Below are 115,343 nucleotides of genomic sequence, written 5' to 3' on the forward strand. Positions count from 1 at the left end.
ATCACGGTGTCGTCCGAGACCTTGACGGTGGACGGCGGCAGTTCGCGTACGGTGATATCGCCACGCGGGATATGCACTTTGCCAGCGATGGCCAGCTTGTCGTTCTTCAGGCTGATTTTCAGCTCGGGCGCCACTTCCAGCACCGCGTAGGGCTCCACCGTGACCGGCAGTTGCGAGCCTTGCAGGCTGAGATCCACCGCCAGGGCCTGCCCCCAGTCGATCTGGCCCTTGAGGCTGCCCTGCCCGGACTTGCCACTGCGCCAGCCACCGTTGAGCTGCACGCTTTCACCGGCGATCAGCGCCTGCACATTCAAACCTTCCAGGCTGATGGGCAGTTCCGGACCGGAAATCTCGCCGCCCACCAGATTGACGTTGCCGTTGACCTGGGGTGCCAACAGACCACCGGAGATGCGCCCGCTGCCATTGAGCTTGCCGCTGAGGGTTTCCACCATCGGTACAAACGGCCGCGCCACCGCGAGATCCAGACCGACCAGGCTGAAGTTGCCGGTAATCGGCTTGTTCTTCGGCAGCGGGTTGATCTGCGCCTGCAACATCAATTCGCCAAGCTTACCGCCACGGAAATTCAGCTGGGTGTCGATACGCTTGGGGTTGAGAGTGGTTTCAAGCTTGAGCGTGTCGTAGGGGAAATCCAGCCACTGGTCCTTGTCCTTGACGCGCAAGGTGCCGCCGCTGGCGTCCACCGCAATCACGCCTTTGGGGCCGCTGTCGGGCAGGTCCAGTTGCAGGTCGGCATTGAGCTTGCCCAGCCAGGCAAAGTCCTTGGGCAGGAACGCCGCCAGACTGTCGATGGGGAATTGCTTGAGGTGATAACGCAGCTTCGGCTCAGGCATCAGCCGCTGGTCTTCACCGCATAAACTGGCAGGACCGGATACCCAGCAGTGCGCAGCAAATGTCAGCTTGCCATCGGCCATGCGTTCGATCTTCGCGGGGGCCTGCAGCTTCCAGTCCTGACCACCGGCTTGGACATCGCCGCTGGCCAGGCGCCCGCGCCAGTTGCCTTTGTCGAGGTTGCCATCCAACGCCAGGGCGAGCTTGACCAGCGGCCCGGCCAGGTCCAGTTGGACTTTCTGGTTCTTGATATCGCCCTGGGCGCTGGCGGTCAGGGTGCCGACCTGGGTGTCGCCGGATTGAATGCCGCCGCCTTTCAGGTCGATCTTGGCGCGCTGGGCACTGTCCAGGTTGGCGTCGAGGGTGAGGTTTTGCAGGCGGTTGTCGGCAAATGCCAGTTGCTGGCCCTTGAGAGCGAGCTTGCCCTGGGGGGCGTTGAGGCTGCCGGCCACGTCGAGTCGACCGTTGACCTGCCCACGCAGTTGCGGCCAGAGCTGGGCCAGACGCGCCAGCTTGATATCGATCTGCCCAGCCAACCGCTGTTGCAGGCTGCCGCTGCCGTTGATGCGGTTGTCACCCAGGCGGATATCCAGATTGGCCAAGGTCCACTGCTCGCCCGCGCCTTCGGCCTTGGCCGCCAATACGGCGGTTTGCCCACGCAGGCGGCCCTTGAGGTCGAGGTCGGCGTTCAGCTTGAGTTGCTCGTTCTTGAACTCACCCTTGCTGCGCAGTGGTCCGGCCAGGGTGCCCGGCAGTTCTGCGACCCAGTACGCCGGGTTCAACGCGGACAGGTCCAGCGCGGTATCCCAGGCAATGCCGTCGGCAAACTGAAGGTTCAGGTGGCCTTCGGCCTTGCCCTGGCCGGCGGTGAGCTTCAGCTCAGGCAGGAAGATCTGCTTGAGGTCGCCACTGAACGGCGTGACCACGTTGAACTTGCCCGCCGGGCCGTCGAGGTCGGCCTTGAGGTTACCCAGGTAGTTGCCGTCCTTGTAGGAAATCTCACCATTGAAGGTACGCAGCGCGACTTGCGGCTCGTCGATCACCGGATAGAGGCGATGCCAGGGGAAGTCCAGCCAGTCGATCTTGGCGTCGGCGCTGAAACCCTGCTGCCAATCCAGTTGGGCCGTCAGCTTGAGGCTTTGTTGGTCACCGGCATTCAGGTCCAGGCCTGCGACCTGCGCGCCCTTGGCGTCGACCCGGCCTTGCAGCAGCAAGTCAACCGGACCTTTCTCTGCTGGCAACACGGCCTTGCCCAGCAGTTGGTAGCCGTGGCTCAAGTCACCTTTGGCGGTGAGGTCCAGTTGATTGAGTTGCAGGGTATCTGGCAGATCGGCGCTGGGTTTGAAGCCGTCGGCGGTGATGTGCACCTGGGCCGGAAGGTTTTCCGCCAGGGGCTGCAGTTCTCCGGTCAGTTTTGCGGGCAGATAGCCGCTGCTGTCGGCGTCGAGCTTGAGGGTCTTGAGCAGGTCGCCGTCAACCTTGAGCGCCACCTTCCACGGTGCGCCGCCCGGTGCGTAGGGCAGGCTCAGGTTACCGGTGGCACTCAACGGCCAGTCGCCAGTCGGTTGCAGCAGGCCGGCGAGGTCCAGCACCAGGTCGTCCCGTTGCAGGTGCACCGAGTCGATCTGCATGCCGGCGGCCGTCCAGTGCGCCGCCAATTGCAGGCCCTTGAGTTCTTCACTGCCATTGAACAGCAGGCTACCAACGCGAACGTCGCCCAATTGGATGGCTAGCGGCAGCTTCAAGTCGGGCAGTTGAATTGGCCCGCTGCTTTCCTCGGCACTCGGCGGCAATTGCAGGCTGACCTGCTCCACGTCCAGTTGATTGATGCACAGGGTCATGCGCAACAGGCACGCTGGCGACCAATCAAACTGGGGCGCCTGGAGTTCGACGCGACTGTTGTCCTGCTGCCACAACACATGGTCGGCGCTCCACCGGCCGCCCAGATACCCCTGGAAATTTTCTACCGTCAAACCCGGAACACGGCCCAACGCCCAGCGGCTGCCCGCCTGGGTGCCAAGCACCGTCCACAGGGCCAGTACCAGCACGGCAAGGATGGCCACCACGGCCAGCCCCGCTATTTTTACACCACGCATCACAGCTCAGGCCCCATGGAAAAGTGCAATCGAATGCCGCCCGGATCTTCGAGGGCATGGGCCAGGTCGAGACGGATCGGACCGACCGGCGAAACCCAGCGGATACCGACGCCGACACCGGTTTTCAGGCTGGGCAGGTCCAGGTTGTTGAAGGAGTTGCCCTGGTCGATGAAGGTTGCAATCCGCCACTTCTCGGCAATGGAATATTGATACTCAGCGCTCAGGGCCACCATGTAGCGACCACCGATGCGATCGCCCCGGTCGTTCTCGGGTGATAACGTCTGGTACTCGTAACCGCGCACGCTTTGGTCACCACCGGCAAAGAAGCGCAGCGACGGCGGCACCGATTTGTAGCCGTTGGTGGCACTGCCGCCCACTTGGGCGCGGGCGAGGAAGCGGTGGTTGTCCCACAACGTGGTGAGGCCTTTGACCATGGCCGTGCCATAAAGCAGGTTGGTGTCGGAACCCAGCCCTTCTTTGGCGACCTTGGTGTCGAACTGCAGGCGGTAGCCATTGTGCGGGTCGATGCGGTTATCGCTGCGCAGGTAGGAATAGCTGACGCCCGGCATCACCAGGTTACTCAGGCCGGAGTCATTGCCCAGCCGATACTCCTCACGCTGGTATTTGAGCGAAATCACCCGGGTCCAGCCGCTGGGCAACTTGCTGTGCCATTCAGGGCCGAGGGTCAGCAATTTACTGACCGTATCAGTGTTGGCGATTTCTTCGTTCTGGTAGCCGCCCGCAAAACGCAGCTTGTCGGTCAGTGGCGGATCGAGCGGGATGTCATACCACAGGCCAACGTTTTGCCGGGGCGCCGACAGCTCGGCCTCCCAGCCATAACTGTGGCCCTGGGGGTTGACCCAGTGGCGGGTCCAGTTGGCTTTGCCGCGCGGGCCGACGTCGGTAGAAAAACCCAAGCCCAGCCCCATGGTGCGCGGCTTGCGGGTTTCCAGGCGCACGGCCACCGGGATGATGTCGTTGGTCGAAGCGGCGGGAGCAGCGTCCACGCGCACGCCTTCGAAAAAACCACTGCCTTGCAGGTTCTGGTTGAGCTCGGCGATCAGTTCGGAGTCGTAGGGCGTGCCGCTTTTGAACGGCACCATGCGTTGCAGCAATTCTTCGTCAAACGGCGTATCCCCAGCAAAGCTGACTTTGCCAAGGGTGTAACGCGGGCCGCTGTCGTAGATGAGTTCGATATCGGCGACCCCGGCCTGGGGGTCTACCGCAAGTTTCTGGCTTGTGAAGCGCCCGCTGAAAAAGCCGTAGCGCGAGGCCTGGTTCTGGATCAGACGCTTGGCGTCTTCGTAATGGCCGTGGTTGAGCACGGCGCCGGATTTGAGGTCGTCGCTGACGGGCACGCGAAACGTCTTGAGATCGGCGGCAGGTCCGTCGACCCGAATGGTCACGTTACGCAAATGCACCGGTTCGCCGGGGTCGATGGTGAGGATCAGGCGCGGGTTCTTGCCGCCCTTCACGTCACTCTCGATCTGTGGCTGATAGAAGCCCAGGGCCTGGGCAGCTTTGCGCGCCTGCTCCTCGGCGCCACGGCTGAACCGCAGCAAGGCTTCTTCATCACGATCGCCCACCCCGCCGATATAGCCTTCGATGTTGGCTTTCAACGCGTCGTTTGAGGGTTTGATCCGCACGTCCAATTCGCTTTGCGCCAAGGCGCCGCAGCTTGTGAACAGCAGAATCAAGCCGCTGGTAAATCTTCCTGGAAACTTCATAGGCGCGGATGCTACACGACCTGGGGAGCCTCTTTGAACTCGGAAATGTCTGAATAATTCTGTACTAAGCCGTTGCAACATGTAACGACTGAGGATTGGGGTGAAAAAACACGTGCTCCAGGACAGGTCCTACAGCGACTTCGCCGATTTCCTCATAACCCTGACGCTTATAGAACTCCAGATAGCGTGAGTTGCCCGTGTCCAGTACCACCCCGGACGAATGCGGGTCTTCGGCGCACCAGTTGTGCACGGCCTCCAGCAACTGCTCGCCGAAATGTTTGCCCTGGAATTGCGGATGAATGCCCAACAACGGCAGCACGTGCACCGACTCACTGGGCAGGCACGCCAGCACGGCGTGATGGTAGTCGAGGTAACGTCGCGTCCCGCGCACGCCCGTGCTGAGCCACATGCGCAACTGCCAGGCCCAGCTTTCGGTAATCCCCAGGCGCCGCTGCGGTGGCGCGATCAGGGCGATGCCGATCAACCGATCGTTGACGAACAGACCAATGGCCGGCAGTTTCTGAAAAAAGTGCTGCTTGACCAGCTCCCGCACGGTAGCGCGCACCCGCTGTTCATAACCCGGGCGCTCGGCTTCGAAAATGTAGGCGAACGTCGGCTCATGCCGATAAGCCTGGTACAGCAAGGAACGGGCTTCGCGGGAATAGCCGCTGTTGAGCAGGCGAATTTCAGCAGTTGCAGTTGAAGTGTCCGGCATACCATCAATCTCCCTGGGCGCGGCTCAAAAGGCAGCGTTCTTATGGGTACGAACCTACACAGCACGAGTCGTTCCCAGACATTAGCAGTGCAACTGCCCTGCCGCCACGCTGGCCCCCGTCCGACTTGTCCGCTAGCATCGCCCTTTTGCCAGGACTGGACTGCCGACCATGAAAATCGTCTCCTTCAATATCAACGGGCTGCGCGCCCGCCCTCATCAGCTGGCGGCGCTGATTGAAAAGCACCAGCCCGACGTGATCGGCCTGCAGGAAACCAAGGTCCACGATGACCAATTCCCACTGGCCGAAGTACAGGCCCTTGGCTATCACGTGTACTACCACGGCCAAAAAGGTCACTACGGTGTAGCCCTGCTCTCGCGCCAGCCGGCGTTGAGCCTGCACAAAGGGTTTGCCAGCGACGAAGAAGACGCCCAACGCCGGTTTATCTGGGGCACCTTTGCCGATGAGAACGGCCACCCGGTCACCATCATGAACGGCTACTTCCCCCAGGGCGAAAGCCGCGACCACCCCACCAAGTTCCCGGCCAAGCAGCGCTTCTATGAAGACTTGCAACAGTTGCTGGAGAGCCAGTTCAGCAATGACCAGGCGCTGGTGGTGATGGGCGACATCAACATTTCCCCGGAAGACATCGACATCGGCATTGGCGCCGACAACGCCAAGCGCTGGCTCAAGACTGGCAAGTGCAGCTTCCTGCCGGAAGAACGCGAGTGGATGGCCCGCCTGAAAAATTGGGGCCTGGTGGACAGCTTCCGTCACCTCAACCCAGAGGTTGCAGACCGCTTCAGCTGGTTCGACTACCGCAGCCGTGGGTTTGAGGACGAACCCAAGCGCGGCCTGCGCATCGACGTGATCCTCGCCTCCAATGGCCTGCTGCCGCGGGTCAAGGATGCCGGGGTGGACTACGAGCTGCGTGGATTGGAAAAGCCGTCGGACCATGCGCCGATCTGGCTTGAACTGAGCTGACTTCAAGCTGTACTCGGTCGAATGTGGGAGCGGGCTTGCTCGCGAAAGCGGAGTGTCAGCCAATTACTTTCTGACTGATTCACCGCATTCGCGAGCAAGCCCGCTCCCACATTTAGAGTTGCTGTGCACCCGTCATATTTATGCAACCTGCCTGACTTATTCTCGCGGCACTCCCTTTGGCTTGAGAAGGTGCCGGCATGAGGCTGCGCGTTCTGTTCCTGCTGGTGCTTTTCCCCCTCTTCGCTGTTTCCGCTCCCCTTCCCGTTCCTGATCAAGGCCCTGCTTTGCGTATCCAGGGTTCCAATACCATTGGCGCGGCACTGGGTCCTGCACTGGTCAAGGGCGTGATGGAACAGCAGGGCTTGCAGGCGGTGCACAGCGAACCGGCCGAAGGTGCCAATGAACAACGCGTGATCGGCAAGACACGCCAGGGCAAGACGGTGATCATCGAAGTCGCCGCTCACGGATCAAGTACCGGTTTCACGGCGCTAAAGAAAGCCACAGCCGACCTGGCAGCTTCATCGCGCCCGATAAAAGACAGCGAACTGGTAGACCTCGAACCCCTCGGCGACCTGAAAAGCCCCGAAGCCGAACAGGTGATCGCCATCGATGGCCTGGCCATCATCCTCCACCCGCAAAACCCGTTGAACACCCTGAATACCGAGCAACTGGCGCAGATTTTCAATGGCGAAGTCAGTACCTGGGAGGCGCTCGGTGGCGTCGGAGGGCCGATTCATCTGTACGCACGGGATGATCAATCCGGCACCTACGATACGTTCAAGGACCTGGTACTGCGTCTGCGTGGCAAACCGCTCGCGCCGGGCGCCAAGCGTTTCGAATCCAGCGAGCAATTGTCCGACGCGGTCAGCCAGGATCCCCAGGGCATCGGTTTTATCGGCCTGCCCTACGTCCGCCAGGCCAAAGCGGTGGCGATTGTGGATGGCGACTCGCAACCCATGTTGCCGCTGACCAGCCTGATTGCCACCGAAGATTATCCGCTGTCACGTCGGCTGTTCTTTTACTGGCCGCCATCGAGTCGCAATCCATGGGCCAAGGCGCTGGTGGACTTCAGCCAAAGCAGCAAGGGCCAGGCGATCGTGGCAGCCAATGGCTTTATCGCGCAGCAGGTACAGGCGATGGCCGTGGAGCCGCGCGCGTCGATGCCTGATGACTATCAAGCGATTGCACGGGATGCCCAGCGCCTGACGGTGAATTTTCGTTTCGAGGAAGGCAGCGCAAGCCTGGACAGCAAGGCCCGCCAGGATTTGCAGCGGGTGGTGGCGTACCTCAAAAGCCACAACAAGCTGGACAAGCAGGTGACGCTGGTGGGCTTTGGCGATGCCAAGAACGATCCGCAGCGGGCAGCGTTGCTGTCAAAGTTGCGGGCAATGGCGGTGCGCCGGGAATTGGTCAAGAACGGCGTGGTGCTGCGCGATATCCGCGGGTTTGGCGCGCAGATGCCGGTGGCGGCAAATACGGCAGATGAAGGGCGGATCAAAAATCGGCGGGTGGAGGTTTGGGTCCACTGAGGCATTCATGTTGTGCTGTTCGGACCGGCCTCTTCGCGAGCAAGCCCGTTCCCACTGATAGACCGCTTTCCAACATGAAATGCGGTCGAATGGGGGAGCGGCGGTTCGACGCTTCGACTTGCTCGCGAATACCGGCGACGCGGTCTTACTGCCCGCTACGCATCAATTCTTTAGGCACATACTTGCCAATCTCAAACTTGCCGATCGCCGCCCGGTGCACTTCATCCGGGCCATCGGCCAGGCGCAAGGTACGTTGCATGGCGTACATGTAGGCCAGCGGGAAGTCGTTGGAGACACCAGCGCCGCCATGGATCTGGATCGCACGGTCGATCACCTTCAAGGCCACATTCGGTGCAACCACCTTGATCTGGGCGATTTCGCTTTTCGCGACTTTGTTACCCACGGTGTCCATCATGTAGGCTGCTTTCAAGGTCAGCAGGCGCGCCATGTCGATTTCCATGCGCGAGTCGGCGATCTTGTCGATATTGCCGCCCAGGCGCGCCAATGGCTTACCGAATGCAGTCCGGCTGACGGAACGCTTGCACATCAATTCCAGCGCGCGCTCGGCCATGCCGATGGAACGCATGCAGTGGTGGATACGGCCTGGGCCAAGGCGGCCCTGGGCGATTTCAAAGCCACGGCCCTCACCCAGCAACACGTTTTCGTAGGGTACGCGCACATTGTCGAACAGCACTTCGGCATGGCCGTGGGGTGCATCGTCGTAGCCGAACACCGGCAGCGGGCGCACGATCTTCACGCCGGGGGTGTCCACCGGCACCAGGATCATCGAGTGTTGCTGGTGACGCGGCGCGTCCGGGTTGCTCAGGCCCATGAAGATCAGGATCTTGCAGCGCGGGTCGCAGGCGCCGGAGGTCCACCATTTCTTGCCGTTGATCACCCACTCATCGCCCTGGCGCTCGGCGCGGGCAGCCATGTTGGTGGCGTCGGATGAGGCGACGTCGGGTTCGGTCATGGCGAATGCAGAACGGATCTCGCCGCGCAGCAGTGGCTCCAGCCAGCGTTGTTTCTGCTCTTCGTTGGCATAGCGCACCAACACTTCCATATTGCCGGTGTCAGGCGCCGAGCAGTTGAACGGCTCCGGGCCCAACAGCGAACGGCCCATGATTTCGGCCAACGGTGCGTATTCAAGGTTGGTGAGGCCGGCGCCCAACTCGGATTCCGGCAGGAACAGGTTCCACAAACCTTCGGCTTTAGCCTTCGCCTTCAGCTCTTCCATGATTGCGGTGGGCTGCCAGCGGTCGCCTTCGCTGACCTGGCGTTCGAACACCGGCTCGGCCGGGTAAACGTAAGCGTCCATGAACGCAGTGACGCGTTCACGCAGTTCCTGAACCTTGGGCGAATAGGCGAAATCCATGAGCAGCTCCCTTCTCTGAGAGGTTGTTTAGGTCATGAAGTCGATGCTAGATGAGCTACGAAAATTTACCTAACCTATTCTCGGCGTGTATTAACATTCATCACCGATATATGATCGACGTATGGCCACCTAACAATAAGAGCGCAACGAAATGAATCTGAGCAAGGTCGACCTCAACCTCTTCATCGTCTTTGACGCTATCTACACCGAAGCTAACCTGACCCGCGCCGGACAGATTGTCGGCATCACCCAACCGGCGGTGTCCAACGCTCTGGCACGTCTTCGGGAAACCTTCAACGACCCATTGTTCGTGCGCACCGCCCAGGGCATGGTGCCCACGCCGATGGCGCAGAACATCATCGGGCCGGTGCGCAATGCGCTGTCATTGCTGCGGGTGTCGGTGCAAGAGAGCCGCATCTTCAACCCGCAACAGGCGGCCAAGACTTATCGCATCAGCATGACCGACCTCACCGAGGCGGTGATCCTGCCACTGTTGTTCCAGCGCCTGCGCCGCCTGGCGCCCACGGTGGTCATCGAGAGTTTCCTGTCCAAGCGCCGCGAAACCACCAAGGAACTGGCTGCTGGGCGCCTGGACTTTGCCGTGGACGCGCCGCTCAACACCGACCCGCAGGTACGCCACGTCAAGCTGATGGAAGACCGCTACGTGTGCGCCATGCGCAAGGGCCATCCGCTGGCGGGCAAGGACAAGCTGAGCCTGGATGATTACCTGGGGCTGACCCACATCCATATCTCCAGCCGACGCAACGGCCTGGGCCATGTGGACCTGGCGCTGGGCAAGATGGGCCTGCAACGCAAGATCGCCCTGCGCTCCCAGCACTACCTGATGGCCTCGCAGGTGTTGCAGCAGACCGACATGGTCATGACCGTGCCCGAGCGCTTCGCGCGCCGCCATGAATTGCATTGGTTCAACCTGCCGGTCAACGACGTGCCGCCGGTGGAAACCCACCTGTACTGGCACGAAAGCACCGACCAAGACCCGGCGAACCGCTGGATGCGCGAGCAAATGATCGAGTTGTGCCAGCAGGTGACGGCGCACGAGAAGAAGCTCGACAAACAACAATCGTGAGATTGTCACACCCCTGTAGGAGCCGGCTTGCCGGCGAAAAACGTACAGTCACCGCACTTGTCCGGGCTTGCTGCGTCATCGCTGACGACCATCGCCGGCAAGCCGGCTCCTACAGTGATTCGCTTGACGTTAACGTCAACCAGCCATTAGCTTAGCGCCCAAGACATTTTCTCGGGCATCGCCATGAGCACCACCTACAGCATCTCCGACCTCGCCCGCGAGCTCGACATCACCACCCGCGCCATTCGCTTCTACGAAGAACAAGGCTTGCTGGCCCCGGAACGTCGGGGTCAGGAGCGCATCTACTCGGCCCGGGACAAGGTCAGCCTCAAGCTGATCCTGCGGGGCAAGCGCATCGGTTTTTCCCTGGCCGAGTGCCGCGAACTCATCGAGCTCTACGACCCCACCAGCGGTAACCACGTGCAACTCAACAGCATGCTGGCGAAAATCGCCGAGCGCCGTGAGCAGCTTGAGCAGCAGTTGCTGGATATCGAACAAATGAAGCTGGAACTGGACACCGCCGAAGAGCGCTGCACCCAGGCCCTGGCCCACACCCTGCGCCAGGCCGGCCATTGATCATGAGGTAATTACCATGTCCCTCCCTTCACACGTCCGCCTGGTGGAAGTCGGCCCGCGCGACGGCCTGCAGAATGAAGCCCAGCCCATCAGCGTGGCGGACAAGGTCCGGTTGGTGGACGCCCTCAGCGCTGCTGGCTTGAGCTACATCGAAGTCGGCAGTTTTGTATCGCCCAAGTGGGTGCCACAGATGGCCGGTTCCGCCGAGGTGTTCGCGCAGATCCAGCGCAAACCCGGCGTGACCTATGGCGCGCTGACGCCGAACCTGCGCGGTTTCGAGGATGCGCTGGCCGCCGGCGTGAAGGAAGTGGCGGTGTTTGCGGCCGCATCCGAGGCGTTTTCCCAGCGCAATATCAACTGCTCCATCAGCGAAAGCCTGCAGCGCTTTGCGCCGATCATGGCGTCGGCCAAGCAGCACGGCATCAGCGTGAGGGGTTATGTGTCGTGTGTGCTGGGTTGCCCGTATGAGGGTGAGATCGCGCCGGAGCAAGTGGCGGCGGTCGCGCGGGAGTTGTATGCCATGGGCTGCTATGAGGTGTCCCTCGGCGACACCATCGGCACCGGCACGGCGGGCGCGACGCGGCGGTTGTTCGAGGTGGTCGCCGCGCAGGTGCCACGGGACAAGCTGGCCGGGCATTTCCACGACACCTATGGCCAGGCCATCGCGAATATCTACGCCAGTTTGCTGGAAGGGATCACGGTGTTCGATAGCTCTATCGCGGGCCTCGGCGGCTGCCCATACGCCAAGGGCGCCAGCGGTAACGTCGCTACCGAAGATGTGCTGTACCTGCTCGACGGCCTGGGCATCGAGACGGGTGTTGATCTGGAGGCATTGATTGGCGCGGGCCAGCAAATCAGCAACGTGCTGGGCCGGCCAACAGGGTCACGCGTGGCCAAGGCGCGTAACGCCGGTTGAGTAGCTTAGCCGTGACAATGTGTTACCGCACGCCTACACATCGAGTAACACGGGAACATTTTTTGTCGTATTTTCTGCAAGCGAAATCCTATAAAAAAATCAAACCATTGATTTTAAAGGTTTTTTAAAAGCTGGCACGGCTTCTGCTATCTCTATGTCATAACAAGAATAAAAAGCGCCAAACCTAATAAAAATAAGACGAAACGACTCTGACATAACAAAAACAACACGGCAGAGACGCAGCTAACAGATTTTTTTGGAGAAGATGTGCTTCGCAGGGTACGGCGTGCCGAAACCCGCAACCGGTTAGAGAAAAATAAAACTACCTCAGGTAGCTACCCACTGGTTGGATCGTTAACGAAGAAGCAGATCAGCGCTCAAAAAAATACGTTTGCTCTTGACCCCGGATGGGGGTCGCCAAAAACAGCGGTAAAGGGTAACGGTTGCCAAAAACAACAATAGACCGCCCCTCAATAATAAAAAAGAGCACGCAACGACAAATTAAAGGGGACCCTCGGGTCCCCTTTGTGCTGTCTGTAGGAATGCTTATCAGGCGATGCGTTCAAGCTTGTTGACCCGCCCCTGGTGGGCGCATCAAATTCAGACCTGAGCGCCGTGCGTCGCGTCGACTTTTCCAAGCACGCTTCGTGTCAAGGTTTGTAGATTAAGTCTTTCCTCTCGCGCTCGATCGGCACCGAGCAGCTTCATTTCGTCATTGTAAAAAACACTTTGCATCGAGCCATCCACCAGTATCTCATCCTTGGTCTTGCCCAACAGGCTCGCCAGTCGGTCGACCACTTCATCATGCTTTGCCTGCCAGGCATCTTTTGTCGCTTGATCTGCAGCGTTATCCTGAGCGTCTTGTAATGCTGAAAGTTCATCCAACGCCGCGCTTTTCTCGTCTATTTCCTCAATAACCGGCTCCATCAACGACGCGAATTCTCGTGAGTAGTGGCTGCGAAGATGTTTCTCCCAAAACGCCCTCTCCAAAAAAAAATCAACCTTGTTGTTGATAACACGCTCATCCACGATCACTTGTGCATAGGCATCATCGATAGCCGCCTGGCTCACATTAGCTTGCTGAGGAAACAGCATGCCGCGGGACTTGACCGGTAATCCAAGCCTGTCCGCCAGCCTGGTTCGATAGGCAAGAATGACTTCGACCTGCTCAGTAAAACCACGCCCTCGCGCTTCGACATCCCGCTGAGCGATGACGTCTACCAGCTTCAGGCGAAATAGCTGTTCGCCAGTGGCAATAAGCTTGCCTTCCGCATCTCCCTCTCCTGCCATCTCAAGCGCCTTGGCCGCCAACAGCTCACTTTCCAGGTTCATGAACTCAACCGAACTGCCGTCACCACAAGTGATTCGATCATCAGCGGCCTTGAATAACGACTCACGAATGGCCTGGCTTTCCTTCGCGGCTTCAAGCATCTCCCAGACCCGCTCCGCCATTGCAGGACGGGTCACGCCAGAGGCGTATTCGGCGCAACGGGTGGTGTCTGCCAGCACGGTGAAAAACGCATCCGACTGAGGGTTGAGCTTGACCTCATCCCAAGTCATGCCCCGGCGGGCCCGCTCAGTTACTGGAGAGTCGTGCAGCCAAAGCTCTCGCGCTTCGTCGTGCGTAACGTGATCGCCCCATTGCGCCTGGTCCAACGGTTCAAGTCGAAAACGTGCACGGGTCGCTACCGAAAACGGATTGTCATGCAAGTTGATTCGATCCAGATGCTGGTAAGCGTACTCAGGCAAAGTGGTGATTCGATTTGAATGCAGGTCGATCATGGCCAGGTTGGTCAACTGCTCAGCGCCAGCGGGAAACGTTGTGGTTCCAGTGTTCGCCAGGTAAATCTGGTTAAGATTGCGCAGCCCGTGCAGATTGGCCACCCACCCCAATTGGCGGTTACCGGAGAGCCTGAGAATCTTCAAACTCTGCATGCGTTCCAGGCGCATACGGCTCTGTTCGGTCAGTCGGATAGCGTTATTACTCAAGTCGAGCTTGGTCACCGCGCCGTCAGCAAACTCCGGCAACCGGGTGAGGTGGTTATCGCTCATATTCAGCCAGCGCAAGCGCCTGAATGAACTCAGAAAGGGCAAGGAAGCGTCTGTCAGCGCCATTCGAGGTAAAACCAAACTGCCCACATGGTCCATATTGGCGGTGATCGGGGGTAACTCTCCGACAACCTCGTCGGACAAATCGAGAATGTGACCGATGGGCGTTTGATCTGAGGCGAACGCTTGCGGGGAGGTCCGCCGCCAGACTCCTTTCAGGGTATTGGCGACTCTGCGCCGGTCCCTGGCAGAACCAACCGCGCCCGTCTCCTGCTCCCAGTCCTTCAAATCGGCATTAAGTTGATTGAACTCCTGCTCAAGCTGCTCCAGTCTTGCCAACATCCCGGCATCGTCAAGCTCCCTGAGGCCCAGCATCTCTTCTACCGCTTCGATGGACTTTGACGGATAGAGCTTTGCCGCTTTCATTTCACACACAAAAGGCCGGCGGCCAGCGCCTCTCAACGGGCTTAGAGGATAACCAAAACGTCCATCAGCGAGGCGCATTGGCGGTTTGTACCCTGGTTTCACAGGCTGCATTTTCAGTAACTTGCGCAATTGATCACGTGGCATCAGCGGCTTCTGCTGCAGCGCTTGTTTCAGGCTCGCGCCACGGTCACCGGCCGTCAACTTCATCACCGTCAAATCCTCTGGCGAAACCGCCGCCTGCATAGCTCCATAGATATCGGCCTGCTGGTTCAATACTCCGAACTTGTCATCCCGTACTTCATAAAGATTTTGTGGGCCAAACTTGATCAAAAGTCGCTTCGCCGCCACACCCTCCGGCCCTATGGAGTCGACAACGCGCTCACCTCCTTCGCTGGTCTTTTCCAGCACCTCGATGCGCAGGTCAGATGGCCAGCCAGGCAGCGTCTTCACGCTATGCAGAACCATACGTTGGGTATCGTCATTGCCCAGGGTCTTGCGATAGAGCCCTTCGTAAGCCCGCGCCAAGCGTACTTCTTGTTGATAGCAGCGGGCCTCCTCTGCCAAACGCAACGGTACGCGTTGGTGCTGCTCGATCATCTGCACTTCAGCCTTGCTGGCGTGGCTCAACAGCTCTTGCGCCACACTATCGGGCAGCGATCCGAACGACCGTTTGAGCAATCCGACCGCTGCACCGCTTTCGCTCTCGGTTGCCGCATAACGTTGGGCGAAAAGATCGGCCTGGTCTTTCGCCAATAATGACGCGCTCACACCCGGTTTTTTTTCACTCGCGATTGTCTCGTCGATGTCAAAACGCTTGAGAATGTCTGCCAATAGACCCGGGACGCGCCCCTGGTCTACATGCATCTTGCGCAACATGCTGCTATCCACCGCAGCCATTTGGCAGATGCGCTCAAGCTTTAAGGGTTGCTGTCCAAGTCTCTGCGCCACTGGCCCCAGCCGCTGCATCAATTGCGGCGTGGTCCATGTCAGCGGATTTTCATGTTCATGTATCCAAGCCCCAGCCTCCGTAAGGCGAACCTGCGGCGAGTAGGCTGAAGGGTTTTGCGGATGCACAATCCGGTAGGTGTTACCGGTGCCAGACGGCTCCACCAGGTAATGCCCGTCGTTTTCCGCCAGGTATAAATTATCGTCGTGTTCAAACAACCCGTTTGCATTGGCCTTCAAGGATTCGGGCAGTGCTACCTGTCGCAGGTAAGGTTTCAGCCCAGGCGCATACAAACGCACATTGGCGTCAGGACAACGGACGTGTGCCAGTGCCTGGACAAACGGGGTCTTGATCATCGGCAACAGCTTGGCGCCTACAACTGCCGTCGTCACATTAAAGGCTACGGCCGAAACGTGCGCCCACGCCTCTTTCATGTCGCCCTCTTCCCAAGCCTCTGCGCCCGTAGCAATCTCATAGAGCATTTGCACCGCGCCAATCAGCAGCATCAACGGCGCCAGTTGCGGGACGACAAATGAGGCAACATTCACCACGGTCAACGCAACACTGGCCAACGACATCAACCATGCGTTACGGGCGTTGTCATCGGCACGGGCGGTGGATACCACCATCGCCCGTGCATTGCTCAATATTAAATCGACTTTTTGCAGAGAATGATCACCCCACGTCCTAGGCATGCTGATGCCATAACCTGTTGACCAAGTACCGGTGCTTGTTTTTGCAGGATCGAAATCTTCGTCTTCGGCATACATATTGAGTTGATCAAGGTGAAGTTTCACGGTACTAAAAAAATTCGTTTGTTGCTCGTAGGGCACACACTGGCTGAAAAACCGTCGATACTCGCCCGAGCACAATCTTTCGACGAGATCAGTCTGAAGACCGCCAAGATCGGCGTACTCTTTCAACTCGCAAATAGGATCCCCAGGAATAAAGACAATACAAGGTTCCCTGTGAAACACTTTGACGCCCCGCACATACCCGAATCTCAGGGGCCCGATAACAATGATCTGCTTTAGCTCAACATGCAGCATTTTCAAGTTTGAGAAATGTACACTCTTGCCTCTCCACGTCACATCAGCCTTCCAAAAAGCCAGCTCTTTTAATAGCGTGTAGGCGTCTTGCTTTATAGTGCCGAGCTCCAGCGCTACTTCAGCGGCGAATAATAACTGTTGCCTCGTTGAAGCCGTGATTCGACTACGCACCCTTGCGGCATCGTTGTCTGAAACTCCCTCAGGCTTGTCCGGCGGTTTGACAATTGACGTTACATGCGCCAGATACAGCTTGCCCAAATCCAGGTCTCGACATAAGCCGGCAAACACATGAGGCTTGAGAGGGTCATTACGCTTTAGCACTGCCCCTGCGTTGAACGTCGTTGGCGCGGGCCGCCGATGAAAGTCGTAATGCGTGATAAGACTGGAATCGTCGTCATTTGATTCAACGGCCTCATTCGCGGAAAAGTTCTGCAGGGCCGCCTCTATCAAGCTGAGACCTGTGTAGTAGCAATATCCTGTTGCTTCAACGCCGAAGACCTTTGACCGATCAGCTGCCATGAATTCCTTACGCGCAAAAAAAACACGCTTTACATCAATGAATCGCCCGGTTTTCTGTTGTATCGCTGCCTGCAGCAAGGGTTCGGCGAATTCGATAGCACCTTTCAAATCCTTTAAAAGCCCATCCAGCATATTAAGCGCACCCATACTTCTCTGATGAGCCGCTTCCAAGACTTTCCGTCTGTCCGGGGTCAGCGTTTTATACCAGTGCGGAATATTCAACTCCCACTCATGTAACGCTTGTTTTCGCTTGACTGCTGCAGCGCTGTACCAAGATGACAGGCGCGCCTGCACAACGACGCCATGAACACTGCGCGTATCGTTTACCGGATTTTTTCCACTTTGTTCAAGGTCTGCCATGTGGCGAACTCTAATTGGCCGAATGAACGGTCAATATGTGATATTCGAGTGCCAACAGAGAGGTATATAAGCACCTTCAGTCCTGCCCCTTAATAAGCTGGCAGGACTGGCGGTCCATCAGAAACGATGAAGCCCATAATCGCCAATACTGATCTCGCGCATGCGGAATTTCTGGACCTTGCCCGTCACCGTCATCGGAAACTCATCCACGAACTTGAAGTACTTGGGCGTCTTGAAGTGCGCGATACGTCCCTTGCACCACGTCTGGAGTTCCAGCTCACTGGCCACATGGCCCGGATGGAACTTGATCCACGCAACGATCGCTTCACCGTAGCGCTCATCCGGAATGCCGATGACCTGCACATCCGCTACCGCCGGATGGGTGAAGAAAAATTCTTCCAGCTCACGCGGGTACACGTTCTCGCCGCCACGAATGATCATGTCCTTGTTGCGCCCGGCGATGCACACGTAGCCATGGGCGTCCATGCTCGCCAGGTCGCCGGTGTGCATCCAGCCGGCGGCGTCGATGGCCTCGCGGGTGGCGTCGGGGTTGTTCCAGTAGCCGAGCATCACACTGTAGCCACGGGTACAAAGTTCGCCGATCTCGCCGCGCACAACGGTGTTGCCGTCGGCGTCGATGATCTTGTTTTCAAGTTGCGGCTGAGTGCGGCCAACCGTGGTCACGCGGCGCTCCAGATCGTCATCCGCGCCGGTCTGCAAGGACACCGGGCTGGTTTCCGTCATGCCATAGGCAATTTGCACTTCACTCATGTGCATCTCGCTGATCACGCGGCGCATGACTTCGATAGGGCATGTGGCGCCGGCCATGATGCCGGTGCGCAAGGTGGACAGGTCGAACTCACCTAGGCGCGGGTGATCGAGCATGGCGATGAACATGGTGGGCACGCCGTACAGACCGGTGGCGCGTTCTTCGGCGACGGTAGTGAGTGTCAGCAGTGGGTCGAAACCATCATTGGGATAAATCATGGTGGTGCCGTGGGTGATGCAACCCAGGTTGCCCATGACCATGCCAAAGCAGTGGTACAGCGGCACCGGGATCACCAGTCGGTCCTGCGCGGTCAGGCCCAGGCTTTCGCCGACCATGTAGCCGTTATTGAGGATGTTGTGGTGGCTGAGGGTGGCGCCCTTGGGGAAGCCGGTGGTGCCGGAGGTGTACTGGATATTCACGGGTTGGTCGAAATGCAGGCTGGCCTGGCGGCTGTGCAACTGTTCGGGAGGGACGCCTGCACCGAGGGCCGATAGCTGCGACCAAGGCATGAATCCTGGGGGAGGACTGGGGTCGAGGCTGATCATGCCGCGCAGGTCGGGTTTCAATTCCTGCAACATCGCATGGTAATCGGACGTCTTGAACGACCCGGCGCACACCAGCCACTGACAGCCGGATTGCTTGAGCACGTAGTCCAATTCACTGCTGCGGTAGGCCGGGTTGATATTCACCAGGATCACGCCGAGCTTGGCACTGGCAATCTGGCTGATGCACCACTCGGCGCAATTGGGTGCCCAGATGCCCAGACGATCGCCGGTCTGCATGCCCAGAGCGAGAAACGCACGGGCGTGCACATCGACCGCTTCGGCCAATTGCCGCCAGGTGTAGCGGCGCTGCTGATGACGCACCACCAAGGCCTCACCCTCGGGGAATTGCGCGACGGTTCGGTCAAAGGCTTGGCCAATAGTCATGGCCAGCAAGGTCTTGTCCTGGGAGCCACGGCTGTAGCTCTGGTTTGGTTGATCCATAACGACCCCTGTTGTCTTTTTTGTAGGTTGACGTAAACGTAAACTACGATTGACAGCGCCGCAACGCAAGCTTACGTTAACGTAAAGGTGAGCGCCCTCGCCTGGCGCACCCTCCACACAAAAACAACGCTCACATTAAGGTGCCTGTCCATGAGTTACCCGTCCCTGAACTTCGCCCTCGGTGAAACCATCGACATGCTGCGCGACCAGGTGCAGTCCTTCGTGAGCAAGGAAATCGCGCCGCGCGCGGCACAGATCGACAGTGACAACCTGTTCCCCGCCGACCTGTGGCAGAAATTCGGCGACATGGGCCTGTTGGGCATCACCGTCCCGGAAGAATACGGCGGCGCCGGCCTGGGTTACCTGGCCCACGTGGTGGCGATGGAAGAGATCAGCCGTGGCTCGGCCTCGGTGGCGTTGTCCTACGGCGCACACTCGAACCTGTGTGTGAACCAGATCAATCGCAACGGTAACCACGCACAGAAACTCAAGTACCTTCCCAAACTCATCAGCGGCGAACACGTCGGCGCCCTGGCCATGAGCGAGCCGAATGCCGGTTCCGATGTGGTCTCGATGAAACTGCGCGCCGACAAACGCGGCGATCATTATGTGCTCAACGGCAGCAAGACCTGGATCACCAATGGCCCCGACGCCAGCACCTACGTGATCTACGCCAAGACCGACCTGGAGAAAGGCCCTCACGGCATCACCGCCTTCATCGTCGAGCGTGACTGGAAAGGCTTCAGCCGCAGCAACAAGTTCGACAAGCTGGGCATGCGCGGCTCGAACACCTGCGAGCTGTTTTTCGATGACGTTGAAGTACCCGAAGAAAACATCCTCGGCGTGCTCAACGGCGGCGTGAAAGTGCTGATGAGCGGCCTGGACTACGAACGCGTGGTGCTGTCCGGCGGCCCCACCGGGATCATGCAAGCCTGCATGGACCTGATCGTGCCCTATATCCACGACCGCAAGCAGTTCGGCCAGAGCATTGGCGAATTCCAGCTGATCCAGGGCAAGGTGGCCGACATGTACACCCAGCTCAACGCCAGTCGCGCCTATCTGTACGCGGTGGCCCAGGCTTGCGAGCGTGGCGAAACCACGCGCAAGGATGCGGCCGGGGTGATCCTTTACAGCGCCGAACGCGCCACGCAGATGGCACTCGACGCGATCCAGATCCTGGGCGGTAACGGCTATATCAATGAATTCCCTGCCGGTCGGCTGCTGCGGGACGCCAAGCTGTATGAAATCGGCGCCGGCACCAGTGAGATCCGCCGGATGCTGATCGGTCGCGAACTCTTCAACGAAACCCGCTGAAGGAGCGCACCATGGCTACCTTGCATACCCAACTCAACCCACGTTCGGCGGAGTTCGCCGCCAACAGCGCGGCGATGCGCCAACAGGTCGACGCGCTGCACAGCCTGCTCGCTCACGTGCAGCAAGGCGGCGGCGCCAAGGCCCAGGAGCGGCACACCTCACGCGGCAAACTGTTGCCCCGCGAGCGCATCAACCGTTTGCTCGACCCCGGCTCGCCGTTCCTTGAACTCAGCCAACTGGCCGCCCATCAGGTGTATGGCGAAGACGTGCCTGCCGCCGGGGTGATTGCCGGGATCGGCCGGGTGGAAGGCGTCGAATGCATGATCGTCGCCAACGACGCGACGGTGAAAGGCGGCTCCTACTACCCGCTCACCGTGAAAAAACACCTGCGCGCCCAGACGATCGCCGAGCAGAACCGCCTGCCGTGCATCTACCTGGTGGACTCCGGCGGCGCCAACTTGCCGCGTCAGGATGAAGTGTTCCCCGACCGCGAACACTTCGGGCGGATCTTCTTCAACCAGGCCAACATGAGCGCCCGAGGTATCCCGCAGATCGCAGTGGTAATGGGCTCGTGTACCGCCGGTGGCGCCTATGTGCCGGCCATGGCCGACGAAGCGATCATGGTGCGCAACCAGGCCACCATCTTCCTTGCCGGCCCGCCGCTGGTGAAAGCCGCGACGGGTGAAGTGGTCAGCGCCGAAGACCTCGGCGGTGCCGATGTGCACTGCAAGATCTCTGGCGTGGCCGACCACTATGCCGACAGCGACGAACACGCGCTGGCACTGGCCCGGCGCAGCGTGGCCAACCTCAATTGGCGCAAACAGGGCAAGTTGCTGCAACGCCCGCCCGTGGCGCCGTTGTACAGCAGTGAGGAGCTGTATGGCGTGATCCCGGCCGATGCCAAGCAGCCCTTTGATGTGCGTGAAGTGATCGCACGGCTGGTGGACGGTTCAGTGTTCGATGAGTTCAAGACGTTGTTCGGGACCACGCTGGTGTGCGGCTTTGCACACCTGCATGGCTACCCGATTGCGGTCCTGGCCAACAACGGGATTCTGTTTGCCGAGGCCGCGCAAAAAGGCGCGCACTTTATCGAACTGGCCTGCCAGCGTGGCATTCCGCTGCTGTTCCTGCAGAACATCACCGGGTTCATGGTCGGCCAGAAATACGAAGCCGGTGGCATCGCCAAGCACGGTGCCAAGCTGGTCACCGCAGTGGCCTGCGCCAAGGTACCGAAGTTCACGGTGATCATCGGCGGCAGCTTTGGCGCCGGTAACTATGGCATGTGCGGCCGCGCCTATGACCCGCGCTTCCTGTGGATGTGGCCGAATGCACGCATCGGCGTGATGGGCGCCGAACAGGCGGCCGGCGTGCTGGTGCAGGTCAAGCGCGAGCAGGCTGAACGCGCCGGCGTGGGGTTCAGCGTCGAAGAAGAGTCCGCCATCAAGCAGCCGATCCTCGACCAGTACGAAACCCAGGGCCACCCCTACTACTCCAGCGCGCGCCTGTGGGACGACGGTGTGATTGACCCGTTGCAGACCCGTGACGTGCTGGCCCTGGCCTTGTCCGCTTCGCTGAATGCCCCCATCGAGCCGAGCCGCTTCGGCGTGTTCCGCATGTAAATGGAGCTGTATCCCATGAGCGACTTCAACACCCTCGAACTGATCACCGACCGCCGTGGCTTTGCCACGCTGTGGCTCAGTCGTGAAGCCAAGAACAACGCGTTCAACGCAGAGATGATCCGCGAACTGATCATCGCCCTCGACCACGTACAGGGTGATCCATCCCTGCGCTTTCTGGTGCTGCGCGGGCGCGGCAAGCATTTCAGCGCCGGGGCCGACCTGGCCTGGATGCAGCAATCGGCCGAGCTGGATTACCACACCAATCTGGACGATGCCCGTGAGTTGGCCGAGTTGATGTACAACCTGGCCAAGTTGAAAATCCCGACCCTGGCGGTGGTGCAAGGCGCGGCCTACGGCGGTGCGCTGGGGCTGATCAGTTGCTGTGACATGGCGATTGGTGCGGACGATGCGCAGTTCTGCCTGTCGGAAGTGCGCATTGGCCTGGCGCCGGCGGTGATCAGTCCGTTCGTGGTGCAAGCCATCGGCGAGCGTGCAGCACGGCGCTATGCGTTGACCGCTGAGCGCTTTGGTGGCCAACGGGCACGGGAGATCGGTTTGTTGGCGGAAAGCTATCCGATCAGCGAGTTGGATCAACAGGTCGAACAGTGGATTGCCAACCTCCTGCAAAACAGCCCGGCGGCCATGCGCGCCAGCAAGGACTTGCTGCGCGAAGTGGGCCACGGTGCCCTCACCCCGGCCCTGCGCCGCTATTGCGAAAACGCCATTGCGCGCATCCGTGTCAGCGCCGAAGGCCAGGAAGGCCTGCGCGCCTTCCTGCAAAAACGTCCACCCAGCTGGCAATCGCAGGAGCCGCGTTCATGAGCATGTTGACGACCCTACTGGTGGCCAACCGTGGCGAGATTGCTTGCCGAGTGATGCGCACCGCCAAGGCCATGGGCCTGACCACCGTGGCGGTGCACAGCGCCACTGACCGCGATGCGCGCCACAGCCGTGAGGCGGATATCCGCGTCGACCTGGGCGGCAGCAAGGCCACTGACAGCTACCTGCAAATCGACAAACTGATCGCTGCAGCCCAGGCCAGCGGTGCCCAGGCGATCCATCCGGGTTACGGTTTTTTGTCGGAGAACGCAGGTTTTGCCCGCGCGATTGAAGCGGCCGGATTGATCTTTCTCGGCCCGCCCGCCTCGGCCATCGATGCCATGGGCAGCAAGTCGGCCGCCAAGGCCTTGATGGAAACCGCCGGGGTCCCCTTGGTACCGGGTTACCACGGCGAAGCCCAGGACCTGGAGACCTTCCGCGCAGCCTGCGAGCGCATCGGCTATCCCGTGCTGCTCAAGGCTACGGCGGGTGGAGGCGGCAAGGGCATGAAGGTGGTCGAGGATGTCAGCCAGTTGGCCGAAGCCCTGGCCTCGGCACAGCGCGAGGCACTGTCGTCCTTCGGCAATGGGCAGATGTTGGTGGAAAAGTACCTGCTCAAGCCACGCCATGTGGAGATCCAGGTGTTTGCCGATCAGCATGGACATTGCCTGTACCTCAATGAACGTGACTGCTCGATCCAGCGTCGTCACCAGAAGGTCGTCGAAGAGGCGCCAGCACCGGGACTGAGTGTTGAACAGCGCAAGGCCATGGGCGAAGCCGCCGTGCGCGCCGCCCAGGCCATCGGCTATGTCGGCGCAGGCACCGTGGAGTTCTTGCTGGACGCACGCGGTGAGTTCTTCTTCATGGAGATGAACACTCGGCTGCAAGTGGAGCACCCGGTGACCGAGGCGATCACCGGCCTGGACTTGGTGGCCTGGCAAATCCGTGTCGCCCAGGGCGAGGCGTTGCCGATCACCCAGGAGCAGGTGCCGCTGGTCGGCCATGCGATCGAAGTGCGGCTGTATGCCGAAGACCCGGCCAATGACTTCCTGCCTGCCACCGGTCACCTGGCGCTGTACCGCGAATCCGCACCGGGCCCTGGGCGCCGCGTGGACAGCGGTGTGGAGCAAGGCGACAGCGTGTCGCCGTTCTACGATCCCATGCTCGGCAAGCTGATTGCCTGGGGTGAAGACCGTGAACAGGCGCGATTGCGATTGTTGGCCATGCTGGAGGAGTTTGCCATCGGCGGGCTCAAGACCAACCTGGGCTTCTTACGGCGGATTATCGGACACTCGGCATTTGCGGCAGCCGAGTTGGATACCGGGTTCATTCCGCGCTATCAGGAACAGTTGCTGCCGGCGCCTGGGGAATTGAGTGATGAATTCTGGCAAGCGGCGGGCGCGGCCTTCATTCAGAGCTTGCCGAAGGGTGATGGACCTTGGGGGGAGACGCGAGGGTTTCGTGCCGGGTTGCCTGCCGAAGTTTCGCTGCATCTGAGCTGCAATGGCCAGGATCGGTTAGTCACGCTGGCCGCGGATGCGCCGAACTTGCAAGGCGAACAGTTGCTGATCGAGCAACAAAGCGTGCGTCGCAGCCATCTGGCAGTTCGCAGCGGCATCTGCGTGTTTTTGCGCTGGGACGGCGAGATGCAGGGCGTGACAGTGTTCGACCCGATTGCGGCGGTTGAGGCCAACCAGTCCCATCAAGGCGGCCTGACGGCGCCGATGAACGGCAGTATCGTGCGGGTGCTGGTGGAGGTCGGCCAAAACGTTGAGGCCGGCACGCAACTGGTGGTGCTGGAGGCCATGAAGATGGAACACAGCATCCGCGCGCCTCAAGCCGGGGTGATCAAGGCGCTGTTCTGCCAGGAAGGTGAAATGGTCGCAGAAGGTTGCGCGTTGGTGGAACTCGAACCGGCCGGCTAGAACTTTGCCGTGGCTTGCACAACGACGCCCAGGATGTGGCAGTCATCAGTGAATAGCTGCTTTGGGTAGGTGGGATTGAGCGGCACCAGGTAGAGCTGGCCGCTTTCTTCCAGCAATTGGCGGAAGGTCGCCTGGGGGCTCGCGGCCCATTGGGCGACCACCAGCTTGCCAGGCTCGGCCTGAATGGCCGGGTCGACCAGGATCAGCATGCCCGCGCTGATGCTCAGTCCGCTGGGCGCGGTCATAGCGTCGCCGCTGACCGGCAGCCAGAACGCTTCGCCCTGGGCATGGTAATCGGTAAGTTCAAAGCGGGCAGCGCCATAGGCCGCACGCTCTTCACGGACCTCGCACAGCCCGCTCCAATCGCTGACCGGGTAGCGGAAATACGGGGTGTAGTGCTTCTGCACAGGGACTTCCTCGGCCCGCTCGCGAATGTCCAGCGCGACTTCCAGATACCCCAACCCCAACGCCGCCAACACCCGGTTCATATCCACGACGCTAGGCGCACGGCGTTTATTGAGCCAATGCCCCACGCCGCCTTGAGACATGCCCAGGCGCTCAGCCAATTCACCCTGCGTGACCTTGCGGTCTTCCATGTTGGCCTTGACCAACGCTATCCAGTTATCCATGGGCGCTGACAATACGTCACGCAGTTTTCAGGGCAATAAACAGTTTGTAGTAATCCATAAAACGACATGAATACGATACGTACTATCATCGGACATAAGGTTTTTGACACCCACGACAGAGTACCGCCCCTTATGACGACCAGCCCGTATCCCCTACCCGAAACCCCTGAAGACCACGACCTGCGTAGCAGCGGTGCCGTCCGGCGCGCATTGGACTTTTACTTGAAAGAAGATATGTCGACGACAGCCCCTGACGACGCCCTGTTCGCCATCAAACCAGGCATCAGCCAGGAGGAAGCCCTGGTGCACGCCTCGGACCTGTTGCGCAGTGCCGCAGCCACGGCCTATGAATCTGCGAGCAGCCACCAGGGCAACCATCGCGACCTGGCGTTTTCGGTGGTGTACTTGATTGATATGGCGAAGGCGATGGTGGAGCGGTCGTTGCAGGCGCCAGCGGCTCGAGCGAACGGATAACAGGCGCAGAAGAAAAATATTTCTATCTCACGGATAAAAACATTTGACTTGCAAATGATAATGATTATTATTGGACCTAGCTGATCGCGAGATCAGTCGATAGACCAAGGGACCTTAGGTCGGACTCTTGGAATATCTCCTCATCAGGCTAATCACGGTTTTTGACCCGGCTCTTTGGCCGGGTCTTTTTTTTGCCAGTTTCCCTGGCATGGCTTCAGGCTAATGAAGACTGTGTGTTGCTCGATGGCGCGCATGGTAGCAAAAGACCATCGTCAAAAGAAAGCCAGTCGAACGCTCTAGTCCAAACCTTTGCGAAATAGCGCTTGAGAATCAATCTCATAGATTCTAAGCTGCTGCGGCGTCAAGGATGACGCCCCCTCCCCCGTGCAATAATTTTGCGTCCAGTCTTTACCAGACTCCTGTGTAATATAGCCGCCACAACACTCATATTCAGGCAACCAGACTATGACCGTGGCCTTGACCTCCATTAAGATCAGCACCGACTTCGACAGTGGCAATATCCAGGTACTGGATGCCCACGATTCCCACCAGTTGTTGCTGGCGATCAAACCCGACACCCGTAGCCAGCATTTCCAATGGTTCCACTTCAAGGCCGAAGGCATGCACGTGGGCCACACCCACACTTTTCGCCTGAGTAACGCGGGTAAGTCTTCCTACCCACACGCGTGGAGCGGCTACAACGCCGTGGCGTCATACGACCATATCAACTGGTTTCGGGTGCCCTCGCGCTTTGATGGGGAAATCCTGCATATCAGCCTTGAGACCCGTGAGAGGCACGCCTGGATCGCCTATTTCGAACCCTACAGCCGTGAGCGTCACGACTGGCTGATCGAGCAAGCCTTGAACCGCGCCGGTACCCAACTGCTGGCCACCGGTAAAAGTGTCGAAGGCCGTGATATCCAACTGCTGCGTCGCGGCAAAGGCGGCGCCGGTCGACGCAAGGTCTGGATCATCGCCCAACAGCATCCTGGCGAACACATGGCCGAATGGTTTATGGAAGGCATCATCGAACGCCTGCAACAGGACGGTGATGACGAGTTGAAAAACCTGCTGAAAGTCGCCGACCTGTACCTGGTGCCCAACATGAACCCGGACGGCGCGTTCCACGGCCATCTGCGCACCAACGCCATGGGCCAGGACCTCAACCGCGCATGGCAGAGCGCCAGCCAAGCGATCAGCCCAGAAGTGTTGTTCGTGCAACAACAGATGGAAAAATACGGCGTCGACCTGTTCCTCGATATCCATGGCGACGAAGAAATCCCCTACGTCTTTACCGCCGGCTGCGAAGGCAATCCCGGCTACACCCCACGCATCGAGAGGCTGGAAAAACACTTCCGCAGCCACTTGAGCGGCCTGACCCGCGACTTCCAGACCACCTACGGCTACACCCGCGACCTGCCCGGCGAGGCCAATATGACCCTGGCGTGCAACGCGGTAGGCCAGCAATACGACTGCCTGTCACTGACCCTGGAGATGCCCTTCAAGGACAACGACGACGCCCCCAACGTTACAACCGGCTGGTCCGGTGAACGCTCCAAGCAACTGGGCAAGGACGTATTGAGCACGGTCGCCGATATCGTGACGGCCCTACGCTAACCCCAAGGAGCCGGCATGCCGGCTCCTACACACTCAGCGTTTACTGCCAGTCATGCTTTGCAACACACCATCGCGGCGGATGAACCCATGGAACAGCGCCGCCGCCAAGTGCAACAGCACCGTCAGGAACAGCAGGTACGCCAGAAATCCATGGGCCCTGCGCAGCACCGCGAACAACGGCGCATTCGCCCCCACCAGCGCCGGCAACTGCACCGAACTGCTGAGCATCACCGGGTCGCCCGCCGCCGAAATCATCGCCCAGCCCAGCAGCGGCAACACCAGCATCAGCGCATACAACACCAGATGGGACGCCTTGGCCGCCAGTACTTGCCACAGCGGCAAGTCGGCAGGCAACGGCGGTTGGCGCGTGGCGAAGCGCACGACCAAGCGCACGATCACCAAGGCCAGGATCGCGATCCCCAACGGCTTGTGCAGGTGGATCAACCACTCATGGCGCTCCGAAACAGAAGCCGCCAGGCCCGCGCCGATAAACAGCATGGCGATGACCATCAGCGCCATCAGCCAGTGCAGCAGGCGCGCCAGGGGTGCGAAAAACCGCGGTTGGGCATTCATGGTTTCGACTCCTGAGGGGCGTTGTGCAACGGACTGACTTCACCGGCACGACGCAGGTACGAACTGGCGTACGCCGCCGACCGAGCTGCCAGCAACGGGTCATTGGAGGCTTCGATGCCGCTGGGCAGAATCAGTGGATCAAAATTGATATCGCGGCAATCGCCATCAGCCTGCGGCTGGCTGCTTTGCAGCACCAAGGTGCCGGCGTTGATGACTTTATGCTCGCCAGTCCAGGCCTTGCTTGCATCGTCCACCGGGTCGCCGGGGTTGGCCAGGGTCATGTTCAATTGCCAGCGCAACGGCCCGATCGCCAGGCGCTGGACCAGGTCCTTCTCCAGGAAATCACTGCCGGCGGCGGCGAGATCGCCCGCCGCATCCTGACGCTGCGGCACCACGCCCCAACGCACGGCCTGGCGCTTGCCATCGGCCCCTACCAGGAAGAACGCGTTGATACCGTTGTAGGTTTCGGTGGCATAACTGGCCGAAGGCTTGGCGGTCTTGACCCACGCCAGGAACGGCGCAGTCTCGGGATGGGCGGCAAAAAATGCCGGCATGCTCGCCGGGTCCGGCTTGCCGGTGGCAGGCTGCGGTGCACCGGCCTTGAGCATTTGGTAGAACGCCTCGGGCGTGCCCACCGGAAACACTGGCATGCTGTTCATGCCGGTGCGCCACTGCTGGCCGTTGGCCTGGCTGAATTGCACGGCAAAACTGCGGATCGGCACACTGCTGTCCGGCGCGTAGGGGTTACCGCTCGGCAAGGCGAACCGACCGATCAACGGCGTCCTGGGCTCGCTGAATACCTGGGCGCTGGAATAGGCACGAACTTGGGCACTGCTCTCGAAATACCCGGCCACGCACACACCCTTGGCGTGGTTACGCCGGAAGCCAGGGTGCACGCCGTTGTTGGTTTCCAGGGCATTGACCAGGGTTTTAGGACGCAGGCGCTGTGGGTCGAGGGTGCCATTGACGTAGGCGAAAGCCCCCGCCACAACCGCAACCACGGCACCGATACCTGCCAGGCGCGCGATCAGGCTCGCAGTGCTCAGCGGAGGACGGGGCGGTGATGAGTGATCTACCATGAAGGAACTCCAGGGCCGAAGGCCTTAGGGGTGAACATAATGAGAGGTGAACATAAGGTCGGAGCATTAAGACGAACGTCGATCGGCTCTATTCCCTGGCCTTTGATTTATTTCCAAGGATCGGGAATAACCGTACACGCCGCACGTCTCTCTAGTCCCAGCGTAGTGACCAGCCAGATTCCCATGCATGAACTCGACGAACAGTTACGTGAACTCATCCCCAGGCTGCGGCGTTTTGCCGTGTCCCTGACCCGTAACGCCAGCAGCGCCGACGACCTGGTGCAGTCGACCCTGGAGCGGGCGATCATCAGCTGGGCCGACAAACGCGTTGAAGGCGACTTGCGCGCCTGGCTGTTTTCGATCCTCTACCGGCAGTTCCTCGATGCCCACCGTCGCACCCGGCGCTATGCGCGCATGCTGGAATTCTTCACCGGACGCGACGATGCGCAGCCGTCGGTGGAACGTACGGTGATCGCCCAAGCGACCCTGCAAGCCTTCGACCAACTCAACACCGAGCAGCGCGCGCTGCTGTTGTGGGTTTCGGTCGAAGGCCTGAGCTACAAGGAAATCGCCGAGATTCTTGAGGTGCCCATCGGCACCGTGATGTCGCGCCTGTCACGGGCGCGCCAAGCCTTGCGTCAACTCAGTGATGGCGAAATTGCCAGCCCTTCCCTGCGGATACTCAAATGATCAGCCTGCCCCCCAGCGAACGCGATTTGCATGCCTACGTCGATCACCAACTGCTGGAGAGTGATCGCCGCATGCTTGAAACCTACTTGGCCGCCCACCCGGATGTCGCCGCCCAGGTCCACGCCTGGCAACACGACGCGCAGTTGCTGCGTGCCGCGCTGGGCGGTGCCCTGCAACAGCCGGCCAACCCGGACCTGGACCCGGCGCTGATCCGTCAGCGCATCAAGCGTCAATCACGGCGCCATTTTGCTACGGCCGCCGTGCTGCTGATCGCTATCAGCCTCGGCGGTATCGGTGGCTGGCACGCCCGTGAAGCCACCCAGCCCGCCCAACTGCCCATGGCCGATGCGATGCAGGCGTTCCGCTTATTCGCCCAGGACAGCATCATGCCCGCCGACTACAAAGTGCAAGGCAGTGGCACGATGCAGGCCTGGCTCGACCGCTACTTCAACCAGGCACACCGCCTGCCGGACCTGAGTGCTTCCGGGTTCACACCGGTCAGCGGGCGCCTGCTCACCACCGAGCAAGGCGCCGCGGCCATGGTGCTATATGAGGACCCGCAAGGCCGGCGCATCAGTTTCTATATCCGCCCACCGGGACCGGAGAACGGTTTCCTGCCCCGTGGCAGCCGCAGTGCCGATGGTTTGCAGGCCCAATATTGGTCCGGTGCCGGCTACAACTATGCGGTGGTCAGCCCGGCAGACCAGCCCACTCCGGCGATGCTGAAGTTCTAGAAGCCCACGTCGAGTACCACGTTGTCGAGGTAGGTGCCGGCCGGCGGAGTGGTTTGATCGCTATAGATCCTGGCGTTGTAGTTGAACACCTGGCTGCCGGTGCCCAGGCCATTGCCGGGGTTGACCTCGGCGGTGGAGCTGTCGCGACGCGCCGCGCCCACACTGCCCCAACGGGTGGTGCCGGCGCTTTTGAAGATGTCGTAGGCCAGGTAGTTGCTGCCTGAGATCATCCGCCGCCGCCCGCCCGCGCTGACGGAATTCTGGCCGTCGCTCAACCCTACGCTGTACGCACTGCCCTTGGTGCAGGAAATGCTCGCCTGCCCGGTCACCGTGGTGAAACCACTGATCACCGGGGCGCTGCCGAAACTGATATTGGGCGCGGTGATCTGGCAGTCATTGGTGACGGTCATGCTCACCGTCAAAGCGGCGGTACCACTGCCGATGTCACGGCCCAGGCAGACACCGCCAATGCCAATCCCCGAGCAGTAGTTCCAGTTCCAGGCAATGTTCAAGGTCTCGGTGTACAAGCCAGCGGCGACGTTGCTGCCGGTGATGCTGCTCACGTACAGCGGCACGGTTTTCGAGCCAGGCCCCGCGATCAACCCGATGCTCTGGGCAATGCCCCCCGCCCCGCCAAAATCGAATTGCGCCCCACGGGTTATCGGAAAGCTGGTGCTGTTGTTGGCGTAGATCGTATAGCCGATGACGTCACCGGTAGGCCCGACCATGCCGGTCTTGGAGGAGGTGATCGTCGCGTAGAAATGGTCGGAGGACACCAGCAGCGAGATCAATGCCGAGGTGCAGCTCAACCCTGAGTTGGCTGTCGACGTGGCCTGCGCCGCCGTGCGTACCGTCATCGAGCTGATCGACCCGAAGCTCGCCGGCAGCGTGGTCACCACCGAACACGCTGCCATGGCCTGGCCCGAGAACACTACGCCTACGACAGACAGCCACCCCAGCCCCCTCATTGGCACACCAACGGCCCGATCAGCGGCACGCCTTGTTGCTGCTCGTCCATCTCGAACCGCGCCTGGCACGTACGCCCTTCACCCAACGTGACCTGCAAGGTGTTATGCGCCGAGAGGTTTTCCAGGTACACCAGGCCATCCCAGCCGACCACCGCCTGCTGGTTGCTCTGCTCGTGCAGCACCAGGCTGCCCAGGGGCAGTTCCTGATGCTCGGTGTCCACCAGGGTGACGCTGGCCGCGAGCACCCGGCGCAGCGGGAACTCCAGCAGGTAGCCACTGCCACGGCGCACCGACACACGCTGCTCCACATTCGGGCTCTGCACGTTGAGCGGCAGGTTCAGCGGATCGATTTCGTACTTGCCGCGGTAGTACGCACTGCTCCATGGCACCAGCAAGTGGCCATTACGGTCGGTTTCACCCACCAGTTGGTTTTCATAGCGCACCGGAATCCCGGCGAAGCCCTGAGTACTCACCACCACAAACGCATCATTGATACGGTTGGCGGCAAACATATCGCCGCCCATCCACACCAGCGAGCCACTGGCATCCGCCCAACGCGTCTCGGCGTCACTGCTGCCGTACACGCCGGCCTGCAACTGCACCGACTGCAAGCGCCAGGTCAGGTCAGCCTGCCGGTACGCCGCGCCATCGCCCTGAGCATAACCGAGGTTGTAGCCCACCCCGCCCTCGCTCGGCACCGCGCTGCTGTAATTGAGGCGCTGGCGACTGGCGCCATCCTTGCTGCGCTCGGTGCTCACGGCCAGGCTGCCGTTGAGGTCGAACGGGATAACCAACTGCGCCTGCATCGCCCAGTTACTGTCGCCGATCTCACGGTTGGCCGACAGGTAGAAACTGGTGTTGTGCCACAGGGGTTTGCTCCAGCTCAGGTTGAGCAAGCGCGTGCGCGAATCGTCCGCTGCCTGCACGTCGAAGTAACCTACGCCCAGGCTGCCGAAGCGCTCAAGGTTGAGGCTCAAGGTCACTTGCTCGCTGCGTTTGCTGAGGCTGGCATAGGGGGTGTCGACCAGAGTCAGGTCGGCGTACTCGTCGCGCCGTTCGACCCGCTGGTACGACAGGCTGTAGCGCGTGCTGTTGTATGAATACCCCAGGCTCAGTTGCTGGCCGCTGCGCCCTTCGAACTGGCTTTGGCTGACGGCAGTGTTGAGCACGCCGAAGTTGCCCAGCCGCAGGTTGCCACCCAGGCCGCCGAGGGTCAGGTCACTGGAGGCTTCGGCGTGGCTTTCCAGAGTCAGGTTGTCGGAATAACCATAACGAAAGGTGCCGCTGGCAACGCCAGGCCCGTAGGCGAAATCCTTCAAGGTGTATTCCCGGCGCAAGGAACCGGCGGCCACCGAGAAATCCGTCAGGCCTTTTTGCAGCAGCGAACTCGTCACATAAAACGGCACCGTGGTCGACACCTGGCGACCCAGCGCGTCGGTGGTCACCACCACCGCCTCACCGGCACCATTGATAAATGGCACGTTGGTCAGGGTGTAAGGCCCTGGTTGCAGCAACGCGCTGTCGGATTTGTAGCCGTTGATAAACAGGTCCACCGACGACGGCACCGCGGCCTCACCGGCAAATTGCGGCAAGGGGTAGGTCACCAGGTCCGGGCGCACGGCGAAGTCCCGTGAAAACTGCACCCCACCCAGACGCACCGAGCTGCTCCAGGGCAAGGCGCCGCTGATCACGTCACCGGCCTCGTATGTCAGCAGTCGTTCGTCATCGGAGAAACGCCAGGTAGTGTCATAGCGCCGGTAGCCGTTGTTGAAGGTACTGCTGCTGACGCCATCGGCCAGGGTCTGGCGGTATTGCCCGGTATTGGACAAGGTGCCCCAGGTATCGAACAGCCGCACTTCGTTCCAGGCGGCGAGGTAGCTGCCGCCTTCGTCGGTATCGTTGAAGTACAGGTCATAGTTGAGCAAGGCGCCGAAACTGCTCATCGCCTGGGTGCGCGGGTAGGTGTTGCGGTTGCCGATGAACTGTTCCTTCAGCCAGGCAGGCGGCACATCCAGCAGCAGGCGTTGACCATTGCTGTCGTAGTCACTGTGCAGGCCTGGGATGGTGTCCAACGCCACGCTGCCACTCAGGTCACCGGGTAGTTTCATGCCCACATCCTGCAACGCGCTGGCGGGGACAAAGAGCTGCCCGGCACGTTGATCGACCGCGATGACGCGACCGGTGTCCATCTGGTTGACCACCAGCTCCAGAAACAACTGTGCATCGGCGACAGCCTCCATACTGCTCGGCGGCGGTGGCAGGTCGCCAGCCACGCCCTGGGGCGCAACCATGGCGGCCCATAGCCCGCTTACCACTGCCACCGACGGCCATAGACGACGAGCCCGACCACGACTCACACATGGCGTTGTGTCCTTCAATGGACATCTCCATCCGTTTAAATCCCGGAGCGTCCCGCCCCGCTACACTCGGTTACCGCTTCGGCGCCAGGTTCTCCAACTGTTGCGCACCGTTGACCCTGACTTGCAGGGGCTGATCAGCCGACAGCGTATCCGGCACTGGCCAACGCATGGTCGCGCCCGGTAGCACGTAGCCCAACAGGCCATCCACCAGGGGTTTGGTCTGGCCGCCCTGTTTGAATGAGGCATCGGTGAGGCGCGCATGCACGGCGCCCTGGTTACGCACCTCGATGTAGTTGCGCCCCGCCACCGTAACCTTGTGCCAGCTCAAGTCTGGCTTGCCTGCTCCCTTGGGGTCGCGCTGGCGTGTGCTGTCTTCCTTGCTCCACAGGCCGGCGCCATAGGCAAACAGCGGCACCGAGTAACGCATCTGGAAGCGAATCGCCGCCGCAGTGTTCTTGCCCTCCGGCGGTGTCGGCACCTGCAAGGGCGAAGGGATTTCATCGATGATGATGCGGTAGGCCAACTCTTGTCCCGGCGGGACTTCGCGGGTGCGGGTCAGGCGTACCAGTTGTTTCTGCCCAGGCTCGATTCGCGCAACCGGCGGGCTGCCGATCACATCGCGCTGGTTCTGGTATTGCTCGTCAAAGCCGCTCTGGCTCCAGGCAAATACACGAATCTGCAGGCTCGCGGTTTCGCTTCCACGGTTTTCCAACCACAACGCACTGGCCTGTTGATCGGCCTCCAGCACCGGGTCGATGGGCCAGATCAGCACCGAACTGGCTGCCTGTACGAACCCCGCCGTGCACACCGCACTCAAGGCAATACCCGCGGCCCACAGCCGCCGGGAAGGTGAACGCATAACCCCACTCCTTATACCGATTGCCTTACCACGTCAGCTGCACCTGCAGCGTGTCGCTGTATGTCCCCCCAGGCTGATTGCCCGGCAATTGCACCCGCCCGTAGATCGGCAGGCTGATGTTGTTCGCATCGCTGTACGCCACATTGACGCTCTGGCCGATCCCCAGGCTCTGGCTGAACGCCGCATCCCGAAACAACTGGTAAGCCACCCGCGCGCTGCCGCTGTTGAGCTGCAGATTGCGCCCGGTGCTGCTGTGCAGGCCGCCGTCGACGCTCATGCTCAATGTCACCCCCGGCGTGCATTGCAAGGTGACACCCCCGGTCAACGCCGCCGTGACCGTACTGGTGGCCAGGGCCGAGTAACTGCCGTAGGTCAACGCGCCGTAATTGGAGCCCCCGCCCACAATCAGACAACCCGGCGTGATAGTCGCGCTCACCTGGAAGCTCTGGCTGGTCACCGCCGGCAACGGCAGCGGCACCGCCAGCCCACAGGCCAGCAACACTCTGAGCCACATCGTTAGAACGTCAGTTCCACGGCCACGGTGTCGGTGTAAGTGCCGGCTGGCAGACCCGCCTTGCCCACCGCCCGACCGTAGAGATTGACGGTTTGCGCCACGCCGGTACTGGTGGCGAGCGTGATCACGCCGTCAATCGCCAACAGCGCGGAGTGGCCGCTGTCAGTGTAGAAGTCGTAGGGCACGAAGTTGCCTGCACCGTCGGCCAACGCACGACTGCCACCCGGGGACGCACCGTCATGGGCACCGGCACGCACCTTGACCGCTGGCGTGGTGCCGCTGGAACACAGGATCGACAGCGCCCCGCCGGTGCCGGTGCCGCCAAGCAACTGGGCATCGGCGTTGGTGAACAGGCTGTTGGTGGTGCCGAAGTTCAAGCTACCGAAGTTCAGCCCGGTCGCCGCACCGGAACCGTTGACCTGGCAACTGGCGATCAATATCAGGCTCGATGTGATCTGGCCGGTGACCGTGGTTGCCGCATTGAGGTTGGAGGCCATTGCCAGCCCCAGCGCGCAAGCGCCTAAACGCGAAACAAGTACATGCATGGTGTTCATCCTCTTGAGTTACCAGTCCAGTGTCACCGTCAACGTGTCGGTGTAGATCCCTGCCGGTAAGGCACTGGTATTTGCCACCACGGAGCCAAACACCGGGATCGGTATCTGGGTGCCCTTGGCCACGACAAAATTGCGTTGCTGGCCGATGCTGTAGGTGCTGCGGCCCTGTGGATCGGCGGACAGCCGATACGGAATCATCTGACGCCCATTGCTCAGGCGCCGCGTAGTGCCATCGCCGTTGGTACCGCCGTCGATAGTCACGGTGAAGCTTGAGACAGAGGGGTTGCACGACACCGCCAGCGGCGCCTTGTCGCCGTCGGAGACCGCTGCGCCCAGCGTGTTGTTCCAAGTCGGTCCCTGGCTGCCGAAGTCGAGCATCGCCGTACCGCCCGTGGGGTTGACCGGCGCGCTCTCGACGCCTTTGCTCACTTCGCAACTGGCGGTGATCACCAGTCGCGCCTGGATAAACCCGGTGGCGACAGCCGCCTGCACGTCATCCGCCAGCACCAGCAGGCCTCCCATGGCCATCACGGCCAGATAGCGGCTTACCATGTGACAGTAACCTTGAGCAGGTCGGTGTAGCGGCCGACGGCGGGGATGTCCTTGAGCGGCTCGATGCGGCCATACAGCGGCAGGTCGACGAAGCCTGCGTCCGGCACGCGACCACTGATCGGCACATCCACCGGCAACGGCACGCGCCGCGCGGCGTCGGCATAAATTCGATAGGGAATAGGTTTGATCAAAGGGGTAGCGCTGAGGTAACGCACTTCACCGGTGCCGCCATGCAGGCCGCCATCCACACGCACCTGATACGGTGTGTCCGGGTTGCATTCCAGCCGTGGCTGGCGCTGACTGATCAGTGCCGCACTCAGGGGCCCGGCCGGGTCATCCAGACGCGCGCCGCTGCCGAAATCCAATACGCCAAGCTGCTCGATGCCAGCACTGCGGGTGGTGCCCACCAACTGGCAGCCCCGCCGCACGTCTATACGCACCTCCACCTGGAGTTGCGCCCCGAAAGCCGTGCTGCAGAGCATCGCGCCCATGACTGCCAATACTGCTCGTCCCTTCACTGCCCCAAATCCTTGTACAGGGGTGACTGCTGTGTAGAAGGTTAGTCACTCAACGAGAAACTGCCAGTCGGGGCAGGCTTGCAAGCGTGACATGCCTTTTCGAGATAGCACGCAACGCCCTTCTCTATTGGTCAAAACGCAGCAGTCGCCCTAAAGTGAGCGACCACTGAAATACAGAGTGACTCGCATTGGCCGCGCTTTCCCTGATCCGTCGCCTGCTCGGCAAGAAAACCGACGCCCTCGACGCCTCACCTATCCCCGCGTTCTTCCAGCAAAAAGCCGAGCAACAGGGTTACACCCTCAGTGCCGGACAAACCCGAGCCATTGCTGCCCTGGCCCGAGAAACTCAGCACCTGCTCGCCGGCCGGCACACCCGTAGCCTGTACCTGCACGGGCCGGTTGGGCGCGGCAAAAGCTGGCTGCTGGATGGTTTTTTCCAAGCGTTGCCGATTACCGAGAAGCAGCGCGTGCATTTCCATGATTTTTTCGCGCGCCTGCATCGCGGCATGTTCACACACCGTGAGCAAGACGATGCGCTGGCCGTGACCCTCGACGAACTGCTGACGGACTGCCGGGTGTTGTGTTTCGACGAGTTTCACGTCCACGACATCGGCGACGCGATGCTGATCACACGGCTGTTCAAAGCCTTGTTCCAACGCGGTGTGCTGGTGCTGGTGACGTCCAATTATGCGCCACAGGGGCTGCTGCCCAACCCGCTGTACCACGAGCGTTTCAAGCCGGTGATCGACCTGATCGATGCGCGCATGGAGGTATTGGAAGTCAGTTCGCCCCAGGACTTTCGCAGCCTGCCCCAGGCCCAAAGCACACAACGCTTTACCAGCGGTCAGTACGTTTGGCCGGGGACTGCGCGTCAGCGCGAAGCCTTGGGTCTTCCCGCTGCCGACTGCCCACCACAGCCCCTGGCCGTCGGCAATCGGACGTTGATCTGCCGTCACCGCGCAGGCCGCTCCATCGCCTTCACCTTCAGCGATCTTTGCGAGCAGTTGACCGCAGTAATGGACTACCTGCTGCTGTGCCAGGACTACGATCACTGGACCATCGACGGCCTGCCTCAACTGGCAGACTGCCCAATCGCCGTACAGCAACGTTTTATCAACTTGGTGGACGTGCTCTACGACCGGGACAAGCACCTGATCCTGATCGGCGCGCAGCCCCTAGACCTTGCCCTGAGCGGCCAGGCCATCGACCTGGCCCGCACCGCCAGCCGTTTGGGACAATTGCAACAGGCTGACCCGCAACTGGCACCCGACCCGGTATCATGAGCGCCATTGATGCCCCTTTGCCGAGTGACCACCCCGTTCATGCATACCCTCGACCAACTCAAGGCCGGCCAACTGGCCGGTATCGCCCGCCTGGACCTGTCCTGCGGGCTGACCGAATTCCCGCGGGAAATCTTCGAACTGGCCGACTCCCTGGAGATCCTCAACCTCAGCGGTAACGCCCTGAGCAGCCTGCCAGACGACCTGCACCGGCTGCCCCATCTGCGCGTGCTGTTCTGCTCGGACAACCGGTTCACCGAGTTGCCGGCAAGCCTTGGCCAATGCGCCAAATTGAGCATGATCGGCTTCAAGGCCAACCAGATCAGCCACGTGCCTGCCGCCGCGCTGCCGCCGTTGTTGCGCTGGTTGATCCTCACCGATAACCGGATCAGCCAGTTGCCCGATGAACTGGGCAAGCGACCGCTCCTGCAAAAGCTGATGCTGGCCGGCAACCAACTGGCGCACCTGCCTGAAAGCCTGGCCAACTGCCATAACCTCGAATTGCTGCGCATCGCCTCCAACCGCTTCTCCCAACTGCCGGAATGGTTACTGACACTGCCAAGCCTGGCTTGGCTGGCCTATGCCGGCAACCCTGTGGAAATGGCCGTGGACGTAGCGGGTGATGACGCTACGCCGAACATTCCCTGGCCAGAGCTGGAACTGGCCGAAGTCCTTGGCGAAGGCGCTTCCGGCATTATCCGCAAGGCCCTGTGGAAACCGTCAGGCCAGCCCGTCGCGGTCAAACTCTACAAAGGCACCATCACCAGCGATGGCTCGCCGCTGCACGAAATGCAGGCCTGCATCGCTGCCGGGCTGCACCCCAACCTGATCAAGGTAGAGGGCCGCGTGGTCGGCCACCCGGATGACCAAGCCGCACTGGTCATGGACCTGATCGACCCGAGCTACCGCAACCTCGCGGCCTTGCCGAGCCTGGCGTCGTGCACCCGCGACATTTATGAATCGGGAACTCGCTTCAGCCTGGAAGTGGCGCTGCGCATGGCACGGGGCATCGCTTCGGTCGCCGCGCACCTGCACCGGCACGGCATCACCCACGGTGACCTGTATGGCCACAATATTCTGTGGAATGCAGCCGGCGACTGCTTGCTGGGGGATTTTGGCGCGGCATCGTTCCATGCGACGGCGGATAGCGTGGAAACCAGGGCATTGCAGCGGATTGAAGTGCGGGCGTTCGGGATTTTGCTGGGGGAACTGCTGGAGCGGGTTGAAGGACAGGCCAGTGATGAGTTGGTTAGGCTGGAAAAAAGCTGCTGTCAGCCAGATGTGCTGGCGCGGCCGGGGTTCGACGAAATCGAAACCATGCTGGGTTCTATACAACACCACTAAACCAATGTGGGAGCGGGCTTGCTCGCGAATGCGGTGTATCAGTCAATCAATATGTTGACTGACTCTGCGCATTCGCGAGCAAGCCCGCTCCCACATTTAGATCACATGTATCCTGCTAAAAATCAGCCAGCCAACCCGACAAACATATCCTGCACGTCGTCATGGTTGTCCAAGCCCTCGAGGAAGGCTTCAACCTCAGCCATCTGCTCATCGCTCAAACCGCTCACCGGGTTCTTCGAGAGGTAGCCCAGCTTGGCTGACAGCACGGTGAAACCTTGCTCCGGCAAGGCTTTCTGTACGGCGTCGAGGTCGGTGGTCTCGGTGATGAACAAGGTGGTGCCCTCTTCTTCGCCGTCTTCGAAATCCTGGGCGCCAGCTTCAATGGCGGCCATTTCCGGATCGGCGTCCGGGCTGTCCGGCGAGGCTTCGATCAGGCCGACGTGGTTGAAGTCCCAGGCCACGGAACCGGAAGCGCCCAGTTGGCCTTTGCGGAAAGCCACGCGGATTTCCGCCACCGTGCGGTTGATGTTGTCGGTCACGCACTCGACGATCAGCGGCACTTGGTGCGGCGCAAAGCCTTCGTAGGTAACGCGGTGGTATTGCACGGTTTCGCCGAGCAGACCGGCGCCTTTCTTGATGGCGCGGTCCAGGGTTTCCTTGGGCATTGAGGCCTTTTTGGCCTGTTCCACCACCAGACGCAGGTGGGCGTTGGTGGAGGTGTCGGCGCCGTTGCGGGCGGCGATGGTGATTTCTTTCACCAGCTTGCCGAAGATCTTGCCCTTGGCATTGGCTGCCGCTTCTTTATGTTTGACTTTCCACTGTGCGCCCATGACTCACTCTCTTCTGTCCATCGCGCCCAAACGTCTACTGGCCGGCGCTTTGGGGGCAGAGTTTATAGCGCAAAAACGCAACGTTCCACCAAAAAACCGTCAGGGCGCCAACTCGAAAAACGCCTGAATCAAGCGCAACGACCGACGCCGCTCCATGCAACCGAGCATGTGCCGGTTAACCAGCCCGTTGCCCTGGATCGGCACGGCGCGCACGCGCGGGTCCGGGCTGACCTCCATCGACGACACCACGCCTACGCCCAATTCAGCGGCAACGGCTTCGGTCACCGCCTCGCGGCTGTCCAGTTCCAGCAGCACCTTGGGCTGTACACCGACAGCCAGGCAAGCGTCATCGAACGTACGCCGGGTGATGGAACTCGGCTCGCGCAGCACCATGATCACCTCATTGAGTTGCTCCAGGCGGATCCCCTTGGGCAGCGCGGCCCACGGGTGACTGGCCGGCACCAGCGCGCAAATCCGTGATTCGCTCAAAGGCTGCAGATGCAGGCCGTTGCGCGGTTCCACCTCCGTCAGCACCGCCACATCCGCATGCTCAGACAGCAACGCAGCCAGGGTTTCCTGGGCATTGCCCAAGCGCAGGTTGACGGTGATGCCGGGGTAGCGCGTACGCAGACTGGCGATCATCGGCATCACCAGGTGCGGGCCGTCGGCCGCGACTTCCAGGCGCCCAATGAGCAATTGGCGGTTGGCCTCGAGCATCGTCTGCGCTTCGTCCACCAGGCCGAAGATGGCCCGGGTGATAGCCGCCAACCGCGCGCCCTCCTCCGTCAATTCCACGCGCCTGGCAGTGCGGCGTAACAACGGGATCTGATAGTGCTCTTCCAGCGCCTTGATATGCCCGGTCACCGCCGGCTGGCTGATAAACAACCGCGCCGCCGCACGGGTAAAACTGCCCTCGCGGGCCACGGCATCGAATGCACGCAGTTGAAACAGGTTCATAGCTATCGGCCTCACTGATAGCTCGCATAACAACAAACAATTTGATTGATGACAAGCCAAACTGCAATTTAGGCGCCGTAGATTCATCCGATGCTTCGCAAGGACTTGTAATGACGACGCCCATCCTGCTCACGCCCGGCCCGCTGACCACCTCCGCCCGCACCCGCCAGGCCATGATGGTGGACTGGGGTTCATGGGACGACCGCTTCAACCGCCTCACCGCCAGCGTCTGCGAACAATTACTGGCAATCATCGACGGTGTGGCCAGCCACCATTGCGTGCCGTTGCAAGGCAGCGGCACCTTCGCCGTCGAAGCCGCCATCGGCACCCTTGTGCCGCGTAACGGCAAGGTGCTGGTGCTGATCAACGGCGCCTACGGCAAGCGCCTGGCAAAAATCTGTGAAGTGCTCGGCCGCGACTTCAGCACCTTTGAAACCGCCGAGGACGAACCCACCACCGCCGCCGATGTGGACGGTCTGCTGCAAGCCGACCCGGCCATCACCCACGTCGCACTGATCCACTGCGAAACCAGCACCGGCATTCTCAACCCCCTGGCCGAGATCGCCCAAGTCGTGAAAACCCACGGCAAGCGCCTGATCATCGACGCCATGAGTTCGTTTGGAGCGCTGCCGATCGATGCCCGCGAAGTACCATTCGATGCGCTGATCGCCGCGTCAGGCAAGTGCCTGGAAGGCGTGCCGGGAATGGGTTTTGTCTTCACCGATAAACAGGCGCTGGCCGCGGCCCAAGGCAATTGCCACTCCCTGGCGTTGGACCTGTTCGACCAGAACGCCTACATGGCCAAAACCGGCCAATGGCGTTTCACCCCGCCGACCCATGTAGTCGCAGCCCTGCACGAAGCGCTGCTGCAATACGTCGAGGAAGGCGGTTTGCCCGCCCGCCATCAACGCTATGCACGCAACTGCCAGGCACTGCTCGACGGTATGGCCGAACTGGGCCTGCGCAGCTTCCTACCGACTGAAATCCAGGCGCCGATCATCGTCACTTTCCACGCCCCCCAGGACCCGCGCTACCAGTTCAAGGACTTCTACGAACGGGTCAAGGCCAAGGGTTTCATCCTTTATCCGGGCAAGTTGACCCAGGTGGAAACCTTCCGTGTGGGCTGCATCGGGCATGTGGATGCGACGGACATGCAAGCAGCCGTCGCCGCGATCGCGCAAGTACTGCAAGACATGAATGTGCTCCAACCTGTGGGAGCCGGCTTGCCGGCGATCACCGGCGACGCGGTCATTCTGTAAAACCTCATTTTCGTTCATCGCTGGCACGCCAGCTCCTACAGGATTTGTGTATGAACTATCAGAACCCCAACACCCTTCAGGCGGTGATCCTCGACTGGGCCGGCACCGTGGTCGACTTCGGCTCCTTCGCCCCCACGCAGATCTTTGTCGAAGCCTTCGCCGAATTCGACGTGCAAGTCTCCATCGAAGAAGCCCGTGGCCCAATGGGCATGGGCAAGTGGGACCACATCCGCACCCTTTGCGACCAGCCGCAGGTCGCTGAGCGCTACCGCAAGGCTTTTGGCCGTACGCCGACCGATGACGACGTGACAGCTATCTACCAGCGCTTCATGCCCTTGCAGATCGAGAAGATCGCCGAACACTCGGCGCTGATCCCTGGCGCCCTCGACACCATCGCCCGGTTGCGTGTGCAAGGCATCAAGATCGGTTCCTGCTCCGGCTACCCCAAGCAAGTCATGGATAAAGTCGTCGCCCTGGCCGCCACCAACGGCTATATCGCCGACCATGTGGTCGCCACAGACGAAGTGCCCAACGGTCGCCCATGGCCGGCCCAGGCCCTGGCCAACGTCATCGCCCTGGGCATTGACGATGTGGCGGCGTGCGTGAAGGTCGACGACACCGTGCCGGGCATCCTCGAAGGGCGGCGCGCCGGCATGTGGACCGTGGCCCTGACCTGCTCCGGCAATGCGCTGGGCCTGACCTACGAGCAATTCCGCGCCTTGGATGCTAGGACCCTGGCCAGCGAGCGCAAACGGATCGAGGCGATGTTCGAAGGCTCGCGCCCGCACTACTTGATCGACACCATCAATGACCTGCCTGCAGTGATCGCTGACATCAACCGGCGCCTGGCTGAAGGCGAGATGCCTCAGAGCATTAATGGCTCACCTTGTTCGATGAGGTGAGCTATTAGCACCTGATGGCTCCAACACAGGGCTTGGATTAGTAGAGTTACACCACAACGCCCCCGCTATTCTACGTATATGCACTGATTACTAACGCAGTGCATGTACGGTAATATCACCAGCCTCCTCACCGAAAAAATCCCGTTGTATTCTAACCGAACCCTCTAGCTTCTGCGGCCCAGACAAATCGACATTACCGTCTGTCATAAGCAGACTTTGATAGTTAACACTCACTACCCCCACCACGCCTTCTGACTCTGCTTGCGAATACGGCATCTCGTGCATATAGTCGGAGAGGCCCAAATTCACCAAGGCCTTGCTCCCCCAAAAATAGTTATTCAGCGAATCCATTGCAGCCTCGAACGGCTCGTCGCTATACTGGATTACCCCGCCGTTGCGAATTTCAATCGATCTGTTATGTTGTTCGCGCTTGGCAGCCACCGCATACATAAAAGTAGCATCTTTGACCATCCCCGCATCAGCACCGTTAAAGTCTGCCCACTGGCGAGCCTTGTCAACTTCTTCTCGGGCAAGATATGCCTTATAGCCATCCTTCATTACAACTTCATAGCCCCCCCTTTCTTCTCTGACTGAAGTAAACACTTCTGTGGGGCTCTGACCAAACCTCATCATTGCAGCCTTGATCCCCGCCACCATACCAGTGTTATTGAATTCTCCCTCAGTGAGTCCAAACCAAATATCCTTGGGAATCCCGACGGCCTTCTCATTGAAGATAGCCACACTTTTCTTATCTATTAACGGCTTCACGGGAGAATCATTCAAAACAGGACTGATGTCTTTCTTATCATGCGATACATTTAAAGAATTGGATTTCTCGTCTCGACGATCATCACTTGATTTCATCCGCAGCAATAACTCAACCGCCGCCGTTAATTCAGCAACAAGGGACATCAAACTTCCAATAGCGCCCCCCACCTCATCAAGACTCGACATTTTGACAGACGGAAGCAATGAAGCGTTTTTCGTAGCAACTGAAAATCCCGAGCGGATTGCTTCTCGCTCCACAGGTTTGGGCGTGATACTCTTATCCGAATATATACCGACATCTCCTGACAACCCGGTAACACCTGACACATGGCAGCAGTTCATTTCACACCCTCTAAAATATAATAGACGCCTGCGCAAACTGATGCAGAAAAATCAGTCACCCAAGCAATGGAAACCACCTAATAAAATCCAATCAAACAAGCCTATAAACAGATCGGCAATCACTGGCTGACGGCATTCTTTTCTTCCTATTGCACCCATCCAGCAATCCCTCACGTGCGAAGTTTGTATTCCCCCCGTGTTCCACAACACCTATAGCTCCAGTTTCAACGAGCTCTTGGGCCGTTGAGGAGCGGACATATTCAATAATCCCCAACCGCTTCAGACTCTCGTACGCCCCTGGATGAGAGACAAGCACCTTGAGAGCCTCGTCATAAGTCAACGGTTTATCTTCACGACGCTCCAGCTGAACTCTCTTAGCACTTGCCGCATACATAAACACAACATCTTTAAACATTTTCCCGTTTTCCCTGCCACTCTCATATTGGAACCCACACAATAATTTTGCTTTGGCTATTTCCCCGAGAGTAATACTGACCTTCACACCGTCCCTCATGACGATATCGTAACCTTTACCGGACCGCGTCACACTTGCATAGACACTCAGAGGGCTCTGACCAAACCTTTCCATTGCTGCCTTTATCGATGAAAGTACTGGTTCGTTCTTGTAATCGGAAAATTTTACGCCTCTATAAACATCATCTGGTTTTTCGCCAACTTTCTTTGTAGAAAATGCCGAATAGGCCTTAGTGCTCTCACTGAGGACTAAAGGTGCCTGATCAACCGGCTTAGTCAGAGCTGGAGAGGTTAAAACACTATTAATTGGCTTGGGTGAGGGTGTACTTTTATGTTCCAGCATCGTATTAATTTTCATGACGAGAGCACCCATCGCCGGCAACAAAGCATCCAGTTGTTCTTGAATATTTTTAGCGTTCGGCGCACTAGACCGATGCACGTCAACTTCTGGCACTCTCAGTTTCGCCCCCGCAACCGAAGCCAATTCTTGTTGATTTGACTTCAAACTCAAACCTTGCATATTTGGCCACGCATTGCAACTTCCGACGGATTCACACGACATAAAACCCATATCAAACACCTCATGACATTAAAGCCTAAGAATCATTAAGAGGCCGCACTTGCAAACATAAACATCTACGTAGGCGGTATTCCTTTCGCTCGAGATCAATTCAGTTATTGACCCTAGCAAGTCCACATTCTCACGTCCCCCGGGGACCTGCCACACGTATATGCCGACAAAGTATGTCATTGCACAACCCGCAGGTTAAACATCGCAACCATGACTTCCACTGCTAGCTCGCAAACACCAAACAATATTTACACCCTTATAATTAGTAAAAATTATTTACTTGCAACAAAGGAAAACCCACCTGCACCGCCCCAAAAACAAAAACACATCTAAAAACCCATAAAGTGTTACGCACTGAACACCGGACCGACCTAACTCTTATTATCAATAATTCAACAATCCCACTCTTGACGACATTGTTCACAAAAAAGTTGATCGCGGTCAGGCAAACCGCTCAAAACCGGCATACAGTTAAAGGACTCCATCACCAAAGAATGGAGGTTTGCCCTGATAAGTGAGGAACCCAGCGATGCCGTGGAACAACTCCGATACGCGCTACAGCACTATGTCAATCGCGTTGCACTGGTTGATGGTGGTGCTGCTGGCGGTGGTCTACGCCTGCATTGAGTTACGCGGCCAATTTCCCAAAGGCAGCGGTGCGCGGACGTTGATCGTCGAGATGCACTTTATGTTCGGCCTCACCGTGTTTGTGCTGGTGTGGCTGCGGTTGTTCGCACGCAGCCTGGGGGTGGCACCGAAGATCGTACCGGCGCCGCCGCAATGGCAAAGCCTGTTGGCGACCCTGATGCACTTCGCACTCTACGCGTTGATGATCGGCATGCCGATTGCCGGTTGGCTGATCGTCAGTGCCGAGGGGCATTCGGTGATGTTCTACGGGATGGAATTGCCGCCGTTGATCGGCGAGAACAAGGCATTGGCCAAGGAGATCGAAGGCTGGCATGTGTGGTTCGGCAAGGTCGGTTATTGGCTGATCGGGCTGCATGCGCTGGCGGGGATTGCCCACCATTACATCCTGCGGGACAACACGGCGTTGCGCATGATGCCGGGCAAGCGCGCTAACCCGTGAAGCCCCGGTTGCCCTGCAGGCCGCCGGTGTGGACGAAAATCAGGCGAGCGCCGGGGGAAAAACGCCCGGCCTCGATCTGTTGCTTCAATGCGAGTAAAGCCTTACCGGTGTAGAGCGGCTCCAGAGGCAATCCACAAGCCTGTTGCGTGGCGTCGATGAAGTCGAGCAGCACCGGGTCGACTTTGGCGAAGCCACCTCGGCTGGCGTTCAGCAGCTCATAGCCGCCCTGCACAAGGGCGTCGACGTTCTGTGCCACGCCGTGATCATCCGGCACCGCCATGGCGCCATACACCCGGTGTGCGCCCGCCTCTGCCAGCACCAACCCCGCCAAGGTGGTCCCCGTACCCGCCGCCAACCACCACGCGTCGTAATCCGCCCAGCCCAGTGCGGGCAACTGCGCGCGAGCCTGATTGACCAGCACACCACAGCCAATCGCACCGGCGAGTCCGCCACCGCCTTCGGGCACGGGATGAAGATGCGGGTATCGCTCGCGCCAAGGTTGCCAAAACCCCGGCGCATGCCGCGCACGATAACCGCCATAACCCAACCAATGCAGCTGCATGCCGAAGACTTTCAGGTCTTGGATTGTGGGGTTGTCTTGAGGATGCCCACGCAGCAGGCCCACCGTGGGAAAACCGAAACGCTTCCCCGCCGCCGCCAGCGCATGCAGATGGTTGGAGTAGGCACCGCCCAGGCTGATGATGCCGCGCGCATCCTGCGTCTGCGCCAAGTGTCCGGTGAGCTTGAACCACTTGTTGCCGCTGATCAGCGGGTCGATGCGGTCCAGGCGCAACACGGCCAGCTCGACGCCTTTTAGCCAATCCAGGCGCAAAGGTTCAAGCGGTGCATGGGGAAGCCAATCGAAGGGGCCCATCGGAGGGAGTCTGCGTGAAAAACGGGGCGGTAGTCTAACACCGCCCCGTTCCGGGTCTTACAGCTCGGCGGCGAGGCGCGAGCCTTGGTTAATGGCGCGCTTGGCGTCCAGCTCGGCCGCCACATCGGCACCGCCGATCAGGTGCACGTTCTGGCCGGCCGCGACCAACCCGTCCTGCAATTCGCGCAGCGGGTCTTGGCCGGCGCAAATGACGATGTTGTCCACCGCCAGCACCTGCGGTTCGCCCTCGGCACCTATGCGGATGTGCAGACCTTCATCGTCGATCTTCAGGTATTCGACGCTGTTGAGCATCTGCACCTGTTTGTTCTTCAAGCCGGTACGGTGGATCCAGCCGGTGGTCTTGCCGAGGCCATCGCCGACCTTGGAGGTCTTGCGCTGCAGCAGGAACACGTCGCGCGCCGGGGCATGCACCTGGGCCTTGATCCCAGCCACACCACCACGGGCTTGCAGCTGGGTGTCGATGCCCCACTCCTTCCAGAACGCTTCGCGGTCAAGGCTGGTGGACACGCCCTGGTGCACGAGGAATTCCGACACGTCAAAACCGATACCGCCCGCGCCGATCACCGCAACGCGCTTGCCCACGGGCTTGCGTTCCAGGATCACGTCCAGGTAGCTCAGCACCTTGGCGTTGTCGACGCCTGGAATCGCCGGGGTACGCGGCGCAATGCCGGTGGCGAGGATGATCTCGTCGTAACCGCCTGCCGTCAGTTGCGCCACATCGACGCGGGTGTTGAGGCACAGCTCGACGTGGGTGGTCTGCAATTTGCGCTTGAAGTAGCGCAGGGTTTCGAAAAACTCTTCCTTGCCCGGCACACGCTTGGCGATGTTGAACTGGCCGCCGATTTCGTTGGCGGAATCGAACAGGGTCACTTGATGCCCGCGCTCTGCTGCCACTGTGGCAGCCGCCAGGCCCGCAGGACCGGCGCCCACCACGGCGATCTTCTTGATCTGTTTGACCGGCAGGTAATTGAGTTCAGTCTCGTAGCACGCCCGCGGGTTGACCAGGCAGGTGGTCAACTTGCCGCCGAAGGTGTGGTCCAGGCACGCCTGGTTACAGCCGATGCAGGTGTTGATCTCATCGGCACGCCCGGCGGCAGCCTTGTTGACGAAGTCCGGGTCGGCCAGGAATGGCCGCGCCATGGAGACCATGTCGGCATCGCCTTCGGCGAGGATCTGCTCGGCGATTTCCGGGGTGTTGATACGGTTGGTGGTGATCAGCGGAATTTGCACCGCACCGCGCAGCTTGGCGGTGACTTTGCTGAACGCCCCACGGGGCACCTTGGTGGCGATGGTCGGGATGCGCGCTTCGTGCCAGCCGATCCCGGTGTTGATGATCGTCGCGCCAGCACCTTCGATGGCCTTGGCCAACTGCACGATTTCTTCCCAGGTGCTACCGCCTTCCACCAGGTCCAGCATCGACAGGCGGAAGATGATAATGAAGTTCGGGCCCACGGCCTCGCGCACACGGCGCACGATTTCCACGGCCAGGCGCATACGGTTTTCGTAGCTGCCGCCCCAGCGGTCGGTACGGTGGTTGGTGTGAGCGGCGAGGAATTGGTTAATGAAATAACCTTCGGAGCCCATGATTTCCACGCCGTCGTACTCGGCGACCTGGGCCAGCAACGAGCAGGTGACGAAATCCTGGATCTGCTTTTCGATGCCCTCTTCGTCCAGCTCCTTGGGTTTGAACGGGTTGATCGGCGCCTGGATCGCACTCGGTGCTACCTGCTTGGGGCTGTAGGCATACCGGCCGGCGTGGAGGATCTGCATGCAGATCTTGCCGCCGGCTTCGTGCACGGCCTGGGTCACGATCTTATGTTTCTGCGCTTCTTCGTCGGTGGTCAGCTTGGCCGCACCGGCATACACACCGCCCTCATCATTCGGGCCGATGCCGCCAGTGACCATCAAGCCCACGCCGCCACGGGCGCGCTCGGCAAAGTAAGCCGCCATGCGTTCGAAACCGCCGGGCTTTTCTTCCAGGCCGGTGTGCATCGAACCCATCAGGGTACGGTTGCGCAAGGTGGTAAAACCCAGGTCCAACGGGGCCAGCAGGTGCGGGTAGGCAGCAGCGGTCATGGTCAAGCTCCACAACGGATCATCACGGGACGTGGAAGGCTCGAATGGCCTGCCATCGTTTATGTCCCACAGACTAAGAGGCGGTGGACGACGGCTCAATGACCGAAACTGACAAGTTATTGATCCAAATGCACAGCGCCCCTTGGCAAGCCCGTCCATGGGCCCTACCCTAGTGGCGAACCCTGCACACGGTCTGTTGTCTGTTCCCCCATGCGTAAACTTCTAGCTTTTACTGTCACCATGGCCCTGGTTGCCGCCGTCGCCGCGTATCTGGTCTGGACCCAGGAGCGCCCCGTGGCGCATTACCTGTCGGACCTGCGCATCACCCTCGCCGTCAACGAAGGCCTGCCAGCCGACCGTGGCAACTTGCTGGGCATCCAGCCGGAGCTGTTCCCGGCCGACTACCAGAGCCTGGAACGCCTGCACTTGAAGCTCGCGGCCTACCTGCAAAAAGCCAGCGACCAAGGGCTGATCAACGACAAGACCATCGTGGTGCTGCCCGAACACATCGGTACCTGGTTGATGCTCACTGGCGAAAAGAACGAGGTGTACCAGGCCCTCCACGCCAAAGATGCGATGAATTGGTTGTCGGTCAGCAACCCGCTGCTGTTCGCCCGTGCCTGGATCAGCGCCACCGGTGACAACCGCACCGATGACGCCTACCTGCGCATGAAAGCCGAAGGCATGGCGCGGGACTACCAAGTGCTGTTCGGCGGCCTGGCCAAGGAGTTCGGCGTCACGTTGGTCGCCGGCTCCATCACCTTGCCCAACCCGAGTGTCAGCCAGGGCCAACTGCGGGTTGGCCATGGCGCCTTGTACAACGCCAGCGTGGTGTTTGCCGCCGATGGCTTGCCGATCGGCAGCCCGCAACGCCAGCTTTACCCGATCTACGACGAACGTGGCTTTATCGAGCCCGGTGACGAAAATGTCGTCAGCGTGGTCGACACTCCGGCTGGCCGCTTGGGCGTACTGGTAGGCAGCGACAGCTGGTACCCGGACAACTACCGCAAACTCAACGAACAAGGCGCGCAGTTGATCGCAGTGCCCGCCTTGGTGCTGGGTCGCGATACCTGGGATCGCCCTTGGCGCGGCTTCAAAAGCGTGTCGACCCCGACCGAAATCAGCCTCAAGCCCGAAGAACTCAGTGAGGGCGAAGCCTGGCGTCGCCTCACGTTGATCAGCCAGCAACCCATCAGCCAGGCCAGCGCCGGAATGAGCGTGTTCCTGCGCGGGCAATTCTGGGACCTGGGCACTGCCGGGCACAGCTTTCTCAGCAGCAACGGGCAAATCAACGCCGATGGCGAAGCCCGTGGCGCGCGCCTGTTGAATATCTGGCTGTGAAGCCCGTACGGCTGGGGGATTTGTCGGTGGGCTTCGTGCACGCCCTGGCCGACGCCATCCACAGCCATGGCTTGGACCCGCAGCCACTGCTGCTGCAATACGGCCTCGACCCGGCACGTCTCGCCGAAGCGGGTGCCCGTTTGTCGATCCCGCGCTACATGCGCCTTGGCCATGCGGCCATCCAACTCACCGGCGACCCGGGCCTGGGACTGCGCATGGGCCAACTCAGCCGCCTGAGCCAAGGCGGACTGGCGGGTGTCACCGCCGCCCAGGCCCCCAACGTGCGCGAAGCGGCGCGTGCACTCACCCGCTTCGAAGCGCTGTACGGCTCCAATTACCGTGGGCAGTCGAGCTTTGTAGAAGATGCTGAAGGCGCCTGGCTGCGCTTCTATTCCATCAGCCCCTATAACGCCTACAACCGCTTTGTGGTGGACTCGATCATCGCCGGCTGGCTGCATCAACTGTCGAGCCTGGCCCAGCAGCCGGTGCAGGCACAACGCATCGACATCGAATTTGAAGCGCCGGAATACAGCGATCAGTACAGCGTGCTGGGAGACATCCACTTCGGCGCCGAGGCCAACCAATTACGCCTCAACCAGCAAACCCTGGCCCTACGCAACCCACAGCATTGCCCCAGCACCTGGAACCTGTTGTTACAACTGTGTGAGCGAGAGTTGGAGCAATTGACCCGCACCCGCAGCCTGCGCGAGCGCATTACCCGGTTGCTCGGGCCGATGCTCAATGGCGGCCGGGAACCCGACCTGGAAGAAGTGGCGGCACGCTTGAAGCTGCCTACCTGGACGCTGCGCCGCAAACTGGCCGACGAAGGCACTCAATTCCGCGCGATTCTCAACGACACCCGCCGCGACCTGGCCATGACCTACATCCGCGATACGGAACTGGCGTTCGGCGAGATCGCCTACTTGCTCGGTTTTGCCTCGGCCCAAGCGTTTCAACGGGCCTTCAGGCGCTGGAACAACCAGACCCCAGGGGAATTTCGCCGCAGTCAGCGGCATTCCGCCTGAAGCCGGTGTTACAGCTCTGTTGCATCGTCTGCGGGTTCCAGCGGGTCCAACTCGATCGCGTGGTACTCAAGCAGTTCTTCCTGGTAATCGTCCATGGTGGACTCCTTCTTGACGTTAAAAGCGGCTGTGAATAAATGACCTGCACAGCCAGCCTAAAGTGCCGTCATGACGAAAAAATGTCTACGCCATGACGTTCCTGCACTCAAGGATTAAACGTAGCAGCGTTACCGGGATTTAGCACTTGGGCTTTTAGGAACTATCGCAATGATTGCAATTGCAATCATATACGAATGTCCTTTAGGGTAATGGCATTCGTCGCCAGGTGAACCTCCCAATGACCGCCACTACTGCACACGCCGCGCAACTCTGTATCGATGCATTGAACACCACCGCCACCGTCGACAGCTCACCGCTGTATACCGTGATGAGCATGGGTGATTCGCGGCCAGTCACACTCCCGGCGTGTGAGTAACTGGCCCAGTTGGTTTGCACGCAATACTGCCGAAAAACCCTTGCTGTACCTGCACAACGCGCACTCGTGCGCTGTCGGTGCAGGTGGCGGCGCCGAGTTGGTATTGGATCGTGATATCGGCGCTCAGGGCATTGGCGGATGAAGGGCGGATCGACGCACGCCAGGTGCAGGCCGCGATGAATCGCTATGCAATGGACCGCACTGGACTGTAGGAGCCGGCTTGCCGGCTCCTACAATTCTCGTGGGGCTTTAGGTTTTGCGGCGGCTGCGGGTCTGAACGCCCGCGTCCATCGCCAGCCCGGCGGTGCGTTCCAGTGCGTCGGCAAAGCACTGGCGCTGCTCGGGCTCGATCTGTGACAGGAACAGCTCATCCACCGTGCTTTCGTAGATCTTCCACATCTTTTTACGCAGCACCCGACCGGCCTCGGTGATCGAGGCGAACGCCGCCCGGCCATCGCCATCGGAGCGCGAACGTACCACCAGGCCGTCTTTTTCCAGGCGGTCTACCAGACGCGTGAGGTTGTAGCGTTCGATGGCCAGCACATCAGCCAATTCGTGCATGCGGCGAGTGCCGTCGGGGCCGCTTTCCAAGCCCCACAGAGCGTCATACCAGGCATACGGCGGCAGGTCCGCCTCGGCCAGGCGACGCTCGATTTCACGGATGACCGTCCTGTGAGCCCTGACAAAACGGAACCATACATCAGGCTCTTTCGACGACATGCAACACCATCCGGGACATTTCAAGAAGGTTGCAATAGTAGCTCATCTCGCGCTAGATTCGGTCATGTAGTTGCAATTGCAATTACTTTAGCCGGTACTCCCACAAGGAGCCCGCCACTTGAAATCCGCCTACCCTGGAGCCTCATATGACCCCGAACAACGCAGTCATACGCGACGATGATCCACAGGAAACCCGCGAATGGCTCGAGTCCATCGAATCGGTGCTGTCCACTGAAGGCCGCCCGCGCGCGCACTACCTGATCGATCAGTTGCTGGATTTCGACGTGGCGCGGCATGGCGACTTCTACGGGCGGGTCACCACCCCTTACGTCAACACCCTCCGGGTGGACCGGCAACTGCCCTACCCCGGCAACCTGGCCATCGAACGTCGCACCAACGCCTATATCCGCTGGAATGCCATGGCGATGGTGCTCCGCGCAGGTAAACACTCTGGTGTCGGCGGGCATATTGCGACCTATGCGTCAGCCGCGGTGCTGTATGACGTAGGCTTCGATCACTTCTTCCGTGGGCGTACCGATACCTTTGACGGCGACCTGGTGTACATCCAGGGCCACTCCTCCCCCGGCATCTATGGCCGCGCCTACCTGGAAGGCCGCATCAGCAAAACGCAACTCGACAACTTCCGTCGTGAGGCCGGTGGCGAGGGCATCTCATCCTACCCGCACCCACGACTGATGCCGGACTTCTGGCAATTTCCCACCGTGTCCATGGGGCTCGGGCCCATCACCGCCGCTTACCAGGCGCGTTTTATGCGCTACCTGGAATTGCGTCGCCTCAAGCAACACCAGGGGCGCAAGGTCTGGGCCTTCCTCGGTGATGGCGAAATGGACCAACCGGAATCACTGGCGGCCATCTCCCTGGCCGGACGCGAGAAACTCGACAACCTGATCTTCGTGGTCAACTGCAACCTGCAACGCCTGGACGGCCCCGTGCGCGGCAATGCCAAGGTGATCCAAGAGTTTGAAAGCCTGTACCGCGCCGCCGGCTGGAACGTGATCAAAGTAATCTGGGGCGGTGGTTGGGATGCACTCTTGGACAAAGACACGACCGGGCTGCTGCGCCAACGCATGATGGAATGCGTGGATGGCGACTATCAGAACTACAAATCACAGAACGGCGCTTACGTACGCGAACATTTCTTTGGCAAATACCCGGAATTACTAGCGTTGGTTGCAGATATGTCCGACGACGAAATATGGAAACTCTCACGAGGCGGGCACGATCCGGACAAGGTCTACAACGCCTACGCCGCTGCCGTACGCCACACTGGCCAGCCCACCGTGATCCTGGCGAAAACCGTGAAGGGTTTCGGCATGGGTGAAGCCGGCGAAGGCCAGAACATCAACCACCAGCTCAAGAAGATGGGCGCAGAGGCTGTAAGAGCTTTCCGCGACCGCTTCGGCCTGGAAGTGGCCGACGACCAGCTTGCCGACATTCCGTACATCAAACCCGCCGCTGACAGTGAAGAAGCCCGCTACTTCGCTGCACGCCGCCAGGCCTTGGGCGGCTATGTACCAGCACGACACAGTGCGGTCGAATCGTTGCAAATCCCTGAGCTGAGCGCCTTTTCTACCCAGCTCAAGGATACGGGCGAGCGCTCGATCTCCACCACCATGGCCTTTGTGCGTATCCTCGGCACTCTGCTCAAAGATCCGCATCTGGGCAAACTGATCGTGCCCATCGTGCCAGACGAGTCACGCACCTTGGTATGGAAAGCCTATTCCGTCAGATCGGTATCCACTCCGCCGTTGGCCTGCTCTATACCCCACAAGATGCAGGGCAACTGAGCTACTACAAGGAAAGCAAAGACGGGCAGATCATGCAGGAAGGCCTGAATGAGTCCGGCGCCATTTCCTCCTGGATTGCGGCCAGTACGTCCTACAGCAACCACGGCCTGATGACGGTACCGTTCTATATTTTCTATTCGATGTTCGGCTTCCAGCGGGTCGGTGACCTCGCCTGGGCGGCAGGCGATGCGCGTGCGCGTGGCTTCCTGCTGGGCGCTACGGCCGGACGCACCACGCTGATGGGTGAAGGCTTGCAGCACGACGATGGGCACAGTCACATCCTGTCGTCGGTTATCCCGTGCTGCGTGTCCTACGACCCGACGTTTGCCTACGAATTGGCAGTGATCATTCACGAGGGCATGCGGCGCATGTATGTGCAACAGGAGGACATCTACTACTACATCACCCTGCTCAACGAAAACTACCCGCACCCGGCAATGCCAGAAGGGGTGGAAGACGGCATTCTCAAGGGGATGTACCGGCTGAGTGGAAGCAACCAGGCGCAGGTGCAACTGATGGGCAGTGGCTCAATCCTGCGCGAGGTGATGGCTGCGGCCGACCTGCTGGAAAAGGACTTCGGCGTGCGCAGCAATGTATGGAGCGCAACCAGCCTCACCGAATTGCGCCGTGAGGGGCAAGAGGTGGAGCGCTGGAACCTGCTACACCCGGATAGCGACCCACGAATGAGCTATGTGGAGCAATGCCTGGCCGGGCAAACCGGGCCGGTGGTGGTGGCGACCGACTACATGAAGCTCTTCGCCGATCAGATCCGCGCCTTCATTCCCGGTCGGCGTTTTGTAGCGCTGGGCACGGACGGCTTCGGGCAATCGGATACCCGTGAAACCCTGCGGGCGTTCTTTGAAGTGGACCGGCACTTCATCGTACTGGCGGCCTTGAAGGCATTGGCGGATGACGGCGTGATAGGGCGTGAAAAAGTCAGTGAAGCCATCAGCCGCTACGGGATCAACGTCGACAAGGCGAATCCCGTAGCGGTCTGAGTTACTGCGCAGGCGTCGGCAGCGGCGGAATGGCTTCTGTCGGCGGTGGCAGCTCGGGATTGGTTGGCGCAGGTGCAGGCTCGGCCTGCGGTGCAATCGGTGCAGCCTCGACAGGCGGTGCCACCGGCTGTGACACAGTGGGCTCTTCCTTCGGCGGCTCGACTTTCTCGGCGACGGGCTCGGCGACGGGTGCGGCTTTAGGTTCCGGCACGCCAAGCTCAGCCTTGGGCTTCTCAGGAATGTTCTCGGCCTTTTTCACCTCTTGCGGCAGGAACACATCCACCAGCGCAAAGTAACGCTCGTAGAACTTCGGCGCGGACACGGTCTCACTCGCCACTTTCACCATGGAGTCATCGGTGGAGCCGATCGGCATCGACACCGAGCCCAGCACGCCCACCCCCAGGCTCGCGGAGTTGTTGACCTTCTTCAGCGCGTAGCGATCCTGCAAGGCGTTGGCGAACATCGTCGAATGGTTGGTGCCTTTGCCATCATCGGCACACACCACATTGAAGCTGATCTGCAAGTGGGTCTCACCGGTCTGCTGGAAGCTCTTGTTGCCCACCACCAGTTTCGGATCGCTGCTGGTGATGATGTAGCCCTGGCTCAGCAAGGCACGCCGCGCGGCTTCACACGCTGCGACGTCCGTGACCGGGTAATCCCTGGAAAACGTGCCGGAGTCGTCGAAATTCTCATGTTCATAAATGGCGGTCTTGGGTGACGAGCAGCCCGCGGCGCCCGCCAGCACCAGCGCCAGCCCGAGGCTACGCAAGTGAAATGATGTCGACATTGAAAATCCTGAGGAAAACAGTCCGGGCGGTATTGTGCAACAGAACACGGCCTTGGCGCGCACATTCCTGTCGGTAAAACGTCACTGCCTTACACGACACTGCCCGTAGGAAACAGCCCGGCACACATATGATCAATAAACACGCGCAGTTTGGCCGAGGCGTGGCGACTGGATGGCCAGAGCATCCAGAAACTGCCGCGGTGCTCCACGTAATCATCCAGCACCCTTTGCAGGCGTCCCTCGCGCACGGCTTGGTTGACCATGTAGTCCGGCAAGCAGGCAATGCCCAAGCCTTCGTGCACCACGTGGTTGAGGGACTCTATGGTGGTACTTACCAACGGCGCACGCAAGATGGGCTCGGCGGCATCCGGTGCAAACCGCAACGGCCAAGGTTCCAGCTTGCCGGTCGCGCAGAACTTGTGGCGCAGGCAGGCATGCTCGCGCAAGTGCTGCGGCTGTAGCGGAGTGCCATATTCGCGAAAATAGCCTGGCGTGCCCACCAGCACCAACTGGTAATGCCCCAGATGACGGGCCATCAGCCGCGAATCTTCTGGCTTGCCGGTGCGAATCACCGCGTCGAACCCTTCCTCGATCACGTCCACCATGCGGTCGGAAAAATCCACATCCAACTCGATGTCCGGGTAGGCGCGCATGAAATCGCTGAGCACCGGCATCAGCAAGCCACGCACTTGCGGCAGGCTGATACGCAACTTGCCCCGAGGGGTGGCGCTGGCTTCGCTCAACTCCCGCTCGGCGGCTTCGACCTCGGCCAGGATGCGTCGCGAGCGCTCAAGGAACAGCGCGCCTTCGCTGGTCAAAGTGATGCTGCGGGTGCTGCGGTGAAACAACCGCACCCCCAGGCGCTCTTCCATCCGCGCGATGCTTTTGCCGATGGCCGAAGACGATACGCCCAATACCCGCCCGGCGGCGGTGAAACTGCGGGTCTCCGCGACCTGCACGAATACGGAAAGACGGCCCAGGCTGTCCATGAAAGCGTCCTTGATGATTGCGGACATTCAAGTCCGATAAGTTCGGAACCTTAGCCTGTTTTTCCGCCAGACACAGCCCCCTACTCTAGTCCCTTGCCCTCTTGCATGGACAGAGCACGATGACTGCCCTCACCGATTCCCCCGTAAACGCCCGACCCGAAACACTGCCGCTGGGCGGTCTGCTTGCGCTGGCCAGCGCCGGCTTCATCACCATCCTCACCGAAGCCATGCCCGCCGGGCTCCTACCGCAAATAGGCGAAGGACTGGCCGTATCGCCCGCGCTGGTCGGTCAAATGGTCACGCTATACGCACTGGGCTCACTGCTGGCGGCCATTCCACTGACGCTGTTGACCCGGGGCTGGCGACGTCGCCCCTTGCTACTGCTGGCCATTGGCGGCTTCGCCTTGGTCAACAGCGTGACCGCCGTTTCCAGTCACTACGGGCTGACCTTGGTGGCGCGCTTTTTTGCCGGTGTATTTGCCGGCCTGCTGTGGGCGCTGCTGGCCGGTTATGCCAGCCGGATGGTTGCGCCACACCTGCAAGGCCGGGCAATTGCAGTGGCCATGCTTGGCGCACCGCTGGCGCTGTCGCTGGGTGTACCTGCAGGCACCTTCCTCGGGGCCGCCGTTGGCTGGCGCCTGAGCTTTGCGATCATGACGGGACTGACGCTGGTGCTGTTGGCATGGGCGCGCTGGCAACTCCCAGACTTCGCAGGCGAACCGGCAGGAAAACGCTTGGGATTGCATCAAGTGTTGACGTTGCCGGGCATTCGTCCGGTGCTATGGGTGACATTTACCTACGTACTGGCCCATAACATTCTCTACACCTACATTGCGCCGCTGCTGGCGCCAGCAGGAATGGCTGCCGATATCGACCAGGTGCTGCTGGTGTTCGGCCTTGCGGCCTTATTGAGCATATGGCTGGCTGGCGTGCTGATTGATCGATGGCTGCGCGTGCTGCTGCTGATCAGTTGCGCGATGTTTGGCCTGATTGCCTTGGCGCTGGCGTTCTGGATCCACCTGCCAGCGGTCATCTACGTCGCCGTGGCGTTATGGGGCCTGGCATTCGGCGGGTTACCTGCATTGTTGCAAACGGCACTGGCCCAATCGGCGGGCGAATCGGCCGATGCCGCGCAATCGATGCTGGTGACCTTCTGGAACCTGGGCATAGCGGGCGGGGGCGTGGCAGGCGGGGTGTTGCTGCAGGGTTGGGGCGTCGGCGCATTTGCCTGGGCGGTCACGCTGCTGATGTTGCTGGCCTTTGCCGGTGCGCTAAAGACTGCGCCCCAATAACTGGCCCGGCCACCCGTCCACGTCGAACGTTGAGAGGCGCTCATACCCACAAGACTCATAAAACCGCACCAGGTCGCCGCTCCCACCACCGTAGCAATCTACCCGCAAACGCTGCACTCCCAAGGCACGGGCGCGCTCATCGGCGAAAGCCATGAGACGCCGGCCCAGGCCACGCACACCGCTATCGCGCGCGGCGATCAGCAGACGCACGTACACCTCCGGCTCAGTTGCCGCAGGCACATACGGCATAGGCTCACCCAGGACCAAGACTGCGTGAATGCGCCCGTCAGGGCCTTCCACGACCCACGCACCAGGCAATGCGCAAGCTTCAGTCACCTGCACGACCCGCCGGGGCGACATCGACCAGGGCTCAGTGCCCCATTGGCCATGGTTGCCGATGGCGACAAACCAGGCAATTACCTCGTCGAACACCTGCAATACGGCCACAGCGTCCTTCGCGCTGGCACGGCGGATCGCCAAACTGTCGCTTCCTTGAGTCCACATGTTTGAACACTCCTTCGTCAGTGGCTCTCCAGCATCCCTGTTAAACACAACTGGACACAAGTCTTCATCGCACGGTACTGCTGCCTTACCTAACCCACTGTTTGCGCAAGCGTCGCAGCCGAAAGGTACAAACCGCCACCAAACACGCCATGGGACACCAAGCTTCGCAGGCGATTTCTCCAAGGCGTAGCCGTGCGAGACGCCGCCACACCTGCGCCCATGGCCGGCTGCAGGACGAAGTAAGGAATCACCACCGTTACCGTGCCCACTATCAGCGCAGGCCATCCCGTAGGGACATGCAACCATTGCACGCCGTAGAGGCCCACCAGCAGCGCCGCAAAGGCGATGCCGACGGCATAGTGAATCACCCACCCCAAGGAGGCTTCCCCACGTACCGGCGTCGCCTTGCCGATACTGGCATGGGCGAACGTGCCACGACAAAGGTGGCCCGCCCATCGGCCCACCATGGCGTAGTCCAGCGTCGCAACCCCCAAGGTTTTCAGAAGCAGCGACCACACGTCCATCACGACGGTCGCACCCACTCCGACCAATACCAACCTGACGCCTTCTGCCATCGACAACATTGCCTGCCCTCTGATTGATGAGACTCTCGTTCACAGGCAGGATAGAAGTTGAAGTCAACTTCAAGTCAAGGGATGCATCATGGATATCTCAGAAGTGGCCCGACGTACCGGACTACCCTCTTCCACCGTGCGGTTCTATGAAAAGACCGGGTTGATCGCCGCGACCAGCGCGCCCGGCGAACGACGGCACTTCAAACCCGATGTGCTCGATCAGTTGGCGCTGATTGCCCTTGGGCAAGCTGGCGGCCTGTCCCTGGACGAGATCCGCAGCATGCTCCCCTTCGAGGGCCCATTGCAGGTGGACAGGCAGCTGTTGCTGGACAAGGCAGACAGCATAGACGCGACCATCAAGCGCCTGAAAGCGATGAGCCTCGGGTTGCGCCACGCTGCAGAGTGCCCCGCGACTGACCATGGCCAATGCCCGAACTTCCAGCGTCTACTCAAAGTCGCCGCAGGCAAACTGAAAAGGAGCAGGACGACGGGAGCCTCACAACCGAGCAGCCCACTCCAGCGCCCATAAAAAAGCCCCCGGTCTTTTCAGGCCGGGGGCTTCTTGTTCAAACCGACATCAGAACTTTTTGATGTCAGCCTTGGTTTCCAACTGCTTGCGGTACGCCGCGAAGTCCTGCTGACCGACACGGGAGGCGAGGAAGCGGCGGTATTGCGCCTTTTCTTCGTCCGTTGGGGCCGCGGCTTCGTTGACGCCGTTCAAGCGCACGATCACCAGGCTACCATCCGCCAGGCTCACAGTGGTGAAGGTCGGCTTGTCCTTGGCCGCAGGCTTGGGCATGCGGAACAGGGCTTGCAGCACGGCAGGGTCGATCGCTTCCTGGCTACGGGTAGCCGCTTCAGTGACCTTCCACGCCTGGCCGTCGACCGGCTGGTTCAGCGGGGTCTTGCCATCACGCAGGGTGGCGATCAGCTCGTCAGCATGAGCCTTGGCAGCCGCGCTGGCGCGCTCCTTGGCCATCTGCGTGCGAATCGCCGCATTGACGCTTTCCAGCGGCAATTGCGCAGGCTTCAGGTGCTCTTTGGCACGCAGCACGATGATGGTTTCCGGGTCCAGCTCGATGGCGGTGCTGTTGGCACCTTCATCCAACACCTCCGGGCTGAACGCAGCAGTGACCACGGCACGGTTGGCCGCAACACCTTCGCCACCATCACGGCCAAACGGCGCGGAGGTGTGAACAGTCAGCTTCAGGTCGGACGCCGGCTGGGCCAGGTCGGAGGCTTCGAATGCTGCGTCTTCCAATTGCTTGGTCGCTTCAACAAAACGCTGCTCAACCTGTTGGGTTTTCAGCTCTTTGGTCAGCTTGTCTTTCAGGCTGGCAAACGTCGGCACTTGCGGTGCCTCAACGCCCAACAGCTTGATCAGATGCCAACCGAAGGTGCTGCGCACCGGTGCCGAGACCTGGTCTTTGTTCAACGCGTACAAGGCGGTTTCGAAGTCCGGGTCGTAGACGCCTGGGCCGGCAAAGCCGAGGTCGCCGCCACTGTTGGCCGAACCCGGATCCTGGGAGAACTCCTTGGCCAGGGCTTCGAACTTCTCACCCTTGGCCAGGCGTGCCTGGATTTCCTCGATCTTGGCCTTGGCTTGCGCGTCGGTGACCTTGTCGTTGACTTCAATCAGGATATGCGCGGCACGACGCTGTTCAGCGAGGTTGGCGGTTTCTTTCTGATATGCAGCCTGCAGCTCATCGTCCTTCACGGCAACCTGGTCGAAGAAGGAAGACTTCTTCAGTTCCAGATAGTCGATAACCACTTGGTCAGGGGTCATGAACTCTTTGGCGTGCTGGTCGTAGTAAGCCTTGACCTCATCGTCGGTGAGTTTCACCGCGGCAGGGTTGGCCTTGATGTTGACGGTGGCGAAGTCGCGGGTCTGTTTTTCCAGACGCGCAAATGCCAGCACTTCGGAATCGGTGACGAAACCGCTGCCGGCAATACCTGCGCGAACCTGGCCGATCAGCATTTCCTGGGTCAGCATCTGACGGAATTGCATACGGCTGTAGCCCAATTGACGGATTACCTGGTCAAAGCGTTCGGCGTTGAACTTGCCGTCTACCTGGAATTCCGGCGTCTGCAGGATCACCTGGTCCAATGCAGCTTCAGAGAAGCCAAACTTGGAGTCGGCCGCACCTTGCAGCAACAGTTTGCGATCGATCAGGCCCTTGAGGGCCGCTTCGCGCAATAGTTTTTCGTCCAGCAGGGAAGCATCGAAATCCTTGCCCAGCTGTTGCATCAGCTGGCGACGTTGCATGTCGACGGCCTGGCTCAGCTCGGTCTGGGTGATTTCTTCACCGTTGACCTTGGCCACGTCCTGCTTACTGTTACCCGAAGCCTGGAAAATGGCCTCGATACCGGTGAACGCCATCAATGCGACGATGATCCCGATAATGGTCTTGGCAATCCAGCCTTGTGAATTGTCCCTGATATTTTGCAGCATGCGTCCCCCAGAAACGGTTGAACTTCAGAAATTGGCAACCGTGGAGCGTGGGTAGAGTACGGATATAAGAAAGGCGCATCCAAGGATGCGCCTTCTCGCAACTGGCGGAGCGGACGAGGGCTTTGGTTCTCCCCCCGGCTTGGCGACCCGATGCATACACGGGTCTGCTGCCGCTCCGCTCCCAGGTTGAACCTGGGTTCGACCTGGGTAGGTAAAGGCTGGATCGAAGCTTAGTTAACGGCTTCTTTCAGGGCTTTACCGGCTTTGAAACCTGGTTTCTTGGCAGCAGCAATCTGCAGTGCTTTGCCAGTCTGTGGGTTACGGCCAGTGCGAGCTGGGCGGTCAGTCACAGAGAAAGTACCGAAGCCTACCAGTACCACGGAGTCGCCGGCCTTCAGAGCGCCAGTGACGGATTCGATTACTGCATCCAGCGCACGGCCAGCAGCAGCTTTCGGGATATCAGCGGATGCAGCGATAGCATCAATCAGTTCCGACTTGTTCACTCTAAGTCCCCTTATATATCTATTGAGTATGATTCTAAGTTTTTTGGTGAAAGCAAAAACCAGTGCTGAATGCCCTACAGACACTTAAGAGCCGCTTTATAACAAGGGCTCTAAAAAGCTGTCAAGGAAGCCCCCAGGCTTTAACACATTAATGCGTGCTAATTCTTTCCTTGGAATCAGACTCACGTTTTTCGTCCTTGGAAACTATCTCCGGAGCCACATCCGGCAAGGGCTCCGGCGCGTATTGCAGCGCAATTTGCAGGACCTCGTCAATCCATTTAACCGGTTTAATCTGCAGATCTTGCTTGATGTTGTCTGGAATTTCCTTCAAGTCGCGAACATTCTCTTCAGGAATGATCACCGTCTTGATACCACCCCGGTGTGCAGCAAGCAATTTCTCTTTCAGACCACCGATGGCCAATACCTGACCACGCAGGGTGATTTCCCCCGTCATGGCGACATCGGCGCGCACCGGAATGCCAGTCAATGCCGACACCAAGGCCGTGCACATACCTACGCCAGCGCTAGGGCCGTCTTTCGGGGTCGCCCCTTCCGGCATGTGGATATGGGTGTCGTGCTTCTCATGGAAGTCCAGGGGGATCCCCAGGCTCTTGGCGCGGCTGCGCACCACGGTCTGCGCGGCAGTGATGGATTCAACCATCACGTCACCCAGGGAACCAGTCTTGATCAGTTGGCCTTTGCCAGGGATCACCGCGGCTTCGATGGTCAGCAATTCGCCGCCCACCTGAGTCCACGCCAGGCCAGTCACCTGCCCTACCTGATCCTGCTGCTCGGCCAGGCCATAGCGGAATTTCTTCACGCCCAGGAAGTGCTCCAGGGAATCGGCCGTGACCTTCACCGAGAAGCGTTTTTCCAGTGCATGCTCTTTGACCGCCTTACGGCAGATCTTCGCGATCTGGCGCTCCAAGCCCCGCACACCGGCCTCGCGGGTGTAGTAGCGCACGATATCGCGGATCGTCTCGACCTCAAATTCGATCTCGCCCTTCTTCAGGCCGTTGGCCGAAATCTGCTTGGGCGCGAGGTATTTGACGGCGATGTTGATCTTCTCGTCTTCGGTGTAACCCGGCAGACGAATCACTTCCATCCGGTCCAGCAGCGCCGGCGGGATGTTCATGGAGTTGGAGGTGCACAGGAACATTACGTCGGACAGGTCGTAGTCGACTTCCAGGTAATGGTCGTTGAAATTGTGGTTCTGCTCGGGGTCGAGCACTTCGAGCAACGCCGACGCCGGATCGCCACGCATGTCGCTGCCCATTTTGTCGATTTCGTCGAGCAGGAACAGCGGGTTGCGCACGCCCACCTTTGTCATCTTTTGAATCAATCTTCCTGGCATCGAACCGATGTAAGTGCGGCGATGACCACGGATTTCCGCTTCATCACGCACACCACCGAGGGCCATGCGCACGAATTTACGGTTGGTGGCGTTGGCAATCGACTCAGCCAGCGAGGTTTTACCCACGCCAGGCGGACCCACCAGGCACAACACCGGACCCCGAATCTTCTTCACGCGCTTTTGCACGGCAAGGTATTCGAGGATGCGTTCTTTGACTTCTTCGAGGCCATAGTGGTCGGCGTCAAGGATGTCCTCAGCGCGCGCCAGGTCCAGGCGCACTTTGGTCTGGGCCTTCCACGGCACTTGCACCAGCCAGTCGATGTAGGAGCGCACCACGGTGGCTTCGGCCGACATCGGCGACATCTGCTTGAGCTTGTTCAACTCGGCAGTGGCTTTGGTCAAGGCGTCTTTCGGCAGACCGGCGGCGTCGATGCGCTTTTTCAGCTCTTCGATTTCGTTGTGGCCTTCCTCGCTGTCGCCGAGTTCTTTCTGAATGGCCTTCATCTGCTCATTCAGGTAGTACTCGCGCTGGCTGCGCTCCATTTGTTTCTTCACGCGACCACGGATGCGCTTCTCAACCTGCAACAGGTCGATTTCGGCATCCAGCAGCGCCAGCACGTGCTCGACACGCGCCGACAGGTCGATAATTTCGAGGATGTCTTGCTTCTGCTCGATCTTCAGCGCCATGTGCGCGGCCATGGTGTCGACCAGGCGGCTTGGCTCATCGATGCTGTTGAGGGAAGACAGGACTTCAGCCGGGACTTTCTTGCCCAACTGCACATACTGCTCGAATTGCGAGAGCAGGCTGCGTACAAACACTTCGGATTCGCGCTCAGGGGCCTCGACTTCGTCGATCAGCGCCACTTCGGCGCGCAGGTGGCCGTCCACCTCCATAAAGCGCTCGACCGCACCACGCTGCTCACCTTCCACTAGCACCTTGACGGTGCCATCAGGCAGCTTGAGCAGTTGCAGTACGGTAGCAATGGTGCCGACACGATACAGGGCGTCTTCGCCTGGATCATCGTCAGCAGGATTCTTCTGGGCCAACAGCAGGATTTGCTTGTCGCCCGTCATCGCGGCCTCGAGGGCTTCGATAGACTTCTCGCGCCCCACGAACAGCGGGATAACCATGTGCGGATAGACGACAACATCACGCAACGGCAGGAGAGGCAATTCGATGGTGGTCTTCATGATTTCGCCTCTATGACAGATGAAAAATAAGCTTGAAACCAAGATGGGGGCTGCATGCAAAAAAAACAAGCTTATTGCCAGCAGTTAAACGCAGTAAACGCTTTGGGGTAAAAAACGCCGTAAAAACAAAGGGGCCCCTGGAGGCCCCTTGTTTATACCGAAACTGCGAAACGCTTACGCGTCGGGCGCAGCCTTGGCAGCCGGCTCACTGTTTTCGTAGATATACAGTGGCTTGGACTTACCTTCTATGACGCTTTCGTCGATCACCACTTTACTCACCTCGGACTGCGAGGGGATTTCGTACATGGTGTCGAGCAGGACGCCTTCCAGAATCGAACGCAGGCCACGTGCACCGGTCTTGCGCTCCAGTGCCCGCTTGGCCACCGATTTGAGGGCGTCGGTGCGGAACTCGAGGTCTACACCTTCCATCTCGAACAGCTTGGCGTATTGCTTGGTCAGGGCGTTTTTCGGCTCGGTGAGGATCTGGATCAAAGCAGCCTCATCCAACTCGTCCAACGTGGCCAGAACCGGCAGACGGCCCACGAATTCCGGGATCAGACCGAACTTGACCAGATCGTCAGGCTCGACTTCACGCAGGGACTCTCCAACCTTCTTGCCTTCTTCCTTGCTGCGCACTTCGGCACTGAAGCCGATGCCGCCGCGGGTCGAACGCTGCTGGATGACTTTTTCCAGACCGGAGAACGCACCACCGCAGATGAACAGGATGTTACGCGTATCAACCTGAAGGAATTCCTGCTGCGGATGCTTGCGACCACCTTGTGGCGGTACGGAAGCGACCGTGCCTTCGATCAGTTTCAACAGGGCCTGCTGCACGCCTTCACCGGAAACGTCCCGGGTGATCGACGGGTTGTCCGACTTGCGTGAAATCTTGTCGATTTCGTCGATGTAGACAATACCCATCTGGGCTTTCTCTACGTCGTAGTCGCACTTCTGGAGCAGTTTCTGAATGATGTTCTCGACATCTTCACCCACGTAGCCAGCCTCGGTGAGGGTGGTAGCGTCGGCGATGGTGAACGGAACGTTCAGCAGGCGAGCGAGGGTTTCTGCAAGCAGGGTCTTACCCGAGCCTGTAGGACCAATCAGCAAGATGTTGCTCTTGCCGAGTTCAACTTCGTCGCCTTTCTTGTCACGCTGGTTCAAGCGCTTGTAGTGGTTGTATACCGCTACGGCCAGAACCTTCTTTGCACGCTCTTGACCAATCACGTACTGGTCAAGGATGCCGCTGATTTCTTTGGGCGAAGGCAATTTATGCGCGCTGCTTTCGGCCTGGGCTTCCTGCACCTCCTCACGGATGATGTCATTGCACAGGTCGACGCACTCGTCGCAGATAAAGACCGAGGGGCCGGCAATCAATTTGCGCACTTCATGCTGGCTTTTGCCACAGAAGGAGCAATAGAGCAGCTTGCCGTTGTCCTCGCCGTTGCGGGTGTCAGTCATTCGTTCGATCCAAATCCGATAGGCTTGCAACACAAGATGAAGGCTTATGCGGGCTTTTTCAAGCCCGCCAGTGGTCGGACATGCCGACCAGCCCTATTTTGAGCAGCTTATATTAAGCGGGGCGCTGGCTGATCACGTCGTCGATCAACCCGTATGCTTTCGCAGCTTCGGCACTCATGAAGTTGTCGCGGTTGGTATCGCGCTCGATTTCTTCCAAGGTGTGCCCGCTGTGCTTGGCCATCAACGTATTGAGGCGCTCACGAATAAACAGGATTTCCTTGGCGTGGATTTCGATGTCCGACGCCTGGCCCTGGAAACCGCCCAGTGGCTGGTGAATCATCACACGCGAGTTCGGCAGGCAGAAACGCTTGCCTTCGGCACCGGCGGTCAGCAGGAATGCGCCCATGCTGCAGGCTTGGCCAATGCAGGTGGTCGACACGTTCGGCTTGATGAACTGCATGGTGTCGTAGATCGACATGCCTGCAGTGACCGAGCCGCCTGGGGAGTTGATGTAGAGATGGATGTCCTTGTCCGGGTTTTCCGCTTCAAGGAACAGCAACTGCGCACAGATCAGGTTGGCCATGTAGTCCTCTACCGGGCCCACCAGAAAGATCACTCGCTCCTTGAGCAGGCGCGAGTAGATGTCGTAGGCACGTTCGCCACGAGCGGACTGCTCGACAACCATCGGGACCAGGCCGCCAGCGGCCTGGATATCAGAGTTCTGCTGAATATAGGAATTACGGAACATGCTCTGCAGTTACTCCCAAATAGTCATGTCTTGAAAACGCATAAGCCAGCGCGAGGCTGGCTTATGGTTGTATTTCCAACGAGTTGGACAATCAGTCGGCTTGTGCTGCTTCCGCCGGTTTGACTGCTTCTTCGTAAGAGACCGCTTTATCGGTCACCTTAGCCTTCTGCAGAACAGTATCCACAACTTGTTCTTCCAGCACAACCGAACGCACTTCGTTCAGTTGCTGATCGTTCTTGTAGTACCAAGCCACGACCTGCTCAGGCTCCTGGTAGGCCGAAGCCATTTCCTGGATCATTTCGCGAACGCGATCTTCGTCAGGCTTGAGGTCGAACTGCTTGACCACTTCAGCCACGATCAGACCCAGCACGACGCGGCGCTTGGCTTGTTCTTCGAACAGCTCGGCCGGCAGTTGGTCAGGCTTGATGTTGCCACCAAACTGCTGAACAGCTTGTACGCGCAGGCGATCCACTTCGTTGGACAGCAGGGCCTTGGGCACTTCGATCGGGTTGGCGGCCAGCAGACCGTCCATGACCTGGTTCTTGACCTTGGACTTGATGGCCTGACGCAGCTCGCGCTCCATGTTCTTGCGAACTTCGGTGCGGAAGCCTTCGATGCCGGTTTCCTTGATGCCGAATTGAGCGAAGAACTCTTCGTTCAGCTCTGGCAGCTTAGGCTCGGAAACGCTGTTGACGGTCACGGTGAACTCGGCGGCTTTGCCGGCCAGGTCCAGGTTCTGGTAGTCAGCAGGGAAAGTCAGGTTCAGAACGCGCTCTTCGCCGGCTTTGGCGCCAACCAGGCCGTCTTCGAAACCAGGGATCATGCGGTTGGAGCCCAGCACCAGCTGGGTACCCTTGGCGGAGCCGCCAGCGAAGACTTCGCCGTCAACCTTGCCAACGAAATCGATGTTCAGCTGGTCTTCGTTCTGGGCAGCACGGTCGGCCACTTCGAAACGGGTGTTCTGCTTGCGCAGGATTTCCAGCATGTTGTCCAGGTCCGAATCAGCCACTTCGGCGCTCAGACGCTCGATGGCAATACCGTCGAAACCGGCCACTTCAAATTCAGGGAACACTTCGAATACGGCGACGTATTCCAGGTCCTTGCCAGCTTCCAGGGACTTAGGCTCGATCGACGGCGACCCTGCTGGGTTCAGCTTGTGCTCAACGACCGCTTCGTAGAAGGAAGCCTGGATCACGTCACCAACAGCTTCCTGGCGGGCATCGGCACCAAAACGGCGCTTGATTTCGCTCATTGGCACTTTGCCTGGACGGAAACCAGCGATCTTGGCCTTTTGGGCAGTCTGCTGCAGACGCTTGTTGACCGCAGTCTCGACGCGCTCAGCCGGCACGGAGATGCTCAGGCGACGCTCGATAGCAGTAGTATTTTCAACAGAAACTTGCATGGATATTCCTCGTTGCACAGACGTTAGCCGGCCATTTCCGACCCCAATCAAGGGCATGCATTCTAGTGGGTCAAACTCAAGAAGTCACCCTACTGCAAATACGCCCGAAAACAGCCGGCAATTTATCGGTACGAAGGCACGGATGCACTTCGCCCCGGTGACAAATACAACCCATCACGCCAGGGCTCTGCGCCGCCCCTTCTATATATAGAAGAAGTCGTCATCCATCGCCCTGACGGCCAACCCCGCAAACAGGGCTGGCTGGCAGCGCAGCATCATCGAGATACACAAATACGATGAAACGCCCCGCCGTCGCACCCCATTACCTGCAGGCGCTGGATATTTCGAACCGCTGAAACCAAAAAAGGCGCCAGACTGTTAAATCTGGCGCCTTTCGAATATGGGGTGGACGAAGGGGATCGAACCCTCGACAACGGGAGTCACAATCCCGTGCTCTACCAACTGAGCTACGCCCACCATATTGCGTTAACAAAGAAACCAAACCACTTCTTTGTTGAGCTCTGCCCTGCCTTTCGACGGGACCAAGCTTTATTTGGTGCGGATGAAGAGACTCGAACTCTTACGCCTCGCGGCGCTGGAACCTAAATCCAGTGTGTCTACCAATTCCACCACATCCGCGCTTGAAGCTCTTAAAGCAAAGGCGCCAGACGATTAATCTGGCGCCTTTTAAAATATGGGGTGGACGAAGGGGATCGAACCCTCGACAACGGGAGTCACAATCCCGTGCTCTACCAACTGAGCTACGCCCACCATATAGCGCTACTTGTGCCAAAGCTGCCTAATGGCGCACCCGGCAGGACTCGAACCTGCGACCATCCGCTTAGAAGGCGGATGCTCTATCCAGCTGAGCTACGGGCGCCTGATTAATCTGTACTCTTGGAGGATTACAAACTAAGTGCTTCCAGCCTTGCAGAACAACACGCTATTCTGCTCGACCTTCTTAACCAGTGCTAGGCTGTGCCCGACAAGTGCGACGAATAGTATAGGCGCCCTCGAAACCCGTCAAATCTTTTTTGAAAAAAATTCATTTTATTTAAGGGGTTAGGGCAATTTGCAGACCAAGCGCCTTTGCCCTCACGTCTTGGCATGCGAGAATGCGCGCACTTTTCTTCCCCCTCTCGATGGTTAATCACGCGTAATGACTGCACAACTTATCGACGGCAAATCAATCGCCGCCAGCCTGCGCCAGCAGATCGCCAAACGAGTCACCGAGCGTAGCCAGCAGGGCCTGCGCACGCCTGGCCTCGCGGTGATCCTGGTCGGCAGCGATCCTGCCTCTCAGGTTTATGTCTCGCACAAGCGTAAAGACTGTGAAGAGGTCGGCTTTATTTCCAAGGCCTACGACTTGCCTTCCGAGACCACCCAGCAGGCCCTTACCGACCTGATCGACAGCCTCAACGACGACCCGAAGATCGATGGCATCCTGCTGCAACTGCCATTGCCCGAGCATCTGGACGCCTCGAAACTACTGGAGCGTATTCGCCCCGACAAAGACGTCGACGGTTTCCACCCTTATAACGTCGGCCGCCTGGCCCAGCGTATCCCGCTGCTGCGTCCGTGCACGCCGAAAGGCATCATGACCCTGCTGGAAAGCACCGGTGTCGACCTGTACGGCCTCGACGCCGTGGTCGTCGGCGCCTCCAACATCGTTGGTCGACCGATGGCCATGGAACTGCTGTTGGCCGGCTGCACCGTGACCGTCACCCACCGCTTCACCAAAGACCTCGCCGGCCACGTCGGCCGCGCCGACCTAGTCGTGGTCGCTGCCGGCAAGCCGGGGCTGGTAAAAGGCGAATGGATCAAGGAAGGCGCCATCGTCATCGACGTGGGCATCAACCGTCAGGACGACGGCAAGCTGGTGGGCGATGTGGTGTACGAAACCGCCCTGCCCCGCGCCGGCTGGATCACACCAGTGCCAGGCGGCGTCGGCCCGATGACGCGTGCTTGCCTGTTGGAAAACACGTTATACGCTGCAGAAACCCTGCACAGCTGACAAGCGCTCCAACAAAGAGCCCTGCCATCGGCAGGGCTTTTTATTGGCCAGTTGCCTTCCCCTCCCGATTCGCTTGACCCCGGCGCGTTGATAATGACCAAGAACAGCGTTACGCAGGCAACGCACGATGCTATCCCCGGCCAAGGGCTTGCCCTGATTATTTTCGCCGCATTCGTCACGCTTGCTGCCGTTGGGCTGAGTCTGCTGGCAATCTACTTCCAAATAGGAAGCAATGTTCAGGTACCGGTTTTTGCAGCCGAGCGCATAACAACCCCCTCTCAGTTGAATCCCGAGCCAGTTGAGCGCGCGGTTTTCATAGTTCTCGCCGCACTGGCTCCAATTGGCCTGGTTGCCGCGCTCAGGTTCCTGCGAGGCTTCAACCCACCACCCTGGCTCGCGGGCCTGACGCTAGCCCTGCTATCCCTCGCATTGGCAGGCCCATTCATCGCCTCGGACTTCACCAGCGTGATGTTCTTCCCCAAGAGCGTGTCGGGTACCAGCCGGACGATCATGCTGGTGCTGTCCGTAATCCTCTCGATAGCCGTGCTGGTACAGAATTGGACCGGGGGCAAGCCAAGCCGCTCGTCGATGGCGCTTACCATTGCGCTGGCTTGTATAGCGACCTTCATCTTCCAGATAGCCCCTTACAGGTTGGCTTCCATTGACACGGTCACCCTCGCAAGCCAATGGTCTGTCAGCTATGACGCCGCCACCTATGCGCTGACCCAAGTCGTCGCAGGCAAAACGTTACTCAGCGAACTACCTTCGCAATATGGTTTATTCCCGGAACTGATCGCCCCATTTTTCAAACTTGCCGGAGTCAGTGTCTTCTCCGTCAGCACTTTTTTTGCAGTGCTCCAGCTCGTCGGCCTTGTCTGCCTCGCCGTGATCTTGCACCTTCACGTACGCAACCACGGCCTGAGGATATTGACGTTCCTGTGCCTGCTGATACCTACAAGCCTGTTTCTGTACCTGAACGGATTCGCGCAGGAAATCTATCTGCAGTACTACCCTATTCGCTTTATTTGCCCTGCCGTGTCGCTGCTCCTGTTCGCACACTACTGCTCCCGCCCTTCACGCATGCGCCTTGGCGCGCTGGGAATAGCCTCAGGTATCGCGGTTTTCTGGAACATAGATTCCGGAATTCCAGTGCTGATTTCCATAGGTGCAACGCTTTTGGTGAAACCTCTTTTTAGTCAGCGCCCGAAATGGAAAAGTCTGCTGTCCGCGCTCGGCTTTTCACTTTTTGCAGTGCTGAGCCTGTGTATCCTGATGATTACCCTGCGAATCAAGGCTGGCGCCCCACTCGGCATTCAGGAAGCCCTTGCGTCCCAGAAACTGTTCTACGGAGCGGGTTTCATGATGCTGCCAATGCCCCTCACCTTCCATCCCTGGCAAGTCATTCTGCTTGTTTATGCCGCGGCGGCCGTCACAGCGCTTTCGGCATGGCGGCGACATAGCGACAAGCCGGTGTATGACTTGCTCTTCTGCGCCTCGCTGATGGGACTTGGACTGTTCACCTACTACCAGGGGCGTTCACACATTTTCTGCCTGATGATGGTGCTATGGCCCGCACTGGTAACAGGTGCGGTGCTGACAGACTTGATCCTGCGATCAATCCGCAAACGCTCTACATCTGCCCTATCCAACGTGCTGGCTGTCCCGTTTCTTGTCTTCGTGAGCCTCGGCACGGTGACCCTGGCCTTTTCAAGTCGCAACCTTGTAACAACTGGCATCAACACGCTCTCCGACTTTCACACGCCCAGGGACTCTGTGGTAGCGAACGAACTGGCGTTTCTACGCGCAACCTACAAGGGGCGTAACTGCTTGATCCTGGCACAACGACAGGCTATCTATCATGCGCAACTGCAAACCTCCTCGCCTTTGCCTGGGCCCGGCATGATCGAAACCTTGCTGCAGAGCGACCTCGACGCGCTCATGGCTGGGGCACTCGCGACCCCTCTACCGTGCATTTACCTAGGCATAGGCCCCTCTTCGCAAACCCTAGCGAAGATCGATGACGCGGCGCTCATCTCGCACTATCCGGTCAATGCAAAAAATGACCTTGGAACGCTTCTGTTACTTGAGCCCCCCAAGGTGGGTTCAAAATCGGTACAACCCTAACCAATCATCGGCTTACGGCCTTTATTTAAAGGCCTCTATCGCTTTCTGATCCATACTCCTAAAATGTAACGGCATTTGTCATACAACCCGTTCCAGAACGGTATTTCCTTACTTTTAGCGAGTTCATCCGCGTGAAAATTCGTCTTTCTATTATCAGCCTATTTTTTGCTTTCACAGGCACCTTCGCGCACGCCGCCGAAACCACCCAGGCCCCGCGTGATACGTCCAAGCTGCAAATCGCTTCTGGCAGCGCCATGTTGGTCGACCTGCAGACCAACAAGGTCATTTATTCCAGCAACCCGGACGTGGTGGTGCCCATCGCTTCGGTGAGCAAATTAATGACTGGCCTGATCGTGCTCGAAGCCAAGCAGAATATGGATGAGTACATCGATATCAACATCACCGACACGCCGGAAATGAAAGGCGTGTTCTCGCGCGTGAAGATCGGCAGCCAGATGCCGCGCAAGGAAATGCTGCTGATCGCTCTGATGTCCTCGGAAAACCGCGCCGCCGCGAGCCTGGCCCACCACTACCCGGGTGGCTATGCAGCCTTCATCGCCGCGATGAACGCCAAGGCCAAGGCGTTGGGCATGACCAGCACTCATTATGTAGAACCCACTGGCCTTTCGATCCACAACGTGTCCACTGCCCGCGACCTGAGCAAACTGCTGGCCGCCGCGCGTCACTACCCGCTGCTGAGCCAATTGAGCACCACCAAGGAAAAGACCGTGTCGTTCCGCAAGCCCAACTACACCCTGGGCTTCTCCAACACTGACCACCTGATCAACCGCGCCAATTGGGACATCAAGCTGACCAAGACCGGTTTCACCAACCAGGCCGGCCACTGCCTGGTGCTGGTGACCAGCATGGGCAACCGCCCGGTATCGTTGGTGATCCTGGATGCCTTCGGCAAATTCACCCACTTTGCCGATGCCAGCCGTATCCGCAATTGGGTCGAGACCGGCAAGAGCGGTTCGGTGCCGGATGTGGCGTTGCGCTACAAGGCCGACAAGAACCTGAAGAATCGTCCTAACGCTGCGGAAGCCCGTCGCTAAACGATATAAAAAACGGCGCTTCGATAGCGCCGTTTTTTATTTGCGTTCCGCCAACACCTTCAGTGCCTGCGCCGCCGCCCGCTCCTGCCCGGCCTGGGCCGTCGCATTCGCCGAGTCGCGCCAACGTTGTGCATCTACATTCGCCGGCAACTGGCTCGGGCGCTGAGTGAGGATTGCCCAACTGCCGGCGCTTTTCCATTTGGACTCAAAGTCGCTGAAGCTCATCAGCAAACGTCGATCCATGCCAGAGCGCAACAACACCGTACTTTTCTGCTGATTGAACCCCACTACGACCACGTAGTGCGCGTCCGACCACAGCCCGCCACCGATCCGCGCCATCACTGGATAACCCGCTGCCACCTGTGCCAGCACCGCTGTCAGCTTGGCGTCCAGCGGGTACACCATCAGCCCGTACTCGCGCGCCAGCACCTGCATATTGCGCTCAAGGTCCGCTTCGCGGCCCGGCAAATGCAGCGGTTTATCCAATAGCCCCGGTGTCATGACAATGCCTTGTTGCGACAGCATGCTGGCTAAAGACGTAGGACCACTCTGATAAGCCTCGCTGCGAAAGGTCGGCACGCCATTGAGCTCGACGCGCTCCGGCAGGCCCGCCAGTCTCGACGGAGTGGAGGAACACGCCGCAAGGCCCAAGGCACACGCGAGGAACAAGGATGTTTTCAGGTTCGACCGTAACCGCAATTTTCTACTCTCTTGATCAACTGCCGGTAAGGGCCCTGATCATAGGACGCTCTGCCACGCGGGTATAGCCCGCAGGCTTAGTAAAGGACGCGGATAGAGCAAAGAAGTTGGACAGACACGACCATTGGTCAATAGCAGGCAACCGTCAGCTAGCTAGACTGTCCATTGAGAAGACTGTGTGTGCCCCCTGGGGGCGAAAGGAGGCCGGAATGAGCCTTGCAACAACGATTGTCCTGTTGATATGCGGTTGGCTGGCGGTAGCCGGCGCCATGTTGTGGGGGGTGTTGCGCATCACCCGTCGGCACCATCACCCCCACGTCAAACCCGCTGCACCCGCCAAACCCCATAAGGTCGCGGTACATCACGCCTAGCCAGGCATGCAATTGAAATCCTGAGTCGCCGCGACCTCCTTGCCGTGACCATCCATCAAGGATGCGCGCACGGTGGTGCCCAAGCTCGACTCCACCAGGGTGTAGTGCTCACCCGCCTTGAAATTCTTGTATTCGACCCGACCCTGGCAGTCCTGCTGGTTGTCGTCGCCTGGCTCCTCCTCAAACAGCGTCACATCCAGGCGATGATCCCCCGGCGTCACTTCGAAGAAGCGTCCGTCATCCACGCGCTTGCCGTCCACGCGTTCGGCCATCAGATCGTTGGGGGCTTCTTCTTTCAAACCGATCCACGCTTCGCTCGGGTCGGCCTTGGGAATCGGGCCGGCGCACGCCGACAACAACAGCACAGCACCGAGGGCCGGGATCAATAACAAGGGTTTGAGTGACATGGCAGGGCTCCAAAGAAGGACGATGTGTCCGATGGGTTACAAGCTTGGGGAGCCACCCTTTGTAGAACAAATGAATACAGATGAAACGATCTTCAGCCCCTTCCTAAATGTTCCTTCACCTGGCTGAAAGGTGCGTGTTAGGTGGGTCGGGCAAGACTGCCGGGGTTTGCAATCCTGCTCCCTCCGGAGGTTTCACGCATGCTCGGGCTGGTAAAGACCGCACTGCAAAAGCCGTACACGTTTATCGTGTTGGCCATATTCATCTGCATCATCGGGCCGATGGCGGCCCTGCGTACCCCAACTGACGTTTTTCCGGACATTGGCATTCCCGTGGTCGCCGTAGTCTGGCAGTACAACGGTCTGTCGCCGGACGCCATGGCTGGCCGGGTGATCTACACCTATGAACGCTCCCTGAGCACCACGGTTAACGACATCGAGCATATCGAGTCGCAATCCTTGCCCGGCATGGGCATTGTCAAAATTTTCTTCCAACCCGGCGTGGATATCCGCACCGCCAACGCCCAGGTGACGGCGGTATCACAAACCGTGCTCAAGCAGATGCCACCGGGCATCACGCCGCCGCTGATCCTCAACTACAGCGCCTCCACGGTGCCGATTTTGCAGATGGCGTTCTCCAGCCCCAGCCTCTCGGAAGCCAAGATCCGCGACCTGGTGCAGAACAACATTCGCCTGCCCCTGAGCGCCCTGCCCGGCCTGGCCATGCCCACACCGATGGGCGGCAAGCAACGCCAGATCACCCTGGACCTCGACCCGCAGGCGCTGGCCGCCAAAGGTTTATCGGCCCAAGACGTCGGCAATGCCTTGGCGCTGCAGAACCAGATCATCCCGGTGGGCACCGCCAAACTCGGCCCCAACGAATACACCATCTTGCTCAACAACAGCCCCAAAGCCATCGACGAGCTGAATGACCTGCCGATCAAAACGGTCGACGGAGCCTTGATCACCATCGGCCAGGTCGCCCACGTGCGTGACGGCTCGCCGCCGCAGACCAACATCGTACGCGTCGACGGCCACCGCGCAGTCCTCATGCCAGCATTGAAAAACGGCAGCATCTCCACCCTGTCGATCATCGACGGCATCCGCCAGATGCTGCCGCGCATCAACGAAACCCTGCCGCCGTCGCTGAAGACCTCGCTGCTGGGGGATGCCTCGGTGTTCGTGAAACAGTCAGTGGGCAGCGTGGCCCAGGAAGGCATCATCGCCGCGCTGTTGACCAGTGCGATGATCCTGCTGTTCCTCGGCAGCTGGCGTTCCACGATCATTATTGCCGCCTCGATTCCCCTGGCCGTGCTGTCGGCCATCGCGCTGTTGGCGGTCAGCGGGCAAACCCTCAACGTGATGACCCTCGGCGGGCTGGCGTTGGCGGTGGGGATCCTGGTGGACGACGCCACGGTGACCATCGAAAACATCAACTGGCACCTGGAACAAGGCAAGGCGGTGAAGACCGCGATTCTCGACGGCGCCGCACAGATCGTCGGCCCGGCGTTCGTCTCGCTGCTGTGTATTTGCATCGTTTTCGTGCCGATGTTCTTGCTGCAAGGCATCGCCGGTTATCTGTTCCGGCCGATGGCCCTGGCGGTGATCTTTGCCATGGCCAGTTCTTTCATTCTGTCGCGTACGCTGGTGCCGACGCTGGCAATGTTCCTGCTCAAGCCGCACGCCCCGGAGCAAGGTGCAGGGCACCATCCAGAAGATGAATTCATCAATCATCACGAGGGTGAGCAGCATCAGAAACAGCGCAATGCCGTGCTGCAATCGGTGCTGAATTTCCAACAGGGTTTCGAGCGGCATTTCTCGAACATCCGCGACACCTATCACGGCCTGCTGACCTTGGCCCTGGGCAATCGCAAGCGTTTTATCGTCGGTTTCCTGGCCTGTGTGCTGGCATCGTTCCTGCTGCTGCCAAGCCTTGGCCAGGACTTCTTCCCGGCCACCGACGCGGGCGCCTTGGCCCTGCACGTGCGCCTGCCACTGGGCACGCGCATCGAAGAAAGCGCTGCCGCCTTCGACCGTATCGAGGCGCGGATTCGTGAAGTGATTCCCGCCGAAGAACTCGACACCATCGTCGACAACATCGGCATCCCGCTCAGCGGTATCGACATGGCCTACAGCAGCAGCGGCACCATCGGCCCGCAGGACGGCGATATCCAGGTCACGCTGAAAAAAGACCACGCGCCCACCGCCGACTACGTAAAGAAATTGCGTGAAGCCCTGCCAGAAAGTTTCCCCGGCAGCCATTTCGCATTCCTGCCGGCAGACATCAGCAGCCAGATCCTCAACTTCGGCGCCCCGGCCCCTCTGGACGTGAAAATCTCCGGGCGCAGCGATGAAGAAAACCGCGCCTATGCGGTGGAACTGGAACGGCGCCTGCAACACGTACCGGGCATCGCCGACCTGCGCATCCAGCAGTCCACCGGCTACCCGTCCTTGCAGGTCAACGTCGACCGCCTGCGCGCCAATGGCCTGGGCATCACCGAGCGTGACGTGACCAACAGCATGGTCGCCTCCCTCGCCGGCAGCTCACAAGTGGCACCGACCTTCTGGCTCAACCCGGCCAACGGCGTGTCCTACTCCATCGTCGCCGCCACCCCGCAATACCGCCTCGACAGCCTGCCTTCGCTGGAAGCGCTGCCGGTGACCGGCGCCGACGGCCAGTCGCAGATCCTCGGCGGCGTGGCCACCATCTCCCGCGTGCAAAGCCCGGCGGTGGTGACCCACTACAACATCGAACCGACCCTGGACCTGTACGCCAACGTGCAAGGCCGCGATCTCGGCGGCGTGGCCCGTGATGTGCAGAAAGTGCTGGATGACACCGCCTCGATGCGCCCCAAAGGCGCAGTGATCAGCCTGCACGGACAGATCGATGCGCTGCATGAAGCCTTCAGCGGCTTGAGCCTTGGCCTGCTCGGTGCGGTAGTGCTGATCTACCTGCTGATCGTGGTCAACTTCCAGTCTTGGGTCGATCCGTTCGTGATCATCACCGCCTTGCCTGCGGCGCTGGCAGGGATCGTGTGGATGCTGTTCCTCAGCGGCACCTCGTTGTCGGTGCCCGCCTTGACCGGCGCGATCCTGTGCATGGGCGTGGCCACGGCCAACTCGATCCTGGTGGTGAGCTTCTGCCGCGAACGCCTGGCCGAACATGGCGATGCGCTAAAGGCCGCGCTGGAAGCCGGCTACACGCGCTTCCGCCCGGTGTGCATGACCGCCCTGGCGATGATCATCGGCATGTTGCCCCTGGCGATTTCCGAGGAGCAGAACGCCCCCCTCGGCCGTGCGGTGATCGGTGGCTTGATCCTCGCCACCACCGCCACCCTGTTGTTTGTCCCCGTGGTCTTCAGCCTGGTCCACGGCCGTCACCCTACTCGCGCCACTGCTGGAGAAACGCCTCATGTCGTCTGATCACAAACCCTCGCGCAAGCGTCTGATGCTCATGGGTGTCGGCGGCCTGACCCTGGCCGCCCTGTTGGTCGCCAACGGCCTGCATGCCCGCACGCTGCACGAACAATCGGTCACCGCCTGGACCGAAACCGCCGCCATCCCGCAGGTGATGGTGTTCCAACCGCAGCAGAATGTCGCCGGCGATACCCTACGCTTGCCGGCGCACCTCGAAGCCTGGAGCAAGGCGCCGATTCACGCCCGCGTCAGCGGCTACCTCAAGGACTGGAAGGCCGACATCGGCACCCAGGTCAAAGCCGGGCAAATCCTCGCCGAGATCGACAGCCCTGACCTGGACCAGCAACTGGCGCAAACCCACGCCCGGCTGGTACAGGAACAGGCCAACGCACGCCTGGCCGAAACCACCGCCACCCGCTGGCAAAACCTGCTCGCCAGCCATTCGGTATCGCGCCAGGAGGCCGATGAAAAAACCTCCAATGCCGCCGCCGCAAAAGCCAACGCCGAAGCCGCCGCTGCCGACTATGCGCGGCTGTCCGCGCTGGAAAACTACAAGACAATCCGCGCGCCATTCGCGGGCACCATCACCGCGCGCAACACCGATATCGGCCAGTTGATCAAGGCCGACACCGACAGTGATCCGGAACTGTTCAACATCGCCGACACTCACCAACTGCGCCTGTATGTGCCTGTGCCGCAGAACTACGCGGCGGTCATCCACCCAGGCCTCGAAGCCGAACTGACCGTGCCCGAGCACCCCGGCGAACACTTCAAGGCGCACCTGATCGGTGATTCCACCGCCATCGACCGCCGTTCCGGCACCTTGCTCGCGCAGTTCGTGGCCGACAACCCCAACGGCGAATTGCTGCCCGGTGATTACGCCGAAGCCACCCTGCCGATACCGGCGGATACCCATGGCGTGAGCATCCCGGCCAGTGCATTGATCTTCCGTGCCCAAGGCACGCAAGTGGCGGTGTTGGATGCGCGCAATCATGTGCACCTGCAGGACATTCACATCGGCCTCGACCTGGGCGAACGCCTGGTCATCGACCAAGGCCTGAAACCCGCCGACCGTGTGGTCGACAACCCGCCGGACGCCCTGCGTGAAGGCGACCCGGTACAACTGGCCGATGCCGCGGGAGGTGCGCATGCGCCTAAGGCTTAAACCCCTCGCAGCGCTGATGCTGCTGGCGTTGCAGGGCTGCTCGATGGCGCCGACCTACAAGGTGCCGAGCGTTGATTTGCCGGCCGGCTACCGCGAACAGACCAGCGATGGCCCCTGGCACAGCGCGCAACCGTCCGATCAACTGGCCCCCGAATGGTGGACGCTCTACCACGATTCGCGCCTGAATGACCTGCAACAGCAACTGCTCAAGGCCAACCCGGATTTGACGGCGGCGCTGGCGCACTTCGACGCATCCCAGGCCTATGCCAGCCAATTGCATGCGGGGTTGTTCCCGCAGATCACCGCCAGTGCGCAGCCGTTGCGCCAGCGCCAATCGGACTCGCGGCCACTGCGGGGCGATACGCAGCCGTCGGTGTACAACAGCAATACGGCAGGGTTTTCACTGAGCTACGACCTGGACCTGTGGGGCAAAATCCGCAACCAGGTCGCGGCCGGCGATGCCCAAGCGCAGGCGTCCGGCGATGATTTGGCGGTGGCGCGCTTGAGCCTGCAACATCAGTTGGCGACGTTGTACGTGCAGCTCAACGGGTTGGATGCGCAGGCGCGGATTCTCAACCGTTCACTGGAGGATTTCGGCCAGGCGTTGCAGCTGACCCGTAGCCGGTATGAGGGGCAGATTGCTTCGGAGCTGGACCTCACGCGCGCGCAGAATCAACTGGCCGAGGCCAAGGCGCAATGGGATGAAGTACGCGGGCAGCGCAATCTGACCGAGCACGCCATAGGAGAGCTGGTGGGTGTGGCAGCCAGCGATTTTTCGTTACCGCCGGGCCCGCAATTGATCGCCTTGCCGGGGATACCCTCGCAATTGCCTAGCCACCTGCTGCAACGTCGTCCGGATATTGCAGCGGCCGAGCGACGAGTGTTTGCCGCCAACGCCAACATCGGCGTGGCCAAGGCGGCGTGGTATCCAGATTTCAGTTTGACGGGGTTGATTGGCGGGCAGACTCAGGGGGTCGGCAACCTGCTGTCCGCGGGCAATCGCTATTGGGCATTGGGGCCGTTGGTCAATTTGCCGATCTTCGATGGCGGTCGTCTAAGCGCCAACGAACGCCAGGCCAAGGCCGAGTTTGAAGAGGCGTCGGCGCAGTACCGCAGCCAGGTGCTGAAAGCCGTGCGCGAAGTCGAGGACAACCTGGCGCAACTGCGGGATCTGCAGCAGGAAGCACAGGATGAACAAGCGGCAGCGGATGCAGCGCAGCACACGCAAGCACTGGCGATGAACAGCTATCAGGCGGGGGCCGTGAGTTATCTGGATGTGGTGACGGCGCAGACGGCGGCGTTACAGGCGCAGCGGACATTGCAGGCGGTGCAGACGCGGCAGTTGCAGGCGAGTGTCGGGCTGGTGACTGCGCTGGGTGGCGGCTGGCGACCCTCTTCCTGACACTGCCCATTCTCCGTAGGAGCCGGCTTGCCGGCGATAGCGTGGTACCTGACACGCCGCTATCGCCGGCAAGCCGGCTCCTACGGAGGGCAGTGATGGCTTAGGCGGCGAGCTTGCCACAGGCGATTGCCGCCGACGCCGCGACCATTGCCCTGAGCAACACCGCACAGCCCGCCGCCAGATCATCCGGCGCGGCATTCTCGATTTCGTTATGGCTGATGCCACCTTCACAGGGCACAAAAATCATCCCCGCCGGCCCCAGCTCTGCGACAAAAATCGCGTCATGCCCTGCCCCGCTGACGATGTCCATGTTCGACAAACCCAGGCTATTTGCGGCATCGCGTACCGCATCCACACAGCCTTTGTCGAAGTACAACGGCGGGAAGTCAGCCGTGGGTTCCATTTCGAAACTCAGCCCATGTTTGGCGCAGGTGTCTTCAATGACCTGGCGCACTTGGGCAATCATCGAATCCAATCGCGCCGGTTCCAGGTGGCGGAAGTCCAGGGTCATGCGCACCTCACCCGGAATTACGTTGCGCGAGCCGGGATACGCCTGCAGGCAACCCACCGTGCCACACGCATGAGGCTGATGACCCAGCGCCGCCGCATTCACCGCCGCCACTACGGCCGCCGCGCCCACCAGGGCATCCTTGCGCAGGTGCATCGGCGTCGGCCCCGCATGAGCCTCAACGCCGCGCAGCTTCAGGTCGAACCACTTCTGCCCGAGGGCGCCAAGCACCACACCGATGGTTTTCTTCTCGTCCTCAAGAATCGGGCCTTGCTCGATGTGTGCTTCGAAATACGCACCCACCTTATGCCCACTGACCGGCCGCGAGCCCGCATAGCCAATCGCATTCAATGCATCGCCGACACTGACGCCGTCCACATCGACCTTGGCCAGTGTGTCCGCCAGGGTGAACTTCTCGGCGAACACGCCGGAGCCCATCATGCACGGCGGGAAGCGCGAGCCTTCCTCGTTGGTCCACACCACCACTTCAAGCGGCGCCTCGGTTTCCACCTTGAGGTCATTGAGCGTACGCAGCACTTCCACACCCGCCAGCACGCCAAAGCAACCGTCAAACTTGCCACCGGTGGGTTGGGTGTCGATGTGGCTGCCAGTCATCACCGGTGGCAGGTTCGGATCGCGCCCCGGACGACGGGCGAAAATGTTGCCGATGCCGTCGACGGTCACGGTGCAGCCGGCCTCTTCGCACCACTGCACGAACAGGTCGCGGGCCTTGCGGTCAAGGTCGGTAAGGGCCAGGCGACAGACGCCGCCCTTGGGGGTGGCGCCGAGCTTGGCCAGGTCCATCAGCGACTGCCACAGGCGGTCGCGGTTGATTTGCAGGACGTCGAGGGCAGCGTTCATGGGTGATCTCCTCAAGCTACATTTCTTATGGATTGACTCAATTCCATCAATGGAATGCGCTCCAACATGTGGATTGCATTTCAAATTGTCTACAGTGGTGTTTTCACCGCGACCGGGCTGGCCCCGCGTTTGGCATTCAGGCCGTAATACAGCAAGCCACCCAAGGCCGAACCGGTAAACCAGCCATAGCTGTAGAACCAGCTGAACGCATCGCTGCCCAGCGACAGCAAGGTCAGCACCACCGGCACGCCAAAGGCGATGAAGCCGCTCCAGTTCCACGCCGGGTAGATGTCGTCGCGGTATAGGCCGGCCAGATCAAGCTGCTGTTTGCGGGTGATGAAGTAGTCCACCACCATGATCCCGGCAATGGGCCCCAGCAGGCTTGAATAGCCCAGCAACCAGTTCGAATACACGGTTTCCAGGCTCACGTCGGACACGATCAGGCCGAGCTTTTTCAGCAGCTCATGGCCCATCAGCGCCAGCCCCACCAGGCCGGTCAGGATCACTGCCGTGGTGCGGTTGATCAGCTTGGGCGCGATGTTCTGGAAGTCATTGGTGGGCGACACAATGTTCGCCGCCGTGTTGGTAGACAAAGTCGCGACGATGATCAATGCCATCGCCACAGCCACCCACACCGGGCTCTGGATATGCCCGATCAGGGTCACCGGGTCGGACACGCTGACGCCCACCAGTTTCACCGAGGCGGCGGTCATGATCACGCCGAGGGCGGCGAACAGGAACATGGTCAGCGGCAGGCCGAAGATCTGCCCGAGGATCTGGTCCTTCTGGCTTTTGGCGTAGCGGCTGAAGTCCGGGATATTCAGCGATAGGGTGGCCCAGAAGCCCACCATCGCGGTGAGGCCGGCCATGAAGTAACCGGTGAGGCTCGCGCCCTCCGGGCGTTTCGGCGGGATCGCCATCAACTCACTGATCGACACATTGGGCATCGCCCACACCAGCAAGCCAATGCCCACCGCCACCAGCAACGGCGCCGACAAGGTTTCCAGGCGCTTGATCGATTCGGCACCGCGCAGCACCACCCACAAATTCAGGCACCAGAAAATCATGAAGCCGATCACTTCACCCGTGCCGCCGAGGGACTTCCAACCCTCGAAAATCGAGCCGAGGAACAGGTGGATCGCCAGCCCACCAAACATCGTCTGGATACCAAACCAGCCACAGGCCACCAGCGCGCGGATCAGGCACGGCACGTTGGAACCCAGGATGCCGAACGAAGAGCGCAGCAGCACCGGAAACGGAATGCCGTACTTGGTGCCGGGGAAGGCGTTAAGCGTGAGCGGGATCAACACCACGATGTTTGCCAGCAGGATCGCCATCAGCGCCTCGCCTACCGATAAGCCGAAATACGCGGTGAGCACCCCGCCCAAGGTGTAGGTCGGCACGCAGATCGACATGCCGACCCACAGCGCGGTGATGTGCCACTTGTTCCAGGTGCGTTCGTGCACCTTGGTCGGTGCCATGTCGTGGTTGTAGCGCGGGCTGTCGAGGACGTCGGGGCCGGCGTCGAGTTCGTACAGGCCGTTGCGTTCAATGACTTGCGATCTGTTCTGTTGCATGGCCGCTCCACGGTTTTTTCGAATTATTTTTGCTCACCTGCACGGTGTGTGCCGGTGGCCGGAGTACCTCGTAAACAACATGACATCACGGGCCCGGCCAGCCGCCACTGCACTCAATAACCGTGCCGACAACCGATACCGCACCCACACCGCGTATATAACTGGCTGATGTTAATCAGCTTTCCGATTGAGCCTTCGGTACTTGCCGCGTTACTCAGGCTAGATAACGTGGAAGTTGCCCGAACGATCAGGACTCAATCTGGTGCAACACAATTATTTTTATTCACTGCCTTCGTCAAGAGGCATGTCTCAAGCGTCTGATTTGCAATAAGAAATGTTGATCAATTTAAGAACCTGTCAAGTGCGTCAAAATGGTGAGAGAGCGCTACATTTTGGTGATTTCAAATTTTTTGCCTTATTAATCAATGAATTAAACACGGTATAAGCTTATAAAAAATCTTCTTGCCCAATCGAAAAACTCGGGCTAGTTTCTATTCCTGTCACCGATGACAGGAATTAACCGACCATCGGTAAGCAGCATTACAACACTTAGAACTGGCACAAGCCGGTCAAGCCTGTGAGGAACTCGACATGTCGCTGTTGATCCGTGGCGCCACCGTTATTACCCATGATGAAAGTTACCGCGCCGACGTGTTATGCGCAGGCGGTCTAATTCGCGCCATTGGCACGAACCTGGATATTCCCGCCGGCACTGAGATACTCGATGGCAGCGGCCAATACTTGATGCCCGGCGGCATCGATCCCCATACCCATATGCAACTGCCCTTCATGGGCACCGTGGCCAGTGAAGACTTTTTCAGTGGCACGGCGGCAGGCCTGGCGGGCGGCACCACGTCGATCATCGACTTCGTAATTCCCAACCCACAGCAATCCTTGCTGGAAGCCTTCCACCAGTGGCGCGGCTGGGCGGAAAAATCCGCGTCCGACTATGGCTTCCATGTGGCGATCACTTGGTGGAGCGAGCAGGTGCGCGAGGAAATGGCCGAGCTGGTCAGCCACCACGGCATCAACAGCTTCAAGCATTTCATGGCCTACAAGAACGCGATCATGGCGGCGGACGACACCCTGGTCGCCAGCTTCGAGCGCTGCCTGGAACTGGGCGCAGTGCCCACGGTGCATGCCGAGAACGGCGAGTTGGTGTATCACCTGCAACGCAAGCTGATGGCCCAGGGCATCACCGGGCCGGAAGCGCACCCGCTGTCGCGTCCTTCGCAAGTCGAAGGCGAAGCCGCCAGCCGCGCCATCCGCATCGCCGAGACCATCGGCACGCCGCTTTACCTGGTGCATGTGTCCACCAAAGAAGCGCTGGACGAAATCACCTACGCCCGTGGCAAGGGCCAGCCAGTCTACGGCGAAGTCCTCGCCGGCCACCTGCTGCTGGACGACAGCGTCTACCAGCACCCCGACTGGCAAACCGCCGCCGGCTATGTAATGAGCCCGCCGTTCCGCCCGCGCGGGCATCAGGAGGCGCTGTGGCACGGCCTGCAATCCGGCAACCTGCACACCACCGCCACCGATCACTGCTGCTTCTGCGCCGAGCAAAAAGCCGCCGGCCGTGACGACTTCAGCAAGATCCCCAACGGCACCGCCGGTATCGAAGACCGCATGGCGCTGCTGTGGGACGAAGGCGTCAACACCGGGCGTCTGTCCATGCAGGAGTTCGTCGCACTGACTTCCACCAACACCGCGAAGATTTTCAACCTCTACCCGCGCAAAGGCGCGATTCGCGTGGGTGCGGATGCGGACTTGGTGCTGTGGGACCCAGAGGGTACGCGAACCATTTCCGCCAAGACCCACCATCAGCAAGTCGACTTCAACATCTTCGAAGGCAAGACCGTGCGCGGCGTGCCGAGCCACACCATCAGCCAGGGCAAGCTTGTGTGGGCCGATGGCGACCTGCGCGCCGAGCGCGGTGCCGGGCGGTATGTCGAGCGGCCGACGTATCCGCCGGTGTTCGAGCAGTTGAGCAAGCGGGCGGAGCGTTCCAGGCCCACTGCAGTGAAACGCTAAAAGCGGCCTTCGGCCTATCGCGGGCAAGTCGAATCGTCGCACCGCCGGCTCCCACATTTGAACGATGTGAACCCGATCCCATGTGGGAGCTGGCTTGCCTGCGATAAAGCCAGCAACGGCAACACAAAAACCAATGCCCATCAGAGGCAGCACCTCAATAACCGTGAGGCCACCACCGTGATCCAGACCCTGACCCACCTCCCCCATCCCGTTGAGGATGGCGCCACCCTCGCCAGCCACTTCACCGACCTGGCACCGCCCCTCAATGCGCGCCAGGCGCAACTGGAAGCGTCGCGCTGCTTGTATTGCTACGATGCACCGTGCGTGAACGCGTGCCCCAGCGAGATCGATATCCCCTCGTTTATCCGCAATATCCACACCGAAAACGTGCAAGGCGCGGCGCAGAAAATCCTCTCGGCCAATATCCTCGGCGGCAGTTGCGCGCGGGTCTGCCCCACGGAGATTTTGTGCCAGCAGGCCTGCGTGCGTAACAACGCCGAAGAGTGCGCACCGGTGCTGATCGGCCTGCTGCAACGTTATGCCGTCGACAATGCCCACTTCACCGAGCATCCCTTCCACCGCGCCGCGTCCACCGGCAAGCGCATCGCCGTGGTCGGTGCCGGCCCCGCTGGCCTGGCTTGCGCCCACCGCAGTGCGTTGCACGGTCATGACGTGGTGATCTTCGAAGCGCGGGAAAAGGCCGGCGGCCTGAATGAATACGGGATCGCCAAGTACAAGCTGGTGGATGACTTCGCGCAAAAGGAGCTGGATTTCCTGCTGCAGATCGGTGGCATCGAGATTCGCCACGGCCAGCGCCTGGGTGACAACCTCACGCTCAGTGAACTGCACCAGCAATTCGACTCAGTGTTCCTCGGCCTCGGCTTGGCCGCCAGCAAACAACTCGGCCTGCCCCATGAAGACGCCCCCGGCCTGCTCGCCGCCACCGACTACATTCGCGAGCTGCGCCAGGCCGATGACCTGACCCAACTGCCCCTGGCCGACCGCTGCATCGTGCTCGGCGCCGGCAACACCGCCATCGACATGGCCGTGCAGATGGCCCGTCTCGGTGCGCGCGATGTGAACCTCGTCTACCGGCGTGGCTTGGCGGACATGGGCGCCACTCATCACGAACAGGACATCGCCAAGGCCAACCAGGTCCGCCTGCTGACCTGGGCCCAGCCGGAGGCCGTGCTGCTGGACGATCAGGGCCATGTGCGTGGCATGCGCTTCTTGCGCACACGCATGGAAAACGGCCGTTTGCACTCGACCGGCGAAACCTTCGAACTGGCGGCCGATGCGATCTTCAAGGCCATCGGCCAGGGCTTCGACAGCGAGGCACTGCATGATCCGCTGGCCCAGCAACTGCAGCGTGTCGGTGAACGGATCTTTGTCGATGAGCAGCTGCGCACCAGCATTCCCGGGGTGTACGCGGGCGGCGATTGCGTCAGCCTCGGCCAGGACCTCACCGTGCAAGCCGTGCAACACGGCAAGCTGGCCGCCGAGGCCATCCATGCCCAACTCATGCTGAATGTGGAGGCTGCGTAATGGCCGATCTCTCGATTGTATTTGCCGGTATCAAAGCCCCTAACCCGTTCTGGCTGGCCTCCGCGCCGCCTACCGACAAGGCCTACAACGTGGTGCGCGCCTTCGAAGCCGGTTGGGGCGGCGTGGTGTGGAAAACCCTGGGCGAAGATCCGGCGGCGGTCAACGTGTCGTCGCGTTACTCGGCGCATTACGGCGCCAACCGTGAAGTGCTGGGCATCAACAATATCGAGCTGATCACCGACCGCTCGCTGGAGATCAACCTGCGGGAAATCACCCAGGTGAAAAAGGATTGGCCCGACCGCGCGCTGATCGTGTCGCTGATGGTGCCGTGCGTCGAGGAATCCTGGAAAAACATCCTGCCGCTAGTGGAAGCCACGGATTGCGACGGCATCGAACTGAACTTCGGTTGCCCCCACGGCATGCCGGAGCGCGGCATGGGCGCGGCGGTGGGCCAGGTGCCGGAATATGTGGAACAGGTGACGCGCTGGTGCAAGACGTATTGCTCGCTGCCGGTGATCGTCAAGCTCACGCCGAATATCACCGACATCCGCGTGGCGGCGCGGGCAGCGTATCGCGGCGGCGCGGATGCGGTGTCGCTGATCAACACCATCAACTCCATCACCAGCGTCGACCTGGAACGCATGGTCGCGCTGCCCGTCGTCGGCACGCAAAGCACCCACGGCGGTTATTGCGGCTCGGCGGTCAAGCCGATCGCGCTGAACATGGTCGCCGAAATCGCCCGCGACCCGCAGACCCAAGGCCTGCCGATCTGCGGCATTGGCGGCATCGGCAATTGGCGTGACGCGGCGGAGTTTGTCGCCCTGGGCTGCGGTGCGGTGCAGGTGTGCACGGCGGCGATGCTGCATGGGTTTCGGATTGTGGAGGAGATGAAGGACGGGCTGTCACGATGGATGGACAGTCAGGGATACAAAAGCCTGCAGGATTTTTCCGGGCGGGCGGTGGGAAATACGACGGATTGGAAGTACCTGGACATCAACTATCAGGTGATTGCGAAGATCGATCAGGAGGCGTGCATTGGCTGTGGGCGTTGCCATATTGCCTGTGAGGACACCTCGCACCAGGCCATCTCCAGTTTGAAACAGGCGGATGGCACGCATAAATACGAGGTGATCGATGACGAGTGCGTGGGCTGCAACCTGTGCCAGATCACCTGCCCGGTGGCGGACTGTATCGAGATGGTGCCGATGGACACGGGCAAGCCATTTTTGAATTGGACGCAGGATCCGAGGAACCCATACAGGGAGGCTGTGTAACCCGAAATATTGTGGTGAGCGAGCTTGCCTCGCGCGGGGCAAGCCCGCTCACCACAAAAATGGGATCAGCTCACCGATATCAGGGCTCCAATCCAATCCCCCGCAAAATCACACCTGTGACCGTCTGTATCGCTCTCTCGAACTGCATATCCGACAACGGCTGGTGCTCATTCAAGATCTTCACCTGATGATCAAAGTCGGCATAGTGCTGGGTCGAGGCCCAGATCATGTATAGCAGGCTCGACGGCTCCACCGGCAGGATGCGTTTGTCTTCCACCCACTGGCGAATTTTCGCTTCCTTCATCTTGGCCCAGTCGTACAGGCTCTCATCCAGCGCCTCACCGAGCGTCGGCGCGCCGTGGATGATTTCATTGGCCCAGACTTTTGAACCATACGGCCGCGTGCGCGAGCGCTGCATCTTGGCGCGGATGTAGCTGCTGAGCACCACCCGTGGATCGTCGAAGGTCTCGAAACTCAGGGCATCCTGCTTCCATACTTCCAGCAGGTCGAACAGTACCGCGCTGTACAGCTCGCTCTTGGTGGTGAAGTAGTAATGCAGATTGGAGCGCGGCAATTGCGCTTCTTCGGCAATATCCGCCATGGCAGTGCTGCCGTAGCCTTTTTCTGCGAAGATTTTCTCCGCCGCCAGCAGGATTTTCTCGACGTTGACCCGACGAATTCCGATCTTGTGATTGCCCATAAGGGCTCCCTGACAACAACTTGGCTTAAAGACTACCATCGGCTCTAGATCGCGGCGACAGGCCATAATGAAACTTCTGACGCGAACCTTTCCCCTGCAAATCGGATTGGTTAGGATCGCGGTCCCCATGAAGGATCATTGCAATGACTATTCGACCTCGCGTGGCCACCGACGACCCCATGCTGGGCGCACTCTGGGAGCGCTCGGTGCGGGCCACCCATGACTTCCTCCCAGAGGATGACATTCAACGTCTGCTACCCCTGGTGCGCGACACCTACCTGCCCATGCCCGCACTGGATGTGTGGGTGTATGAGGACCAGAACGGCATCGCCGGCTTCATCGGCACTGGCGGGCACAACGTGGAAATGCTGTTTATCGAGCCCGACCGCCGTGGCCAGGGCATCGGCCGCCAATTGCTGGACCACGCCCGCACCCGTCACGACGCCCTCACGGTGGACGTGAACGAACAAAACCCTCAGGCCGTGGGTTTCTACCTGCATTATGGTTTTATCCAGGTCGCGCGCTCGCCGCTGGATGGCGAAGGCAAGCCCTTTCCCTTGCTGCACATGGCTCTACCGACTCCCTGACCTTGAAGGTATTGAACAATGTTGATCAAGAAAAGCCTCACCACCGTCGCCCTGCTCGCCTCCCTGCTGGGCGCCTCCGCTGCATTTGCCCACGCGCACCTCAAGAGCGCTGAACCGGCGGCCGACAGCAGCGTCAGCGCGCCTAAAGACCTGCGCCTGACCTTCAGCGAAGGCGTCGAGGCCACCTTCACCAAGGTGTCCCTGAGCAAGGACGGCACCGAAGTCGCCATCAAGGGCCTGGAAACACCGGACGCCGACAAAAAAATCCTGGTCGTCACTCCGGCCGCACCCTTGGCGGCCGGTCACTACAAAGTGGTGTGGAACGCGGTCTCGGTCGACACTCATAAGAGCAACGGTGAATACAGCTTCAAGGTCGGCCAATAACCCATGGCAACGCTGCTGGTGCTGTGCCGTTTCCTGCACTTCATCGTCGTGCTGCTGATGTTCGGGGCTTGTGCATTCAGGCCCTGGCTGCTCGGCGCTGAAGCGCAACCGGCGCTGGACCGGCAACTTGAGCGCATCACCCGCGGGCTGGCCTGGCTGGCATTATTCTCTGGCGTGGCCTGGCTGCTGTTGATTACCGCCAGCATGGCGGGCAGCTGGGACGCGGCGCTGCAACCGGCCACCGTGCAGTTGGTGCTGGGCAAGACCTTCTTTGGCCAGGTGTGGGTGTGGCACCTGTTGCTGAACCTGTTGCTGGTGATCGTGCTGGCCAAACCCTGGCGGATTCTGCGCCTGCCGGTCATTGCGCTGCTGCTGGCGACCTTGGCGCCAGTGGGCCATGGCGCCATGCTCGATGGGCTCAGCGGCCAGTTGCTGATCCTCAATCAGGTGGTGCACCTGGTGTGCGTCGGTGCATGGCTCGGCGGCTTGCTGTTGCTGGTGTTGATCCTCAGGCAATCGCCAACCCTGGTACTTGAGCCGATCCTGCGGCGGTTCAGCGGCGTGGGTTATGGGCTGGTCGCCGGGTTGCTGGTGACCGGCTTGATCAACGTGCGCGTACTGACCGGGCAATTCTGGCCCACGCCGTTGTTCAACGGGTTCGCGCTGATCCTGTTGATCAAAGTATTTCTGGTGCTGGGCATGCTGGCGTTGGCGCTGCTGAACCGGCTGCGTATCGAGCGCTGTGAACAACGCCTGGGCAGTTTGAACTCCAGTGTGATGCTGGAGTGGCTGCTGGGTGTTGCAGCGGTGGCCGCCGTCTCGCTGTTGGGTACCCTTCCGCCGATGGTCATGGCTGCCTGAATCCCGCGTTGCAACTCACTCAACTGTAGGAGCCCGGCTTGCCGGCGATGGGGGCCGCAAGCCTTGCACCAACACCGATACCGCCATCACCGACAAGCCGGGCTCCTGCGGGGTAGTGGCTAGCGCGCCAAGTCATCGTACAACCACCGCTTGACAGCCCTCGAAATTCTCGCAAATATTGCCCCTCCTGTTGTACGACAACGTATGACAAATAATAAAAACAACAATATAAAGGGAGCGTCACTGTGAGTTCACTCGCCCGCAATTCCTCGGTTCGCCTGAGTTTTATCAGTCTCGGCAGCCTCGTATTCACCCTGCCCCTCGTCGCCTCGGCCGAAGGCTTTGTCGACGATGCCAAGGCCACGCTTAATCTGCGCAACGCCTACTTCAACCGCAACTTCACCAACCCGACCAACCCCCAGGCCAAGGCCGAAGAGTGGACGCAGAACTTCATTCTCGACGCCAAGTCCGGCTTCACCCAAGGCACCGTGGGCTTCGGCATTGATGTGCTCGGCCTGTATTCGCAAAAGCTTGATGGTGGCAAAGGCACCGGCGGTACGCAGTTGCTGCCGATCCACAGCGACGGCCGCCCGGCCGATAACTTTGGCCGCCTGGGCGTCGCGCTGAAAACCAAATTATCGAAGACTGAACTGAAGGTCGGTGAGTGGATGCCGGTGCTGCCGATCCTGCGCTCCGATGACGGTCGCTCGCTGCCGCAGACCTTCCGTGGTGGCCAGGTCACGTCCAATGAAATCGCCGGCCTGACGCTCTACGGCGGGCAGTTTCGCGGTAACAGCCCGCGCAATGACGCGAGCATGGAAGACCTGTTCATGAACGGCAAAGCCGCGTTCACCTCCGACCGCTTCAACTTCGGGGGCGGCGAATACAGCTTCAACGACAAACGCACCCAGGTGGGCGTGTGGTACGCCGAACTCACCGACATCTACCAGCAGCAGTATTTCAACCTGACCCACAGCCAACCCGTGGGCGACTGGACCCTGGGCGCCAACCTCGGGTTTTTCACCGGCAAGGAAGACGGCAGCGCCCTGGCTGGCGACCTCGACAACAAGACCGCCTTCGCTCTGCTCTCGGCCAAGTACAACGGCAACACCTTCTATGTGGGCCTGCAGAAACTCACGGGGGATAGCGTGTGGATGCGCGTCAACGGCACCAGTGGCGGCACCCTGGCCAACGACAGCTACAACGCCAGCTACGATAACGCCAAGGAAAAGTCCTGGCAGGTGCGTCATGATTTCAACTTCGTGGTGCTGGGCATTCCGGGGCTGACCATGATGAACCGCTATATCAGCGGCAGTAACGTGCACACCGGGGCCATCACCGATGGCAAGGAATGGGGGCGCGAGTCGGAACTGGCTTACACGGTGCAAAGCGGTGCGCTGAAGGACCTGAATGTGCGCTGGCGCAACTCGACCATGCGTCGGGATTTCAGCAATAACGAGTTTGATGAAAATCGGCTGTTTATCAGCTATCCGATTTCACTGTTGTAACCCGCCCAATGTGGGAGCTGGCTTGCCTGCGATGGCGGCGCATCAGCAATGTAGATGTCAACTGACCGTCCGCAATGCCAGGCAAGCCAGTTCCCACAATTGTATTTTGGCGTCAGCAAGAACGTTGACAACCTAGGGAATCCCTAACGATACTTCGGCATAGTCATACGACAACCTACAACAACAATGGAACCCTCATGACCACCACCACAACCACCCCCGTTCCATTCAATCGCCTGCTGCTCACCGGTGCCGCTGGCGGCCTGGGTAAAGTCTTGCGCGAGCGCCTGCGCCCTTACGCCCAGGTACTGCGCCTCTCGGATATCGCCAACATGGCTCCGGCTGCCGACGCGTGCGAAGAAGTGCAACCCTGCGACCTCGCCGACAAACAAGCCGTGCACCACTTGGTGGAAGGCGTTGACGCGATCCTGCACTTCGGCGGCGTATCGGTGGAACGCTCGTTCGAAGAAGTGCTCGGCGCGAACATCAGCGGCATTTTCCATATCTATGAAGCCGCGCGCCGCCACGGTGTGAAGCGCGTGATTTTCGCCAGCTCCAACCACGTGATCGGTTTCTACAAGCAAGGTGAAACACTCGACGCCCACTCCCCGCGCCGCCCGGACAGCTACTACGGCCTGTCCAAGTCCTACGGCGAAGACATGGCCAGTTTCTACTTCGATCGCTACGGCATCGAGACCGTCAGCATCCGTATCGGCTCGTCGTTCCCGGAACCACAGAACCGCCGCATGATGCACACCTGGTTGAGCTTCGACGACCTGACTCAATTGCTTGAGCGCGCGCTGTACACCCCCAACGTCGGGCACACGGTGGTCTACGGTATGTCGGACAACCTCGACACCTGGTGGGACAACCGCTACGCCGCCCACCTGGGCTTCGCCCCCAAAGACAGCTCCGAAGTGTTCCGCGCCCAGGTCGAAACCCAGCCACCGGTGGCCGCCGATGACCCGGCCAAGGTCTACCAGGGCGGTGCGTTCTGCGCGGCCGGTCCTTTCGGGGACTGACCATGAACGCTGAACTGATCGTCGATGCCCGCAATGCCGTAGGCGAATGCCCGGTGTGGGTGCCCGAGGAAAACGCCCTTTACTGGGTGGATATCCCCAAGGGCGGCCTGCAACGCTGGAGCGCCGCCTCTGGTCATGTTGCCGCCTGGACAGCCCCGCAGATGCTTGCCTGCATCGCCCGCAGCGAGGCGGGCAACTGGGTCGCTGGCATGGAAACCGGGTTCTTCCAGCTCACCCCGCACAACGACGGCAGCCTTGATACCACGCCTCTGGCGGCTGTAGAGCACCCACGCCAGGACATGCGCCTGAACGACGGCCGGTGTGATCGCCAGGGCCGTTTCTGGGCCGGCACCATGGTGTTGAACATGGGTTTGAATGCGGCCGAGGGTACCCTCTATCGCTACGCAGCAGGTGCGGCGCCCCATGCGCAGTTGAACGGTTTCATCACGTTGAACGGACTGGCCTTCAGTCCTGACGGCCGCACGATGTACGCCTCGGACTCACACCCGCTGGTGCAGCAAATCTGGGCGTTCGACTACGACATCGACACCGGCACGCCGTCCAACCGCCGCGTGTTCGTGGACATGCACAAGCACCTCGGCCGCCCTGACGGCGCAGCTGTGGATGCCGATGGCTGCTACTGGATCTGCGCCAACGACGCCGGGCTTATCCACCGTTTTACCCCGGATGGTCGCCTCGATCGCTCCCTCACCGTACCGGTGAAAAAACCCACCATGTGCGCCTTTGGCGGCAGTCGCCTGGACACCCTGTTTGTCACCTCGATCCGCGATGACCAGAGTGAACAGTCACTGTCCGGCGGCGTGTTCGCCCTTAACCCCGGCGTAGTCGGATTGCCGGAGCCCACCTTCACCCTCTAGCTGCATCGCTGTGCCTTGAATACAACAATAACAAGACAGGAATGAACCCCCATGGACTTCAAACGCACCTTGCTCGCCGCTGCATTCTTCACCCTCAGCAGCGCCGCCCACGCGCTGGAAATCAAATTCGCCGATATCCATCCCGCCGGCTACCCCACCGTCGTTGCCGAAGAGAACATGGGCAAGGCCCTGACCAAGGAAAGCAATGGCGAACTGACCTTCAAGTATTTCCCGGGCGGTGTCCTCGGGTCCGAAAAAGAAGTGGTCGAACAGGCTCAGGTCGGCGCTATCCAGATGACGCGCGTCAGCCTCGGCATTGTCGGCCCGGTGGTGCCGGACGTGAACGTGTTCAACCTGCCGTTCGTGTTCCGCGACCAAGCGCACATGCGCAAGGTTATCGACGGCGAGATCGGCGACGAGATCCTCGCCAAAATCACCGATTCCGAATTCGGCCTGGTCGCCCTGGCCTGGATGGACGGCGGCACGCGCAACCTCTACACCAAGAAACCGGTGCGCAAGATCGAAGACCTCAAGGGCATGAAAATCCGCGTACAGGGCAACCCCTTGTTCATCGAAGCCTTCAATGAAATGGGGGCCAACGGCATCGCCATGGACACCGGCGAAATCTTCAGCGCCCTGCAGACCGGCGTAATCGACGGCGCGGAAAACAACCCGCCCACTCTGCTGGAGCACAACCATTTCCAGAACGCCAAGTATTACACCCTCACCGAGCACCTGATTTTGCCCGAGCCCATCGTGATGTCGAAAATCACCTGGAACAAGCTCACCCCCGCGCAACAGGACATGGTGAAAAAAGCCGCCAAGGCCGCCCAGGCTGACGAGCGCGTGTTGTGGGACGCCAAGTCCGCCAGCAGTGAAACCAAGCTCAAGGCCGCCGGTGTCGAGTTCATCACCGTCGACAAAAAACCCTTCTATGACGCCACCGCGCCGGTTCGCGCCAAGTACGGTGCGGCCTACGCCGACATCATCAAGCGTATCGACGCCGTTCAGTAACGCCCTCCTTCTCTAGCAAGGCCCGGCGCGGTCGGCATCGACGCGCCTGGTTACGGTGAACGCCATGAAGAATTTACTGCTGCGCATCAACGACCGCATCTACATGACCTGCATCTGGGTCGCCGGCCTCTCGGTATTGGGAGTCGCGCTGATCATCCCTTGGGGCATCTTCGCCCGCTACGTCCTCGGCACCGGCTCCAGTTGGCCGGAGCCCACCGCCATCCTGTTGATGCTGGTGTTCACCTTTATCGGCGCCGCCGCCAGTTACCGCGCCGGCGCGCATATGTCGGTGGCCATGGTCACTGACCGCCTGCCGCCCCGTCAGCGCCAGATCATCGGCGTCGTCTCGCAATTGCTGATGGGCACCATCTGCCTGTTCATGGCCATTTGGGGCACCAAACTGTGCCTGTCCACCTGGAACCAGTTCATGAGTGCCATCCCTACCCTGCGTGTGGGCATCACCTATATGCCGATCCCGATCGGCGGGCTGCTGACCCTGATCTTTGTCGTGGAAAAACTCTTGCTCGGTGACCAGAGCAACCGTCGGGTCGTGCGCTTCGACCTGGTTGAAGAAAGCGAAGGGGCCGCTTGATATGGACGCATTGATTCTGTTGGGCAGCTTTATCGCCTTGATCCTGATCGGCATGCCTGTGGCGTACGCCCTGGGGTTGTCGGCGCTGGTCGGCGCGTGGTGGATCGACATCCCGTTCCAGGCCCTGATGATTCAGGTGGCCGGCGGGGTGAACAAGTTTTCGCTGATGGCGATTCCGTTCTTTGTGCTGGCCGGGGCGATCATGGCCGAGGGCGGCATGTCGCGGCGGTTGGTGGCATTTGCCGGCGTACTGGTGGGTTTTGTACGCGGCGGCCTGTCGTTGGTGAACATCATGGCCTCGACGTTTTTTGGCGCAATTTCCGGCTCGTCGGTGGCGGACACCGCCTCGGTCGGCTCGGTGCTCATCCCGGAAATGGAACGCCGTGGCTATCCACGTGAATTCGCCACGGCCGTGACCGTCAGCGGTTCGGTGCAGGCTCTTTTAACCCCGCCCAGCCATAACTCGGTGCTCTACTCCCTGGCGGCCGGCGGTACGGTGTCGATTGCCTCGTTGTTCATGGCCGGTGTGGTGCCTGGCTTGCTGATGAGCGCGTGCCTGATGGTGCTGTGCCTGATCTTCGCGAAAAAGCGCAACTACCCCAAGGGTGAAGTCATTCCGCTCAAGCAGGCGCTGAAAATCTGCGCCGATGCGCTCTGGGGCCTGATGGCCATGGTGATCATCCTGGGCGGCATCCTCTCGGGGATTTTCACCGCCACCGAATCCGCCGCGATTGCGGTGCTGTGGGCGTTTTTCGTGACCATGTTCATCTACCGCGACTACAAATGGAGCGAGTTGCCCAAGCTGATGCACCGCACGGTGCGCACCATTTCCATCGTGATGATCCTGATCGCCTTCGCCGCCAGCTTCGGCTACATCATGACCTTGATGCAGATCCCGGCAAAAATCACCACGATGTTCCTGACCCTGTCGGATAACCGCTACGTGATCCTGATGTGCATCAACGCCATGCTGCTGTTGCTCGGCACGGTGATGGACATGGCGCCGCTGATCTTGATCCTCACGCCGATCCTGCTGCCGGTGGTGCTGGGTATCGGCGTCGATCCGGTGCACTTCGGCATGATCATGCTGGTCAACCTCGGTATCGGCCTGATCACGCCGCCGGTGGGCGCGGTGCTGTTCGTCGGCGCGGCGGTGGGCAAGGTCAGCATCGAGAAAACCGTGAAGGCGCTGCTGCCGTTTTATGCCGTGCTGTTTCTGGTACTGATGGCCGTGACTTACATTCCTGCGCTGTCGTTGTGGCTGCCAAGCGTGGTGCTCTGATGCTGATTGAACTGCAAGACAACCTGACCCACCTTACCCTCGCGCCGGCCACGGGAGGCAGCATCGTCAACTGGACGGTGCTCGCCACCGGCCAGCCGCTTTTGCGGTACAGCGATGCGCACGCGATCAACACCGGGTTGCCAGGCAAACTGGGGTGCTATCCCTTGGCGCCCTGGTCCAACCGGATTGCCAAAGGGGGGTTCGACAACCCCGACGGTTGGCTGGCGCTGGCGCCCAATAGCTTGACCGATCCACTGCCGATCCATGGCTCGGCCTGGCAACAGGCATGGCAGGTGATCAGCCAATCAGCGAATGAGGTGGTGTTGGAAGTGGTGTGCGACACGCCGTTCGCTTACCGCGCCGAGCAACGGTTTCGGTTAGAGGAGGGTGAACTGAGTATCAGGTTGCAGGTGACCCATCTGGCGGAAAAACCCGCCTGGCATGGGTTGGGATTGCATCCCTATCTGCCGCGCAGGCCGGGTACTCGGCTACAGGCCAAGGCATCGCAGGTGTGGATGAGTGACACATCGAAATTGCCCACGGGGCTGGCGCCCGTGCCGCCGGATTGGAACTTCCAGGTGTTGAAGCACTTGCCCGAGGGCCCGGTCGACAACGGTTTTTGCCACTGGGACGGCCATTGCCGGCTCGAACAACCAGAACTGGGCTACACCCTGGAATGCCAGGCCACGGGGAGTGATTACTTCCTGTTGTACTGCCCGCCGGGGCTGGGGTTCTTTTGCATCGAGCCGGTAAGTCATCCGGTGAATGCCCATAACCTGCCAGGGCGGCCTGGGCTGAAGCTGTTGGAGCAAGGCCAGTCAACTCACCTCACTTTCAACCTGGAATACCGCACCCTGTAGGAACCCGGCTTGGCGGCGATGGGGCCCTCAAAATCATCACCAGACTTTCGGACGCTATCGCCGGCAAGCCGGCTCCTACAGAGAGGGTGTGTCAGGGCGGGCTGTTTTTCAGGCGGCCGGCAGTGTCGATACTGACGACCACCGACAACCCCGGCCGCAACCGCTCGCTCTCGGCCTGGTCCGGGTCCACCATGATCCGTACCGGCACGCGCTGGGCGATCTTGACGAAGTTGCCGGTGGCATTGTCCGCCTGCAACAGGCTGAACTCCGAGCCCGTGGCCGGGGAAATATGCTGCACCGTGCCGCGGAATTTGCGGTGGTTCAGCGCATCCACCGTGAAAGTCACCGGCTGGCCGACCTGCACGTTATTCATCTGGGTTTCCTTCATGTTGGCGATCACCCACAACTGCGGCGGCACCAGCGCCATCAACTGTGCGCCGGAGTTGACGTAGGCCCCAAGCCGCACGCCGATCTGCCCCAACTGGCCGTCGCGGGGCGCGGTGATACGGGTATTGGACAGGTCGATGCGCGCCAACTCCACCGCCGCCTCGGCACTGGCCACGGCCGCTTCCAGGGAACCGCGGTTGACGATCACCGTCTGCAGGTCCTGCCGGGCGATTTCCAGGCTGGCCTGGGCTTGCGCCACAGCGGCGATGGTCTGCGCGTTAGCGGCGCGGGTTACGTCCAGCTCGCGCTTGGACACCGAGCCATCGCTGATCAGCTCTTCGTTGCGGCGCAAATCGGCGGTGCTCTTGCGCGCCTGCGCCTGGCTGTCCGCCAAGGCTGCCTGACGCAACTTGATGGTGGCTTCGGCGCTGTTGCGCTGTTGCACCACATTCGCCAACGACGCCTGCTGCACCGCCAACTGCGCCAGCGCCTGGTCCAGGCGCTGCTTGTAGATGCGGTCGTCGAGGCGCACCAGCAGGTCGCCGGCCTTCACGTGCTGGAAATCCTGCACCGGCACCTCGAACACATAGCCGCTGAGCTGCGGCCCGATGATCGTGACCTGTCCCCGCACCAGCGCGTTCTCGGTGGTTTCCACCGCACTGCTGAACGGCGGCAATTGCCAGGCGTACAGCACAATCAGCACGCCGACGATGGCGATTGCGGCAAAGCCCAGGGACGAGATGATCCGCACCCGTAACGGGCGCAGCTCGGTGGGCACCGCGCCGGGTGGGGTACTGCCCTCCGGGGTGGAGGCGATGGCAGTGGTCGTGGAGGTCGAAGGTTCGGTCATGAAGGTGCGCCGCTGGGTTGAACGGGAGTGGCTGCTGCTCGGGTGGTACTCATCAGCCACAGACTGCGGATAAAGATCCAGATCATGGTGAGTATCGCGATGATCGCGATCAACATGAAGACATCGTTGTAGGCCATCACGTTCGCCTCACGGGTCGCCGCCGTGGCCAGGCTGCGAATGCCCATCAGGTTGCGCAACTCGGGGTCAGCGACAATGCCGCCGTAGGCCGATCCGCCGCTCTGCACCCGCGCGGCCACACGCGGGTCGAGCAAGGTCAGGTGTTCGACGATCATGCTGGAGTGATACTTCTCGCGCACGATCTGGAACGTCCCCAGCAACGCCGCGCCAATCAGGCCGCCGAGGTTCTGGCAGATGCCGAACATCACCGAAAAACTCACCAGGTTGCGCGGGTTGGTCAGCACGTTCTTGGTGCCCAACACCATGGTCGGGCCGAGGAAGAACGTGCCGCCGAAGCCTAGCAGGAACTGGCTGATGTACAGGTTCTGTGGGCGGGTGAGATTACTGGAAAAACTGTCCATCACCGAGCCGGTAGCCATCAGCGCCAGGGAAATCACCAGCGGCATCAACAGGTGCGCCGGGTTGATGGTCAACGCACTGACCACCAGCCCGGCAATCGCCCCGGCGAGCATCACCACGTACAGGGTGTGCATCTGCTGGTAGCTCATGTTCAACATCTGCATGAACCCCACCGCGCCGGTGGACTGCTCGGACAGCACCATGCGAATCAGGATCACCGCCAGCGCCAGGCGAATCATCACGCCACTGCCCAGCCAGCGGGTCATCAGCATCGGGTTCGCACGGTTATGCTCGATGGCCAGGCCGGCCATGATCAGCACCAGGGAACAGGCCGAGGCAATGCCGATCCACGGGGCTTCCAGCCACCAGTCGATGCGGCCCAGGGACAACACCGCGCAAAGCAAGGCGACGCCGGTGGCGAGGATCGCGAAGGTGAGGAAGTCGAGCTTTTCAAAGGTCTTGAAGCGGTCGCCGGGCGGGAGTTTAAGTAGGAAGACGCAACCCAGGCAGATCAGCGCCATGCCCAGCTCGAACAGGTACAGGCCGCGCCATTCGGCGATTTGCAGCAGGTCTTCGGAGAACAGGCGTGCCAAGGGTAACGCGAGTTGCGCGGTGCCCAAGCCCAGCACCAGCGCCTTTAAGCGCCACTTGGCCGGGAACGCCTGGATCATGTAGTACAAGCCCAACGAACTCAGCGCCGCGCCGACCATCCCATGGGCTGCGCGCACGGCGATGGCCGAGTTGAGGTCGTTGACGAACAAGTGGCCGAAGGTGACCAGCGCGTACAGCACCAGGAACACTTCGGTGAAGGCGCGCAGGCCGAACTGTTGGCGGAACTTCACCAGCAGCAGGTTCATACAGACGTTGGTCATGACGTAGGCGGCGGGGAGCCAGGCCATTTCGGCGGTGGTCGCGCCTAGGGCGCCTTGCAGGTATTGCAGGTTGGCGATGACCAGCGCGTTACCCAAGCCCCCGGTGATTGCCACCAGCACGCCGACCAGCGCGAACAGCCAACGCTTGTGCGTGGGGTGCAGCGGGGTGGACGGTGAACCTGGGAGGCTTGGGCGCTCGTGGGGTTCCCAGGTGTGGGGGGTGTATTTGTTCATTCGGTGACCTAGATGGACCGACCCGGGGGAGTCGGTAAAGCTTACTCAGAGAGTAGTAAACCTGAGGGGAGTTCATCTTGTCATGTGGGGGAGTGGGTGGTGTGCATATCCGTTGCTGCGGTAACGGCCGCTTATGGTTCCGCTCTTACAGCGGGTCACTTTTGGAAGAGCGCCAAAAGTAACCAAAAACGCTTCGCCCCAACACTCGGCACCTCGCCTAGGCTCGGTGTGCCCGTAATCCGACAGTGATTTGGGGGGCCGCCGCCACGCGCCATCCATGGCGCGGGGCGGCTAAACCGGCATCCCTGCCGGTTTACCCCCCAAATCCCTGTCGAATTCCGGCCAGCGTGTTTGACGGGGCGCCTAAGATCAAGATCAAAAGCAAAAGCACAGCGGCCTGACAGCCGGCTTGAGTGGTGTGAAGCAAAGGCATAGGCAGTCCACTGTAGGAGCTGGCTTGCCGGCGATGGTCGTTAACGATGACGTGGGGTGTCTGGATGAACGCGGCGTTCTCACGTTTTTCGCCGGCAAGCCGGCTCCTACAAGGGACCGCGTATCTACGATGCGAAGCGAGTCGCTCTTGATCTTGATTTTGATCTTAGGCGCCCCGTCAAACACGCTGGCCGAACGCAGGCTTGAATCCGTGGGTAACCCGGCAGGACGCCGGGTTAGCCGCGCTGGGCCAAGGATGGCCCATCGCGGCGGCCCACGGATTCAAGCCGGAGTGAGGGCACACCGAGCCTAAGCGAGGTGCCGAGTGTTGGGGCAAGAGCGCTTTGGTTACTTTCGCGCTTTTCGAAAGTGACCCGCTGTAAGAGCGGAACCCTAAGCAGCCGTTACCCAAATAACGGATATACACCCAACCCAACCCCATCAAACCCACCCCAGCCAACTCCAGTAAGTCACCGCAAACACCACCATCAACAAATAACCAACCAGCGTCACCAAAACCCCCACCTTGGCAAACTGCCGCGCCGTAAACGTCCCCGTCCCCAGACACACCATATTCTGCGGCGCATTGATCGGCAGAATAAACCCATAACTCATCACAAACCCCAACAGCATCGTCATCCCCAGCCGACTGAACTCCCCCGGCAACGTCTGCAATACCGCAATCAAAATCGGCAGCAGTGCCGAGGTCAACGCCGTGGCACTGGCAAACCCCAAATGAATCACAATCAAAAACGCCCCCAGAATCGCAAACACACCCAGCGGCCCCACCTGATCCAACCCCGTGTGAGCCACCACCGCAGCCCCCAACCACTGCCCCGCCTGGGTGGTCAACAGCGCCGTCCCCAGGCTGATACCGACCCCGAACACAATCACCGTGCCCCACGGAATACGCGACTGCACATCCTTCCAGGTCATCACGCCGATACCCGGCAGCAACAGCAACACCAACCCCGCGTACGTGGTCGAGGTGGTATCAAAACTGTGCAAACGCCCTTCCGTGGCCCAGGCCAGCAGCAACATTACCGACACCGTCAACAGGCGCTTCTGCGGCCCGGTCATCGGCCCGATGTCCACCAGTGACTGCGCCACCGCTTCTTTGCCACCGGGAATGCTGTCGGTCTCCGGCGGCAGCAATTTGAGCACCAGGAACAGCAACACCGCCGACATGATCAACGCCCACGGCGCCCCCGCGATCAGCCAGTCGATCCACGACACGCGCTGGCCGAGCATCTTGTCCATGAAGCCGACGGTCAGCAGATTCTGCGCGGCGGCGGTCTGGATGCCGACGTTCCAGATGCTGGTGCCCTGGGCCACCACAATCATGATGCCGGCAGCGATGTTCGAGCGTTTGTCCACGCCGAACGCGGCGATCACGCCCATCATGATCGGCACCACGCAGGCACTGCGCGCGGTGGCGCTGGGCACCACCAGGCTGAGCAAAATAGTCACCGCAATCGCCCCGAGCAGGATGCGCCGGGTGCTGGTGCCGACGCGGCTCAGGGTGACCAAAGCGATGCGTCGGTCCAGGCCGGTGTGGGTCATGGCGGCGGCGATAAACAATGCGCCCGCCACCAGCGCCAGCGCCGGGTTGGAGAAGCCGGTCAGCGCCATACTGATGGCCGGGCTGGTGCCAATCAAATGAGTGGGGTCTTGCAGCGACGGCGCCGTGCCAAGCAAAAAGGCCATCAGCGACGTGATCATGATCGCGCTGGCTTCGTACGACACCGCTTCGGTGATCCATACCACCACGGCAAACGCGAGGATTGCCAGCATGCGGTGCCCGGCCACCGGCAAGTCGGCGGGCAGCGGCAACAGCAGCACCCCAGCCATCACCAGCACGGCGACCACCAGGCCCAGGGGTAATTTGTAGGATGCCGCGCTCATGGGGGTGCTCCAAGGCTCTAAATCAGGCCTTGAGCATGGGACAAAACCACCTTCGGCGTGTTGACCTAGGCCAATAACTGACTCAACACCGCCCGCAACTTGCCGGGTTTGACCGGTTTATTCAGCAACGGTGCTTCCAGGCGACGCAAAGCACGGCGGCATTGGTCTGTGCGATCGGCCGTGATAATGACCGCCGGGATGTTGCAGGCAAAGTGCTCGCGCAACTGCTTGACCACCGCACAACCCACCACCCCATGGTCCAGGTGGTAATCCGCCAAAATCAACTCCGGCGCCCTGCCCTGCAAGGCCAGCAAAGCACCGGCCTGGTCGGTGGCGGTGACCACTTCACAGCCCCATTGCCCGAGCAGCGCACGCATGCTTTCGAGGATGCTCACCTCGTTGTCGATCACCAGCAAACGCCGCCCCGGCAGCGGGTTGCCGGTGGTCGGTTGCACCGGCAATTGGCTGATCGGCAACGGCATCTCATCACTCAACGGCACTTCGATGCTGAACATCGAGCCCCGCCCCGGCCAGGAACGCACGGCGATGGGATACCCGAGGATCTCGGCGATCCGCTCGACAATCGCCAACCCCAGCCCCACGCCCTTGCGGTCGGCAGCGCGGCCGACATCGAGCTGGTTGAATTCCAGAAAGATTGACTGCAACCGGTCCGCCGCAATCCCACGCCCGGTGTCCCACACTTCCAGGCGTAAACAATGGCCGCGCCTGCGGGCACCCAACAGGATGCAGCCTTCGTCGGTGTAGCGGCAGGCATTGCTGAGGAAATTGCGCAGGATCCGCGTCAGTAGCCGCAGGTCGGTGCTGATCGCATAACGCCCGGTGTGCACCCGCAGGTTTAGCCCCGCCGCCTGGGCCACTGATTGAAACTCCGAGACCAGCGGCGCGAACAGTTCGTCGAGCCGATACAGCGCCACATCCGGCTTGACCGCCGCCTGGTCGAGCCGCGAGATATCCAGTAAATCGGTGAGCAAATCCTCGGCGCCTTCCAGCGCCTGGTGCGTACGTTCAACCAGCACCTGCTCGGCGCTGGGCAACTGGCGCTCACGCAGGGTGGCGATCAACAGCCGCGCGGCATTCAGCGGTTGCAGCAGGTCATGGCTGGCGGCGGCCAGGTACTTGTCCTTGCTGCGATTGGCGGCCTGGGCGGCGTCGCGGGCGTCGCGCAGGTCCTGTTCGATTTGTTCGCGTTGGGCAATCTGTTGCTGCAGGTTGTGGTTGGCCTCCAGCAACTCGTCGGTGCGCGCAGCGACGCGTTGTTCCAGCTCATCGTTGAGACGGATATAGCGCTTGCGCTCGGCCTCCAACTCATCCAGCCGCGCGGTGAGTTCCGGGTAATGGCTCTTGCGCGCCGACTGGTCGCTCAGCCCCAACAGCCCCGCGAGCGCGCGCTGCTGGTCGTCAGAGAGCTTCGCCATAGACGACCTCTACATCACGCTGGCTCGACTCCCTCGGGTTAGTGAGGATGCACGGGTCGCCCATCGCATGCTGGGACAGGAACGGAATATCCGCCACGCGCACCCCATGCAGGCCAAGGGTTTCGTGGAAGCCAATGGCATGTTTCAGCGCGATCAGGTGCTCCACCAGCCGTCCGCAGATCTGCCGGTGATTTAGGCCGCGACAGTCGATGCCAAAGGTCTCGGCGATCACCTTGAAGCGCTCCGGTGCCGAGCTGTAGTTGAACGCCACCACATGTTCGACCAGCACCGCGTTGCACAGGCCGTGGGGCAGATCGAGAAAGCCGCCGAGGCTGTGAGACATGGCGTGCACCGCACCGAGAATCGCGTTGGAGAACGCCAGCCCGGCCTGCATGCTGCCGAGCATGATTTTCTCGCGCAGGGCAATGTCCGTGGGGTTGGCGATCATCTGCACCAGGTTGCCGTTGATCAGGCGCATCGCTTCCAGCGCATGGGGGTCGGTGAGCGGACCATGGCCGGTGGAGACGAACGCCTCGATGGCATGCACCAGCGCGTCGATGCCGGTGCAGGCGGACAGGAACGGGTCCATGCTGGCGGTGGTTTCCGGGTCGATCAACGACACATCCGGCACCACCGCCTTGCTGACGATGGAGAACTTCATGCGTTCCTGCTGGTTGGATATGATCACGAACTGCGAGACATCCGCCGAGGTGCCGGCGGTGGTGGGGATCAGGATCAGCGGCGGGCTGGGCACGCGAATGGTATCGACGCCCTCGAACTCAAGAATGCTGCGCCCGTGGGCCACCACGATGCCGATGGCCTTGCCACAGTCCATGGGGCTGCCGCCGCCAATGGCGACGATCACGTCGCAATGGTTTTCGCGGTACACCTCGGCGCCAGTCATGACTTCTTCGACGCGGGGGTTGGGTGAAACGGCGCTGTACAGGCAATAGTCGATGCCGATGGCTTGCAGGCTGGCCTCCACATCGGCCACCCAACCGGCGGCGATCACGCCAGGATCACTGACCACCAGCACTTTGCGCGCACCGAAGGTCTTGGCGTAGTTGCCGACGTTGTGCCGGCAGCCGGCACCAAAGATGATTTCAGGCGAGACGAATTTACGCAGCTGGCTCAGGGTCTGGCTCATTGGAAAGCCTGTTTTTATTATTTTGGAAGAATGCGCTCCACACTAACCGATCCGGCCGCGAATGCAATCAGACCAAAGAGGCATCCTTCCTGGCGCACCCGCGATCAGCGGCTAGCGAAGTACATGGTGACTTCGAAGCCAATACGCAGGTCGGTAAACGCAGGTTTGGTCCACATAGGGGCAGTCCTCTTGTTGTGCCGGAGGGTTCCGGTATAGGCATTAATGCATGTGAGGTTGAGAGGGCGAATACTACTTTCGAAGTAGCGAAGACACTGCATTAGTCGCGAATGTACAGAAGTCAAAATGTGGGAGCGGGCTTGCTCGCGAATAGGGTGTGTCAGCCACATATAGGTTGACTGATCCACCGCTTTCGCGAGCAAGCCCGCTCCCACAGTTTTGACCGCGTTGAATCAGAAGAAGCCCAGCGGATTGATGTCGTAGCTCACCAGCAGGTTCTTGGTCTGCTGGTAATGGTCGAGCATCATCTTGTGGTTTTCACGACCGACACCGGATTTTTTGTACCCACCAAACGCCGCATGCGCCGGGTACAGGTGATAACAGTTGGTCCATACGCGCCCGGCCTTGATCGCCCGGCCCATGCGGTACGCACGGTTGATGTCGCGAGTCCACAGGCCGGCGCCCAGGCCGAACTCGCTGTCATTGGCAATCGCCAAGGCTTCGGCTTCGTCCTTGAAGGTGGTCACGCCCACCACCGGCCCGAAGATTTCCTCCTGGAACACGCGCATCTTGTTGTGGCCCTTGAGCAGGGTCGGCTGGATGTAATAGCCGCTGGACAGGTCGCCCTCCAGACGCTCGGCCGCGCCACCGGCCAACAGCACTGCGCCCTCTTCCTGGGCGATCTTCAAGTAAGAGAGGATCTTGTCGAATTGCTGCTCGGACGCCTGGGCGCCGACCATGGTCTCGGTATCGAGCGGGTTGCCGCGCTTGATCTTGACGATCTTCTTCATCACCTCGGCCATGAACGCATCGTAGATCGACTCCTGCACCAGCGCGCGTGATGGGCAGGTGCACACTTCGCCCTGGTTGAAGAACGCCAGGACCAAGCCTTCGGCGGCTTTTTCGATGAATTGCGGCTCGGCCTGCATGATGTCTTCAAAGAAGATATTCGGCGACTTGCCGCCCAGCTCTACGGTGGACGGAATGATGTTCTCGGCGGCCGCGTGCATGATGTGCGCGCCCACCGGAGTGGAGCCGGTGAAGGCGATCTTGGCGATGCGCTTGCTGGTGGCCAGCGCTTCCCCGGCTTCGCGGCCAAAGCCTTGTACGATGTTGAGCACGCCAGGCGGCAGCAGGTCACCGATCAGCTCGGCGAACACCATGATCGACAACGGCGTCTGCTCGGCCGGTTTGAGCACGATGCAATTACCGGCAGCCAACGCAGGCGCAAGTTTCCAGGCCGCCATCAGCAGCGGGAAGTTCCACGGGATGATCTGCCCGACCACGCCCAAGGGCTCATGGAAGTGATAGGCCGCGGTGTGCTCGTTGATCTCGGCGGCACCGCCCTCCTGGGCCCGGATGCACCCGGCGAAGTAGCGGAAGTGGTCAGCGGCCAGAGGCACGTCGGCGTTGAGGGTTTCGCGCACCGCCTTGCCGTTGTCCCAGGTTTCGGCCACCGCCAGCACTTCGAGGTGTTGCTCGATGCGGTCAGCGATTTTCAGCAACACCAGAGCACGATCCTGAGCCGAGGTCTTGCCCCAGGCATCGGCGGCGGCATGGGCGGCATCGAGGGCCTTGTCGATATCGGCGGCGCTGGAACGCGGGAATTCGGCAATCACTTCGCCAGTTACCGGCGAAGTATTGGTGAAGTACTCACCCTTGATCGGCGCGACAAACTCACCGCCGATGTAATTGCCGTAGCGCGGCTTGAAGCTGACGATGGCGCCGGGGGTGCCAGGTTGGGCGTAGATCATGGTGAGGCCTCTGCTTATTGTTGGGTGTTGATGGGCTGCATCTGGGTGCGTTCGTAGTGGGGGTACAGGTGGGTCACGCTGCGGATCAGCTCATAGCGACTGAGGCTGATCGCGGCGAATCGCTCCGGGATCGGGCTACGGATCAGCTCAGGCATGTCACTGCCCTGGGCCGCACCGTCGCGTAGCAACTGGTCGAGCCAAGTGAGGTAGTCGTGCATCTGCTCGAAGGGTTTGGCGTCGGTCGCGATGGGGCCGTGGCCGGGTACGATCAGCGTCCAGGGCAAACCTTGCAGGGTGGCGATATCCGCCAGCCAGATCAGCAGCCCCGGTGAATGAGGCGTGGTGAGCGCACGTTGGTAGAACACCAGGTCACCGGCAAACAGCACGCCGGTCTTCTGGTCGAAGATCGCCAGGTCGGCACCGGTATGGCCGCGCAGCTGCAGCAGTTGCAGGTCGTGGCTGCCGAAGCTTTTCACGCCGGGTTGCAGGGTCTGGTTGGGCATTACCACTTCGGTGCCGCGCATCCAATCACCGACCATGCGATACAGGTTCTCGGCCATGCTGTCGCCCTGCTCATGCAATAGCTCGGTGGTGCCAGCCAGGGCGCCGATTGGCACGTCCTTGAAGGCTTGGTTGCCCAGGGCGTGGTCGGGGTGATTGTGAGTCAGCAGCACCTGGATCACCGGTTTGTCGGTGATACCGGCAATGGCCTGGCGCAGGGCTTCGCCGTAGCGTTTGGACGGCCCGGTGTCGATCACTACGACGCCAGGTTCAGTGACGATGAAGCCAACGTTGACAATGTTGCCACCGTTGTCCTTGGCAAAGTTGTCGGTGCTGCCTTCCAGCACCCAGGTGTTATCGGCAATCAAACGCGGCTTGAGGCCGTAGTCCAGCTCGGCCAGCACCGGCAGGCTGAGCATGAGCAGCCACAGCAGAATCCAGCGCTGGGTCATGGGATGGCCGCCTCGAACTGGCTGCCGCTGGTGTCGCGCAGGGTCAGGCGTGTGGGCCCGGCGCCTTCGACGTCGAAGGCCAGGTTGGGGTTTTCACTGACCGCAGGGAACAGCTCCAGCCGCGCCAACAGCTGGTTATTCACACCGTGCAGTTCGGCCTGGTTGATGAAGAACTCGGGAATGCCGCTGACCATGCCGTTATCCATCGGATGCGCGACTTGCAGCTTCAGGCGGCTGAACGCGGCACGCGGGTAACGCCCGCCGAGCACTTCGCCGAGGTGGTCTTCCCAACCGGGCTGGGTGCGCACCACGCTGGGCGCCGTGCAACCACCGCCGGCGGCATCGATCAGGGTCGAGCCGACATGCCAAATGCCATCCTTGGTCAATACCGCCGCGCGCAAGGGCGTGGCCTGTTCGATGCGAATCCGGATCGACAACCACGGCAGCACGCGCTCCAGCGGCTGGAAGTCGACGATCTGCGGCAACGGATTCAACTCGGCCCAGGCGAGGATTTTCACCACCTCCCCCTCGAACGCACGGGCGTCGATTTCCAACGGCACCTGGCGTGCATCCTCAGCGAACGGTGGCGCCAAGAGTTTCACCCGCTCGTCGAACAAAAACGGCGCGTTGTCGAGAAAACGCTGGTGATAGTAGGCCCACATCACCGAGGGCACCGGGTCGACAGGCGCGCCCCAGGCCAGCATTGGCAAACAGAATACCCACCACCCGCGCAGGCGCATGGCTTACTCCTCGACGTGCACGCTGTCGAGGTAGGTACGCACCGCCCACAGGGCTTCCTGGCTCAAATAATCCGCCATTTTCGGCATGTATACCCGGCCATCGCGCACCGCGCCATGGCGCACACGCTCCACGAACCACTCATCCCCGGCGTCACCGGCATCGAGCATGCGCAGGTCGGGGGCGATGCCACCGGACTTGGCTTCCAGGCCATGGCACGCCGCGCAGTTCTGGTTGTACGCCGAGGCCCCCACTTCGACGGCCTTGTCGTGTTCGGCAGTGGTGCGATACGGGTTGGTGGCGGCCCAGCCATCGGCGTCCAATGGCACGCCGGCCTCCTTGATCGGGGTAAGGCCTTTGGTTTCCACGGCGGTGGGTGTCACGTTGCCGTGGGCCCAGACGGAACCGGCACTGAGCGCGCCGGCAAAAAGGCAGGCGGTGATCAAGGCGTTGCGTTTTGTTGTCATTATTTTTTCCCTCAGGATTGCACGCAAAACCTCTTCGCAGAGGCTATGGCAACCATCTTAAGAAGCCCCCGGCGGCACCCGTATGCTGCTTTGGTGGGCGGGTTCTCATCCGTTGGTAGCAGGCCTTGTGGGGCACTGCTAAATCAGAGGCGGTTCGGGAAATTGTCCCGGCAACACCGGGACTTTTTCCGTATTCGCCGCCGCATCCAGGCAGCAACCTGTGCAGGCCAAAACCTCCACTGGGAACTGCAACCATGACAATAAGATCGCTACCCGCCCTCTCACCTTTGAGCCTTGCCGTGCAAGCCTTTCTGCTGGTGGGCAGCCTGTCCCTCAGTGCTGCAAGCTATGCCGCTGCCGAACCCGCAACGAAGCAGACGCGCAATGTCACCTGGGAAGACATCGCCAACGACCACCTGACCACCAAGGACGTGCTGCAATACGGCATGGGCACCAACGCCCAACGCTGGAGCCCACTGGCGCAGGTCAACGACAAGAACGTGTTCAAGCTCACGCCGGCCTGGTCGTACTCGTTCGGCGATGAGAAGCAGCGCGGCCAGGAATCCCAGGCCATCGTCAGCGACGGCGTGGTCTACGTCACCGGCTCCTATTCCCGCGTGTTCGCCCTTGATGCGAAGACCGGCAAGCGCCTGTGGACCTACAACCACCGCCTGCCCGACAACATTCGCCCGTGCTGCGACGTGGTCAACCGTGGCGCGGCGATCTTTGGCGACAAGATCTACTTCGGCACCCTCGACGCGCGCCTGATCGCCCTCGACAAAAACACCGGCAAAGTGGTGTGGAACAAAAAATTTGGTGACCACGCCGCCGGCTACACCATGACCGGCGCCCCAGTGCTGATCAAAGACAAAGTCAGCGGCAAGGTGCTGCTGATCCACGGCAGCTCCGGCGATGAATTCGGCGTGGTTGGCCAGCTGTATGCGCGCGACCCGGACACCGGCGAAGAAGTCTGGATGCGCCCGTTCGTGGAAGGCCACATGGGCCGCCTGAATGGCAAGGACAGCACCCCGACCGGCGACGTCAAAGCGCCGTCGTGGCCGGATGACCCAACCACCGAAACCGCCAAGGTCGAGGCCTGGAGCCACGGCGGCGGCGCGCCTTGGCAAAGTGCGAGCTTCGATGCCGAGACCAACACCATCATCGTTGGCGCCGGCAACCCCGGCCCATGGAACACCTGGGCGCGTACATCGAAGGACGGCAACCCCCACGATTTCGACAGCCTCTACACCTCCGGCCAGGTCGGCGTCGACCCCAGCACCGGCGAAGTAAAATGGTTCTACCAGCACACCCCGAACGACGCTTGGGACTTCTCCGGCAACAACGAACTGGTACTGTTCGACTACAAGGACAAGGACGGCAAGGTCATCAAGGCCACCGGCCATGCCGACCGCAACGGCTTCTTCTATGTGGTGGACCGCAACAACGGCAAGCTGCAGAACGCCTTCCCGTTTGTCGACAACATCACCTGGGCCAGCCACATCGACCTGAAGACCGGCCGCCCCGTGGAAAACGAAGGCCAGCGTCCGGCCAAGCCGTTGCCGGGTGAAACCAAGGGCAAGCCGGTGGAAGTCTCGCCACCGTTCCTGGGGGGCAAGAACTGGAACCCCATGGCCTACAGCCAGGACACCGGCCTGTTCTACATCCCGGGCAACCAGTGGAAAGAGGAATACTGGACCGAAGAGGTCAACTACAAGAAGGGCTCGGCGTACCTGGGCATGGGGTTCCGCATTAAGCGCATGTATGACGACCACGTCGGCACCTTGCGGGCGATGAACCCGACCACCGGCAAGGTGGTGTGGGAGCACAAGGAACACCTGCCCTTGTGGGCCGGCGTGCTGGCGACCAAGGGCAACCTGGTGTTCACCGGCACCGGCGATGGTTTCTTCAAGGCCTTCGATGCGAAAACCGGCAAGGAGCTGTGGAAGTTCCAGATCGGCAGCGGCATCGTCTCGCCGCCGATCACTTGGGAACAGGATGGCGAGCAGTACATCGGCGTCACCGTCGGCTACGGCGGTGCGGTGCCGCTGTGGGGCGGCGACATGGCCGAGCTGACCAAGCCGGTGGCACAGGGTGGGTCGTTCTGGGTGTTCAAGATTCCGAGTTGGGATCAGAAAACCGCTCAGAAATAACCCCCACTGAGTATGCCGGGGTCACCCTTTGTGGTGAGCGGGCTTGCCCCGCTCACCACAACAAGCCCGCTCACCACAGGATCCCCAGAGGTCTCGCGATGAAATATCTGCCCTTATTAGTCCTGCTATCCCTCCCCCTGGCCCACGCCGATGACGGCGACGACGCCCCCCTGGTCATCAACGGCTGTACTCTTGCCGAACACAGCCAATGCCCCGGCGCCAACCTCAAGGGCGCCAACCTGCGCAACCAGAACCTGAGCGGCATGAACCTGGCCGGTGCCGACCTGCGCGGTGCGGATCTGCGCCACGCCAACCTTGACCTGGCCAATCTGGAAAAGGCCCAGTTGCAAGGCGCCAACCTGACCCGCGCCAGCCTGCAACAAGCCAACCTGCGCCTGGCCGACTTTACCGACGCCACGCTGATGGCCGTGCAAGGCTGGGGGATGTTTGCCCAGGGCGCGCAATTTGAAAACGCCAACCTGAGCGCCGCCTACCTGCAGTTTGCACGGCTGTCGGGGGCAAAAATGCACAAGGCCAACCTGCGCGCGGCCGACCTGGAAATGACTTGGCTGAGCAAGGCTGACCTGCAAGGCGCAGACCTCAGCGACGCCAACCTGCAAGAAGCCAAGTTTGGTGAAAGCAACCTGGAAAAGGCCACCCTCAGCGGCAGCCGCCAGCATTATGCGAACTTTCAGGACGCAAATATGGAAGGCTGCAAGGACTGCCCCACCACTTGGGACCGCTAGACATACCTCAGGCTTACCGGCATTTACATCGCCATTGAGGACGCCATCGCCGGCAAGTCGGCTCCTACAGTGAAGATTCGCGTTAACCCGCCACCCGCACCACGCCCATGTCGATGCCCAGGTGCACCAGTTCGGCATGGGAACTCACCTGCAACTTGCTTTTGAGCAAGGTCAGGTGGTTGGACACGGTCTTGCTGCTGATACTCAGCTGCGCCGCAATCGAACGAGCCGGGGTGCCCTTGGCGAGCATCAGGAAAATCTCCAACTCGCGTTGGGTCATGCTTTGGAGGCGGCGATCGGTGGGGTGGTACGCCAACTGGGTGGCCAGGTCCTGTTCGATATAGGTGTGGCCGTCAAGGATGCGCTCAACCGCTTCAAGCATCACCGCAGGCGAAGCGCGCTTGGTGAGATAACCCGAAGCGCCCGCGTCCAAAGCCTGGCGCACCAGGGGCAGCTCGGCATGCTGGCTGAAAAACAGCACGCGCAATTGCGGCAGGCGCTGACGCAGGCGCCGGGTGGTTTCCAGGCCACTGATACCTGGCAGGCCAAAGCCGATGATCACCAGGTTAGGCACCGCCTCATGCACCCGCGCCAGGGCCTCTTCGCCACTGGCCGCTTCACGCACCTCCATACCCGGCAGGCCGCTGCGCAACAGGCCGGCATAGCCCAGGCGGACCACGGCGTGATCGTCGACCAACAGGATGTTCATAGCGCCTCCAATGGCAGTGCGTGCTGTGCATGCTAGAACCCAATGGCCTGCGCCGACCTACTACTTTGGTACTGGTTTTCCTGTCTATCGTCGCATTCCCAAGGCAGCGGGACTCGCGTGTAATGGGCGCATAACGATAAGGATTGACCCGCCATGCTGCACGTTCGACTGCCCCTTGCGGCACTGTTGTGCCTGTTCATCAGCCACGTACAGGCCGACACCCCATTGTTTTCCGCCGAGGGCTACCGCACCAGCCTGTACCGAAGCCCTACGCCCAATGGTCTGCCCGGCGCAACCATCGTCGACACCCCAGCCCTGCAAACCCTGCTCAACCAGACGCCCGCACCGGTACTCATCGATGTGTACCGCCGCCAATGGCTGCAAGGCCGCTTCATCGAAGACCAGCCCCACGCCAACCTGCCCGGCAGCCACTGGCTGGCCAATACCGGCGACGGCGACCTCACGCCGGAATGGCAGGGCTACTTCGTGCGGCATCTGTACAAGTTCACCGACGGCCAGCTGGCACGCCCGCTGGTGTTCTACTGCCGCTCCGATT

General features: G+C 60.4%; 94 protein-coding genes, 4 tRNA genes and 2 pseudogenes (2 of these 100 cut by a window edge). 47 read left to right on the top strand and 53 right to left on the bottom strand.

All coding sequences use genetic code 11. The features are described 5' to 3' along the window. The 3 genes from RB216_RS18130 to RB216_RS18140 form a co-directional block, all read right to left on the bottom strand. Nucleotides 1-2,945, bottom strand: partial view of a translocation/assembly module TamB domain-containing protein gene (locus RB216_RS18130; RefSeq protein ID WP_308907691.1) — the 5' portion only. It extends 727 nt beyond the left edge of the window; only the first 2,945 of its 3,672 coding nucleotides appear in the window; the start codon lies at nt 2,943-2,945; its stop codon lies off the left edge, out of view. Beyond that, nucleotides 2,945-4,672 carry an autotransporter assembly complex protein TamA gene (locus tag RB216_RS18135; RefSeq protein ID WP_068935126.1) on the bottom strand — a complete coding sequence of 576 codons (1,728 nt, stop codon included), beginning with the start codon at nt 4,670-4,672 and terminating at the stop codon, nt 2,945-2,947. The genes RB216_RS18130 and RB216_RS18135 overlap by 1 nt, the downstream gene beginning before the upstream one ends. 64 nt (nt 4,673-4,736) lie before the next feature. Next, on the bottom strand, nt 4,737-5,387 hold the full coding sequence (locus tag RB216_RS18140; protein ID WP_236319293.1) for a GNAT family N-acetyltransferase: 651 nt from the start codon (nt 5,385-5,387) through the stop codon (nt 4,737-4,739). Nucleotides 5,388-5,556: 169 nt separating this feature from the next. Between RB216_RS18140 and xthA the strand changes: the two genes are divergently transcribed. Beyond that, nucleotides 5,557-6,369 (top strand): exodeoxyribonuclease III, encoded by an 813-nt coding sequence (gene xthA, locus RB216_RS18145; protein ID WP_028616888.1) that lies wholly within the window; start codon nt 5,557-5,559, stop codon nt 6,367-6,369. Between the two features lie 197 nt (nt 6,370-6,566). Beyond that, the gene (locus RB216_RS18150; protein ID WP_308907692.1) at nt 6,567-7,898 is read left to right on the top strand and encodes a substrate-binding domain-containing protein; all 1,332 of its coding nucleotides are present in this window, start codon (nt 6,567-6,569) and stop codon (nt 7,896-7,898) included. Nucleotides 7,899-8,043: 145 nt separating this feature from the next. Here the strand turns inward: RB216_RS18150 and RB216_RS18155 are convergent, their stop codons facing one another. Then, nucleotides 8,044-9,273 carry an acyl-CoA dehydrogenase gene (locus RB216_RS18155; RefSeq protein ID WP_028616890.1) on the bottom strand — a complete coding sequence of 410 codons (1,230 nt, stop codon included), beginning with the start codon at nt 9,271-9,273 and terminating at the stop codon, nt 8,044-8,046. Nucleotides 9,274-9,424: 151 nt separating this feature from the next. Between RB216_RS18155 and RB216_RS18160 the strand changes: the two genes are divergently transcribed. The 3 genes from RB216_RS18160 (at nt 9,425) to RB216_RS18170 (ending at nt 11,852) form a co-directional block, all read left to right on the top strand. Further along, nucleotides 9,425-10,360, top strand: coding sequence for a LysR family transcriptional regulator (locus tag RB216_RS18160; protein WP_028616891.1), 936 nt, complete (start codon nt 9,425-9,427; stop codon nt 10,358-10,360). Nucleotides 10,361-10,543: 183 nt separating this feature from the next. Continuing rightward, nucleotides 10,544-10,936: a MerR family transcriptional regulator gene (locus tag RB216_RS18165; protein WP_038844104.1), complete on the top strand. Its 393-nt coding sequence runs from the start codon at nt 10,544-10,546 to the stop codon at nt 10,934-10,936. A gap of 16 nt (nt 10,937-10,952) precedes the next feature. Continuing rightward, nucleotides 10,953-11,852 (top strand): hydroxymethylglutaryl-CoA lyase, encoded by a 900-nt coding sequence (locus tag RB216_RS18170; RefSeq protein ID WP_308907693.1) that lies wholly within the window; start codon nt 10,953-10,955, stop codon nt 11,850-11,852. A gap of 600 nt (nt 11,853-12,452) precedes the next feature. On the opposite strand, the gene RB216_RS18175 is transcribed toward RB216_RS18170, so the two are convergent. Then, complete coding sequence (locus RB216_RS18175) at nt 12,453-17,201, bottom strand: NEL-type E3 ubiquitin ligase domain-containing protein (protein WP_308907694.1); 4,749 nt, start codon at nt 17,199-17,201, stop codon at nt 12,453-12,455. A 117-nt stretch (nt 17,202-17,318) separates the two neighbouring features. Continuing rightward, nucleotides 17,319-18,956, bottom strand: a complete 1,638-nt coding sequence (locus tag RB216_RS18180) for an AMP-binding protein (RefSeq protein ID WP_308907695.1) — start codon at nt 18,954-18,956, stop codon at nt 17,319-17,321. A 150-nt stretch (nt 18,957-19,106) separates the two neighbouring features. Here RB216_RS18180 and RB216_RS18185 point away from each other — a divergent pair, with 150 nt between their 5' ends. Genes RB216_RS18185 through RB216_RS18200 form a run of 4 tightly spaced genes read left to right on the top strand, consistent with a single transcriptional unit; the run spans nt 19,107 to nt 24,633 of the window. Next, nucleotides 19,107-20,270: an isovaleryl-CoA dehydrogenase gene (locus tag RB216_RS18185; RefSeq protein WP_028616896.1), complete on the top strand. Its 1,164-nt coding sequence runs from the start codon at nt 19,107-19,109 to the stop codon at nt 20,268-20,270. Nucleotides 20,271-20,281: 11 nt separating this feature from the next. Further along, nucleotides 20,282-21,889 carry a carboxyl transferase domain-containing protein gene (locus RB216_RS18190; protein WP_308907696.1) on the top strand — a complete coding sequence of 536 codons (1,608 nt, stop codon included), beginning with the start codon at nt 20,282-20,284 and terminating at the stop codon, nt 21,887-21,889. A 15-nt stretch (nt 21,890-21,904) separates the two neighbouring features. Beyond that, nucleotides 21,905-22,711 carry a gamma-carboxygeranoyl-CoA hydratase gene (locus tag RB216_RS18195; protein WP_028616898.1) on the top strand — a complete coding sequence of 269 codons (807 nt, stop codon included), beginning with the start codon at nt 21,905-21,907 and terminating at the stop codon, nt 22,709-22,711. Next, entirely contained in the window at nt 22,708-24,633 is a 1,926-nt protein-coding gene (locus tag RB216_RS18200) for an acetyl/propionyl/methylcrotonyl-CoA carboxylase subunit alpha (protein WP_308907697.1), read from the top strand. Before RB216_RS18195 ends, RB216_RS18200 begins: the two co-directional genes overlap by 4 nt. Here the strand turns inward: RB216_RS18200 and RB216_RS18205 are convergent. After that, nucleotides 24,630-25,262, bottom strand: coding sequence for a LexA family protein (locus RB216_RS18205; protein ID WP_028616900.1), 633 nt, complete (start codon nt 25,260-25,262; stop codon nt 24,630-24,632). The two genes, RB216_RS18200 and RB216_RS18205, sit on opposite strands and share 4 nt — an antisense overlap. A 132-nt stretch (nt 25,263-25,394) precedes the next feature. On the opposite strand from RB216_RS18205, the gene RB216_RS18210 reads away from it, so the two are divergent. Further along, nucleotides 25,395-25,736, top strand: a complete 342-nt coding sequence (locus RB216_RS18210; RefSeq protein ID WP_028616901.1) for a DUF6124 family protein — start codon at nt 25,395-25,397, stop codon at nt 25,734-25,736. A gap of 465 nt (nt 25,737-26,201) precedes the next feature. Beyond that, on the top strand, nt 26,202-27,353 hold the full coding sequence (locus RB216_RS18215; protein WP_028616902.1) for a M14 family metallopeptidase: 1,152 nt from the start codon (nt 26,202-26,204) through the stop codon (nt 27,351-27,353). A gap of 33 nt (nt 27,354-27,386) precedes the next feature. Here RB216_RS18215 and RB216_RS18220 read toward each other — a convergent pair whose 3' ends face one another. Continuing rightward, on the bottom strand, nt 27,387-27,926 hold the full coding sequence (locus RB216_RS18220; protein ID WP_028616903.1) for a cytochrome b: 540 nt from the start codon (nt 27,924-27,926) through the stop codon (nt 27,387-27,389). Then, nucleotides 27,923-29,005, bottom strand: a complete 1,083-nt coding sequence (locus tag RB216_RS18225; RefSeq protein WP_308907698.1) for a catalase family peroxidase — start codon at nt 29,003-29,005, stop codon at nt 27,923-27,925. Before RB216_RS18225 ends, RB216_RS18220 begins: the two co-directional genes overlap by 4 nt. 183 nt (nt 29,006-29,188) lie before the next feature. Between RB216_RS18225 and RB216_RS18230 the strand changes: the two genes are divergently transcribed. Both RB216_RS18230 and RB216_RS18235 read left to right on the top strand, forming a co-directional pair. Next, the gene (locus RB216_RS18230; protein WP_122729159.1) at nt 29,189-29,695 is read left to right on the top strand and encodes an RNA polymerase sigma factor; all 507 of its coding nucleotides are present in this window, start codon (nt 29,189-29,191) and stop codon (nt 29,693-29,695) included. Beyond that, nucleotides 29,692-30,429 carry an anti-sigma factor family protein gene (locus RB216_RS18235; RefSeq protein ID WP_028616906.1) on the top strand — a complete coding sequence of 246 codons (738 nt, stop codon included), beginning with the start codon at nt 29,692-29,694 and terminating at the stop codon, nt 30,427-30,429. The genes RB216_RS18230 and RB216_RS18235 overlap by 4 nt, the downstream gene beginning before the upstream one ends. On the opposite strand, the gene RB216_RS18240 is transcribed toward RB216_RS18235, so the two are convergent. The 7 genes from RB216_RS18240 to RB216_RS18270 form a co-directional block, all read right to left on the bottom strand. Then, nucleotides 30,426-31,397 carry a Csu type fimbrial protein gene (locus RB216_RS18240; RefSeq protein ID WP_028616907.1) on the bottom strand — a complete coding sequence of 324 codons (972 nt, stop codon included), beginning with the start codon at nt 31,395-31,397 and terminating at the stop codon, nt 30,426-30,428. The genes RB216_RS18235 and RB216_RS18240 overlap by 4 nt on opposite strands. Further along, entirely contained in the window at nt 31,394-33,688 is a 2,295-nt protein-coding gene (locus RB216_RS18245; protein ID WP_308908889.1) for a fimbria/pilus outer membrane usher protein, read from the bottom strand. The genes RB216_RS18240 and RB216_RS18245 overlap by 4 nt, the downstream gene beginning before the upstream one ends. A 139-nt stretch (nt 33,689-33,827) precedes the next feature. Further along, nucleotides 33,828-34,616 (bottom strand): fimbrial biogenesis chaperone, encoded by a 789-nt coding sequence (locus RB216_RS18250; RefSeq protein WP_028616909.1) that lies wholly within the window; start codon nt 34,614-34,616, stop codon nt 33,828-33,830. Between the two features lie 25 nt (nt 34,617-34,641). Further along, nucleotides 34,642-35,130, bottom strand: a complete 489-nt coding sequence (locus RB216_RS18255) for a Csu type fimbrial protein (protein WP_308907699.1) — start codon at nt 35,128-35,130, stop codon at nt 34,642-34,644. A 2-nt stretch (nt 35,131-35,132) separates the two neighbouring features. Further along, complete coding sequence (locus RB216_RS18260) at nt 35,133-35,675, bottom strand: Csu type fimbrial protein (RefSeq protein ID WP_025999725.1); 543 nt, start codon at nt 35,673-35,675, stop codon at nt 35,133-35,135. A gap of 18 nt (nt 35,676-35,693) precedes the next feature. Then, nucleotides 35,694-36,236 (bottom strand): Csu type fimbrial protein, encoded by a 543-nt coding sequence (locus RB216_RS18265; protein WP_028616911.1) that lies wholly within the window; start codon nt 36,234-36,236, stop codon nt 35,694-35,696. Next, nucleotides 36,230-36,727 carry a Csu type fimbrial protein gene (locus tag RB216_RS18270; RefSeq protein ID WP_443704359.1) on the bottom strand — a complete coding sequence of 166 codons (498 nt, stop codon included), beginning with the start codon at nt 36,725-36,727 and terminating at the stop codon, nt 36,230-36,232. Before RB216_RS18270 ends, RB216_RS18265 begins: the two co-directional genes overlap by 7 nt. A gap of 215 nt (nt 36,728-36,942) precedes the next feature. Here RB216_RS18270 and zapE point away from each other — a divergent pair, with 215 nt between their 5' ends. Together zapE and RB216_RS18280 are read left to right on the top strand one after the other, a co-directional pair. Next, complete coding sequence (gene zapE / locus RB216_RS18275) at nt 36,943-38,037, top strand: cell division protein ZapE (protein ID WP_068935091.1); 1,095 nt, start codon at nt 36,943-36,945, stop codon at nt 38,035-38,037. Between the two features lie 39 nt (nt 38,038-38,076). Continuing rightward, nucleotides 38,077-39,378 (top strand): protein kinase, encoded by a 1,302-nt coding sequence (locus tag RB216_RS18280; RefSeq protein WP_028616914.1) that lies wholly within the window; start codon nt 38,077-38,079, stop codon nt 39,376-39,378. A 122-nt stretch (nt 39,379-39,500) separates the two neighbouring features. On the opposite strand, the gene RB216_RS18285 is transcribed toward RB216_RS18280, so the two are convergent. Both RB216_RS18285 and RB216_RS18290 read right to left on the bottom strand, forming a co-directional pair. Next, nucleotides 39,501-40,208 (bottom strand): YebC/PmpR family DNA-binding transcriptional regulator, encoded by a 708-nt coding sequence (locus RB216_RS18285; RefSeq protein ID WP_028616915.1) that lies wholly within the window; start codon nt 40,206-40,208, stop codon nt 39,501-39,503. 99 nt (nt 40,209-40,307) lie between these two features. After that, complete coding sequence (locus RB216_RS18290) at nt 40,308-41,165, bottom strand: LysR substrate-binding domain-containing protein (RefSeq protein WP_308907700.1); 858 nt, start codon at nt 41,163-41,165, stop codon at nt 40,308-40,310. Nucleotides 41,166-41,275: 110 nt separating this feature from the next. Here RB216_RS18290 and RB216_RS18295 point away from each other — a divergent pair, with 110 nt between their 5' ends. Further along, nucleotides 41,276-42,424: a 2-aminoethylphosphonate--pyruvate transaminase gene (locus tag RB216_RS18295; RefSeq protein ID WP_308907701.1), complete on the top strand. Its 1,149-nt coding sequence runs from the start codon at nt 41,276-41,278 to the stop codon at nt 42,422-42,424. Between the two features lie 50 nt (nt 42,425-42,474). Continuing rightward, nucleotides 42,475-43,326 carry a phosphonoacetaldehyde hydrolase gene (gene phnX / locus RB216_RS18300; protein ID WP_028616917.1) on the top strand — a complete coding sequence of 284 codons (852 nt, stop codon included), beginning with the start codon at nt 42,475-42,477 and terminating at the stop codon, nt 43,324-43,326. 90 nt (nt 43,327-43,416) lie between these two features. Here the strand turns inward: phnX and RB216_RS18305 are convergent, their stop codons facing one another. Both RB216_RS18305 and RB216_RS18310 read right to left on the bottom strand, forming a co-directional pair. Continuing rightward, nucleotides 43,417-44,436, bottom strand: coding sequence for a hypothetical protein (locus RB216_RS18305; RefSeq protein ID WP_308907702.1), 1,020 nt, complete (start codon nt 44,434-44,436; stop codon nt 43,417-43,419). A gap of 91 nt (nt 44,437-44,527) precedes the next feature. After that, nucleotides 44,528-45,481, bottom strand: a complete 954-nt coding sequence (locus tag RB216_RS18310; protein ID WP_308907703.1) for a hypothetical protein — start codon at nt 45,479-45,481, stop codon at nt 44,528-44,530. A 529-nt stretch (nt 45,482-46,010) separates the two neighbouring features. Here RB216_RS18310 and RB216_RS18315 point away from each other — a divergent pair. Then, nucleotides 46,011-46,568 carry a cytochrome b gene (locus RB216_RS18315; RefSeq protein ID WP_308907704.1) on the top strand — a complete coding sequence of 186 codons (558 nt, stop codon included), beginning with the start codon at nt 46,011-46,013 and terminating at the stop codon, nt 46,566-46,568. On the opposite strand, the gene RB216_RS18320 is transcribed toward RB216_RS18315, so the two are convergent. Beyond that, the gene (locus RB216_RS18320) at nt 46,558-47,442 is read right to left on the bottom strand and encodes a 1-aminocyclopropane-1-carboxylate deaminase/D-cysteine desulfhydrase (protein WP_308907705.1); all 885 of its coding nucleotides are present in this window, start codon (nt 47,440-47,442) and stop codon (nt 46,558-46,560) included. The two genes, RB216_RS18315 and RB216_RS18320, sit on opposite strands and share 11 nt — an antisense overlap. A gap of 57 nt (nt 47,443-47,499) precedes the next feature. Further along, on the bottom strand, nt 47,500-49,539 hold the full coding sequence (locus RB216_RS18325) for an oxidoreductase (protein ID WP_122683952.1): 2,040 nt from the start codon (nt 49,537-49,539) through the stop codon (nt 47,500-47,502). 210 nt (nt 49,540-49,749) lie between these two features. On the opposite strand from RB216_RS18325, the gene RB216_RS18330 reads away from it, so the two are divergent. The 3 genes and pseudogenes from RB216_RS18330 to RB216_RS18340 form a co-directional block, all read left to right on the top strand. Next, entirely contained in the window at nt 49,750-50,880 is a 1,131-nt protein-coding gene (locus tag RB216_RS18330; protein ID WP_305381662.1) for a carbon-nitrogen hydrolase family protein, read from the top strand. Then, nucleotides 50,877-51,905 carry an AraC family transcriptional regulator gene (locus RB216_RS18335; RefSeq protein ID WP_068935074.1) on the top strand — a complete coding sequence of 343 codons (1,029 nt, stop codon included), beginning with the start codon at nt 50,877-50,879 and terminating at the stop codon, nt 51,903-51,905. The genes RB216_RS18330 and RB216_RS18335 overlap by 4 nt, the downstream gene beginning before the upstream one ends. Before the next feature lie 334 nt (nt 51,906-52,239). Next, nucleotides 52,240-52,450, top strand: a pseudogene (locus RB216_RS18340) (transketolase-like TK C-terminal-containing protein); the annotation flags it as partial. A 176-nt stretch (nt 52,451-52,626) separates the two neighbouring features. Here RB216_RS18340 and RB216_RS18345 read toward each other — a convergent pair. Then, complete coding sequence (locus RB216_RS18345) at nt 52,627-53,097, bottom strand: MarR family winged helix-turn-helix transcriptional regulator (RefSeq protein ID WP_016978026.1); 471 nt, start codon at nt 53,095-53,097, stop codon at nt 52,627-52,629. Nucleotides 53,098-53,243: 146 nt separating this feature from the next. On the opposite strand from RB216_RS18345, the pseudogene aceE reads away from it, so the two are divergent. Next, nucleotides 53,244-55,903 (top strand): annotated as a pseudogene (gene aceE, locus RB216_RS18350) (pyruvate dehydrogenase (acetyl-transferring), homodimeric type). Between the two features lies 1 nt (nt 55,904). Here aceE and RB216_RS18355 read toward each other — a convergent pair. Continuing rightward, nucleotides 55,905-56,690 carry a DUF2242 domain-containing protein gene (locus RB216_RS18355; protein WP_308907706.1) on the bottom strand — a complete coding sequence of 262 codons (786 nt, stop codon included), beginning with the start codon at nt 56,688-56,690 and terminating at the stop codon, nt 55,905-55,907. 89 nt (nt 56,691-56,779) lie between these two features. Continuing rightward, nucleotides 56,780-57,679 carry a LysR family transcriptional regulator gene (locus RB216_RS18360; protein WP_068935067.1) on the bottom strand — a complete coding sequence of 300 codons (900 nt, stop codon included), beginning with the start codon at nt 57,677-57,679 and terminating at the stop codon, nt 56,780-56,782. Nucleotides 57,680-57,798: 119 nt separating this feature from the next. Here RB216_RS18360 and RB216_RS18365 point away from each other — a divergent pair, with 119 nt between their 5' ends. Then, nucleotides 57,799-58,971: an MFS transporter gene (locus RB216_RS18365; protein WP_028616929.1), complete on the top strand. Its 1,173-nt coding sequence runs from the start codon at nt 57,799-57,801 to the stop codon at nt 58,969-58,971. On the opposite strand, the gene RB216_RS18370 is transcribed toward RB216_RS18365, so the two are convergent. Both RB216_RS18370 and RB216_RS18375 read right to left on the bottom strand, forming a co-directional pair. Next, nucleotides 58,951-59,475 (bottom strand): GNAT family N-acetyltransferase, encoded by a 525-nt coding sequence (locus tag RB216_RS18370; protein WP_028616930.1) that lies wholly within the window; start codon nt 59,473-59,475, stop codon nt 58,951-58,953. The two genes, RB216_RS18365 and RB216_RS18370, sit on opposite strands and share 21 nt — an antisense overlap. Nucleotides 59,476-59,564: 89 nt before the next feature. Further along, complete coding sequence (locus RB216_RS18375) at nt 59,565-60,059, bottom strand: DUF2938 domain-containing protein (RefSeq protein WP_028616931.1); 495 nt, start codon at nt 60,057-60,059, stop codon at nt 59,565-59,567. A gap of 79 nt (nt 60,060-60,138) precedes the next feature. On the opposite strand from RB216_RS18375, the gene RB216_RS18380 reads away from it, so the two are divergent. Further along, nucleotides 60,139-60,579 carry a helix-turn-helix domain-containing protein gene (locus RB216_RS18380; RefSeq protein WP_032864190.1) on the top strand — a complete coding sequence of 147 codons (441 nt, stop codon included), beginning with the start codon at nt 60,139-60,141 and terminating at the stop codon, nt 60,577-60,579. 48 nt (nt 60,580-60,627) lie between these two features. Here RB216_RS18380 and RB216_RS18385 read toward each other — a convergent pair whose 3' ends face one another. From RB216_RS18385 to RB216_RS18430, 10 genes are all read right to left on the bottom strand, one after another. Beyond that, nucleotides 60,628-62,502 carry a SurA N-terminal domain-containing protein gene (locus tag RB216_RS18385; RefSeq protein WP_308907707.1) on the bottom strand — a complete coding sequence of 625 codons (1,875 nt, stop codon included), beginning with the start codon at nt 62,500-62,502 and terminating at the stop codon, nt 60,628-60,630. 230 nt (nt 62,503-62,732) lie between these two features. Beyond that, nucleotides 62,733-63,020 (bottom strand): HU family DNA-binding protein, encoded by a 288-nt coding sequence (locus tag RB216_RS18390; protein WP_221034285.1) that lies wholly within the window; start codon nt 63,018-63,020, stop codon nt 62,733-62,735. Nucleotides 63,021-63,153: 133 nt separating this feature from the next. Next, nucleotides 63,154-65,550 carry an endopeptidase La gene (gene lon / locus RB216_RS18395; RefSeq protein WP_028616934.1) on the bottom strand — a complete coding sequence of 799 codons (2,397 nt, stop codon included), beginning with the start codon at nt 65,548-65,550 and terminating at the stop codon, nt 63,154-63,156. Nucleotides 65,551-65,724: 174 nt separating this feature from the next. Next, entirely contained in the window at nt 65,725-67,008 is a 1,284-nt protein-coding gene (gene clpX, locus RB216_RS18400) for an ATP-dependent Clp protease ATP-binding subunit ClpX (RefSeq protein ID WP_010209414.1), read from the bottom strand. A 112-nt stretch (nt 67,009-67,120) separates the two neighbouring features. Next, nucleotides 67,121-67,756, bottom strand: coding sequence for an ATP-dependent Clp endopeptidase proteolytic subunit ClpP (clpP, locus tag RB216_RS18405; RefSeq protein WP_028616935.1), 636 nt, complete (start codon nt 67,754-67,756; stop codon nt 67,121-67,123). Nucleotides 67,757-67,847: 91 nt separating this feature from the next. After that, complete coding sequence (tig, locus tag RB216_RS18410; RefSeq protein WP_028616936.1) at nt 67,848-69,158, bottom strand: trigger factor; 1,311 nt, start codon at nt 69,156-69,158, stop codon at nt 67,848-67,850. A 401-nt stretch (nt 69,159-69,559) separates the two neighbouring features. Further along, nucleotides 69,560-69,635: transfer RNA gene (locus RB216_RS18415), tRNA-His, on the bottom strand. Between the two features lie 77 nt (nt 69,636-69,712). Next, nucleotides 69,713-69,797, bottom strand: a tRNA-Leu gene (locus RB216_RS18420). Nucleotides 69,798-69,853: 56 nt separating this feature from the next. After that, nucleotides 69,854-69,929, bottom strand: a tRNA-His gene (locus tag RB216_RS18425). A gap of 32 nt (nt 69,930-69,961) precedes the next feature. After that, nucleotides 69,962-70,038: transfer RNA gene (locus RB216_RS18430), tRNA-Arg, on the bottom strand. Nucleotides 70,039-70,317: 279 nt separating this feature from the next. On the opposite strand from RB216_RS18430, the gene folD reads away from it, so the two are divergent. From folD to pbpG, 3 genes are all read left to right on the top strand, one after another. Continuing rightward, the gene (folD, locus tag RB216_RS18435; RefSeq protein WP_028616937.1) at nt 70,318-71,172 is read left to right on the top strand and encodes a bifunctional methylenetetrahydrofolate dehydrogenase/methenyltetrahydrofolate cyclohydrolase FolD; all 855 of its coding nucleotides are present in this window, start codon (nt 70,318-70,320) and stop codon (nt 71,170-71,172) included. 93 nt (nt 71,173-71,265) lie between these two features. Further along, nucleotides 71,266-73,296 carry a hypothetical protein gene (locus RB216_RS18440; RefSeq protein WP_028616938.1) on the top strand — a complete coding sequence of 677 codons (2,031 nt, stop codon included), beginning with the start codon at nt 71,266-71,268 and terminating at the stop codon, nt 73,294-73,296. A gap of 131 nt (nt 73,297-73,427) precedes the next feature. Then, nucleotides 73,428-74,351, top strand: coding sequence for a D-alanyl-D-alanine endopeptidase (gene pbpG, locus RB216_RS18445; RefSeq protein WP_122683969.1), 924 nt, complete (start codon nt 73,428-73,430; stop codon nt 74,349-74,351). 36 nt (nt 74,352-74,387) lie between these two features. Here pbpG and RB216_RS18450 read toward each other — a convergent pair whose 3' ends face one another. After that, a complete protein-coding gene (locus tag RB216_RS18450; protein WP_122683971.1) occupies nt 74,388-75,050 on the bottom strand; it encodes a C39 family peptidase in 663 nt (220 codons plus the stop codon). A 209-nt stretch (nt 75,051-75,259) separates the two neighbouring features. On the opposite strand from RB216_RS18450, the gene RB216_RS18455 reads away from it, so the two are divergent. Continuing rightward, a complete protein-coding gene (locus tag RB216_RS18455; RefSeq protein WP_016978011.1) occupies nt 75,260-75,421 on the top strand; it encodes a hypothetical protein in 162 nt (53 codons plus the stop codon). On the opposite strand, the gene RB216_RS18460 is transcribed toward RB216_RS18455, so the two are convergent. Then, nucleotides 75,418-75,828 (bottom strand): PA0061/PA0062 family lipoprotein, encoded by a 411-nt coding sequence (locus tag RB216_RS18460; protein WP_068937230.1) that lies wholly within the window; start codon nt 75,826-75,828, stop codon nt 75,418-75,420. The two genes, RB216_RS18455 and RB216_RS18460, sit on opposite strands and share 4 nt — an antisense overlap. Before the next feature lie 198 nt (nt 75,829-76,026). Here RB216_RS18460 and RB216_RS18465 point away from each other — a divergent pair, with 198 nt between their 5' ends. From RB216_RS18465 to RB216_RS18475, 3 genes are read left to right on the top strand one after another with little or no spacing between them, the layout of a single operon-like run. Beyond that, nucleotides 76,027-79,248: an efflux RND transporter permease subunit gene (locus RB216_RS18465; protein ID WP_028616942.1), complete on the top strand. Its 3,222-nt coding sequence runs from the start codon at nt 76,027-76,029 to the stop codon at nt 79,246-79,248. After that, complete coding sequence (locus tag RB216_RS18470; protein WP_028616943.1) at nt 79,238-80,407, top strand: efflux RND transporter periplasmic adaptor subunit; 1,170 nt, start codon at nt 79,238-79,240, stop codon at nt 80,405-80,407. Before RB216_RS18465 ends, RB216_RS18470 begins: the two co-directional genes overlap by 11 nt. After that, the gene (locus tag RB216_RS18475) at nt 80,391-81,809 is read left to right on the top strand and encodes an efflux transporter outer membrane subunit (RefSeq protein WP_028616944.1); all 1,419 of its coding nucleotides are present in this window, start codon (nt 80,391-80,393) and stop codon (nt 81,807-81,809) included. The genes RB216_RS18470 and RB216_RS18475 overlap by 17 nt, the downstream gene beginning before the upstream one ends. Nucleotides 81,810-81,909: 100 nt before the next feature. Here the strand turns inward: RB216_RS18475 and RB216_RS18480 are convergent, their stop codons facing one another. Continuing rightward, nucleotides 81,910-83,178 carry a Zn-dependent hydrolase gene (locus RB216_RS18480; RefSeq protein WP_068937228.1) on the bottom strand — a complete coding sequence of 423 codons (1,269 nt, stop codon included), beginning with the start codon at nt 83,176-83,178 and terminating at the stop codon, nt 81,910-81,912. 89 nt (nt 83,179-83,267) lie between these two features. Further along, entirely contained in the window at nt 83,268-84,755 is a 1,488-nt protein-coding gene (locus RB216_RS18485; protein WP_068937227.1) for an NCS1 family nucleobase:cation symporter-1, read from the bottom strand. Nucleotides 84,756-85,346: 591 nt separating this feature from the next. Here RB216_RS18485 and hydA point away from each other — a divergent pair. The 3 genes from hydA to preA all read left to right on the top strand — a co-directional run bounded on the left by hydA (nt 85,347) and on the right by preA (nt 89,605). After that, nucleotides 85,347-86,786 (top strand): dihydropyrimidinase, encoded by a 1,440-nt coding sequence (gene hydA / locus RB216_RS18490; RefSeq protein WP_028616947.1) that lies wholly within the window; start codon nt 85,347-85,349, stop codon nt 86,784-86,786. A 177-nt stretch (nt 86,787-86,963) separates the two neighbouring features. Further along, the gene (locus RB216_RS18495) at nt 86,964-88,331 is read left to right on the top strand and encodes an NAD(P)-dependent oxidoreductase (RefSeq protein ID WP_028616948.1); all 1,368 of its coding nucleotides are present in this window, start codon (nt 86,964-86,966) and stop codon (nt 88,329-88,331) included. After that, complete coding sequence (gene preA / locus RB216_RS18500; RefSeq protein WP_308907708.1) at nt 88,331-89,605, top strand: NAD-dependent dihydropyrimidine dehydrogenase subunit PreA; 1,275 nt, start codon at nt 88,331-88,333, stop codon at nt 89,603-89,605. The genes RB216_RS18495 and preA overlap by 1 nt, the downstream gene beginning before the upstream one ends. A gap of 79 nt (nt 89,606-89,684) precedes the next feature. On the opposite strand, the gene RB216_RS18505 is transcribed toward preA, so the two are convergent. Then, nucleotides 89,685-90,305 carry a TetR/AcrR family transcriptional regulator gene (locus RB216_RS18505; RefSeq protein WP_028616949.1) on the bottom strand — a complete coding sequence of 207 codons (621 nt, stop codon included), beginning with the start codon at nt 90,303-90,305 and terminating at the stop codon, nt 89,685-89,687. 143 nt (nt 90,306-90,448) lie between these two features. Between RB216_RS18505 and RB216_RS18510 the strand changes: the two genes are divergently transcribed. The 10 genes from RB216_RS18510 (at nt 90,449) to RB216_RS18555 (ending at nt 99,293) form a co-directional block, all read left to right on the top strand. Next, the gene (locus tag RB216_RS18510) at nt 90,449-90,892 is read left to right on the top strand and encodes a GNAT family N-acetyltransferase (protein ID WP_308907709.1); all 444 of its coding nucleotides are present in this window, start codon (nt 90,449-90,451) and stop codon (nt 90,890-90,892) included. Nucleotides 90,893-90,910: 18 nt separating this feature from the next. Beyond that, complete coding sequence (gene copC, locus RB216_RS18515; protein WP_028616951.1) at nt 90,911-91,276, top strand: copper homeostasis periplasmic binding protein CopC; 366 nt, start codon at nt 90,911-90,913, stop codon at nt 91,274-91,276. A 3-nt stretch (nt 91,277-91,279) separates the two neighbouring features. Further along, nucleotides 91,280-92,137: a copper homeostasis membrane protein CopD gene (copD, locus tag RB216_RS18520; protein ID WP_068937223.1), complete on the top strand. Its 858-nt coding sequence runs from the start codon at nt 91,280-91,282 to the stop codon at nt 92,135-92,137. A 245-nt stretch (nt 92,138-92,382) separates the two neighbouring features. Beyond that, nucleotides 92,383-93,645: an OprD family porin gene (locus RB216_RS18525; protein ID WP_308907710.1), complete on the top strand. Its 1,263-nt coding sequence runs from the start codon at nt 92,383-92,385 to the stop codon at nt 93,643-93,645. A gap of 197 nt (nt 93,646-93,842) precedes the next feature. Continuing rightward, nucleotides 93,843-94,667: an NAD-dependent epimerase/dehydratase family protein gene (locus RB216_RS18530; protein ID WP_028616954.1), complete on the top strand. Its 825-nt coding sequence runs from the start codon at nt 93,843-93,845 to the stop codon at nt 94,665-94,667. 2 nt (nt 94,668-94,669) lie between these two features. Beyond that, the gene (locus tag RB216_RS18535) at nt 94,670-95,545 is read left to right on the top strand and encodes an SMP-30/gluconolactonase/LRE family protein (RefSeq protein ID WP_308907711.1); all 876 of its coding nucleotides are present in this window, start codon (nt 94,670-94,672) and stop codon (nt 95,543-95,545) included. Between the two features lie 51 nt (nt 95,546-95,596). Next, nucleotides 95,597-96,559 (top strand): TRAP transporter substrate-binding protein, encoded by a 963-nt coding sequence (locus RB216_RS18540; protein ID WP_028616956.1) that lies wholly within the window; start codon nt 95,597-95,599, stop codon nt 96,557-96,559. A gap of 64 nt (nt 96,560-96,623) precedes the next feature. Then, a complete protein-coding gene (locus tag RB216_RS18545) occupies nt 96,624-97,151 on the top strand; it encodes a TRAP transporter small permease (protein WP_028616957.1) in 528 nt (175 codons plus the stop codon). Between the two features lies 1 nt (nt 97,152). Next, nucleotides 97,153-98,433: a TRAP transporter large permease gene (locus RB216_RS18550; RefSeq protein ID WP_308907712.1), complete on the top strand. Its 1,281-nt coding sequence runs from the start codon at nt 97,153-97,155 to the stop codon at nt 98,431-98,433. Next, complete coding sequence (locus tag RB216_RS18555) at nt 98,433-99,293, top strand: aldose 1-epimerase (RefSeq protein ID WP_308907713.1); 861 nt, start codon at nt 98,433-98,435, stop codon at nt 99,291-99,293. The genes RB216_RS18550 and RB216_RS18555 overlap by 1 nt, the downstream gene beginning before the upstream one ends. 91 nt (nt 99,294-99,384) lie before the next feature. On the opposite strand, the gene RB216_RS18560 is transcribed toward RB216_RS18555, so the two are convergent. From RB216_RS18560 to pedF, 10 genes are all read right to left on the bottom strand, one after another. Then, on the bottom strand, nt 99,385-100,530 hold the full coding sequence (locus RB216_RS18560; RefSeq protein WP_028616960.1) for an HlyD family secretion protein: 1,146 nt from the start codon (nt 100,528-100,530) through the stop codon (nt 99,385-99,387). Continuing rightward, nucleotides 100,527-102,173 carry an MFS transporter gene (locus tag RB216_RS18565; RefSeq protein ID WP_028616961.1) on the bottom strand — a complete coding sequence of 549 codons (1,647 nt, stop codon included), beginning with the start codon at nt 102,171-102,173 and terminating at the stop codon, nt 100,527-100,529. Before RB216_RS18565 ends, RB216_RS18560 begins: the two co-directional genes overlap by 4 nt. 873 nt (nt 102,174-103,046) lie before the next feature. Next, complete coding sequence (locus RB216_RS18570) at nt 103,047-104,510, bottom strand: DASS family sodium-coupled anion symporter (RefSeq protein ID WP_028616962.1); 1,464 nt, start codon at nt 104,508-104,510, stop codon at nt 103,047-103,049. 65 nt (nt 104,511-104,575) lie between these two features. Further along, the gene (locus tag RB216_RS18575; RefSeq protein WP_308907714.1) at nt 104,576-105,946 is read right to left on the bottom strand and encodes an ATP-binding response regulator; all 1,371 of its coding nucleotides are present in this window, start codon (nt 105,944-105,946) and stop codon (nt 104,576-104,578) included. Continuing rightward, nucleotides 105,930-107,093 (bottom strand): alcohol dehydrogenase-like regulatory protein ErcA, encoded by a 1,164-nt coding sequence (gene ercA / locus RB216_RS18580; protein WP_028616964.1) that lies wholly within the window; start codon nt 107,091-107,093, stop codon nt 105,930-105,932. The genes RB216_RS18575 and ercA overlap by 17 nt, the downstream gene beginning before the upstream one ends. 104 nt (nt 107,094-107,197) lie before the next feature. Further along, nucleotides 107,198-107,269 carry a pyrroloquinoline quinone precursor peptide PqqA gene (gene pqqA / locus RB216_RS18585; RefSeq protein ID WP_010209364.1) on the bottom strand — a complete coding sequence of 24 codons (72 nt, stop codon included), beginning with the start codon at nt 107,267-107,269 and terminating at the stop codon, nt 107,198-107,200. A gap of 234 nt (nt 107,270-107,503) precedes the next feature. After that, nucleotides 107,504-109,024 (bottom strand): acetaldehyde dehydrogenase ExaC, encoded by a 1,521-nt coding sequence (exaC, locus tag RB216_RS18590; protein WP_028616965.1) that lies wholly within the window; start codon nt 109,022-109,024, stop codon nt 107,504-107,506. 14 nt (nt 109,025-109,038) lie between these two features. Next, nucleotides 109,039-109,977 carry a quinoprotein relay system zinc metallohydrolase 1 gene (locus tag RB216_RS18595; protein ID WP_308907715.1) on the bottom strand — a complete coding sequence of 313 codons (939 nt, stop codon included), beginning with the start codon at nt 109,975-109,977 and terminating at the stop codon, nt 109,039-109,041. Beyond that, nucleotides 109,974-110,717 carry a quinoprotein dehydrogenase-associated SoxYZ-like carrier gene (locus tag RB216_RS18600; protein WP_028616967.1) on the bottom strand — a complete coding sequence of 248 codons (744 nt, stop codon included), beginning with the start codon at nt 110,715-110,717 and terminating at the stop codon, nt 109,974-109,976. The genes RB216_RS18595 and RB216_RS18600 overlap by 4 nt, the downstream gene beginning before the upstream one ends. 3 nt (nt 110,718-110,720) lie before the next feature. Next, nucleotides 110,721-111,182, bottom strand: coding sequence for a cytochrome c-550 PedF (gene pedF / locus RB216_RS18605; RefSeq protein ID WP_308907716.1), 462 nt, complete (start codon nt 111,180-111,182; stop codon nt 110,721-110,723). A gap of 254 nt (nt 111,183-111,436) precedes the next feature. Between pedF and exaA the strand changes: the two genes are divergently transcribed. Together exaA and RB216_RS18615 are read left to right on the top strand one after the other, a co-directional pair. Next, nucleotides 111,437-113,332 carry a quinoprotein ethanol dehydrogenase gene (exaA, locus tag RB216_RS18610; protein ID WP_308907717.1) on the top strand — a complete coding sequence of 632 codons (1,896 nt, stop codon included), beginning with the start codon at nt 111,437-111,439 and terminating at the stop codon, nt 113,330-113,332. Nucleotides 113,333-113,430: 98 nt separating this feature from the next. Beyond that, nucleotides 113,431-114,078 (top strand): pentapeptide repeat-containing protein, encoded by a 648-nt coding sequence (locus RB216_RS18615; protein ID WP_122684000.1) that lies wholly within the window; start codon nt 113,431-113,433, stop codon nt 114,076-114,078. Between the two features lie 82 nt (nt 114,079-114,160). Here RB216_RS18615 and RB216_RS18620 read toward each other — a convergent pair whose 3' ends face one another. Beyond that, complete coding sequence (locus RB216_RS18620) at nt 114,161-114,787, bottom strand: response regulator (RefSeq protein WP_068937216.1); 627 nt, start codon at nt 114,785-114,787, stop codon at nt 114,161-114,163. Nucleotides 114,788-114,940: 153 nt separating this feature from the next. On the opposite strand from RB216_RS18620, the gene RB216_RS18625 reads away from it, so the two are divergent. Then, nucleotides 114,941-115,343 carry the 5' portion of a PQQ-dependent catabolism-associated CXXCW motif protein gene (locus tag RB216_RS18625; RefSeq protein ID WP_308907718.1) on the top strand. The gene runs 137 nt beyond the window's last position, so only the first 403 of its 540 coding nucleotides appear in the window; the start codon lies at nt 114,941-114,943; the stop codon falls past the right edge of the window.

The organism is Pseudomonas canadensis (assembly GCF_030980095.1).
Classification (GTDB): Bacteria; Pseudomonadota; Gammaproteobacteria; order Pseudomonadales; family Pseudomonadaceae; genus Aquipseudomonas; species Aquipseudomonas canadensis.

Coding starts and splice junctions, on each gene's coding strand:
- RB216_RS18385 (WP_308907707.1), bottom strand. CDS start 62,502: ATGCTGCAAAATATCAGGGACAATTCACAAGGCTGGATTGCCAAGACC.
- RB216_RS18240 (WP_028616907.1), bottom strand. CDS start 31,397: ATGAGGGGGCTGGGGTGGCTGTCTGTCGTAGGCGTAGTGTTCTCGGGC.
- RB216_RS18265 (WP_028616911.1), bottom strand. CDS start 36,236: ATGGTAAGCCGCTATCTGGCCGTGATGGCCATGGGAGGCCTGCTGGTG.
- copC (WP_028616951.1), top strand. CDS start 90,911: ATGTTGATCAAGAAAAGCCTCACCACCGTCGCCCTGCTCGCCTCCCTG.
- RB216_RS18540 (WP_028616956.1), top strand. CDS start 95,597: ATGGACTTCAAACGCACCTTGCTCGCCGCTGCATTCTTCACCCTCAGC.
- exaA (WP_308907717.1), top strand. CDS start 111,437: ATGACAATAAGATCGCTACCCGCCCTCTCACCTTTGAGCCTTGCCGTG.
- RB216_RS18620 (WP_068937216.1), bottom strand. CDS start 114,787: ATGAACATCCTGTTGGTCGACGATCACGCCGTGGTCCGCCTGGGCTAT.
- RB216_RS18230 (WP_122729159.1), top strand. CDS start 29,189: ATGCATGAACTCGACGAACAGTTACGTGAACTCATCCCCAGGCTGCGG.
- RB216_RS18380 (WP_032864190.1), top strand. CDS start 60,139: ATGGATATCTCAGAAGTGGCCCGACGTACCGGACTACCCTCTTCCACC.
- clpP (WP_028616935.1), bottom strand. CDS start 67,756: ATGTTCCGTAATTCCTATATTCAGCAGAACTCTGATATCCAGGCCGCT.
- RB216_RS18460 (WP_068937230.1), bottom strand. CDS start 75,828: ATGTCACTCAAACCCTTGTTATTGATCCCGGCCCTCGGTGCTGTGCTG.
- RB216_RS18320 (WP_308907705.1), bottom strand. CDS start 47,442: ATGGGCCCCTTCGATTGGCTTCCCCATGCACCGCTTGAACCTTTGCGC.
- RB216_RS18250 (WP_028616909.1), bottom strand. CDS start 34,616: ATGCGTTCACCTTCCCGGCGGCTGTGGGCCGCGGGTATTGCCTTGAGT.
- RB216_RS18260 (WP_025999725.1), bottom strand. CDS start 35,675: ATGCATGTACTTGTTTCGCGTTTAGGCGCTTGCGCGCTGGGGCTGGCA.
- RB216_RS18545 (WP_028616957.1), top strand. CDS start 96,624: ATGAAGAATTTACTGCTGCGCATCAACGACCGCATCTACATGACCTGC.
- RB216_RS18575 (WP_308907714.1), bottom strand. CDS start 105,946: ATGGCGAAGCTCTCTGACGACCAGCAGCGCGCGCTCGCGGGGCTGTTG.
- RB216_RS18485 (WP_068937227.1), bottom strand. CDS start 84,755: ATGCAACAGAACAGATCGCAAGTCATTGAACGCAACGGCCTGTACGAA.
- RB216_RS18375 (WP_028616931.1), bottom strand. CDS start 60,059: ATGTTGTCGATGGCAGAAGGCGTCAGGTTGGTATTGGTCGGAGTGGGT.
- RB216_RS18470 (WP_028616943.1), top strand. CDS start 79,238: ATGTCGTCTGATCACAAACCCTCGCGCAAGCGTCTGATGCTCATGGGT.
- RB216_RS18245 (WP_308908889.1), bottom strand. CDS start 33,688: ATGGTTGCGCCCCAGGGCGTGGCTGGCGACCTGCCACCGCCGCCGAGC.
- RB216_RS18170 (WP_308907693.1), top strand. CDS start 10,953: ATGTCCCTCCCTTCACACGTCCGCCTGGTGGAAGTCGGCCCGCGCGAC.
- RB216_RS18510 (WP_308907709.1), top strand. CDS start 90,449: ATGACTATTCGACCTCGCGTGGCCACCGACGACCCCATGCTGGGCGCA.
- RB216_RS18550 (WP_308907712.1), top strand. CDS start 97,153: ATGGACGCATTGATTCTGTTGGGCAGCTTTATCGCCTTGATCCTGATC.
- RB216_RS18480 (WP_068937228.1), bottom strand. CDS start 83,178: ATGAACGCTGCCCTCGACGTCCTGCAAATCAACCGCGACCGCCTGTGG.
- RB216_RS18255 (WP_308907699.1), bottom strand. CDS start 35,130: ATGTGGCTCAGAGTGTTGCTGGCCTGTGGGCTGGCGGTGCCGCTGCCG.
- RB216_RS18175 (WP_308907694.1), bottom strand. CDS start 17,201: ATGGCAGACCTTGAACAAAGTGGAAAAAATCCGGTAAACGATACGCGC.
- RB216_RS18135 (WP_068935126.1), bottom strand. CDS start 4,672: ATGAAGTTTCCAGGAAGATTTACCAGCGGCTTGATTCTGCTGTTCACA.
- RB216_RS18195 (WP_028616898.1), top strand. CDS start 21,905: ATGAGCGACTTCAACACCCTCGAACTGATCACCGACCGCCGTGGCTTT.
- RB216_RS18140 (WP_236319293.1), bottom strand. CDS start 5,387: ATGCCGGACACTTCAACTGCAACTGCTGAAATTCGCCTGCTCAACAGC.
- RB216_RS18150 (WP_308907692.1), top strand. CDS start 6,567: ATGAGGCTGCGCGTTCTGTTCCTGCTGGTGCTTTTCCCCCTCTTCGCT.
- exaC (WP_028616965.1), bottom strand. CDS start 109,024: ATGATCTACGCCCAACCTGGCACCCCCGGCGCCATCGTCAGCTTCAAG.
- RB216_RS18475 (WP_028616944.1), top strand. CDS start 80,391: ATGCGCCTAAGGCTTAAACCCCTCGCAGCGCTGATGCTGCTGGCGTTG.
- RB216_RS18210 (WP_028616901.1), top strand. CDS start 25,395: ATGACGACCAGCCCGTATCCCCTACCCGAAACCCCTGAAGACCACGAC.
- RB216_RS18310 (WP_308907703.1), bottom strand. CDS start 45,481: ATGGGTTTTATGTCGTGTGAATCCGTCGGAAGTTGCAATGCGTGGCCA.
- RB216_RS18555 (WP_308907713.1), top strand. CDS start 98,433: ATGCTGATTGAACTGCAAGACAACCTGACCCACCTTACCCTCGCGCCG.
- RB216_RS18280 (WP_028616914.1), top strand. CDS start 38,077: ATGCATACCCTCGACCAACTCAAGGCCGGCCAACTGGCCGGTATCGCC.
- hydA (WP_028616947.1), top strand. CDS start 85,347: ATGTCGCTGTTGATCCGTGGCGCCACCGTTATTACCCATGATGAAAGT.
- RB216_RS18180 (WP_308907695.1), bottom strand. CDS start 18,956: ATGGATCAACCAAACCAGAGCTACAGCCGTGGCTCCCAGGACAAGACC.
- lon (WP_028616934.1), bottom strand. CDS start 65,550: ATGAAGACCACCATCGAATTGCCTCTCCTGCCGTTGCGTGATGTTGTC.
- pedF (WP_308907716.1), bottom strand. CDS start 111,182: ATGACAACAAAACGCAACGCCTTGATCACCGCCTGCCTTTTTGCCGGC.
- RB216_RS18345 (WP_016978026.1), bottom strand. CDS start 53,097: ATGTCGTCGAAAGAGCCTGATGTATGGTTCCGTTTTGTCAGGGCTCAC.
- RB216_RS18190 (WP_308907696.1), top strand. CDS start 20,282: ATGGCTACCTTGCATACCCAACTCAACCCACGTTCGGCGGAGTTCGCC.
- RB216_RS18355 (WP_308907706.1), bottom strand. CDS start 56,690: ATGTCGACATCATTTCACTTGCGTAGCCTCGGGCTGGCGCTGGTGCTG.
- RB216_RS18285 (WP_028616915.1), bottom strand. CDS start 40,208: ATGGGCGCACAGTGGAAAGTCAAACATAAAGAAGCGGCAGCCAATGCC.
- RB216_RS18235 (WP_028616906.1), top strand. CDS start 29,692: ATGATCAGCCTGCCCCCCAGCGAACGCGATTTGCATGCCTACGTCGAT.
- RB216_RS18330 (WP_305381662.1), top strand. CDS start 49,750: ATGCGTAAACTTCTAGCTTTTACTGTCACCATGGCCCTGGTTGCCGCC.
- RB216_RS18185 (WP_028616896.1), top strand. CDS start 19,107: ATGAGTTACCCGTCCCTGAACTTCGCCCTCGGTGAAACCATCGACATG.
- preA (WP_308907708.1), top strand. CDS start 88,331: ATGGCCGATCTCTCGATTGTATTTGCCGGTATCAAAGCCCCTAACCCG.
- RB216_RS18200 (WP_308907697.1), top strand. CDS start 22,708: ATGAGCATGTTGACGACCCTACTGGTGGCCAACCGTGGCGAGATTGCT.
- RB216_RS18440 (WP_028616938.1), top strand. CDS start 71,266: ATGACCAAGAACAGCGTTACGCAGGCAACGCACGATGCTATCCCCGGC.
- RB216_RS18365 (WP_028616929.1), top strand. CDS start 57,799: ATGACTGCCCTCACCGATTCCCCCGTAAACGCCCGACCCGAAACACTG.
- RB216_RS18615 (WP_122684000.1), top strand. CDS start 113,431: ATGAAATATCTGCCCTTATTAGTCCTGCTATCCCTCCCCCTGGCCCAC.
- RB216_RS18455 (WP_016978011.1), top strand. CDS start 75,260: ATGAGCCTTGCAACAACGATTGTCCTGTTGATATGCGGTTGGCTGGCG.
- tig (WP_028616936.1), bottom strand. CDS start 69,158: ATGCAAGTTTCTGTTGAAAATACTACTGCTATCGAGCGTCGCCTGAGC.
- RB216_RS18295 (WP_308907701.1), top strand. CDS start 41,276: ATGACGACGCCCATCCTGCTCACGCCCGGCCCGCTGACCACCTCCGCC.
- RB216_RS18215 (WP_028616902.1), top strand. CDS start 26,202: ATGACCGTGGCCTTGACCTCCATTAAGATCAGCACCGACTTCGACAGT.
- RB216_RS18370 (WP_028616930.1), bottom strand. CDS start 59,475: ATGTGGACTCAAGGAAGCGACAGTTTGGCGATCCGCCGTGCCAGCGCG.
- RB216_RS18205 (WP_028616900.1), bottom strand. CDS start 25,262: ATGGATAACTGGATAGCGTTGGTCAAGGCCAACATGGAAGACCGCAAG.
- RB216_RS18565 (WP_028616961.1), bottom strand. CDS start 102,173: ATGAACAAATACACCCCCCACACCTGGGAACCCCACGAGCGCCCAAGC.
- RB216_RS18600 (WP_028616967.1), bottom strand. CDS start 110,717: ATGCGCCTGCGCGGGTGGTGGGTATTCTGTTTGCCAATGCTGGCCTGG.
- RB216_RS18325 (WP_122683952.1), bottom strand. CDS start 49,539: ATGACCGCTGCTGCCTACCCGCACCTGCTGGCCCCGTTGGACCTGGGT.
- folD (WP_028616937.1), top strand. CDS start 70,318: ATGACTGCACAACTTATCGACGGCAAATCAATCGCCGCCAGCCTGCGC.
- RB216_RS18360 (WP_068935067.1), bottom strand. CDS start 57,679: ATGGACAGCCTGGGCCGTCTTTCCGTATTCGTGCAGGTCGCGGAGACC.
- RB216_RS18160 (WP_028616891.1), top strand. CDS start 9,425: ATGAATCTGAGCAAGGTCGACCTCAACCTCTTCATCGTCTTTGACGCT.
- RB216_RS18505 (WP_028616949.1), bottom strand. CDS start 90,305: ATGGGCAATCACAAGATCGGAATTCGTCGGGTCAACGTCGAGAAAATC.
- RB216_RS18560 (WP_028616960.1), bottom strand. CDS start 100,530: ATGACCGAACCTTCGACCTCCACGACCACTGCCATCGCCTCCACCCCG.
- RB216_RS18465 (WP_028616942.1), top strand. CDS start 76,027: ATGCTCGGGCTGGTAAAGACCGCACTGCAAAAGCCGTACACGTTTATC.
- RB216_RS18535 (WP_308907711.1), top strand. CDS start 94,670: ATGAACGCTGAACTGATCGTCGATGCCCGCAATGCCGTAGGCGAATGC.
- RB216_RS18155 (WP_028616890.1), bottom strand. CDS start 9,273: ATGGATTTCGCCTATTCGCCCAAGGTTCAGGAACTGCGTGAACGCGTC.
- clpX (WP_010209414.1), bottom strand. CDS start 67,008: ATGACTGACACCCGCAACGGCGAGGACAACGGCAAGCTGCTCTATTGC.
- RB216_RS18530 (WP_028616954.1), top strand. CDS start 93,843: ATGACCACCACCACAACCACCCCCGTTCCATTCAATCGCCTGCTGCTC.
- RB216_RS18315 (WP_308907704.1), top strand. CDS start 46,011: ATGCCGTGGAACAACTCCGATACGCGCTACAGCACTATGTCAATCGCG.
- copD (WP_068937223.1), top strand. CDS start 91,280: ATGGCAACGCTGCTGGTGCTGTGCCGTTTCCTGCACTTCATCGTCGTG.
- RB216_RS18165 (WP_038844104.1), top strand. CDS start 10,544: ATGAGCACCACCTACAGCATCTCCGACCTCGCCCGCGAGCTCGACATC.
- RB216_RS18270 (WP_443704359.1), bottom strand. CDS start 36,727: ATGGGCGCGATGCTCTGCAGCACGGCTTTCGGGGCGCAACTCCAGGTG.
- RB216_RS18220 (WP_028616903.1), bottom strand. CDS start 27,926: ATGAATGCCCAACCGCGGTTTTTCGCACCCCTGGCGCGCCTGCTGCAC.
- RB216_RS18595 (WP_308907715.1), bottom strand. CDS start 109,977: ATGACCCAGCGCTGGATTCTGCTGTGGCTGCTCATGCTCAGCCTGCCG.
- RB216_RS18305 (WP_308907702.1), bottom strand. CDS start 44,436: ATGAACTGCTGCCATGTGTCAGGTGTTACCGGGTTGTCAGGAGATGTC.
- RB216_RS18290 (WP_308907700.1), bottom strand. CDS start 41,165: ATGAACCTGTTTCAACTGCGTGCATTCGATGCCGTGGCCCGCGAGGGC.
- RB216_RS18225 (WP_308907698.1), bottom strand. CDS start 29,005: ATGGTAGATCACTCATCACCGCCCCGTCCTCCGCTGAGCACTGCGAGC.
- phnX (WP_028616917.1), top strand. CDS start 42,475: ATGAACTATCAGAACCCCAACACCCTTCAGGCGGTGATCCTCGACTGG.
- ercA (WP_028616964.1), bottom strand. CDS start 107,093: ATGAGCCAGACCCTGAGCCAGCTGCGTAAATTCGTCTCGCCTGAAATC.
- RB216_RS18570 (WP_028616962.1), bottom strand. CDS start 104,510: ATGAGCGCGGCATCCTACAAATTACCCCTGGGCCTGGTGGTCGCCGTG.
- xthA (WP_028616888.1), top strand. CDS start 5,557: ATGAAAATCGTCTCCTTCAATATCAACGGGCTGCGCGCCCGCCCTCAT.